An 84840-nucleotide genomic window follows, 5' to 3' on the forward strand; every position below is an offset into this window, starting at 1 on the left:
CCTCTTATGTTTAACAGGTAACCGAAGTTTGAATCAATATGCTTCATTAAGGTTTCTATTCTTTCCTCGATGTCTTCAATCGGTGATAATTCAACTCTACTGATAAAGTTAATCTTTCCCTGAACCTTTACCAACAAATTAATAGCATCGGCAGTCGTGACGTATTCTATCTGTTTGGGCGTAGTTATCTTTTTTATATTGCTGACTGCTGCTGCACCATTTTGGGCCGCTGCCTGGGATTTTGCCTGTTCAGCGGCAATCTTTCTCGCCAGACTGATCTCACCAAATTGTTCCTGATAATTCATGATGCCCAGTGTGAGCCGATGGCACTCAGGGGAATCAAGATATTGTTTGAATGAGCTCCAGTTACGTCCTTTTACCAGATAGGCCGCAGACAGGCCAAGACACACACCTCGTAAACCATATAATTCTTTATTCATTCCCGGAAGTCGGAAGCTACCAATCCAGGCTCCTGCCAGGTTTCTGGGGTTATCGCTTACCCAGCGATTTTTCCGCATATAAGCATTTTGATCAAAAGGAGAGTATTGACCATGAGTTTGAGAGGCAAATAGCGCTAATTTATTTTCTATAGACATGGGTGATTTTTCTAAGAGTTAATTTGTGAATGAATGTCTTACGAAAAAGTAGGGTTTCATATTAAGGTTTTTTCATGAGCGAAATGCTTAATGATAAATTAAGTATTTGTTTAATTACGGGGTTATACAGGGTTTGTTTTAAATAAAGGATGCTTTCTGGAAATAAAAAGGCCAGGGTAATTAAGCTGTTACTCCGGCCTTAAATAATAAACTCTCAACCTTCCGCGTGCGCTTTTTCCACTTCTTCCGCCAGAATCTTCACACCGCGCTCGATCTGCTCAGCGTCTGGTACGTAGTTCATGCGCATACACTGATGGGTGTGCGGCCACGGATGTTCGAGACCCGGGAAGAAATAATCGCCCGGTACCATCAGCACCCCGCGCTGTTTCAGCCGCTGATACAGCACTTCGGTAGTGATCGGCAAATCTTTGAACCACAGCCAGAGGAAAATTGCGCCTTCGGGTTTGTGGATCAGGCAACGTTCTTCCGGCAGATAACGGCGCAGCGTGGCGATGGTTTCCTGCACGCGCTGGTAATAGAAAGGTTTGATCACTTCTTCGGAAAGCCGCAGCAGATCGCCACGTGCAATCATTTCATTGGCGATGGCCGGGCCGACACTGCCCGGCGACAGGCTGATAATCCCGTTCATATTACTGATCGCTTTGATGATTTTCTCATCGGCAATCACGATACCGCAGCGCGAACCCGGCAGGCCGAGTTTCGACAAACTCATGCACAGAATAATATTCGGATTCCACAACGGCGTGGCCTCGGTGAATACGATGCCGGGGAACGGCACGCCGTAAGCGTTATCGATGAGTAACGGAATATCTTTCTGCTGCGCCAGCGCATCAAGGCGGATCAGCTCTTCGTCAGTAATCACGTTACCGGTCGGGTTGGTCGGGCGTGAGACGCAGATCAGGCCGATGTCATCGGTAATGTTCAGATGATCGAAATCGACGTGATACTTGAACTGGCCTTCCGGCAGTAATTCTATGTTTGGCTTAGCCGAAACAAACAGATTTTCGTCCAGACCGGCGTCGGCGTAACCGAGGTATTCCGGTGCGAGCGGGAACAACACTTTGGACATGCTGCCATCAGCGCGACGTCCGGCGAACAGATTGAATAAATAGAAGAAGGCGCTCTGGCTGCCATTGGTCAGCGCGATATTTTGCGCATCAAGTTGCCAGCCCAGTTCTTTCTGCAACATTTCTGCCAGAGCATGACGCAACACGTCTTTGCCCTGCGGGCCGTCATAATTGCACAGTGCTTCGGTCAGCTTGCCTGCGGCCAGCATTTCCGCCAGCAGTGTCTGGAAGTAATCCTGCATCTCAGGAATTTGAGCCGGATTGCCCCCGCCCAGCATCACCGCGCCGGGCGTGCGTAAACCGTCATTCATGTCGCCCATCAGGCGTGTGATGCCTGAAAAACGGGTAAATTTGTCACCGAAAGCAGAAAACGTCATAGAAAGCTTTGTATGTTATCGAAATGTGATGTCCACCATAACGCCTGCCGCAAGGCAGTGCAATCGGACCAGCGGGTTTTGGCGTGGAGAAGTATTAAAAAAGATGAACACGGAAAATCATTCACTGTATTTCTCAAATATCCCTGCGCGGATCCCTTTATGCTTAATGACAGAGTAATAAAAACCGTCTTGTTATATTTGTTTCCCCCTTGGCATAATTATTTTTCGAAACATATAAACAAGGTTGATAAAATGAAAAGAAGCATAATTATAATGAATCTCTTCACGGCAGGCGGAGGAGACCATGCGCTGGGGAAGAAAATAAAAGACATCGCGCGGAGCACCGGGGCTGAGGGGGAATTAATTACGGTGAATGCTAAAACAAGACATATTAATGTTCAGGGAAAGGAGTTATTCAATCCGGGTAAAGAATTGAATTATGATGACCCGATAGTTATTGTAACGCCCCACAGTCTCTTGTCTCCCGATGTATTATCGACAGTGCTGGCTGATTTTTTCTATCAGCTGGACATCATAACGTGCAATACCGTTATTCTGATTGATGAAATGGACGTGAGCCGTGACGTCGGTTCATCCGATCGGGACTATGAGGTCGCCCTGTTGAGCTGGTGTGTGGAAAATATCATTATCCATAGCCTGGGATTCTCTAAGAAATCGCTGGGTTATTTGCCCATGCCTGAGCGGGAAGTGATCAATATAAAAAAATCATCCAAACAAGACATCATTAAATTGCTGGACAGTTACAATTTATCTTTACCGAAAAGTTGTAGTTTATATTTTGCCTATTTAAGTTCGGATACCGTAGTAGCCTGTTCTCAAATTTTCATTATTAATACGCTGATCGAAGACAGAGAGTTGCAGAATAATTCAGTGTATGTCCTGGTGTGCAGGGAAAAAGAGAACATGGCGCGTTTGTTGAAAAGCCTTAAAGAGTGCTTTGCAGGGACACCTTATGAAGATTTATTTTCTGAATGTCATTACTCAATGATGAAAGACGAAAATAAAATCCAGCGTCACGGCTTTTCCCGCGGTACGGGGAAGAAAAAAATACATATCTTTATTACCCACACGATTCCCGGCACCACATTCAAAAACCTGACCAGTATCAGCAAGTCCGGCATGATGTCGGGCGATCAAAGCCTTTCCGACTATTTGTCACTGAAAAAGCGTTTACCTTATTACGACAAGCAAACCTGGAAAGATCCTCTTATTGACGGATTGAATGCCCGTGCTCATGAACTGGGGGGCGAAGAATTGCTCAACAAATTTCAGTCGATGGTCGCGGGAAGAGAAGGCTATACCCGCAGCATCGTCCTTAAACTTTTGGCACCCGAGGATGTCCCGACACCGGCACTGAAAAACAGCCTTCAGGCGTTTAACCTGGAAATGTATGCAAGAAAAGCAGACAGAAAAATCAGAGAGATATTACTGAAATACCTCTGACTTTTTTCAATACCGACAGGGAGACCGGCCGCAGGCCGTGCCCGGACCGGTCCCTGAAAACCCCTGTCGCTTATTTCTTCAGGACTTCCGGGTTAACGCAGAACTGTTTCACGTCACCCTTGAGTGCTGCGATCAGATTGTCCACGGCACAGGCTGCCATGTCGTAACGGGTTTCATGGGTCGCAGAACCGATATGCGGCAGGGCCACCACGTTCGGCAGGCTCAGCAGCGGAGAATCTTTCGGTAGTGGCTCGGTTTCAAACACATCCATGCCAGCGCCATAAATGGTGCCGTTTTTCAGCGCCTCAATCAGGGCCGGTTCATCAATCACCGGACCACGTCCGGCGCTGACCAGAATGGCGCTGGATTTCATTTTCGCCAGTTGCTCTTTGCCAATCAGATGGAACGTTTGTTCGGTCATTGGCAGCAAGATACAGACGAAATCAGACTCTTTCAGCAGTTCATCCAGCTCGCATTTACGCGCGCCAAACTTCTCTTCCGCTTCTTTATGCTGGCTGCGTGCATTGTACAAAATCGGCATGTCGAAGCCGAAATGCGCGCGTTGTGCCAGCGCCAGACCGATACGTCCCATGCCGACGATGCCCATGGTTTTATGGTGAACATCAGTGCCGAACCAGTCCGCACCAATGTTATCGTTCCATTCACCGGCTTTTACACGCCCGGCCACATTCACCACCCGACGCGCGGTGGACAGCACCAGCGCCATCACGGTATCGGCGACGGTATCGGTCAGCGCCGTCGGCGTGTGCATCATCGGGATTTCGCGGCGGGTCAGTTCTGCCACGTCAAAGTTATCGTAGCCGACGGAAATGGTCGAAACGGCGCGCAGACGTGGCGCATGGTCAAACAGTTCCTTATCCACTTTTCCGCCCGAACCCAGCAACCCTTCCGCATTTTGCAGTGCATCAAACACCTGAGCGCGGTTTTTATCCGTGATGCCATCAAATTCAGTGATGGTGAAATGCTCTTCGAGACGCTGATGCAGATCTGCGGGTAATTTTTTATATAAAACAATAGACGGCTTCATGACTTACTCCCTTGGGTTAAGGAAACTTCTTTCGGCTGAATGTTGGCCTTTCGCGGTCTCACCAGCAGGGTTAAGCCTGCGGAAACCAGTAACGACACGGCCATGAAAATGAAGGAGGCTGCCGGGCTGCCTGTGTTGCCGTTGAGATAACCGACAAACCAGGAACCAAAAAACGAGCCCAGCGCGCCCAGACTGTTGATCAATGCCATTGCGCCACCGGAGACATTTTTCGGCAGCATTTCAGGAATGATGGCAAAAAACGGCCCGTACGGGGCATACATTGCCGCAGCGGCAATGACCAGTAAACTGTACGAAAGCCAGAAATTGTTTGTGCCAGCGGCCCATGAACCAAAGAATGCCAGCGCGCCGACCAGCAATAACGGCCAGACAAACAACTTACGGTTTTGCATTTTGTCCGATGCCCAGGACACCAGGATCATGGCGATAGTGGCGGCCAGATAAGGGGCGGAAGATAACCAGCCCGCTTCGACCATGCCCATTGATTTTCCGTCGCGCAAAATCGACGGCAGCCAGAGCACGAAGCCATACACGCCAATGCTCCAGAAGAAATATTGCAGGCAAAGCATCACCACATTGCGCGAGCGGAAGGCTTCCCGGTAACCGCCCACCGCCTGAATGTCTTTCTGCTCTTTTTCCAGCTGTGCGGCCAGCGCCTGTTTCTCCTGATCGCTCAGCCAGCCGACCTGTTCCGGCTTATCCTTGACGGTGAACCACCAGATAACGGCCCAGATCACCGCCGGAATGCCTTCGAAGATAAACATCTCGCGCCAGCCAAAAGATTTGATCAGATAGCCGGAAAGCACCGACATCCACAACACCGTCACCGGATTGCCGAGGATCAGAAAGGTATTGGCGCGCGAGCGTTCGGATTTGGTGAACCAGTTACTGATGTACACCAGCATGGCGGGCATCACCGCGGCTTCCACCACGCCGAGCGCAAAGCGGATCGCCGCCAGCATCGGAATGTTCGTCACCACGCCGGTCAGCGAGGCGAATCCGCCCCACAATAACAAACACCAGAAAATCAGTTTCCTGACACTGCGGCGTTCGGCGTAAATTGTGCCGGGGATCTGGAAGAAGAAATACCCTAAGAAAAACAGCGCGCCCAGCAGGGACGACATGCCTTTGGTGATATGAAGATCATCGTTGATACCGGCCGCCGAAGCGAAACTGAAGTTTGAGCGGTCGACATACGCCAGACTGTAAGTGATGAACACGATCGGCATGATGTACCACCAGCGGCGGGTGGCGATCCTGGACTGGCTCATAACTGTTTCTCCTGATAGTGCATCAGCACGGTCCCGACGGCGCTTACTGACGTAACAGTTCGACGTAATGGCGCGTCACCGCGGTCAGATCATCACCCTCAAGCGGGAATTCGATACCGCGTGGAACATCCTGAGGCAGGCTTTTCAATAAAGGTTCCCAGCTGCCATCGCTGTTATCGAGTGCGACGGCATGCCATTTCCCGGCCCGTTGTTCCGCTGCTTTAACATGCACATACCCTACATGTCGCGCCAGGCGCTCAGCGGCCACTGCCGGATCCTGTCCGACCCACAGCCAGTTGGCCATGTCGAACGTCATGCTCAGTGGCAGATGCAGTGATTCTGCGGCAAACATAAACGCATTAATGCGCGACAGAATGCCGTATTCCGGCGTCTGGTCATTCTCAACCACCAGCTTTACCGGACTGGATGCCAGCAAGACTTTCAGCGGCGTCAGGTCTTCGCCCGGCTCAAATTCGCCAAGGGAAAACTTGATGGTGCGGGCATTCAGCCTGCGCGCCTCTTCGAAATAGTGTGGTGCATCAGGATTAAGCTTGCCACCCGGCGCAAACAGGGCAAAAGGCACGGAGTACACGGCAAATAAACCGTTCTGCTGAATTTTTTCGGCCAGCGCAGGCAGGGAATCCAGATCGGCGGGAGAGAACAATTCACGGCGGATTTCCACACCGTCGGCCTTCGCTTCTGCGATGATCGGCAGGACTTCCGCCTGTCCGCCAAGGGCGTTGACGACGCTGTTTCCGTAAGCGGCGGTGACAATGACGACTTCTCTTTTCATGAACGTTTATCCTGTGAGGGCGCTGCGTAAAATGCGGCGCGGGCGATCATTTCCGAAACCTCATTTTAGTGGAACAAATGACGGGCCGTGCCGTTGTTAACGTTTTGTTTCGTTTTATACACGCTAATTGGAACCGGTTCCATGTGACAGGACAAAAGCACAAAAATATGATCCCGCTCACGAAGAACGGGGAGATAACAGGAAGGAAAAGGCTCAGCGGGCAGCCGTGGAACCGCGCGCCATCAGCTCGCCGGAAAACTCCAGATCGGTGACCGGTTCGGTATTGCCCTGGATCCGCGTCACCAGCTGACGCAGTGCCGCCACGCCCATCTCGTAGGTCGGTTGCCTGAGCGTGGTGATCCCGACGCCCGCCAGATCCGCCCACACCAGTTCGTCGAAACCGGATAAACCGATATCCGGCCCCCAGCGCAGATTCAGCCGCTGCATGGCGCGCGCTACCTGTAACGTCAGCGCACCGTTCACGCACATCACGGCTTTATGCTTATCCGCATGGCGCGCGACAAAATCCTTCAGCAGCGTATCCAGCCCTTCGGTATTGCTCAGCTCGATTTCGCCTTGTTCGGCAATATGTTGCGGGGACTGCTGCATACATTTCAGGAAGGCGTGTAAGCGGTCGAAACGGGTATTGATGGTGGCGGGTTCGCTGATGAACAGCAGGGCTTCAAAACCCTGTTGCAGAAGATGACCGGTCATCATCTGCGTGGCTTCGGCGTTATTCAACCCGATGACGTCACAGGCGAAATTCGCCACTTTGCGGTCGATCAGCACCATCGGTAAATTGGCCTGTTGCAGCGTGGAAATCGCCGCTTCGCGCATGCCCACGGCGTTCACCACCATGCCATCCACGCGATAACTGCTGAGCAGTTGCAGGTAATGCTTTTCCTGATCCAGCTCGTTGTTGGTGTTACACACCAGCAGGGTCAGCCCTTCCTGACGGCAGGCGGCTTCAACGCCGCGCATCACATCGACAGAATAGGGGTTGGTGATATCAGCGAGGATCAGCCCGATCAGACGCGTCTGGCCGCTTTTCAGGCTGCGCGCCATCTGGCTCGGCTGATAATCCAGCAGGGAGATGGCCCGTCCGATGCGCTCTTTCAGGTCATCGGACAGCAGGTGTTTTTCACCGTTGAGATAGCGTGACACGCTGGTTTTACCGGTTTTCGCGGCGCTGGCAACGTCACGTATCGTGGCGCGGACAGCCGCGCCCGGTTCCTGTTTTTTGCTCACAGCCTTTCTCCCCTCATGCTTGTCCCACGGAGACTAGCACAGAGTGCCGAAAGGCTGCATCCCGTAAGTCAGCGCAATCCTTCTGCCGTTTGCACCACCGGGACCACCTCTACCTTCGGCCTGCTGCTCAGGGTAAACGCCGAAATGATCGTCACGCCAAAGGCAATACCGCCGAGGATCAGATAGGTATCGCTGAAGCCGATACGGTCATACAAATTGCCCGCGAACGCCGAGAGGAAAATCGCAGCCAGCTGTTTGGCAAAGTTAAATCCGATCAGATAAATGGTCGCCGAGAACCGGACATCAAAAATCTGCGTGATGTATTTGAACACGCCGACCAGCAGGAATGGCACTTCCAGCGCGTGCAGCATTTTCAGCAGAATGACTTCAATCGCCGTGGTGGCAAAGGACGAGCCGACGATACGGATCGACATAATGGTGCCCGCCAGCAGCAGCGTATTTTTCGCGCCGATGCGGTTAATGATCCACGGCGAACAGAACATGATCAGCGCGTTACACAGCTCGCCCGCCGTGGTGACATAACCGAACATTTCCGTGCCCTGCTGCGGAGACGCGAAGAAGGTTTTGAAGAATGTCGCGAATTGCTGATCAAACACGTCATACACACAGGCCACGCCGATCACATACAAAATCAGCATCCACAGTTTGCGTTCTTTCAGTAACAAAGCCGCCGTTTTCAGCGAGAATTGCGGCTGATTGGCACCGAGTTTATCCAGAACCTGCGCATTTTTATTTTCCTGCGGACGGGCAATCAGCAGCAAAATCATCAAAATGATCGCCGCGCCGGACCCCATCCAGAACACGATGTCCGGATTGATGTTAAACAGCACGCCCGCCGTCGAGGCGCAAATTCCCCAGCCGAAGCAGCCGAACATCCGCGCCTTGCCGTATTCAAACGAACTGTTACGGCTGACCCTTTCGATATACGCCTCCGTGGCGCCTGAACCGCCCGCAAACACGAACCCGATATACGCGCCGCCAAGAATGGCGCCGAGCACGATATTGAGTTTTAACAACGGGGCGAAAACGTAAATGAAGAACGGCGCAAACAGGAACAGCAGCACCGCGATGATCCACAGCAGGTGTTTCTTCAGGCCGAGTTTGTCGGAAATGATGCCGAAAATCGGCTGAAACAGAATGGCAAACAGCGACATGCTGGAAAACACGATGCCGGTTTCCGTTTTACTAAGGCCGATCACGTCAGAAAGCCAGATCGGTAAAAACGGATAACAGGTCGCCATAATGAAGAAATAGAGGAAGAAGTAGCTGCCAAATATCCAGAAGTTAGTATTTTTTTTATAGAAGCAACGATCGGAAGTTTGTGTAGGGTTCATAGTGATTTCCTTGCCGAAACCATGAAAACCGGCACTGTCGCACCGGCGTTTTTTTGTTGTTATCTGATTTCTTCGAAGCCCAGCAGCAGGGCACTTTCCGGATCCAGTACCGGCAGGGTCAGCCCGGCATTGGCCAGCCATTCGCCGCTCAGCACCGGAGATTCATGCAGCCATGCCGGTTGCACCCGCATGGTGTGACCGCTGCCGCCGCCGGCCAGCAATGGCGGTTCATCCAGCACCGTCACGCGATAACGCGCATCAGGTTTCAGCCCCGGCACCCGTAACACACCGGGTAACGACCAGGTCGGCATCGCCAGCTGACTGACCAGAAATACTGCGCTGTCGGCGTTTTCACTGACCACGCCGTTAATCAGCACCGTCCCGTCATGGGTATCCACGCGGTAAACATCGCCGCTGTGCAATAAAGGGCGTAACTGCTGATGCAGGCGGGTGTATTTGGCGAAACCGGCGCGTTCCGCATCGCCTTCTTTCACCGGATCCAGTTCAATGCCCATGTGGCCGAACAGGGCGGTCAGGCCACGGAATTCGATGCTGTGCTGGCGCGAGGTGGCGTGGCACAACTTGTTGCCGATGTGCGATCCCATCACTTCCGGCGGGAAGAAATAGCTCATGCCGCGCTGAATTTTCTGCCGCTCCAGCGCGTCGTTATTGTCCGACGTCCAGAACCGGTGACTGCGTTTGAGCACCTCGAAATCAATACGGCCGCCGCCGGAGGCGCAGGATTCAAACTCGATCTGCGGGAAGCGTTCGCCCAGCACATCGAGCAAACGGTAAAACTGCTGCGTTTGCGCTGTCAGCGCCGCGCGGCCTTGGTGTCCCGGCTGAACGATTTCGCGGTTCATGTCCCATTTCACATAATCCACATCGTGCTCGCCGAGCAGCCAGCTCATGCGTTCCACCAGATAATCAAACACCTGCGGATTGTTCAGATCGAGCACAAACTGATGACGCCCGCTCGGTTGCTGATAGCCCGGCAATGCCAGCAGCCAGTCCGGGTGCGCGCGGTATAAATCAGAATCCGGGTTAATCATTTCCGGTTCGACCCAGATACCGAATTCCATGCCGAGTTTTTTGACGTGGTCGATCACCGGTTTCAGGCCATTCGGGTATTTCTTCTCGTCGAGATACCAGTCACCGAGTGCGGCGCGGTCATGGTCGCGACCCCGGAACCAGCCGTCGTCGATAATGAAGCGTTCCACGCCTAACGCGGCAGATTCAGTCGCCATCTGCATGATGTAGCCGGGATCGTGATCGAAATAAATCCCTTCCCAGGTATTGAGATGCACTGGTCGTGGTTTTTCTGTCGGGAAACGCAAAATCTGTTCACGCACAAAGCGGTGGAATTGCTGACTCATGCGGTTCAGGCCGCTGGCGGAATAACTGGCGTACAGCCACGGTGTTTCCAGCGTTTCGCCTTGCTCAAGACGTTGTTCGCCGGGGAAATACAGGGCTTCGGCCTGCACCAGACGGCGGCCATCCACTTTGATGTCGGCGCGCAGGCGGTGGTTGCCGCTCCAGCCCAGATGCAGGCCCCAGACTTCACCCTGTTCCTCACTGAAACCCGGATGACCGATCATCATCGCAGGGAAATATTCGGAAGAGGTTTTGCCACGGCGGTTTTCCTGAATGATGCCGCCGTGATCAAGCTGCGTGCGGTGCGGCTGGAATTCTTTGATCCAGCGGCCATGAAACGCCATCACTTCACCGGCACGCTCCGGCAGCGGCAGCGTGACGGCCAGCCGCGTTACCTGATAGGACCCGGGTTTGAGGTTGGTCAGGCTGTTGCGCGCCTGCAACACGCCGCTGTCGTCGAGGCGCAATTCACTGCGAAATTGCAGCCCGGCAATCGCGTCTTCGGTGGTGATGATGAGCTGATTTCCCTCGTGCTTCACCTGCGTGGTATTGAACACCGGCGACCAGTCCAGCCCGTCGCGATGGCCTTCCATGCCCGGCGTGCCAAAAGAGCCGCGCCCGGTATCGGCACTGACATTCACCGGCGCGTCGACATCAATGCGGCCGTTCGGTACCGCGCGGCTCAGGGAAATCAGGTCATCTGCTGAAAACTGGCTGAGGCGCTTTCCCCAGTAAAGGATTTCGGCGAACGGCGTGCAGCGGACGATCAGGCTGGTGTGCGCGGCGGTTAAATGGACGATCTGGTTTTCCATAGTTTCACGACTCCGTCAGAAGAAACGCGCCTGCAAAAAACGCGATTTGATGGTGTAACTATTGATCCGAAACGTTTCGGATGGGAAATGTGAATCGTCAGATTTGTGATATAGGGTGGAAAAATAACCGGAAGGGGAAATATCAGCGTGGTGGATGTACGGTGACGCCTGCCTGTAATTCCGGCTGCCAGAGCACCTGTAAATCCGTCAGCGGTTCATTGCGGATCAGCGCGAGAGTCATGGTGGCAATTTGCAGCCCGACCGCTTCGCGGGTGCCCTGCCGGACGGCGGTCACGGCGACATCGGGCACGCTGTCGGACGGCAATCCGTCAAAAATAATCAGCGACACGCCGCCGCTGAGCAACAGACCGGCTTCGTGCAACGCCAGCGCCGCGCCTTCGCCGTGCATATTGCAGTCGCAGACTATCGCCGTAGGCGGCACCGGTAAAGCCAGCAACGCCTGCGTGGTCTGATATCCGGCGCGACGGCTGGGGCTGATTTTGTGAATGTAATCCGGAACTTGCGTCAGACCGTTTGCCTGCAATCCGTCGAGATAACCCTGATAACGCTGTCCGATAAAGGACTGCTGATTGTTCTCGCCGAGAAACGCGATGCGCTGATGGCCGAGTGCGGCAAGATGATCGACTGCCATCTGCATACCGGCGCGGTTATCGAAATCAAACCAGGCGTAATCCTGCGTCAGACAGCCGCTGCGACCGAGCGCCAGAAACGGGAAATGACGCTGCTGCAAATCCAGCAGGCGCGGATCGTTATCCAGCGTATGCGCCACCAGCATGGCATCGACGCGTTTGCTTTCGATAAGACGCCGCCAGGAAAAGGTGCCTAATTCATCCGGTACCAGCAGTAAATCGATTTCATATTTGGCCAGTTCGCGGGTGATGCAGCCGACCATTTCGATAAACGCAGAGTTGCTTAACGGATGGGAAGTGAAGGGGAAAATGAGACCAACGGCGTCGATCTTACCCATTTTTAACCGGCGGGCGAGGGTATTCGGGCGATAACCGCGAAGCCGGGCGGCGGCCTGAACCCGTGCGCGGGTGTCTGCTGAAACGTCATCGTAACCGTTCAGCGCACGGCTGACGGTGGTCACGGAAATACCGAGATCTTTCGCGATAGCTTTCAGAGACATACTGACACCCGTAACGCAGTTGAGAAGACACGTTGCGGGAGAATATCACAAGCCAAACAAAACGGGGCCATGTGGCCCCGCTGTTATCAGGGGTATTACAGCGTTTCAGATTTTTACTGCAACGGACTCAGCGTGATTTCCACGCGGCGGTTCTGCGCTTTACCGGCTTCCGTGCTGTTGCTGGCGATCGGATTATCCGGGCCTGCACCGGTGGTATGAACACGGCTGCCTTCAACACCCTGAGTGATCAGTGCGCTGCCCACGCCGTCCGCACGTTGCTGTGACAGTTTCATGTTCAGCGCGCGGGTGCCGGTGCTGTCGGTGTAACCGACCACGTTAACGGCGGTTTTCGGATACTCTTTCAGCACCATCGCCACGCCGGTCAGCGTGTTCGCGCCTGCCGGTTTCAGCGTGCTGCTGTTGGTGTCGAAGGTCACGTTGTTTGGCATGTTCAGCACGATGTTATCGCCCTGACGGGTCACGCTGACGCCGGTGCCTTTCATTTTGTCGCGCAGTTTAGATTCCTGCACATCCATGTAATAGCCCGCACCGCCACCCAGTGCAGCGCCTGCCGCCGCGCCGATCAGCGCGCCTTTGCCGCGATCGTGTTTAGAAGAAGACAGCATACCGACGCCTGCGCCGAGCGCGGCACCAATACCGGCGCCAATGCCGGATTTCCCTGCTTCTGATTCGCCGGTGTAAGGGTTAGTGGTACAGGCAGACAGGCCAATCGTGACGCAAAGTACGCCCGCAACCACAAGTAATCTTTTGCTCATCTTATTTCCTTCAGGATGTTTATTATTCAGAACTTCACCGCTGCATTATGACTGTGCGCTTTCCGACAAGTTGCACAGAAAAAGGTGTCAAAACATAAACAAATGCAACGGGAGGACATCAGTCCTGCGGCGTTCCGGCGCTCTTTATGCGCAATTTCGGGGCGTTAAGCAGTAGGAGAATTCCGGATATCCGTTTTTGTCTTTTTACGGATTTTCAGAACTTATTCAGAAAGGGGACGATACCAGCGCAGAATATACGTGGGCATGTCAGTGCCGGGATGGCGGGTGCTGGCAGTGACTTCAAACTTTTCCTTGCGATAGAACGCCACCGCGCGGTCGTTTTGCTGATACACCTCCAGCAACAGCACCGGATATTCCTCTTTGGCCGCCGCCATCAGGCGCTGCGCGGTGCCGTCACCGTAATGCGAGGCTTCCACAAACAGCGCGCCGATAAACTGCTGATTCAGCACGCTGATAAAGCCACAAACCTGATCATTTTCGTCGCAATCAACCCAGGTTCTGGCTTTGGGCAGAAATTCTTCCCTGACCATTTGCAGGCTTTCAATCCAGTAGGATTCAGCAATAAAAGCATGGGAAAGTAATGAACTGCGCAGCCAGAGCATAAGAATGGCGTCGGTATCGCCGGGCCGCGCAGCGCGGATCATGACGGCTGATTCGCCGGATGGCAGAAGCAATAAGACTGATGATCGTTCACCAGCCCTGCGGCCTGCATAAAGGCATAACAAATCGTCGAGCCGATAAATTTAAACCCTTTCTTCTTCAGCGCCTTCGACATGGCATCGGACACCGCAGTGGTCGCCGGAACGCCTTCCGGGCCGAGCGGAGTATTGATGACCGGTTGATGCCCGACAAAGCTCCAGATGAATTCTGCAAAGTCTTCGCCGCTGGCCTGCATCGCCAGATACGCCTGCGCGTTGCCGATAATGGCTTTGATTTTGCCACGGTGACGGATGATGCCCGCATCGAGCACCAGACGCTCGACATCGTCATCGGTCATTTTCGCGATGCGCACCGGGTCAAAGTGGTGGAAATTCTGGCGATAGCTGTCGCGTTTTCTCAACACGGTGATCCACGACAGACCGGCCTGCTGGCCTTCCAGGCACAACATTTCAAACAGCGTGCGGCCATCTTTGATGGGGACGCCCCATTCCTTATCGTGGTACTCGAGATAAATCGGTTCTTTCGAAACCCAGCTGCATCGGGTGGTCGCCATGGGGTTGTCCTTGTAAACGGCTTAACTGCGCGGGCCTCAGTGTGTGGGTTCTCGGATAACTCTGCAACGTCGCAATTTACACACCCCCGCCTTGACGCTGGTCGGATCTGAACAATATTTAAAGCCAATCATTACGCATTCCTTACGTTTAATCATAGCGTTGAAACGTCCATATTTTAGGGAAATCACATTTATGGCAGGCAGAAAGAGTTCCGTTTTGCGCCTCACGAAAGGCGCTTTTGCTGTGGCGTTGTGTCTGGGGTTACAGGCTCCCGCACAGGCTTTTGATCAGCTTTATGTTTTCGGCGACAGCCTGAGTGACACCGGCAATATTGGCCGCTGGACGTTCGACAGCAGTTCGCATCAGCTCTATGACGAAATCCTCGCGGGCAATATCGGCACAACCTTAACCCCTTCCTCAAAAGGCGGCCTGAACTATGCCGAAGGCGGCGGCGTCGCGGTACCGGGGCTGGATTCCGACTACACCACGCAGGCGCAGGTACAAGCTTATCTGGCTTCGACCGGCGGCAAAGCCGATCCAAACGGGCTGTATATTCACTGGATTGGCGGCAATGATCTGGCGGCGGCGGCGCTGAGCCTTAACCCGATCACCGCGGTGGAAATCGCCACCAACAGCGCGACGCAGGCCGCCTCGCAGGTGAATGATTTACTGAAAGCCGGGGCAGGCACGGTCGTCGTGCCGACAGTGCCGAATATCGGCCTGACGCCGGTGCTGATGGAAGGCGTGATCCAGGTCGGATTGTTGCCGGTGCAGCAACAGGCGCTGGAAGCGGCCTACCAGTATCTGAATGCGCAAAATACGCCGGACGCCGATGCGCGTACCGAAGCCATCCATAATGCGCTGGCGGCGGCCGCCACGGAAGGTTCAAACATCCCGCTGATTCAGGAGACCCTCGCCAAAGGGCTGGCGGCGGCGTATGACGCCCTGAAAGGCGTCGCGGGCGGCCTGACGGACACTTACAACACCACCGAAGATATCGCGCTGGCCAGAACCGGCGGCAATATTGCGCGTGTGGACATTAACGGATTGTTCAACGAGGTGGTGGCCGATCCGGCGCTGTACGGTTTCGCCAATACCGCCGGTATCGCCTGTCCGGTCGGCACATCCGCCTCGGAATGTACCTCGGATCTGCCGGGCTTCGACGCCAGCAAAGCCTTCCTGTTTTCCGACCATTTCCACCCGACACCTCAGGCGCACGCGCTGATTGCGCAATATATGCAGTCAGTACTTGATGGCCCGCTGGAAGTTTCCGCGCTGAGTCAGGGTTCGCTGGCACTGGCGCGGAATACACAAGGGTTGCTCGACAGCCGTTACCAGCAATTGCGCACGCAGGACAACGACGCCGGAACCTTCGGCATGTTCGGGGGATATGCCGGACAAAGTTCGGACAGCAAATTCAATCCGTCACTCGGTCTGGGCGATGGCGATCTGACGTCTAACTCACTGAATATCGGTATGGATTACCAGTTTGCCGATCGCTGGATGATGGGGCTGATGCTTTCCGGATCTGATGATAAGGATGATCCGAGCGACCATTACAGCTACCGCACGCGCGGCAAAATGGCGACGGTGTTCACCGGCATCAAAATCGCCGAAAACGGCTGGATCAACGGCGATATGCACTACGGTTCGCTTAATTATGATGATATCAAACGCAGCATCACCCTCGGCCCCGCTACCCGCACCGAGCGCGGTGAAACGGACGGTAAACAGATGGGCTGGCGCGTGACCGCAGGCTGGGATTTCCCGGTTTTACCGGTGCTGAAAACCGGGCCGGTGGCGCAGTACAGCTGGGATTACAGCAGCGTGGAAGCCTACAGTGAAAAAGGCAACAACAGCACCTCGATGCGTTTTGGTGATCAGACTTCCCATTCACAAATCGGCGCGCTGGGCTGGCGTCTGAATGCCGAACTGGGCATCGTCAATCCGTATGCGCAGGTGACCTATGACCGTCAGTTTGGCGATAAAACTTACAGCACCACCGGCGCGATCAAATCCACCCGCACCCGCTTCAGCCGTACCACCGGCGAGCAGGACGACGACTGGGTTGATATGACCGCTGGCCTCAACGTGCAGATCACCCACAGTATTTCGGCTTTTGCTGCGATCTCGCAAACCACCGGGCTGGATTCCGGTGAACAAACCTCTTATAACGCCGGGCTGAGCGCACGGTTTTAAAGGCTAAAGGGGCGTTCAGCCCCTTTGTCATCAGATTTTGTCTCCATTCTATTATCCCGTTCTGTATTTTTTGGAATGCAAACTGACTTCAATGACTCCAATCTTAGTCATTCTGGCTGATTATCTTCCGTTCAGCGGGTATACTGTCGCACTCTCTTTAAACCCACTTTCTCGCGTGCGAATCCAACATGCAAAAGTTTGATACCAAGACATTTCAGGGCCTGATCCTGACACTGCAAGATTATTGGGCGCAGCAGGGCTGCACCATTGTTCAACCGCTGGATATGGAAGTCGGCGCAGGCACCTCGCACCCGATGACCAGCCTGCGCGCACTCGGCCCTGAGCCTTTTGCGGCAGCCTATGTTCAGCCATCACGTCGTCCGACTGACGGCCGCTACGGCGAGAACCCGAACCGCCTGCAGCACTATTATCAGTTCCAGGTGATGATCAAACCGTCACCGGAAAACATTCAGGAGCTGTACCTCGGCTCTCTGAAAGAGCTGGGCCTCGACCCGCTTATCCACGACATTCGCTTCGTAGAAGATAACTGGGAAAACCCGACGCTCGGCGCCTGGGGCCTCGGCTGGGAAGTGTGGCTGAACGGCATGGAAGTGACGCAGTTCACTTACTTCCAGCAGGTTGGCGGTCTGGAATGTAAACCCGTGACCGGTGAAATCACCTACGGTCTGGAACGTCTGGCGATGTACATTCAGGGCGTGGACAGCGTTTACGATCTGGTGTGGAGCAACGGTCCGCTGGGCAAAACCACCTACGGCGACGTGTTCCATCAGAACGAAGTGGAGCAATCCACCTATAACTTCGAATACGCCGATGTCGATTTCCTGTTCACTTGTTTTGAACAGCACGAGAAAGAAGCGCAAACCCTGCTGGCACTCGAAAAGCCACTGGCCTTGCCTGCTTACGAGCGCATCCTGAAAGCGGCCCATTGCTTCAACCTGCTCGACGCGCGTAAAGCGATTTCTGTGACTGAACGTCAGCGCTACATTCTGCGCATCCGTACCCTGACTAAAGCGGTAGCTGAGGCGTATTACGCTTCCCGCGAAGTGCTGGGCTTCCCGATGTGCAAAAAGAACGAGAAGTGAGATAAGTCAATGACTGAAAAAACATTTCTGGTGGAAATCGGCACGGAAGAACTGCCACCGAAGGCTCTGCGCAGCCTTGCTGAATCTTTTGCAGCTAACCTGACTGCGGAGCTGGATGCGGCGAATCTGCCACACGGCGACGTAAAATGGTTTGCCGCACCGCGCCGTCTGGCGCTGAAAGTCTCCGGTCTGCATGAATCCCAGGCTGACCGCGAAGTTGAAAAACGCGGCCCGGCTGTGGCGCAGGCATTTGATGCCGAAGGCAAACCAAGCAAAGCCGCTGAAGGCTGGGCTCGCGGTTGCGGTATCACCGTCGATCAGGCCGATCGTCTGGTCACCGACAAAGGTGAATGGCTGGTTTACCGTGCGCACGTCAAAGGCGAAAGCGCGCAACAGCTGTTGCCGGCGATGATCGCCACCTCACTGTCTAAACTGCCAATCCCTAAACTGATGCGCTGGGGCGATTCCGACGTGCAGTTCGTGCGTCCGGTTCACACTGTGACCCTGTTGTTAGGCGATGAGCTGATCCCGGCGAAAATCCTCGGTATCGAGTCTGCGCGCACTGTTCGCGGTCACCGTTTCATGGGCGAGCCTGAATTCACGATTGATAATGCCGATCAGTATCCACAGATTCTGCTGGAACGCGGCAAAGTCATTGCGGATTACGAACAGCGTAAAGCGATTATCAAACAGGATGCCGAGAAAGCCGCGAAAGAGATTGGCGGTATCGCCGATCTGAGCGAAAGCCTGCTGGAAGAAGTCGCGTCTCTGGTCGAATGGCCGGTGGTGCTGACCGCGAAATTCGAAGAGAAATTCCTGGCGGTTCCGGCGGAAGCGCTGGTTTACACCATGAAAGGCGACCAGAAGTATTTCCCGGTGTACGACGCTGCGGGCAAACTTCTGCCGAACTTCATCTTCGTAGCCAACATCGAATCGAAAGATCCGCAGCAAATCATTTCCGGTAACGAGAAAGTGGTGCGTCCGCGTCTGGCCGATGCCGAGTTCTTCTTCAATACCGACCGTAAAAAACGTCTCGAAGATAACCTGCCGCGTCTGGAAACCGTATTGTTCCAGAAGCAGCTGGGTACACTGCGTGACAAAACCGACCGTATTCAGGCGCTGTCTGGCTGGATCGCTGAGAAAATCGGTGCCAACGTCGAGAACGCCAAACGCGCCGGTCTGCTGTCAAAATGCGACCTGATGACCAACATGGTCTTCGAGTTCACCGACACGCAGGGCGTGATGGGCATGCACTATGCGCGTCACGACGGCGAGCAGGAAGACGTCGCGGTTGCACTGAACGAACAGTATCAGCCACGCTTTGCGGGCGACGAGTTACCGGCTTCGCTGGTAGCGTGCGCGCTGGCAATCGCTGACAAGATGGACACCCTGGCCGGTATCTTCGGCATCGGTCAGCATCCGAAAGGCGATAAAGACCCGTTCGCATTGCGTCGTGCCGCGCTCGGTGTTCTGCGTATCATCGTTGAGAAAAACCTGCCGCTTGATCTGCAAACCCTGACCGAAGAAGCCGTGCGCCTGTACGGCGACAAGCTGACTAACGGCAAGGTTGTCGATGAAGTGGTTGATTTCATGCTCGGTCGTTTCCGCGCGTGGTATCAGGAAGAAGGTCACGCGGTCGATACCATTCAGGCTGTGCTGGCACGTCGTCCGACCAAACCGGCAGATTTCGATGCCCGTGTGAAAGCGGTGAGCTACTTCCGTACGCTCGATGAAGCGGCAACGCTGGCAGCGGCCAACAAGCGCGTGTCCAACATCCTGGCGAAATCCACGGACGTTCTGCTGGATCACGTTCACGCTTCCGTACTGAAAGAGCCTGCTGAGCTGAAACTGGCGACGCATCTGGTGGTTCTGCGCGACAAACTGGAACCGCTGTTTGCCGCCGGTCAGTACAAAGAAGCGCTGGTGGAACTGGCTGCGCTGCGCGAAACCGTCGATACCTTCTTCGACACCGTCATGGTAATGGATGAGAACGAAGCGATTCGTATCAACCGCCTGACGCTGCTGTCTAAACTGCGGGAGCTGTTCCTGCAGGTGGCGGATATTTCGCTGCTTCAGTAAATTTAGCTTTTGCGCCCTCCCCTGCGAAGGGGAGGGTTGGGGTGGGGTATTACAGCAACATCAAAAGTTGAGGTATGCGTTGACCCTTGTTTTGTCATTAAAACCCCCTCCCGACCTCCCCCTTCGCAGGGGGAGGAGCAAGGCACCTTATCGGATGCCAATTTCTACGCTTTTTTAAAAAGCGTTCTCCCCCCAATTGTTCTATTCTATAACCCGCATGGAATGCACAGCATCGGCAGGGAACTGGCCGGTAAAAGAACATTGAAATCAGGAGTCAGGACTCATGGCTGTAGGGATCAGAAGCGGTGCATTTTCTCGCTGGCTGGCGCCGTTTATCGCACTGCTGGTGGTGTTTCAGCTCACTGCATGCGGCGATAAAGAACCGGAGCAACGCAAAGCCTTTATCGATTATTTGCAAAATACCGTGATGCGCAGCGGGCAAAATCTGCCGTCGCTGAGTGAAGATCAGAAACAACGTTTTGGTAATTACGCGAATGACTACGGCATCATTCTGTCATTCTCCCGCCAGATGAAAGGTGCCGTTGAAGGCAGCCTGGTGCCAGTGGTCAGCGCGATTGGTCAGGTGCGTACGCCGCAGGATTACATGACTCAGCGCAGCGCGTTGCAACAGGCGGCAAGCACGCTGAGCTTGCTGAATGCGCAGTTGCGTGACTCAAAAGTGAAAGCCGACACCGCGATGGCGGCATTGAAACAACCGGACGATCTGAAAGCCGTTTACGGTCAGGTGTATAACAACGTGGTGACCCAGCCTGCAAACGTGCTGACGCCGCTGGTGCCTGCACTGCAAAGCTTCACGCAGGATATCGCGTCTGTGGGTGATTTCCTGCAACAGCAGGGCACTCAGGTTGCTTTCGCCAACGGCGGCGTGCAGTTCCCGACGCAGCAACAGGCCACGCAGTACAACACCATGATGTCGAATCTGGTGGGTAAACAGCAGACATTGCTTCAGGCGCAAAAAGTGGCGCAGGGCGATTTCGGCAACTAAGCCACAATGATCTTCGCCAATGAGCCACGTCATCTTGTCGTGGCTTTTTTATTGCCTCTGATCCTGCCCGCCTGTTTATAAAAAATGACAATTTTTTTCCTGCAAACGTGGCTGAATTCCTCTACTTTTGAAGGCAACTGTCCGTTTTTCCCCGTATTTCACTTTAAGGATTTTTGATGAAACGTCAGACGATGACTCTGTTGGCTTCCCTGGTGCTGGCACCGACGCTGGCTTTTGCTGCCGACAGCGCAACCGCAGATTTCACCCCGGCGCAGCAGGAAGCCATTGGTAAAATTGCGGCGGATTACATGTTGCAGCACCCGGAAATTCTGGTGCAGGTCAGTCAGAAACTGCAGGCGCAGCAGGCTGATCAGCAACAACAGCAAACCCTGAGCGCAGTGCTGGCCAATACCAAAGCGCTGGTGAATGATCCGGCCACCCCGAGCTACGGCCCGAAAGACGCCAAAGTGGCATTCGTGGAATTCTTCGATTACCAGTGCCTGTATTGCAGCCACATGGCGCCGCTGGTTGAGCAAACCGTGAAAGCGAACCCGAACGTGCGTTTCGTCTTCAAAGAATGGCCAATCTTCGGTGATCGCTGGAAAGCATCCATCACCGCCGCAGAAACCGGCATGGCGATCTGGAAAGAGAAGGGCGCGCAGGCGTATTTCGACTATCACAACAGCATTTACCGCACTGGTCACGATGAAGGCAAGCTGACCGATGCGGATATCGCAGGTGCAGTGAAAGCCGCCAAAGCCACAGCACCAACCGACGCACAGCGTAAAGCCACGCACGAAGCCATCGCCGCAAACGACGAGCTGGCGCGTACATTGGGCTTCAGCGGCACGCCTGGTTTCGTGGTGATGCCAACCAGCGGTGCCACTGCAGAAAACACCACCGTGCTGCCGGGCGCTGTCTCCGCAGAAGAATTGCAGGCAGCCATTGTGAAGGCGCAGGGCGGGAAGTAATTTTTGCTTCAATCCGGCAGCCTGTGCTGTCGGATTTTCTTCTCAGGTATAGTTTGGAAAGCACTTCTCAGTATTGAATGTAACGGCTGAAACTGAGTAAATTTTTACTCACTTCGTGGGTTTTGACGTGGTAACCTTCTTTTCTTCATGGATATTCATCCAATGAAACAATCTCTGATTCTGGGGTCTGCCAGCGGAGTTTACTTAATTTTTACTGATTACATGGATAGCTTATGATTGTTCAATTCGCTGATTATGCTGCGTTGAAAACGGATGAACAGCATTCCGAATTCTCAGCAGTGGAGAGCTCGGGATCAGAGCACATTATTGATCTTTCGGCCCGGCGTCAGTCTGCTGCATATAAAAAGGCCATGGCTCAGGTTTTGGAAGAAGCAGCCAAGCTAGACTGGTAACATTCAGGCTGTCCAGTCATTGGAGTGTCTATGGCTGAACCGGCAAAAAAAATCATTTCATTACCTGCATCAAATCAATCATTCGGCAACAATAACAGCATTGATGATATTCGTGAGCGCCGCTCACAGGAACTGGTCATCGGACTTTGTGGGGCGAGTGGATCAGGGGTTAAAACCCTTAAAGAAAAAATCATCACTAAACTTAAAGCCTGTAATTATCATGTTGTGCATATAAGAATTAGCGATTTAATGGCAGACACCCTGTCAGCTGCTGAAGCCGCAGAGTTAAAGAAACTTGAAGGCTATGAGCATTTTATCCAGTTGCAAAATCTCGGTAATACTCTGCGTGAAAAACATGGCAATATCATTAACTCCGAATTGGTTATCCGGAAAATAAAAGTTATCAGGACGGCAAATTTAAATACGGGAGATTTTAAAGGAGCATCAGGAAAATCAACCAGTAAAATAGCTTACATTGTCGATCAATTAAAACATCCTGAAGAAGTTGATCTCTTTCGTGAGGTGTATCGTAATAATTTTTATCTGATCGGCTTAGTGAGAACGATTAATGAAAGAGTTATTAATTTGAAAAAGGATTTTCTTAACGATTATCAGATTGCCGAAATAATCAGGCGCGACAGGCGTTCCGAGTACCCTTATGGTCAACATGTCGAGGACACATTGCAGTGTGCCGATTATTTTATCAGGAACATAAATAATGATCAGATTAAAAAATCGATAGCCCGATTTATCGACCTTGTACATGGCGCAAATAATGTGAGTCCCAGCCAGGATGAAACCGGCATGTTCACCGCGAATTCAGCCGCATTACGTTCTGCCTGCTTATCGCGTCAGGTGGGGGCTGCTATTATGGATGATAATTGCAATATCCTCTCCACTGGCTGCAACGATGTACCTGCTGCAGGTGGTGGTCTCTATTCCTGTGAAAGCAAGAGCGATAAACGCTGTTATAATAACGATGGCTGCCATAATGATATGCACAAGGATTTAGTCAGGCGTGAGGTCGAAGCAGTGATCGCCCGAAGTGATCCGTCACGGGCGCATGAACTTGCAATACAGATTATGAAGACCCCAAAAATAAAGTCCCTGATTGAATACTCTCGTGCTATTCATGCTGAAATGGATGCAATTACAACGATGGCGCGTCTTGCGAATGCAACTACGTGTGGTAAGACACTTTATTGCACGACTTATCCTTGCCACAACTGCGCGCGACATATTGTTGCCGCTGGCTTGAAGAGGGTGGTTTATATCGAACCTTATGCCAAGAGTCTGGCTGAAGACCTTCACGGTGACTCGATAGCGCACGCCGACAGTACGGATAAAACTAAAAAGGTTATTTTCGAGAATTTTGAGGGAACGGCACCGAGGCGGTATTCAAAATTTTTCGGTTATAGCCGTCCAAGAAAAGATGACAGAGGCAAGCCAATTTCTTATGAAATCCCTGCTTCCCATCACGTTGATCCACAATATCTGGATAGCTATGGTGATTCTGAATCAAAAGTGATTTTGAATGTTACTCATAAGCTTCGTGATGAACCTGTCCCCGATTAATGAAGACGCGGGTATTCCGGATACCCGCTCCCCCTGTAATTTTATTTCAACATCCCCTCTGTAAACTCACTTTTCCTTTCCTCTGACACGTCTGAATGCTTTTTAAGCGAAATACGCAAGTCCGGCCAAAAATACTTTGTGATGAATATCACGTTTTTATGATAAAGACTCGTTAACAAATAGTGACTTAAGTCACATTTTTTGCGGTGTCACGCTTAATTTATCGTCAGTGTAGCTGGGTTACAACCTGTTTTTGTGATGGTGATCACCAAAATGCAGGGGGTAATGACCGTATACATGTGATCTCCATCACGGGCAGCCGGGTGGCTACGCGAGGCCTATAATCACGTGGTAGAGTCCGCCTCGCAGACAGCAATTCGACGGACGGATTTTTAAAGCAGTGGCACAAAAACCGAAATAACCGTCACCGATAATTAACTGATATCACGCGCTCTATTGTCAGCGCGTATCAATAGGGGTGCGTTTTATGTTTTCACCAGACGTTAAGATCAAAGTTCAAAACTTTGGTCGCTTCCTGAGTAACATGGTAATGCCCAACATCGGCGCGTTTATCGCCTGGGGTATCATTACCGCTCTGTTCATTCCTACCGGCTGGATCCCTAATGAAACATTAGCGAAGCTGGTTGGCCCGATGATCACTTATCTGCTGCCATTGCTCATCGGTTATACCGGTGGTCGTCTGGTCGGTGGTGACCGTGGTGGTGTGGTGGGTGCAATCACGGTAATGGGTGTGATCGTGGGTGCGGATATGCCAATGTTCCTCGGCGCCATGATTGCAGGTCCGCTGGGCGGCTGGTGCATCAAGCGTTTCGACCGCTGGGTTGACGGTAAAATCAAAAGCGGCTTTGAGATGCTGGTTAACAACTTCTCAGCCGGTATTATCGGTATGTTGCTGGCGATCCTGGCCTTCCTGGCGATTGGTCCGCTGGTAGAAGCGCTGTCTAAAGTGCTGGCGGCAGGTGTGCACATCATGGTTATTCATAACCTGTTGCCACTGGCTTCTATCTTTGTTGAACCGGCGAAAATCCTGTTCCTCAACAACGCCATCAACCACGGTATCTTCTCTCCGCTGGGTATCCAGCAGGCGACTGAAACCGGTAAATCAATCTTCTTCCTGATCGAAGCGAACCCGGGTCCGGGTATGGGCGTCCTGATGGCGTACATGTTCTTCGGTCGCGGCAGCGCCAAGCAATCTGCGGGCGGCGCGGCAATCATCCACTTCCTGGGTGGTATCCACGAAATTTATTTCCCATACGTTCTGATGAACCCGCGTCTGTTGCTGGCGGTGATTCTGGGCGGTATGACGGGCGTGTTCACCCTGACCCTGCTGAACGGCGGTCTGGTGTCTCCGGCATCTCCGGGTTCTATCCTGGCAGTCCTGGCGATGACGCCAAAAGGCGCGTATTTCGCTAACATTGCCGCCATCGTGGCAGCCTTTGCGGTCTCCTTCGTGATTTCTGCTTTGCTGCTGAAAACCACTAAAGCGAAAGACGGCGACGATCTGGACGAAGCCACCCGTCGTATGCAGGATATGAAAGCCGAGTCTAAAGGCGGCAAACCTGCTGCTGCTGCGGGCGTAGCGGGCGACCTGTCTACCGTACGTAAAATCATCGTTGCCTGTGACGCCGGTATGGGTTCAAGCGCAATGGGTGCCGGTGTTCTGCGCAAAAAAGTGCAGGATGCGGGGCTGACCAATATCAGCGTGACCAACAGCGCCATCAACAACCTGCCTGATGACGTGGATCTGGTGATTACGCACCGTGACCTGACTGAACGCGCGATGCGTCAGGTGCCACATGCACAGCACATTTCGCTGACTAACTTCCTCGACAGCGGCCTGTACACTGACCTGACGTCACGTCTGGTGGAAGTGAACAAAGCCAGCCAGTACAAAGAGAAAGTGACCACAACGCTGGGTGACAGCATCGTGGCGGACAGCGAAAACGAAAACCTGTTCCGTATCAGCGAAAGCAACATCTTCCTGAACCTGCAGGCGAATACCAAAGAAGAAGCTATCCGTTTTGCCGGTGAACAACTGGTGAAAGGCGGTTATGTTCAGGCAGAATATGTGGACGCGATGCTGGCACGTGAGCAACTGACCTCCACGTATCTGGGCGAATCCATCGCCGTGCCACACGGCACCATTGAAGCGAAAGATCGCGTTCTGAAAACCGGTATCGTCTTCTGCCAGTATCCGGCGGGTATCCGCTGGGGCGAGGATGAAGATGACCGCGCACGTCTGGTCGTCGGTATCGCAGCGCGCAATAATGAGCACATCAACGTGATCACCAAACTGACCACCGCGCTGGATGAAGACGGTGTGATCGAACTGCTGGCGAATACCCACAGTGTGGAAGAAGTGCTGAACATTCTTCGCGGTTAACAGTGAACGTTTAATCGAAAAGTAATTACTAAGCGGGTCTTGCGAGACCCGCTTGTTGATTCGGAGCCGGGTGCTCCTCACGATTTGAAGGAATAAATATGAAAGCATTACATTTTGGTGCAGGTAACATTGGTCGCGGTTTTATCGGTAAATTACTTGCTGATGCCGGGATTGAACTGACGTTTGCGGATGTCAGCCCTGCCTTACTGGATGCGCTGAACAGCCGTAAAGGTTATGACGTGCACGTTGTCGGTGAACAGGCCACCGTTGAGCCTGTCAGTAATGTGAATGCCGTGAACAGCGCCGGTCAGGAGGCCATCAACCTGATCGCGGAAGTCGATCTGGTGACCACCGCCGTCGGCCCGACCGTACTGGAAAAAATCGCGCCAAACGTGGCTAAAGGTCTGGTGCTGCGTCATCAGCAGGGCAACGAAAAGCCCCTGAATATTATCGCCTGTGAAAACATGGTGCGCGGCACCAGCCAGTTCAAACAGCACGTATTCAATGCGCTGCCGGAAGAAGAAAAAGCCTGGGTTGACGCCCATATCGGCTTTGTCGATTCCGCCGTGGACCGCATTGTGCCTCCTGCCGCCGCAGGCACCACCGATCCGCTGGAAGTGACGGTTGAAACCTTCAGCGAATGGATTGTGGATAAAACCCAGTTCAAAGGCGAATTGCCGGACATCGCTGGCATGGAACTGACCGATAACCTGATGGCGTTCGTCGAGCGCAAACTGTTCACCCTCAATACCGGCCATGCGATCACCGCATATCTCGGCCAGCAGGCGGGTCACGCGACCATCCGTGATGCCATTCTTGATGAGAAAGTGCGTCTGGTGGTTCGCGGAGCGATGGAAGAAAGCGGTGAAGTGCTGATCCGTCGTTACGGTTTTGACCCGGAAAAACATGCTGCCTACATCGAAAAAATTCTGTCCCGTTTCGAAAACCCTTACCTGCATGACGATGTCGAGCGCGTTGGCCGCCAGCCGCTGCGTAAACTGAGCGCAGGCGATCGTCTGATCAAACCGTTGCTGGGTACGCAGGAATATCGCCTGCCGAACGACAATCTGGTGAGAGGCATTGCCGCCGCCATGCGTTACCGCAGCGAGCAGGATCCGCAAGCGAAAGAACTGGCAGAACTGCTGGAGAAAGTCGGGCCAAAAGCCGCCCTCGCCCAGATTTCAGGTCTGCCGGAAGAAGGCGAAGTTGTGGCGAAAGCCGTCGCTCTCTACGAATCGATGCACTGATACTGCGTTTATTTTGATTTCGCCAACACCAGGCAAAGAAAGCCCTGTCGGGCAGGATGTTTCTGCCCGACATGCGCGCATCATGGATGACGCCAGGGGCGCTGTCAGCATCGGCTCTTTACTGCAAGTAAGCCCTATGGAAAAAGCTCAGGCGTTTGAAAACCGGGTACTTGAAAAGCTCAATGCGGGTAAAACCGTGCGCAGCTTTTTGATGACCGCCGTGGAATTGCTGGCCGAAGCGCTGGATATTCTGGTAGTGCAGGTTTTTCGCAAAGACGATTACGCAGTGAAATATGCTGTCGAACCCTTACTGACCGGCACCGGTCCGCTCGGGGATTTGTCGGTGCGTCTCAAACTGATTTACGCGCTGGGCGTGATCAGCCGTCATGAATACGAAGACGCCGAATTACTGATGGCGCTGCGTGAAGAGCTGAATTACGACGGTGAAGAGTATCGTTTTACTGATGATGAAATTCTCGGCCCGTTCGGTGAACTGCATTGTGTGACGGAACTGCCTCCGGCACCGACATTCCTGAAACCGGGAGAAGCCGACGAATCGCTGATCGCCATGCAACGCCAGCGTTACCAGCAAATCGTCCGCTCCACGATGGTCCTTTCCGTGACCGGGCTGATCGCCCATATCAGTAATCAGCAGCCTTCCAGGCTCTCTCCCGTTCAAAAATAAATCCCCCGTCATACTTCGAGCCGCAGATGCATTGGCTGCGATCTGTCACCTGAGTAAGCTCATCGGGACGCCATCACTTGCCGCCTTTCTGCAACCCGAGCTATTTTGGGGATTCATTTTAGTTAAGCGCATGGCGCACTTCGCCGACCAGCAGCCACAGCGCGGTTAACGCCATCATGCCGCCCATGATCGTGTTGAACATCTTCAGTTTCCATTCCACTCGTAACGCCTGACGTAACCTGTCACCCATTACCACCCAGACCAGAATGCACGGCAGATTGATCAGCGCGAAGCCGAGACAAATCAGCAGCGTGTGATGCAGCATATTGCCGTCCGGCGGGGTAAAAAGAATCGCCACGTTGGTCGCCATCAGCCAGGCTTTCGGGTTCACGGCCTGAAAAAGTGCGCCGCTGAACAGGTTCATCGGCTGCTGCTTTTCGCCTTCTTTCGGCGTGCCGGAACGGTAGATTTTCCACGACAGCCAGAACAGATAGGCGCAACCCAGCACGGCCATCGGCAGACGCACCACATTCATCCAGCTGAGTAAAATCGCCAGCATCGAGGTCATCAGCGCGCACTGCACCACGCAGCCCAGCGTGATGCCAATCATCATGGGCACGCTGCGGCGTAAGCCGAAGTTCACCCCGGACGCCGCCAGCAACAGATTGTTCGGGCCGGGCGTAATGGACATCACGGTGACGTAACTGACAAAAGCGGTATCGATCATTTTAGTTTTCCTGCATCCCCTGTTTTCCAGATAACCAGAGTAAACAGGGAACAGGAAAGGTAACAGAACCAGAAATACGCTATTGTCATGGTTACAGATTGCATAACGAAAAACTGTACCCCTCACTTTTCACGGAACTGACACCATGACTGACACCGCGGATTTCAGCGATACCCGATATAACCAGCTGGCGGAACAACTGGCGGACGCCATCCGTCGCGGCACACTGGCTCCCGGCAGCCGTTTGCCCTCGGTCCGGCGCAGCGCGCAAACCTGGTCAGTCAGCATCAATACCGTGGTGGCGGCTTACCGGCGGCTGGAAGATCGCGGGTTTATTGAGGCGCGTCCGCAGTCAGGATTTTATGTCCGGGCCGCGCTGCCTGCGCTGACTCATCAGCCGCAGGAACAGCCACAGACGCCAGCCGCAGAACCGGCGGACGAAGTGCTGGATCTGATCGACAAAGTGTTCGCCTCGCAAATCGACCCGACATATACCAATCTTTCGCTGGCCTGTCCGCAGTCGAACGACTTTTACCCGACCGGCAAACTGGGACGGATTATGTCGTCTTTGCTGCGCCGTCAGCCGAATCTGATCGGCCAATATGCGCTGCCGCCGGGCAGCCCGGCGTTACGTCAGCAAATCGCCCGCCGTGCGCTGACGCTGGGCATGATTTTAGAACCCGCCGACATCACGATTACTCACGGTTGTATGGAAGCGTTACAGCTGGCGCTGCGCGTCACCACCCAACCGGGCGACAGCGTCGGGCTGGAAACGCCGACTTACTTTTATCTGCTGCCGATGCTGGCGAGCCTCGGTCTGAAAGCGGTGGAAATACCGACCGATCCGCAAACCGGCCTGTCGCTGGATGTGCTGGAAATGCTGCTGAATGAGAAGCGGCTGAATGCGGTGATCGCCATGCCGACGGCGCAAAATCCGCTCGGCTTTACCATGCCGCTGGCGGCGAAAAAACGGCTGGCTCGCCTGATGAACGATCACCAGGTACCGCTGATTGAAGACGGGCTATACGCAGAAATCCAGTTTGGCGCGACGCTGTCTCCGGCGGTAAAAGCCTTTGACCGCGACGGCTGGATCCTGTTTTGCACCAGCTTTACCAAAACGCTGGCGCCTGATTTTCGCATCGGCTGGGTAGAGGGCGGGCGCTTCGCCGATAAGCTGCATAAACTGAAAGCGGTGTCGTCGATGGCGGAATCCGCGTTGCTTTCGCAAACGCTGACGGTGTTTCTGGAATCGGGCGGTTATGACCATCATCTGCGGGCGCTGCGCAAACGCTACGCGTCGCAGGTCGAGCAGGCACGCGCGCTGATCGCCCGGCACTTCCCGCAAGGCACCCGCGCCACACAACCGGCAGGCGGGTTTGTGATTTGGGTGGATTTTCCGCCGGGCGTCGATTGCGTCACGCTGTTCCGCCAGTTGCTGAAAGATAAAATCTGCATGACGCCGGGGCAACTGTACTCACCCAGCGGCCGCTACAGTAACGGCCTGCGGTTGTCGTGCTGTTATGTTTTCGATACCCGCTATATTTCCGCGATGATCCGTATCGGCGAGCGCGCGTGTGAGATGTGTGGTTTGCCGCCGGGGCTGGCAGTTACAGGAACGGATTCTTACCCTGATAAATAATGTTAATTTTTGAGAAAGAGAGGTTTCCGGGATGGATCAGTTCTTCAACCGTACTGCCTGCTGAGATCAAATTCCCGGTTAAATGCGGATCGTTGTTGAAAGTAAAGAGAAAGCAATATCTTGCGCTGTCACGGTATTTGGGTTCCCCCAGAAACAGTTGGGTAAAGGCGCGTTTAGCGTTGAACGCATGCATTCCCCTGACCAGATAGATCCCTGATTTTGCAGCGGATCCGCGTCTTTCATAATCGGGCCGGGCCATAAAACAGCGACTGGCGATAATTTTAGGGAAGGTGTCAGCAGACGTATAGTGAATGTACAGTGGCTTTCCGTTGAACATGCCGTGGTTTAAATGCATTTCCAGACGATGGTCGTGACTGAATGTCGGGTTCATGATGCCTCTTTCCATGAGTGAAGAATGTTGGCGGTTACCCTAATCTGATTTTTTGATGCAAACATCCTGAAAGTCTTCAGAATAAAATGTATGCCGCACAAATCGAGCATCTCGCGCATCGGGCTGTTACACTTACCCCAATTGTTCACTACACGAATTGGTCATCATGAAAGAAGTCGAAAAAGTCGAGATCAAACGCCTCAGCGATATGCTGGATGCACTCAATCACAAAGATGCGACCGTGATTCAGGCGGGTAATGCTGAGTTAATCGCTAAGCATGAAGAAGAGAAAGAAAAACTGGCTGCCGAGATCGCGCGTCTGAAAGATGTGCGTGTGAAAAAACTCAGCACCGAAGCGCAGAAGCTGGAAAAGCTGTTCAGCCGTGAAATCACCAAGAAAGAACAGGCTGATATGGGCACGCTGAAAAAAACCGTTCGTGGCATCGTGGTGGTTCACCCGATGACCGCACTGGGCCGCGAAATGGGCCTGAAAGTCGTGACCGGCTACGCGAAAAAAGAATTCTGATGAAATACTCCCTCCCATACGAAGGGGAGGAGCAAAACCAAAATCAGTTCAGGTTTTATTGCAGCTGAGCGCGAAACACGATTAGCTCCCTCCCCTGCGAAGGGGAGGGTTGGGGTGGGGTATTAAAGCAAAATCAAAGAGTTGAAGTGTGCTTTGACTCGGGTTTTGCAAGTAAAACCCCCTCCCAGCCTCCCCCTTCGCAGGGGGAGGAGCGAAGAAACCCCTCCCGCTACACCCGATCAGTTTCTTACTTCCCAAACAATCTCCGGCCAAAATCCTCGATCTTGCGATTTACCAGCCGCATCTGCATGGTTTTACTCCAGCTTGCTGAAATCCCCGCAGCAGACATCAGACGGCGATATTGTTCCTCATCAAACGGCATGTTAAACGCGATAGAAATCGCTTCGGCCACCGATACGTCACTGTTACGCGTCAGCAACTCCAGCGGCCGGTCGCCACTGACATTCCCCGGACTCACCACCCGATATAACCACCCGCAGCGCCCGCTTTGTTGTAACAGCGGTGACAGATTCTGACAGTCGAGAAAATGGTTGAGCTTGTAACAGGGCGCACGCGGCTGTGTGACCTGAATCAGGGCGTCGCCCCAGCGGAAGATATCGCCGATAAACACGTTATCTTCGGTCATGCCGAGCGTTGAAAGGTTTTCGCCAAACGCTGGCGGATGGAAACGGTCTTCTTCTTCGGGAAACTGCTGACGCAGCCAGGCGTAATGCTCGCGGGGGAAATGACACAGCGCGCGGTCAGCGCCGCCGTGATAAGCCTTCTCGGCCTGCTGATCGCCTTCCAGCCCGCAAGGCGTTAAGGCGACGCCGCCATCAACCTGACGTTTGGCAATCGCACTGGGTGAAAAATCGGGATACTGCTCGATAGTACCGATGTACACGTCGGGATAATGCATACGCTCTCCGCTGCTGAAATGTCACTGATACCAGCATAACCTGCATTGGACAGCGGGAGTAGAAGGAATCCCTGCGCACAGAGGGTGTGCGCAGGCTTCTCAGCAAATCAGAACGTTTCCCAGTTATCCTGACTGGTTTTGCCTTGTACCGGCGGGGCGAGAGTCGGGCGGCGCAGGGCGGCGGAGGCTGGCGCATTCAGCGTGTTGCCGTTGTCGGCCAGACGGAATACCGAGACCGCCTGCGTCAGCGTCGCGGCCTGATCTTCCAGAGAATCGGCGGCAGCAGAGGATTGCTCGACCAGCGCGGCGTTTTGCTGCGTGGTGCTGTCCATTTCGACAATCGCCTGTGAAATCTGACTGATGCCACGGCTTTGCTCGTCGGATGCAGACGCGATTTCCCCCATGATATCGCGCACATGCGAGACGGACTTCACGATGTCCTGCATGGTACGGCCAGTGTTTTCCACCAGCTTCGCGCCGGTGTTAACGCGCTCCACCGACTCGGCAATCAGCCCTTCGATCTCTTTTGCGGCCTGCGCACTGCGCTGGGCCAGTGTCCGCACTTCAGAAGCGACGACGGAGAATCCGCGTCCCTGTTCTCCGGCACGCGCGGCTTCCACCGCGGCGTTCAGCGCCAGAATGTTGGTCTGGAAGGCGATGCCGTTGATGACGGAGGTAATTTCGGCGATACGTTTTGAACTGCCGGAAATCTGCTGCATGGTATCGACCACCTCGCCGACCTGCTTGCCGCCGAGCGTGGCGGTGCCGGACGCTTCGCTGGCCAGTTTGCTGGCGTGATGAGCGTTATCGGCATTCTGTTTCACCGTCGCGCTTAACTCTTCCATGCTGGCGGCGGTTTCTTCAACGGCCGCAGCCTGCTGTTCGGTGCGTGAGGAGAGGTCAGTATTCCCGGCGGCGATTTCGGCTGCCGCGTGGGAAACCTGCGAAACGCCGGAGCGGATTTCATAAATCATGGTACTGAGATTCTGACTCATCGCGGAAACCGCATTCATCAGCATACCCAGCTCATCGCGACGGGTGGTCGGATGCGCAACGGTCAGATCGCCTTGTGCAATCGCCTCCGCCGTTTTCAGCGTATCACGCAGTGGCTGGGCAATCTGGCGGGTGATACGCCAGGCAATAATGATCCCCACCAGCATCACGATCAGCGTAATCACCATCATGATCATCTGCGCATTGCTGATGTCTTTATGGGTGTTAGCCAGTTCGTTTTTGAAGATTTTCGCCACCAGCGTGTTCATCTCTGTGGCTTTCACCGACAGCAGTTGCGAGTTCTTCTGCTCATCTTCATAGGCGGGCATATACGCGACAACGTGGCTTTTATAGGTCGCGAGCGCCGACATCAGCGGAGCCAGCGTCGCCTGCTGGTTCGGCAGTAACAGGGCATTCAGTTTTTGAGCGTTGGCCTGCGTGTCGTCAATAGACTTCAGCAGTTTGGCTTCGGATTCTTTGTTGATGCTCAGCAACAGGCCACGCACGTTGTAACGCACGCTGATCAGTTTCTGAATCACTTCGGCCAGTGACAGGCGAATGGAAGGCTCAGCATCTTCCACGCGCAACTGATCCTGCAAACGCGTTACCACGGCTTCGGTTTCGGAAAGATTCCAGCTGGCCCGCACCGCATCTTTGCGATCGACCGCTTTTTTAAATGCGGCCTGCGCCTGCTGATATTCATGAATTTTTACCGGCACCTGATCAAGATTCGCCTGACTGGCGGCGTCCCATTCCAGTTTGTCTTTGGATTGAGCGATCAGCTGCGACAGTTCGGTAATTTTGTCCTGATTCTGTTTGAGATACGCCGGGTCATAATTAAGCTGATACAGCGTCCGGCTGAGACGGGCATCGTTGAGTAACGCATTCATCTGATTACTGAAATCGACTTTTTCAGCACGCTGGCTGATGTCGTTAAATTTAATCATTCCCGCCGCAGTGATGATGGCGGCGATGATCAGCACCAGTCCGAAACCCAGACCCAGTTTGGTACCGACCTTAAGATTATTCATCCACTGCGAAAGACCCGATCCGTTGCTCATAATCATTCTCCGTCAAACATCCCTTTTAAATAGACATGCGGTTTTGTGACGCCTTTGTGAACAATCTATCGGTAGGCTGTTTCATAAACTTTATAGGATGTGTGGCGTATTTTTGATTAATGCGAGCGGGGTCTGAAAATGATGAAAATCGGGAGGATAATTCTCTTTATAACAGTGATCAGGCGAACAAATTCAGGACATAAAAAAGGCGGGTCACCGACCCGCCATACGCGAAAACATCTTGCCCGTTACGGGCGGCAGCGCGAAATTATTTCGCTTCAGCCAGACGTTTTGCTGCTTCGTCCCAGTTTACAACGGCCCAGAAGGCTTTGATGTAGTCAGGGCGTTTGTTCTGATATTTCAGGTAGTAAGCGTGTTCCCACACATCCAGACCCAGCAGCGGGTAACCGGAAGCGCCAGAAATCGCTTCGCCCATCAGCGGGCTGTCCTGGTTAGCGGTAGAAACAACGGCCAGTTTGCCATCTTTCAGTACCAGCCATGCCCAGCCTGAACCGAAACGGGTTGCAGCTGCTTTCTCAAACGCTTCTTTGAAAGCGTCAACGCTGCCGAAATCGCGTTCAATCGCAGATTTCAGTTCGCCCTGCAGGGTGGTGCCGGTTTTCAGGCCTTTCCAGAACAGGCTGTGGTTAGCGTGGCCGCCTGCGTTGTTACGCAGAACAACTTTCTTGTCTGAAGGAACCTGATCCAGTTTGGTGATCAGTTCTTCAACCGGCAGTGCAGCCAGTTCCGGCAGGCTTTCCAGCGCAGCGTTCGCGTTGTTCACGTAAGTCTGGTGGTGTTTAGTGTGATGGATTTCCATCGTTTCTTTGTCGAAATGCGGTTCGAGTGCGTCGTATGCGTAAGGCAGTGATGGCAGTGAATAACTCATGTTCATCGTCTCCATAGTGTAGGGCGGCACTTTCATTGTGAGCACCGCGTAATCAGTCGGATCATTATAGTTAATTAAATGATATTGAAAATGATTATCTATGCTCCACGCTTTCTGCCATGCCCTGTAAGCCTCTGTTATACGGGGCTTAGAACCAGATAATCACAAACAATCCTAAATTGTCTAAAGGCACGCGGTGCTTAGCCGGTCAGCGCAACCGCTGCGGATGCGTATACACCGTTGCCCGTCCCGGTTTGCTGAAACCGACCAGCGTCAGGTTACATTTTTCGGCGACGTCTACCGCGAGCGTGGTGGCGGCGGAGACGGCGAACAGGATTTCGATGCCGCACATCGCGGCTTTCTGCACCATTTCATAGCTGGCGCGGCTCGAGACCAGCGCGGCACCGGCTTTCCAGTCGTGTTGTTTTGCCCGCACACCCAGCATTTTATCCAGCGCCACGTGACGGCCCACGTCTTCGCAGCCGCCAGTCAGTTCACCTTCCGGCGTGATCCACGCGGCGGCGTGCGTGCAGCCGGTGAGCTGGCCGATTTCCTGCACGGATTTCAGCTGATGCAGCGCCTTATCCAGATTCGCCAGTTCAAAAGTCTGGGTGAACGGCAGCGGCGCAAGCGGGCGGAACAGATCACCTAACTGCTCGATACCGCAGACGCCGCAACCGGTGCGGCCAGCCATGGCGCGGCGGCGCTCTTTCAGCCCGGCGAAACGGCGGCTCGACAGCTCGATATTAACTTCAATCCCGTTACAGTTTGGTGTCACTTCCATCCCGTAAATATCACTGGCGGATTCAATAATCCCTTCTGACAGCGAAAAGCCCAGCGCAAAGGCTTGCAGATCCTTCGGGGACGCCATCATTACCACATGCGAAATCCCGTTATAGACCAGCGCAACGGGGACTTCCTGAGCAATCCAGTCATCTTCAGGCTCATTGAGATGAGCGCGCTGCATCACCGGTTTTTGGCTCGCTCCGATGATCTGAGTCACTTTTTTGTCATCTTTTTCGCCCAGTTCTTTTACTTGATGGACATCCATTGGCAATAACCTTATAAACATTCCGGCTACATAAGCCGTACAAACTGTCAGGACTTTAGGCCTTAATTTTACCGCTTCCGGGTTTGTTCGTGAAAGCGGCAATTTGAAAAGCAATGTGTTAACAAATGATGGGAAGGAGTCTTTCATGCAAGTCAGCAGAAGACAATTATTCAAAATATGTGCTGGCGGTATGGCCGGCACCACAGCGGCATTATTAGGATTCACTCCGACAATGGCGCTGGCGGAAACCCGCCAATACAAACTGCTTCGCTCCCGTGAAACCCGCAACAACTGCACGTACTGTTCCGTCGGGTGCGGCATGCTGATTTACAGCCAGGGCGACGGCGCGAAAAACGTCACTGAAAATATCTTCCACGTAGAGGGTGACGCCGATCATCCGGTCAGTCGTGGCTCGTTGTGCCCGAAAGGCGCAGGCGTGCTGGATTACATCCACAGTGAAGGCCGTCTGAGATATCCGGAATACCGCGCGCCCGGCTCTGACAAATGGCAGCGTATCTCCTGGGATGAGGCGATTTCCCGTATCGCCCGCCTGATGAAAGATGACCGCGACGCCAATTTTGTCGAGAAAAATGAAAACAACGTCACCGTAAACCGCTGGCTGACCACCGGCATGCTGTGCTCGTCGGCGGCCAGCAACGAAACCGGTCTGCTGGATCAGAAATTTACCCGCGCACTGGGCATGGTGGCGATCGACTGTCAGGCGCGGCTGTGTCACGGCCCGACCGTGGCGGCACTGGCTCCGACGTTTGGTCGCGGCGCGATGACCAACAACTGGGTCGATATTAAAAACGCCAACGTCATTTTAATTATGGGCGGAAATGCGGCAGAAGCGCATCCGGTCGGATTCAAATGGGTGATTGAGGCCAAAACCAAAAATAACGCCAAAGTCATCGTCGTCGATCCGCGTTTCAACCGCAGCGCCGCCGTGGCCGATATCTATGCGCCAATCCGCGCCGGTTCGGACACTGCCTTCCTGCTCGGCATGATCAACTACCTGATCACCCACAATAAAATTCAAACCGAATACGTCCGGGAATACACTAACGCCAGCCTGCTGGTGCGTGAAGACTACGAATTTAATGACGGATTGTTCAGCGGTTTTGATGCGGCGAAAAAATCCTACAACAAAGAAAGCTGGCACTATCAGCTCGATGAAAAAGGCTTCGCGAAACAGGATAAAACCTTACAGGACCCGCGCTGTGTGTGGAATCTGCTGAAAGAGCATGTTTCCCGTTACACGCCGGAACTGGTAGAGCGCCTGTGCGGCACCTCGAAAGAAGATTTTCTGCTGATAAGCTCGATTCTGGCGGAAACCTGCGCGCGCGATAAAACCTCGACCATCCTCTATGCGCTGGGCTGGACGCACCACACCGGCGGCGCGCAAATCATCCGCTGTGCGGCGATGATCCAGTTGCTGCTCGGCAACGTCGGAATGCCGGGCGGCGGCGTCAATGCACTGCGCGGTCACTCCAATATTCAGGGTTACACCGACCTCGGTTTGCTGTCGCTGAACCTGCCGGGCTATATGCCGTTGCCATCGGAAAAACAGACGAATTTCGCCGATTATCTGCAACAGATCACGCCGACACCGCTGGTGGACGGGCAGGTCAATTTCTGGAAAAACACGCCGAATTTCTTCGTCAGTATGATGAAAAGCTTCTGGGGCGATCACGCCACGGCGGAAAACGACTGGGGCTTTGACTGGCTGCCAAAATGGGATAAAAGCTACGACGTGCTGCAACAGGCCGAGCTGATGACCGAAGGCAAACTGAACGGGTATATCGTGCAGGGCTTCAACCCGCTGGCGGCTTTCCCGGACAAAAACAAATCCTCGCGCGCGCTTTCGAAACTCAAATACATGGTGGTGATCGACCCGCTGGTGACCGAATCCTCGAACTTCTGGCAGAACCACGGCGCGATGAACGACGTGCAGACCGCGGATATTCAGACCGAAGTGTTCCGCCTGCCGTCTTCCTGTTTTGCGGAAGAAAATGGTTCGATTGTGAACTCCGGCCGCTGGCTGCAATGGCACTTCCAGGCGTCTGAGCCGCCGGGTGAGGCGCTGCACGACGGCAAAATCATCGCCCGTTTGTTTATGAAACTGCGCGAGCTGTATCAGCAGGAAGGCGGTGCCAATCCGCTGCCGGTAATGAACATGGCGTGGGATTATCAGGATCCGCTCGACCCGCTGCCGGAAGAAATTGCCCGCGAAGCCAACGGTAAAGCCCTGGCCGACATTCATGACGATCAGGGCAATCTGCTGGCGAAAAAAGGTCAGCAGTTGTCGACCTTTGCCCATCTGAAAAACGACGGCACCACCGCCAGTTTCTGCTGGATTTACGCCGGTAGCTGGACCGAAGCCGGTAACCAGATGGCGCGCCGCGATAACGCCGATCCGTCCGGTCTGGGCTGTACATCCGGCTGGGCATGGTGCTGGCCGCTCAACCGCCGCATTCTGTATAACCGCGCCTCCGCCGACCCGCAGGGTCAGCCGTGGGATCCAAAACGTGAAATCATCCGCTGGGATGGCGCGAAATGGATTGGTTTTGATGTCCCGGATTACAGCACCGCTGCGCCGGGTTCCGGCGTCGGACCGTTCATCATGCAACAGGAAGGCGTCGGGCGTTTATTCGCGACCGACAAAATGGCGGACGGCCCGTTCCCTGAGCATTACGAACCGATCGAATCGCCGATTGGCACCAACCCGCTGCACCCGGCGGTGATTTCCAATCCGGTCGCCCGTATTTTTGCCAGCGATGTGCCGAATATGGGCACTGCCAAAGATTTCCCGTATGTGGCGACCACCTATTCGATCACCGAACTGTTCCGCCACTGGACCAAACATGCGTTGCTGAATGCCATCGCGCAGCCTGAACAGTTTATCGAGATCGGCGAAGGTCTGGCCGCCTCGAAGGGCATTGCGCAGGGCGATGAGGTGAAAATCTCTTCGAAGCGCGGATTCATCGTGGCGAAAGCCGTGGTGACCAAACGCATCCGGCCGCTGACCATCGACGGTAAGCACGTCGACACCATTGGCATCCCGTGCCACTGGGGTTTTGAAGGCGCGACGCGTAAGGGCTATTTAGCCAACACGCTGACGCCGTCAGTCGGTGACGCTAACTCGCAGACGCCGGAATTCAAGGCGTTCCTGGTTAACGTGGAAAAGGTCTAACGGAGGCGAATTATGGCAATGCAATCTCAGGACATACTTCGTAAGTCCGCAACCAACGGGTTCACGCCTGCACCGCGTGCCCGTGACCATCAGCAGGAAGTGGCGAAACTGATCGACGTTACCACCTGCATCGGCTGTAAAGGCTGTCAGGTCGCCTGTTCCGAATGGAACGACCTGCGCGATGAAGTGGGTATCAATAGCGGCGTGTACGACAACCCGATGGATCTCAGCGCGAAATCCTGGACGGTGATGCGTTTCTCGGAAGTGGAACAAAACGGCAAGCTGGAGTGGCTGATCCGCAAAGACGGCTGCATGCACTGCGCCGATCCGGGCTGCCTGAAAGCCTGTCCGGCGGAAGGCGCGATTTTGCAGTACGCCAACGGCATCGTCGATTTTCAGTCAGAACATTGCATCGGCTGCGGTTACTGCATCGCCGGTTGTCCGTTCAACGTTCCGCGCATCAACAAACAGGATAACCGTGCCTACAAATGCACGCTGTGCGTTGACCGCGTGAGCGTCGGCCAGGAACCGGCTTGTGTGAAAACCTGCCCGACCGGCGCGATCCATTTCGGTACTAAAACTGCCATGCAGGACCTCGCCGCAGAGCGCGTCAGCGAACTGAAAGGCCGCGGGTTTGAGCACGCCGGTTTGTACGATCCGCAGGGCGTCGGCGGCACGCACGTGATGTACGTGCTGCATCACGCTGACAACCCTGAGCTGTATCACGGCCTGCCGAAAGATCCGGCCATCAGCGCCGCAGTCACTTTGTGGAAAGGTGTCTGGAAACCGCTGGCGGCGGTCGGCTTCGCCGTCACCTTTGCGGCGGCAGCCTTCCATTTCCTTGGTGTCGGGCCGAACTATGTGAAAGAGGAAGAGCACGCAGAAGAAGGCGAAAAACATGACGATGAGGAGAAACGGCCATGAAAAAAGAGAAGTTAATCCAGCGCTATAACCTGGCAGAACGCCTCAATCACTGGATTGTTGCCTTTTGCTTTGTGACGCTGGCGCTCAGCGGCATCGGCTTTTTCTTCCCGTCGTTTAACTGGCTGATGAACGTGTACGGTACGCCGCAACTGGCGCGTATCCTGCACCCGTTCTTTGGCGTGGTGATGTTTGTTTCTTTCCTCGGCATGTTCTTCCGTTACTGGAAGCACAATTTGCCGGAAAAAGACGACATCGTGTGGGCGAAAAATATCGGCAAAGTGCTGACCAACCATGAAGTCGGCGACACCGGACGCTATAACTTCGGCCAGAAATGCGTGTTCTGGGCGGCGATCAGTTGCCTTATGTTGCTGATGGCCAGCGGCGTCATTATCTGGCGTCCGTGGTTTGCGGATTTCTTCCCCATCCCGCTGATCCGTCTGGCGCTGCTGGTGCATTCACTGGCCGGTATCGGGCTGATTCTGGTGATCATCATGCACGTCTACGCGGCGACCTGGGCGAAAGGGTCGATCGCGGCGATGACCGGCGGCAAAGTCCCGGCGTCCTGGGCGAAATATCACCATCCGCGCTGGTACCGTCAGGTGCGTGAGGAAGAGCAGAAAAAAGAACACGACGAGAGGAAAGCCGGATGAGTATCCAGATGGTTCCACAGGACGAACTGGCAGACGGTAAAACCACGGCGGGAAACATCCCGCCGGTATTGTTCGCCAACCTGAAAACGCTCTATCAGCGCCGTGCCGATCGTCTGCGCGCGCTGGCAGAAGACAGCCCGCTGGACGGGTATCTCAACTTTGCTGCGGCGATTTGTGATGCCCAGCAGCGCGTGCTGAAAGAATTTCCGCTCAGTATCGATCTGAGTCAGGAATTAGAGAAAGCCGCCGGTAAACCACCGCTCGACTGCCGTCTGTTTCCGCGCACGGCGCACTGGCTGACCTTGCTGGATGCGCTGATCGCCGTGCTGAAACCGGAAGCCTCTGAACCGGTGCGCGCGGTGCTGGAACGCCTTGAACATTCTCCGGGGCTGCAACGGGAAATGATGGCGACGCAGTTGCTGAATCAGGATTTCAAACACGTTCCTGCCGACAAAGCGCCCTTTATCTGGGCCGCGTTGTCGCTGTACTGGGCGCAGATGGCGGCGCAACTGCGTGGCGTCGGGCGGGCGGATTACGGCGAAAATCGCCAGTTCTGTCCGGTGTGCGGCAGCGTGCCTGTTTCTGCGGTGATTTCGTTGGGTGCCCAAAGCGGCCTGCGCTATCTGCACTGCAATCTGTGCGAAAGCGAATGGCATGTGGTGCGCGCCAAATGCAGCAACTGCGATGAAATGGAACATCTGAATCTGTGGTCGATCGATGACGAGCAGGCGACGGTGAAAGCCGAAGCCTGTGACGATTGCGGCGCTTACCTGAAAGTAATTTATCAGGAAAAAGACCCGCAGGCAGAGGCCGTGGCAGACGATCTCGCCACGCTGTTGCTGGATGACCGGATGGAAGACAAAGGTTTTTCCGGCAGCGGCATCAACCCGTTCCTGTTTCCCGCGGAATAATCTGTAAATCTGGCAGCCTGCGTCGCTTCATGGCGAAGAAGGCGCAGGGCTGCTAGCTTTAAAACAGGTTCCGGCGAAACGAGGAGGGTCTGATGAAGTTGATCGGCAGTTATACCAGCCCGTATGTGCGAAAGATTTCGGTGATGTTGCTGGAAAAGGGCATCCCGTTTGATTTCATTAACGACACGCCCCACGAACCGGACTGCAAAATTACCCGCTTCAATCCTCTCGGAAAAGTCCCCGCGCTGGTCACCGACGACGGCGAAGTTTTCTATGATTCCCCGATCATTGTGCAGTTCATCGAGCTGATGAATGTCGCGCCGACGCTGTTGCCGTGGCAGCCGCTGGACGCCCTGCGCGTGAAGCAAATCGAAGCCCTGGCCGATGGCGTCACCGATGCCGCTGTGGCGCTGGTGATGGAAGGGCGGCGCGATGCCGACAAGCGTAACGAAGCCTGGATTTTGCGTCAGCGGGAAAAACTGCTGCGCGGGCTGGATGCGCTGGAAAGCCATGCCGCAAAGCGCACGTTGCTTAACGGCGAAAGCCTCAACGTGGCTGATATCGCCGTCGCCTGCTGTCTGGGCTACCTCAACTTCCGGCGTATCGCGCCGGGCTGGTGTGTCGGGCATCCTGAGCTGATCAAACTGGTCGAGCGCCTGTTCCAGCGCGAGAGTTTTGCGCGCACCACACCACCGGGGAGTGGTAACGTCAGCGTTGCAGCAAAAAAGGTGTGAAGCTGCTCGAAGAGTTCTCTTTACATCCCGCCTGAGAGACACCCACCGCCTACGCTTTATGCAGCGTTCTGCTAAAACCTGCTGCATAAAGGAGTTCCATCATGGCTTATGATAAAAATCCTCATGCCGTCAAACCGGAAGAATACGGTTTCCCGCTCAAACTCAAAAAACAATACGACAATTTCATTGGCGGTGAATGGGTCGCGCCGGTGAAAAATGAATATTACGACAACCTGACGCCGGTAACCGGCGAAGTGCTGTGCAAAGTTGCCAGCTCCGGCACTGAAGACGTCGATCTGGCGCTGGATGCCGCCCATAAAGCCAAAGACGAATGGGGCAAAATGCCGGTGCAGCAGCGGGCAAACCTGTTGCTGAAAGTCGCCGATCGCATGGAACAAAACATCGAACTGCTGGCAAATGCTGAAACCTGGGATAACGGTAAACCGATCCGCGAAACCAGCGGCGCTGACGTGCCGTTAGCCATCGACCACTTCCGTTATTTCGCCTCCTGCGTGCGTGCTCAGGAAGGCGGGATCAGCGAAATCGACAGCGAAACTGTCGCCTATCATTTCCACGAACCGCTGGGCGTGGTGGCGCAAATCATCCCGTGGAACTTCCCGCTGCTGATGGCCTGCTGGAAAATGGCACCGGCGCTGGCGGCAGGTAACTGCATCGTGCTCAAACCGGCCAAACTGACGCCGCTTTCCGTTCTGCTGCTGATGGAGCTGGTGCAGGATATTCTGCCTGCCGGGGTCATCAACGTGGTCAACGGCGCGGGCGGGGAAATCGGCGAATATCTGGCGACGTCCAAACGCATCGCGAAAGTGGCGTTTACCGGTTCGACGGAAGTCGGCCAGCAAATTGCCGGTTATGCCGCACAAAACCTGATCCCGGCGACGCTGGAACTGGGCGGCAAATCGCCGAATATCTTCTTTGCGGATGTCATGGATAAAGAGGACGAATTCTTCGACAAAGCGCTGGAAGGCTTTGCGCTGTTCGCCTTCAATCAGGGCGAAGTCTGTACCTGTCCGAGCCGCGCGCTGGTGCAGGAGTCGATCTACGAACGCTTTATGGAACGCGCCATCAAACGCGTCGAAGCCATCAAAACCGGTAACCCGCTGGATATCGAAACCCAGATGGGCGCGCAGGTATCTGCCGGACAGATGAAAACCATTCTGGATTACATCGAAATCGGGAAGCAGGAGGGCGCGGAAGTGCTGACCGGCGGCGCGAAGAAAAAACTCGAAGGCTCGCTGAACGAGGGTTATTACCTGCAACCGACAATTTTGCTGGGTAAAAACAACATGCGTGTTTTCCAGGAAGAAATTTTCGGACCGGTGCTGGCGGTAACCACCTTCAAAGACATGGATGAGGCGCTGCAAATCGCCAACGATACGGCGTACGGATTAGGGGCGGGCGTCTGGAGCCGTGACGGCAACGTGGCGTATCACATGGGGCGTAACATTCAGGCAGGCCGTGTCTGGACCAACTGCTACCACGCCTATCCGGCGCACGCGGCATTCGGTGGCTACAAACAGTCCGGTATCGGGCGTGAAACCCACAAGATGATGCTGGATCACTATCAGCAAACCAAGTGCCTGCTGGTGAGTTATTCGAGTAAACCGATGGGGCTTTTCTGATTCTGAGTTGCCATTAATACCCCACCCCAGCCCTCCCCTTCGCAGGGGAGGGAGCAGGTCGGTGCTTTTACTCCTCCCCCTGCGAAGGGGGAGGCGGGGAGGGGGTTTTGCAGACGACTCAGATCGAATCACACCACGCTGTTCGGCGGCAGAACCACCTGACGGCTGCGCAGGAACACCGCGACCAGCGCCAGCCAGGCGAGGCCGCTTAACAGGTTGAACATGTTGAACATCCCCGCGCCGCCTTCGACGTAAGCCACTTTTGCCAGCTCAATGCCCAGCGTGAAGATCAACATACTGATGACGCCCATCGCGGCGGAGACTGTGCCTTTGCTCATGTCGCTGGAGAACAGCGTCAGGCGGTACAAACCGGCATTCGCCACACCAATCCCGAAGGCATACAGGCTCAGACCGGCAGTCATCCACAAATACGCATGGGCGGAAACCAGCGTGGCCGCCGCGGCGATCAGCAGACCGGCCACCATCGGGCCTGCACCCAGCTTAATCAGGTATTCGACGGTGCGTTTGCCGGACAGGCGCGCCAGCGTCACGTTACCGATGATCAGCGCGCCGAAAATCGGCACCTGCAACAGGCCGTAATCGTAGGCCGCTAAGCCTTCGCCACTGATTAAAATCACCGGCGACTGCGCAATCCATGTCAGCAGCGGCAGGCTGGCAAAACCAATCGCCAGTGCGCCGCACAGGAACTGGCGGTTTTTCAGCACGTGTTTGTAATCGCGCAGCAGACTCGGCATGGAGAAGGGTTCGCCCAGACGGGAAGCGGTCTCCGGCATCGATTTCCATAAGCCCCACAACGCAATCGCGGCGAGCACGGCGAAAATCACAAACATCGACTGCCACGGCGCAACGTGGATCAGCGCCGCACCGGCCAGCGGACCGAGCAGTGGCGCAATCAGGGCGACGTTGGCCATCATGGCGGTGATTTTGATACACACCGATTCCTCGAAGGATTCCTGTATCGCGGCATAGCCGACGGCGCCAATAAAGCACAGGCTGATGCCCTGCAGGAAACGCATCACCATAAACTGCTCGATGTTTTGTGCGAACAAAATCGCCAGACAGGTGATGATGAAAAAGCTGACGCCCGCCAGCATCACCGGACGACGCCCACGCCGGTCGGACAGCGGTCCGAGCAGCCATTGCAGGAACATGCCGCCTGCCAGATACGCGGTCATGGATGTCGGCACCCACTCTTCCCCGGCATTAAAATTAGCCACGACGGCCAGCATGCCGGGTTGGATCATATCGTTGCCGATATAGGTCGCAAACTCGAACAGCACCAGGCACAGAGGGAACAAAAGCGCCTGCCGCCCCAGAAGGGACGCAGTATTTGGAGAATTATGCATTTTTAGTTATTCACAGACGTAAGGCTAATCGGTTGAAAATTAGCAGAAAATAAGAGACTGTCCGGGCGGGTTTCGCAGGCGAGGCAGTAATGCTGGCTATTTTGCCGATTATTTGAGCGCAACGCAATCTTCCGATTCACCTTCAGCACAATCTGAGATCGGCACTTTTACCTTGTTTGCCGTTCAAAAGCTGGCTAGGCTGCAAACACCCCATCGATAAGAAGGAAATTGCCGGGAATGAGCCAAAAAATCAGCTGGATTGACAACCTGCGCGCGCTCGCCTGCATGATGGTGGTGATGATCCACGCCAGCACGTCGCTGGTGGTCAATTTCGCGGCGGTGCATACGGCTGAATGGACGGTGGCAAACCTGCTTAATTCTGCGTCACGGGTCTGTGTGCCGCTGTTCTTTATGATTTCCGGCGCGTTGTTCTTTGGCGAAAAGAGCGCGCAAAAAAGGCATTTCCTGCGCGTCACGTTATGCCTGCTGTTCTACAGCGCCGTCTCGCTTCTCTATATCCTCACGATGACAAAAATCGGATTTTGGCCGTCTTTGCGTCTGATGCTGGAAAAACCGGTGTTTTATCATCTTTGGTTCTTCTACGCGATCATCGTGATTTACCTGCTTTCCCCGCTGATTAACGTTAAGGCCGTCCCGGGAAAATACGTGCTGATCGCGGGAATGTTGCTCGGTGTGCTGGCGAATCCGCAGCTTCCTGAGGTGACATGGCAGAAAATCCACCTTCTGCCACTGGATTTGTACATCAGCGGCGATACCTTCTACTACGTCCTTTATGCCCTGATGGGGCGCGCCATCAGCCAGCTTAATACCGGGAGAACGGCGGTCACGCTGGCGGCTGGCGGCCTGTTTATCCTCAGCACCCTGGCGATTGCCACGGGCACCTACCGGCAGATGCAGATTAACCAGAATTTCGCCGACACCTTCTACGTCTACAGCGGGCCGCTGGTGTTTATCTCCGCCACATCGCTATTTGTGGCGTTCAAAAATGCGCTGACACAGCGCATTCTGCCGGGATTTGCGCTGATCTCACGTCATTCACTGGCGATCTACGGATTTCATGCGTTAATCATCATCGGCCTGCGCAGCCAGCATCTCGACTTCCCGCAATTCCCGCTGCTGAACATCATCTGGCTGTTTATATGCGGACTGGGCGGCGGTTTATTACTGGCAATGGCGCTGGGGAAAATAGACCGAAGGAACTGGGTGAGCTGACACCGCTAACGCCACCGCTCCTGCGCCCGTCTGAACTGCCTTGCTGACGAGAATCCGGCGGCGAGTGCGGCTTTTTCGATCCCCGCGCCTTGTTGCAGGCGTTGTTGTGCGACGGCGATGCGCAGTTGTTCGTGGTAGTCACGCACACTGATCCCCAGATGCTGGCGGAACAAACGGGTGAGGTGGCGGCCGCTGATGTGCGCTTTGGCGGCGACATCTTCCACCTGCCAGGCGGATTCCGGTTCGGCGGCCATCAGGTTTTGCGCGCGGTGCACGGCAGGGTGCAGGTGATTGCGGTAACGCAGCCACGGAGAAAGCTGCGGGTCATCACCGCCACGGCGGAAATACACCACCATTTCGCGGGCGACATCCAGCGCGGCCTGCGCGCCCAGATGTGTGGCGATCAGATGCAGCGCCAGATCGATACCCGCACTGATACCGGCGCTGGTCAGCACTGAGCGGTCTTCGACAAATATCCGGTTATCTTTGACCTGCGCGGCGGGCAACTGCTGGCGTAAACGGTCGATCACGTCGTGGTGCGTGGTGCACTGATAGCCATCGAGCAGCCCGGCTTTTCCGGCCAGCAGGCTGCCGGAACAGATGCAGACTAACGTTAAACTCCCCGCCTCAATGGCGCTTTTCTGCTGACGCAGCCAGTCGCAGGCGGTCAGCGCCACCGGCGAGGTAAAGTTTTCGGCGGATTCGGCGACGCCGGGCATGATCAGAATACTGCCTGCGGGCAGACCTTGCGGGAGTGGCTGCAAATGGCTGACCGTCAGGCCTGTCGACATCATCACTTCCGGCTGCGGCCCGATGTAGTGCAGCCGGAACTGACCGCTCAGGCGCAGCGCTTCAGCCGGACCGGTCAGATCCAGCGACATCACGCCGGGGAGCGTCACAAAGTAGACATTTCGCTGCATCGTGTTTCATCCGTCCGCAGGGGAAAACGCTATCTTCACACAGCGCGGTCGAGTTCCGCCAGCGCACCGCTCACGTCGGTCACGGTGGCAAAGCGGTCGGCGAGCACCAGTTCGGTACGCAATTTGATCTCCTGCGCGCTCAGTGTGACGCCGCTGGCGTGGGTCATCGGGAAGGTCAGTGTCGCTTCGGTCACGAAAGTCACTGTGTAGCCCAGGTCGGAGGCCACGCGTGCCGTGGTTTCGCAGCACTGTTCGGTGCGTGTTCCGGCGATGATCAGATGCGTGATGCCTTTTTCACGCAGCCAGCCGTCGAGGCCGGATTCTGTCAGGGCGTTATGCACGTGTTTATGCACGACATGTTGCGGCTGATGGGTGAGGAAAGACATCGGTGTCACCAGGCCGGAATCCAGCGAAAACACGCCATCCGGATTGACGTGAAATACGTCGATGACCGGCACGTTGCGGGTCTGACAGCCGTCGATCAGGCGGGTTAACGCGTCGCTGAACGCCGGTAAATCTTCCTGCTGCCAGAAGTCTTTATGTTCGAAGGAACGCTGAACGTCGATATTTAACAGGGCGCTGTGTGTCATTTCCGGACTCCATCTGTTGAGTGTGAAGTCAGTGTGCGCCTGAATTAAGATGAGATGAATGCCAAAAACGGACAGGATACTGACCGGGGCGGACGACCTGCGCCATCCGCCATCGGTTCTGTTTTTTGATCAAAGTTTCTGATCGGCGCGCCAGTGGTGATAATCGATATGATCGGCCTGGAAATTGGTGGCTTCGGCATTGCCGGTCAGGCGGTAAGCCAGCTGGAATGCGAAATCAAACGCCAGCCCCAGCCCTTTGCCGCTGAGCAAATTGCCGTCTTCCACAAAGGACTGATTGACGTAAACGCCGTCTTTCACGTCTTTGTATAAATCGCCGGAGCAGACATAGCGGCGGCCTTTCAGCAGGCTATTTCCGCCCAGCACGCGGGCGGCAGCGGAGCACAGCGGGCAAATCAGTTTACCGGCCTCGTCGTGACGGCGGACAAACTCTGCCACTTCTTTGCTGGCCGCCAGCGCCACGGATCCTTCCGGTCCGCCGGGCATCACCACGGCATCGAATAAACGGTCGCCCTGCGCAGACAGCAATTCGTTGGCCTGCATCTGAATGCCGTGATAGGTGCGCAGCGTCTGACTTTTCTGGCAGGCCAGCGTGGTGACCTGAATCTCCAGCCGCTCGAGAATATCGAGCACAATCACCGCTTCGCCTTCTTCAAATCCGTCGGCCAGCAGCAGGGCGACCTGTTTCTTCGCGTTGTCCTTTACCATAATGCAAAAGTCCTCTGAGGATAAAAATCAGAGGACATCATAAAATGAAACGTTGTTTTGATATTGTGAGTGGCGTTGCAGAGTGAACTAGAAAACCAGCTGCACTTTCGACGCTTTGGATTTATCCATCGCGTAGTCCAGTGCTTCCACCAGACTTTCCTGCGGGAATTCCGCCGACAGCAATGGCATCGGATCCACGGTTTTATTCGCCAGCCATTCCACCGCAGTGTTAAATTCTGCCGTGAAGCGGAAGCTGCCGACCCAGTTAATTTCTTTAGCAATCAGCATCATCAGCGGGAATTCATTCACCACCGGCCCCATACCGACCTGCACCAGCGTGCCGCGCGCACGGGTCACTTCCAGACAGCGGCGGATGGAAGACGGATGGCCGGAGGCGTCAAAGGCCACATCGAAAAAGCCTTTCTCCGCCTGATATTCGCTGAAATCACCCTGTGCGGCATCCAGCGCTTTGCTTGCGCCTACCGCCAGTGCCAGCGTGCGGCAACGTTCGCTCGGGTCTGTCACCACGATTTGCGCTGCGCCTTTGGCTTTCGCCGCCAGCACGATCAGGCAGCCAATCGGGCCGACGCCGGAAACAAACACGGTTTTGCCATGAATATCACCCGCCTGATTCACTGCATGAATGGCGACAGCCAGCGGCTCGGCGAACACCATCAGACGGTCGCTGACCTGATTGTCGTAAGGAATGCACTGGTCGCTGTCGACAATTTTATATTGTGTGAACGCGCCGTTGATGTGCGGAAAGTACATCGCGCTGCCGAAGAATTTCATGGTGGTGCACTGGTTTTCGTCGCCGGACAGGCAATATTTGCAGGCCTTGCATGGCTTACTCGGATTCAGCGCCACTTTCTGACCGGGCTGCAAACGCGGGTTGTCGGATTTCTCCACTACACCCACCACTTCATGGCCCAGCACCATTGCCTCGCGCACTTTGAAATCACCGACGGCACCGTGTTCGTAATAATGCAGATCGGAACCACAGATGCCGCCACGGGTGATTTTCACCAGCGTGCCCTGGCCGGTGTAGTCGAGGGTCTGGTTGATCACTGAAACGTCTTTTTTCCCGGTCACGACACAAGATTGCGTGCTGATAGTCATGGAATTCTCGCTCTTTAAAGGGCCTGATTGCGCCCAGTAAAGAGGGTTTACTCGCCGGAAAATGTGACCGTCGTCACTTTGTGCCGTGTTACGAAAACCTGTTACCCATAACTTGAACGCACTCAACCTTTCCCGGCGGAGTTATCACGGTTTCGCGCCGGAATGCTGAGGATCAGATGCGTGATCACACCGCCCGCCAGCCCCCAAAATGCTGAGCCGACGCCCAGCAGCGTGACGCCGGACGCGGTGATCAGAAATGTAATGATCGCCGCATCGCGCTGTTTTTCGTTTTCCAGAGCGCGGTACAGGCTGCCCGCAATGGTGCCGAGTAACGCCAGCCCGGCGATGGTGTGGATCAGCGCCTCCGGCAGCGCGGTAAAGACCATGCCGATCGAGCCACCAAACACGCCCGCGATCAGATAGAAAATGCCTGCCGCGACGGCAGCCATATAGCGTTTTTTCGGATCAGGATGAATATCTTCACCCATGCAGATCGCGGCGGTAATGGCGGCGATACAGACGGTAAAACCGCCGAACGGCGCTAAAACTAACGCCGTCAGCGCGGTCCAGGAAATCAGCGGGGAAACGGGCAGGTGATAGCCGTGGGCTTTCAGCGTGGCGATCCCCGGCGCATTTTGCGAGGCCATGGTGACGACAAAAAACGGAATACCGATGCCGATAATCGAGGAAAGCGTGAAATGCGGCATCACAAACGCCGGCGCCGCGAAGGTCAGCGTCTGGCCGTGCAGCGCAATATCGCCCTGTAAACCGGCGACAATCAACCCGGCAGCCAGCGCGAGCACCACCGCATAGCGCGGGAGGGCACGTTTCGCCAGCAGATACACCAGACACATGCTGCCCGCGAGGGCGAAATTGCTTTGCAATGAAGTAAACGCGTTCAGCCCGAAACGCAGCAGAATGCCGCCGAGCATGGCGGCAGAAAGTGCCTGCGGAATGTAATGCATCAGCCGGGCAAACAGGCCGGTCACGCCGCACAGCAGAATCAGCCCGGTGGCAAACACAAACACACCAATGGCGTCATTCAGCGAGGTGCCGGGCAGGCTGGTGACCAGCAACGCCGCGCCGGGCGTGGACCAGGCGGTCACTACCGGCGTGCGGTAATACAGCGAAAGACCGATGCTGGTGACGCCCATGCCCAGCCCCAGCATACTCAGCCAGCCGCCAATCTGTGCGACGCTGGCACCCGCCGCTTCCGCCGCCTGAAAGATAATCGCCGCCGAGCTGGTATATCCGACTAAAACCGCCACAAATCCGGCGATCACCGCCGAAAAGGTGACATCCTGCACACTGAAACGCGAAGCCATGGGTGAAAATCCTTCTGGTTACCGGCCACTGGCGGTATGCTGTTGTGCGTTATAGCGCACATTCGATGCGCTCAAGATATCACTGTGCGTTATAACGCACAATCGCGATGAACGATCATCGTCGCAGAGGAGACACAATGCAGGAACTCACCCGCCATATTGGCAGCCAGCTGAAGGCCGTGCGCAGCGAGCGCGGCTGGAGCCTCAGCCAGACGGCTGAACACACCGGTGTCAGCAAGGCGATGCTCGGACAAATTGAGCGTGGCGAATCCAGCCCGACGGTGGCAACGCTGTGGAAAATCGCCAGCGGGCTGAATGTCTCGTTTTCAGAATTTCTCGAAACCCCGCCCGCGCAGTCGGCGGCGTTGCATCGGCATGGCCTGCTGACCACGTTCGACAGCGCGACCTCGGGGATGCGCGTGGTGCCGCTGTTTCCTTATGACGCCACGCTGCGGATGGACATGTTTGTTATCGATCTCGAGCCGGGCGGATGCAGCGAATCCACACCGCATGAAGCGGGCGTGATTGAGCATGTGATTGTGATCGACGGGGAACTGACGCTGACCGTTGATGGCGTGACGCGCCTTCTCCGCGCCGGTGAGGCGCTACGTTTTGCGGCCGATTGTCCGCATGGATACTGCAACGACAGCGGCCATTCCGTGCGTTTCCACGACCTGATACATTATCCGCAGTCACGCCCGTAACCTTTTCATTTCCTGAGGAGAATGACCCGATGAGCCAGCCGCACGATGTGGTGATCCGTCCGTTAACCCCCGCTGATCGCGACAGCTGGGAAGTGTTATGGCGCGATTATCTGGATTTTTATCAGTCAACGCTCGATCCGGCGCAGTTTGATTACACCTTCCGGCGGTTATCGCAGCCTGATTATGCCGACATGTTTGGCTATGTGGCGGAACATCAGGGAAAGCTGGTGGGGCTGGTGAACTGTATCAATCACGATCACGGCTGGCATATGCAGCAGGTGGTGTATTTGCAGGATTTATACGTCGATGACGCCGCGCGGAAACTGGGGATCGGGCAAAAACTGATTGAAGCGGTGTACGCTTACGCCGACGACAATCAGAAAGCCAATGTCTACTGGACGACGAAAACCACCAACCATACGGCCCGTAAATTGTATGACCGTATTGGTACGCTGACTGACTTTATTAAGTATCAGCGCTAAAGCGGTTTGCGCATATTCATTTTGGTGGTGACGTAACCCAGGCTGGCGTACAACGCCTGCGCTCCGGGGTTGCTGGCGAACACATTCAGCTCAATCGCCACACTCCCGAGATCGCGCAGGCGGTCTTCCATCAACCGAAATGCCGCAGCGGCATGGCCCTGACGGCGAAATTGCGGGAAGACCGTCAGCTCATACACAAACGCGCTGCGCACGCCGTAGCGTTCCACGTTCGCGAACCACAGATAGCCTGCCGTTTCGCTGTGTTCTTCTGCGCGGATTTCATAAAGATAATGGTCCGGCGTATCGATGCCCTGTGGCAACGCGCTTTGCGTCGAACTTCGCGCGCGTTCCAGCGCGGTATCTGCCCGCCACAGACCGGCGGTCACGTTCTCTTCGGCATAATCCTTCGCCAGTTGTTCGGCAAATTCTGCATAAAATCCGGCACTCATGGGCACTAAAACGGTCATCATTTCCCTCTGATTTACTGACTGGTTTCCGCCTTTTTATACGGCGTGACATAGCATTCGCTGATGGTGGTTGAATGGCTTTCAACCTGCGTGATGATGTAGCCCTTATCGGTCAGCGCGACGGAGCTGTAAGGGGTTTCATTGTGCTTATCGGCGATCACCTCTTCGAAAGACTGAATGATTTTGGCTTTCTCATTCGCCCGCGCCGGATCATCCAGCCCGTCGACCTTGATCATCGCCTGCTTGAACTGGTTACTGAACGCGGTTTTTCCCGCCCGGCTTTCGATCACCGCTTTGATATTGACTGTGATGTCATTGCCGAGCAAAAACAGCGTATTGCTCTGGTAAACCAGCACATTTTTACGCTTCGCGACCACAAAGCCGTTTTCAATGACTTTCATCTTGCTGTTGTTGGCGTACGTCACGTCATCAAGGCAGATGGTTTTATCCCCGATCTTAAACTGGCTGAAACGCGCTTTGATTTCTTTCGGCGTGGAAGCAGCCTGCGAACAGAGCGGCGCGAGCAGCAGAAGTGGTAAGAACCATGACTTCATAGGAGTTTCCTGAACAGGTGCTGAATCAGCCGACATAACAGCAGTATAGGGAGAGCGGCGCAGGATGCGAACGTTTATCTTTACGGGACGGTTTTTTACCGTTTTGGCTAAAGCATCTCCGCCTGTTGCCGATAATTCAGACGATAACGGAATTCCCGCTTCTGCCGGGCCAGCATCAGGGACAGATTATCCGCGTTATTTCATCGTGAGTTTTCACTGTACGTTTTTCTGTTCCGGGGTAGTTTTATGAGTCAGATGCAGGCGCTTTCACCGGCGGCCAGAGTTGAGGCTGCAACAAAGAAAAATGCCCCTAAGAAGGCGATGCGTACCCGTACGCTGATGCTGATTGTCGGGCTGATCACTATCAGCCTGGGTTACATCATTACGGTCGGATTGCTCAGCTGGCAGTCGGCTAATCAGCAGCGCGAGATAGCCCGCCGTTATCTGCAACAAACCGCCAGCACCGACGGCTATCTGGCCCGTCAGAAACTCGATACCGCATTACAAGCCGCCCGCGACCTGGGTCAGAGCATGATAAGCCTGCGTGAAGCCGGACATGCTGACCGCAAGCTGGCCGATACCCTTTTGCAAAATGCCCTGAAAAGTCATCCGGATTTTCTCTCTATGTCGCTGGCCTGGGAACCGGACGCTTTTGATGGCAAAGATGAAGACCTCGCCGCGAAAGAAGGACAGGATCCGGATGGCCGCTACGTCCGTTATGTTGACCGGGATACCAGTGGCAACGTCGTTTTGCATAACCTCACAGATTACGAAACGCCAGGCAGTGGTGATTATTATCTGCTGCCGCGCAAGCTGCAAAAAGAGGTGATCCTCGAGCCTTACAGCTATCCGTATAACGGCGTGGATACCTTGCTGACGTCAATTGCCGTGCCGATTATGGTGGATGGCAAATTCCTCGGTTCGGTCACGGCGGACTTCTCCCTGCAAACCCTGCAGACGCTGGTCAATAGCATCAAACCTTATCAGGGCACCGGCTATGCGATGTTGTTTTCGCAGTCAGGTAATTACATTTCTTCGCCGAAAAAAGACTTGGTCACGCATAAGCTGGAAAATGACCCGTCATTGCTGAAAAGCATTCAAACCGGACAGATGACCAGCCGCGAACAGCAGGATCCGGTGCTGGGTGAAAAAGCGTTTTCCGAATTTGTGCCGATTCAGATTGGTAATACGGGCACGCCGTGGATGCTGGGTATCGTGGCGCCTGTCAACGCGGTGATGAAAGAAAGCACCCGGCAGCTTTATTACGCGCTGGCGCTGATGGTACTGAGCATCATCGTGGTCTTCGCGGTGCTGAGCGTTATCTTTACCCGCAAAGTGTTACGCCCTGTGGGCGGCGAACCTTCCGATGCGGCAAAAATTGCACTGACGGTAGCGGATGGCGATCTGACACATCCGATTGTGACGCAGAAAAACGACCAGTCGAGCATCTTCTTTGCGCTGCAAACCATGCAATCGCAGCTGCGCCATGTGGTGAATGACATCATTTCCACCAGCCATGCCGTCGGCAGCGGCGCGTCGCAGATTGCGGCGGGCAATATCGATCTGGCCTCGCGAACGGAACAACAGGCGGCAGCGCTGGAAGAAACGGCGGCCAGCATGGAGCAACTGACGGCGACCGTAAAACAAAACGCCGATAACGCCCATGTGGCGACAGAGCTGACCGCCAACGCCACCAAAATTGCCGGTAAGGGTGACAGCATCATGACGGATGTTGTCGGCATTATGGGCGAAATTGACGACAGTTCGCGGCGTATTTCTGAGATCACGTCCGTGATTAATGGCATTGCATTCCAGACTAACATTCTGGCGCTGAATGCCGCGGTTGAAGCCGCGCGTGCAGGCGAGCAGGGGCGCGGATTTGCGGTAGTGGCCTCGGAAGTGCGCAGTCTGGCGCAGCGCAGCGCCGATGCGGTGAAAGAGATTTCCGCCCTGATTGAGGAATCGACAAGTCGTGTGGATCACGGTGTCGGGCTGGTTAAAAATGCCGGCGAAACGATGAAAGAAATCATGAAAGCTGTCACGGATGTGCGCGATATCATGAGCGACATCGTCTCGGCGTCTGATGAGCAATCACGTGGGATCAGTCAGGTAACACAGGCGGTTCATGAAATGGATGGCGTCACGCAACAGAACTCCGCGCTGGTTCAGGAAGCCTCAGCCGCTTCGGCTTCTCTGGAAGATCAGGCGCGTCGGCTGAATGAAATTGTTCAGGTGTTCCGGCTGAAATAATAGCAACTCAGATGCCATTAATACCCCACCCCAACCCTCCCCTTCGCAGGGGAGGGAGCTGACCGCGTTTTTGCTCCTCTCCCTGCGAAGGGGGAGGCTGGGAGGGGGTATTAAAGCGTTCTCTGAACGAGTTTTTAACGACACCCCCCGCTTTCTGCGCTATGTTTTTCTTCCTTTTGCTTTATTTTTTCAGGAGATTTCCATGAGCCAGCCCTCGCTGATTTTGTATTCTGATGCTGATTTTTTCAGTCCTTACGTGATGTCTGCTTTTGTGGCGCTGACTGAAAAGGGCATTCCGTTTGAACTGGAAACGGTCAGCCTGGCAGATGCGGAGAACCTGAAAGAAACCTATTCGGCGCTGTCCATGACCCGTCGCGTGCCTACGCTGACCAACGGCACCTTTGTGTTATCCGAATCGTCGGCGATTGATGAGTACGTTGAAGCGCTTTTTCCTGCGCCGACGTTTCCGGCTATCTATCCGGCCGATCCGGAAAATCGCGCTAAAGCGCGTGAAGTGCAGGCGTGGCTGCGCAGTGATCTGATACCGATCCGTGAGGAGCGTTCGACAGAAGTGGTGTTTGCCGGCGCAAAACGCCCGGCACTCAGTGAAAAAGGGCAACAGGCAGCCGAAAAACTGTATGCCGCCGCAGAGCGTTTGCTGGGGGATAAAGAACATTTATTTGGCGAATGGAGTATTGCGGATGTCGATCTGGCGCTGATGCTCAACCGTCTGCATCTGAACGGCGATGTGATGCCGGAAAAACTGGCCGCTTACGCAGAAGCGCAATGGCAGCGGCCATCTGTTAAGGAATGGCTGGCGCTTTCAGCCTAAGGTTTTGGTCAGAAAAAACCGGGTATGCGTCGAGGGCGCATCGTCCGGCGCGCGGGTATCGGCGATGTAATCTTCCAGCGCCATCTGCATGTGATAGCCCATAAGTTCGTAGAACGGCCGCGCCTGAAAACTGAATGTATCGACCAGCGAATACCGGCAGCCCCGCGCTTTGGCTTCTTCTTCCGCTTCTGTTATCAGCTGCGTGCCGACATCCTGTCCACGCAGCGATTCATCCACCCACAGCATCTGAATGTACATCCACTTGCCGACCGTTTCCGCCACAATGCCCGCCTGTTTGTTACCCTGTTCATCTTCCACAAAAATACCTAATGCGCGGAATTTCGATTGCGGGACAAAGTTTCTGTTGAAATTACGCAGTGCCGTTTTGATCTCCTCGAGATCGTTTTCGGTCGGGGCATGGCTGAGACGGGTCTTCATGACAGGATTCCTTTTATCGTTAACGTTTTGTCGTGGCGAGTCGTACTGCAAAGGCAAGAAAAACGGTGCCAGTTAAGCGATCAAGCGTTCTGACCACTGCGGGGCGGCGCAACCAGCGCGATAACGGCCGCGTGGCGGAAATCATGGTGATGGACCAGAGTGTGCCGATCACGGCGTGCATGGCGGCGAGTCCAAAAATATAAGGCCCGACCGGATAGCCGGTAGCGACAAACTGCGGCAGGAAAGAAACATAAAATACGCCGACTTTCGGGTTCAGCACATTGCCAAACAATCCCCTTATGAACGGAGAATTGCCGATGCGCAACACTTTCCCGCTGCCCTCCGGCGCGGACATGTTCATTTCGCTCCGCGGTTTGAGCAGCATCTGCAAACCGAGCCAGGCCAGATAAGCTGCGCCGGTCCACTTAAGCAGTGTAAATGCCATTTCAGACGCCGCAAGAACCGCGCCTAAGCCGAGCGCCACCATCGCGCCCCAGATAAGACAGCCGGTACTGATGCCAAATGCTGACAATAATGCTTTTTTGCTGCCCTGACTGGCCGCCGTGCGCAGAACCAATGCGGTATCCAGGCCCGGTGTCAGCGTTAAAATTCCGGCAGCAAGTGCATAAGAAAGGAGAGATTCGGTAACGGTCATGGCTTTTCCTGATGAGCGAAAAAACCAGAATAGTGAACAGGATGGGAGAGTTGCAATCGCGAATTTAAACGAAATTCGGCATAAAAATACTGGCAAATAAAAAAGCCTGTGGAAGTCGGGCTTCCACAGGCTTTTCAGAGGGTTTTTCGCAGGCGATTATTTGTAGATTTCAGCGTCAGCGTGCAGTTTGTTGTTACCGGTCACGGAGATGATGCGGTAAGAAGAGGCACCCGCTTCTTTCGCTTGTTGAGACAGTTTCGCTTCCAGGCCGCCGAGGGTGGTGGAGTTGGCTGCGGAAATCACACCGATTTTTTGCATGTCGCCGGAAGGCTGAGTGATCTGCTCTGCTGCGAAGCTACCGAAAGAAATCAGGGAAAGTGTGGCAGCTACAGCAAAAATTTTGACGTTTTTCATGATGATTCATCCATTCAGGTTATGAGAGTGAAAGGTGGTTGCCTTTCGATGAATGTATAATAGGCCTGTCTGGCGGAGATGAAAAACGGATTGATTTGAGTATCTCATTCAAAATATTTGGTCTACTTTTTACGCAATTTTACGTCGCCGTGCGGGCGGCTGACGAAACCGCAATTCTGCTGACACAGCCTGAAACTGCCTTAGATTTCTCTGCGTTTGTTCCCTTCCTGCTGATTTTGGGCGGTTTTGTATAAAGAGTGCTAGACTTTACTCGCAGTGCACGAAGAGGGTCATTGGTGCCACGCGCATGGATGGCTCGCAGAACCTGAAATGTTCTGCGTTTGTTTGGCTGACTTGGCTGAACAATATTCACGGTAACGGAAATTCATTCGGAGGAGTCGAAAAATGGGAATTTTATCCTGGATTATCTTTGGTCTTATCGCAGGTATTCTGGCTAAGTGGATCATGCCGGGCAAAGATGGCGGCGGATTCATTCTGACCGTTGTTCTGGGTGTCGTTGGTGCCGTCGTGGGCGGGTACATCAGTACGTTCTTCGGTTTTGGCCGCGTAGACGGATTCAACTTCGGCAGCTTCGTTGTCGCCGTGATCGGTGCGATTGTCGTGCTGTTTATCTACCGAAAAATCAGAAGCTAAGGTGTCAACCTTAGGTTGAGATGTGAAAAGCCGCGCAGGTCGCGGCTTTTTTGTGTCTGTGAATCACTCCACCGGCGACGTCGGCAGCCGCACGATGTCCTGATTTTCATTGCCCATCCAGTACACGCCTTCCTTCGCCCAGAACGGACCTTCGATAAAATCGAGCAGGTCAGAATACTCCTCGTAAAACTGTTTGCCGTCGCGGTTATACACACGCATATAGCCGGAGTAATGTCCGCCGTCGCCCGGCATGGTCATGCGCGGGATAAATTCAAACGTTTTGTACTCGCGCACCACATACTCTTTATTCGGACTCCACTGCTCCGAAACCAGCTTCCCCTGTTTCCACCACTGATGGCCTGCGGCGATCACCGCCATCAGCACCGCCAGCACGACCCAGCGTTTACGCTGACGCACCAGGGCTTCCTGACTTTTGATTTTCATAATTTGTGTTCTTTTCAGCGTGAGTTGAGAAAAGGGCTGTCAATGTGGCTGAAAAGTATCGGCTTGTCTTGCAAAAAGCCAGTATCGGCTAAATCGCCACCAGCCCCCGCACGCCTTCGGCTTCCATTTCGTCGCCACGGCCGCGTTTGACGATGCTGCCGCGTGACATCACCAGATAGCTGTCGGCCAGTTCGGCGGCGAAATCGTAGAATTGTTCGACCAGCAGGATCGCCATATCGCCCCGTGCGGCGAGCTGTTTGATCACCGCGCCGATTTCCTTAATCACCGACGGCTGAATGCCTTCGGTCGGTTCGTCGAGGATCAGCAGGCTGGGTTTACAGGCCAGCGCGCGGCCAATGGCCAGTTGTTGTTGCTGGCCGCCGGACAAATCCCCGCCCCGGCGATGTTTCATTTCCAGCAGGATCGGGAACAGGTGGTAGATTTCATCCGGCACCTGCTTTGCGTGGCTGCCGGAAAATCGCGACAGACCCATCAGCAGATTTTCTTCGACGGTCAGGCGCGGAAAAATTTCGCGACCCTGCGGGACATAGGCGATGCCCGCCTGCACGCGCTGATGCGGTTTGCGGGAATTGATCACCTGATCCTGCCAGCGGATGGTGCCGGATTTGGCCGGGATCAGCCCCATCAGGCATTTCAGCAGTGTGGTTTTTCCCACGCCGTTGCGCCCGAGCAGGCAGGTCACTTCACCGATTTTCGCCTCAAAAGACAGGCCGCGCAGAATGTGGCTGCCGCCGTAAAACTGATTTAGTTCATTTACCTGCAACATAATGCGATTCCTCAGCGCCCTAAATACACGTCGATAACCTGCTCGTTGGCCTGCACGTCACGCAGCGACCCTTCGGCCAGAACCTGACCCTGATGCAGTACCGTGACGTGGTCGGCGATGGTTTCCACAAAGCCCATATCGTGTTCGACCACCATCAGTGAATGTTTGCCCGCCAGTTGTTTGAACAGCTCGGCGGTGTATTCGGTTTCGGCGTCGGTCATGCCCGCTGCCGGTTCGTCGAGCAGTAATAAATGCGGCTCCTGTACCAGCAACATGCCGATCTCCAGAAACTGTTTCTGCCCATGCGAAAGCAGGCCCGCCGGCCGATGCCGTTCCGCCGCCAGACGCAGCGTGCCGAGCATGTCATCAATGCGGTCGCGCTGCTCGCTGTTCATTTTGGCGCGCAGACAGGCCCATACGGATTTATTGGTTTTCTGCGCGATTTCCAGATTCTCGAACACGGTCAGCGCCTCAAACACCGTCGGTTTCTGGAATTTGCGCCCGATGCCGGACTGCGCGATGCGCACCGGATCCAGTTTGGTCAGATCGGTGCGCTGATCGTAAAAAACGCGCCCGCTTTGCGGTTTGGTTTTGCCGGTGATCACGTCCATCAGCGTGGTTTTCCCCGCGCCGTTCGGGCCGATGACGCAGCGTAATTCGCCGACGCCGATGTTCAGCGACAAATTGGTCAGCGCCTTAAATCCGTCAAAGCTGACGTTAATGTTTTCCAGCTGCAAAATCGGATCGGTTTGTTCACGGTGCCTGTCCGCCAGATGTGGCTGGGTAAACAGGTCTTCGGTCATGGTCATCGGACTCATCAGGATTTCCTCTTGCGCAGCAGGCCAATCACGCCTTGCGGCAGGAACAGCGTCACCAGAATAAACATGCCGCCGAGCACAAACTGCCAGTATTCGGGAATGGCGACCGTGAACCAGCTTTTCGCGCCGTTGACGATGCCTGCGCCAATAATCGGGCCGATCAGCGTGCCGCGCCCGCCGAGCGCCACCCAGATGGCGGCTTCGATGGAGTTGGTCGGCGACATTTCGCCCGGGTTGATAATCCCGACCTGCGGCACGTACAACGCGCCCGCCAGGCCGCACAACATGGCGGAAATCGTCCAGACAAACAGCTTGAAACCTTTCGGGTCGTAGCCGCAGAAAATCAGCCGGTTTTCAGCGTCGCGAACGGCGGTCAGCACGCGGCCATATTTACTGCGCGCCAGCGCAAAGCCGAGCGCCAGGCTGGCGACCAGCACCAGAACCGTGGCTAAAAACAGTCCCACGCGGGTGCCGGTGGCGGTGACCGGAAAGCCGAGCAGGGTGGTGAAACCGGTGAAGCCGTTGTTGCCGCCGAAGCCGGTTTCATTGCGGAAAAACAGCAACATACCGGCGTAGGTCAGCGCCTGCGTCATGATGGAGAAATAGACGCCTTTGATTTTTGAGCGGAAGGCGAAATAACCGAACACAAACGCCAGTGCGCCCGGCACCAGCACGATCAGGCACAGCGCCCAGGCAAAATGCTGCGTGCCTGCCCAGAACCACGGCAGTTCAGTCCATGAGAGGAACGACATAAAATCCGGCAGCCCGCTGCCTGCCGCCTGCCGCATTAAATACATGCCCATCGCATAACCGCCGAGGGCGAAAAACAGCCCGTGGCCGAGCGACAGCAAACCGGCGTAGCCCCACACCAGATCGAGTGCGATCGCGACGATCGCATAACAGAGGATCTTACCGATCAATGTCAGCGTGTAGGTGGAGATCGCCAGCGGATTTGTGGCGGGCAATAACGCCAGAAACGGCATCACAATCAGCATGATGAGCACCAGCGTGCCCACCGAAATCGCAATCTTCGGCGCTTTTTGTACGCCGGTAATCGTCAGAGGCTGGCTCATCAGTCAATCACCCTGCCTTTGAAGGCGAAGAGTCCCTGAGGACGTTTCTGGATAAACAGGATAATCAGCGCGAGGATCAGGATTTTCCCCAGTACCGCGCCGATTTCCGGCTCAAGAATTTTGTTCACAATGCCCAGACCAAAGGCCGCCACCACGGTGCCCGCCAGTTGTCCGACGCCGCCGAGTACCACCACCAGGAAGGAGTCGATGATGTAACCCTGACCGAGTTCCGGGCCGACATTGCTTAGCTGCGACAGCGCGACGCCGCCCAGACCGGCAATGCCGGAACCGAGGCCGAACGCCAGCATATCGACGCGACCGGTCGGCACGCCGCAACAGGCCGCCATCGCGCGGTTTTGCGTCACGGCACGGACGTTCATGCCAAGGCGCGTTTTATTGAGCAGCAGCCAGGTCAGGCCGAGCACCAGCAGTACGAAGATGATCACCGCGATGCGGTTGTACGGCAGCACCAGATTCGGCAACAGCTGAATGCCGCCGGAGAGCCAGCCGGGGTTCGCCACTTCAACGTTCTGCGCACCAAACAGCACGCGCACGCCCTGGATCAGGATCAGGCTGATGCCCCAGGTTGCCAGCAGGGTTTCCAGCGGACGCCCGTATAAATGGCGGATCACCGTGCGCTCCAGCGCCATGCCGATCCCGGCGGTAATGAAAAAGGCCACCGGCAGCGCGACCAGCGGATACAGCGCCAGCAACCCCGGCGCGTAGTTCTGAAACAGCGACTGCACCATGTAGGTGGAGTAAGAGCCGAGCATGAGCATTTCGCCGTGCGCCATGTTAATCACGCCCAGCAAACCGTAAGTGATCGCCAGCCCCAGCGCGGCCAGCAGCAGAATCGAGCCGAGGGATAAACCGGTAAAAGCCTGTCCGAGCAGATCGCCGATTAACAGGCGATGTTGTATCGCTTTCAGGCTGGCGAGCGCGGCATTGCGCACCGTGGCATCGGCTTCCGTTTGCGGATCAGTCAGACTTTGCAGACGGCCTTGCGTGTCCGGGTCGCCCGACGTGCCGAGCAGTTCAACAGCTTTCAGGCGTACCTGCGGGCTGGCATCGGCCAGCTGTAAATTCGCCAGCGCGATGGAAAGGGCGTCGTGCACTGTGCTGTCTTTTTCCAGTTCAAGACGATGGGTCAGCAGCGGCAACTGATCGGCCTGCGCTTCACGCTGTAAAGCTCTGGCGGCCTGCAAACGGACGGCGCTGTCGGTGCTCACCAGACGGTGCGCGGAAAGCGCATTGGCAATCAGAATGCGCAGGCGGTTGTTCAGCCAGACTTTTTTGGTGTCACCCTGCGGTTTGACGTCGCCTTCCAGCGGCGTCAGCTGATCGCCATTGCGGATGAATGCGTGTTTCGCTTCATCGATGACGACGTTTTCCTGCTTCAGCGCCTCAAGCAGCGGCAACCTTTCCGGCTGCGGATCCGCCGCCCATTGCTGTAATAACATGGCCTGCTGGCTGCGGCTGGCGGCAGCAAAGTCATTCGCCGCCCCCGCCTCGGCCAGCAACGGAAGGCAACAAAGCAGGAAAAGCAGTGATCGGATGAGGATTCTCATAATGTTCTCGCCGCATAAAGTTGATGCTGGTTTGCTCCTCCCCCTGCGAAGGGGGAGGAGTGAAAGGCGCCGATCTGCTCCCTCCCCTGCGAAGGGGAGGGCTGGGGTGGGGTATGAATGGCGACTCAGTGTCAAAAAAACCACACCCCATCCCAGCCTTCCCCTCGTGAGAGGGGAGGGCGCTTAATCAGTTACTGGCTGTTTTCACCGGGGTATCTGGCTTTTTATCGTTACCCGCGATGTACGGGCTCCACGGCTGGGCGCGGATCGGTTTGTCGGTCTGCCAGACCACGTTGAACTGACCGTTGGATTCGATTTCGCCGATCATCACTGGTTTGTGCAGGTGATGGTTGGTCTTATCCATGGTCAGCGTGAAGCCGGACGGCGCAGCGAAGGTCTGCCCGGCCATGGCGGCGCGGACTTTATCCACATCCGTCGTGCCCGCTTTTTCCACCGCCTGCGCCCACATATGGATGCCGACATAGGTCGCTTCCATCGGGTCGTTGGTGACGGCGGTATCGGCATTTGGCAGTTTGTGTGCCTTAGCGTAAGCCTTCCATTCGGCGACGAAGTTCTTGTTAGTCGGGTTATCGACAGACTGGAAGTAGTTCCACGCCGCGAGGTCACCGACCAGCGGTTTGGTGTCGATACCGCGCAGTTCTTCTTCGCCGACGGAGAACGCCACCACCGGCACATCCGTCGCTTTCACGCCCTGATTAGCCAGTTCTTTGTAGAACGGCACGTTGGAATCGCCGTTGATGGTGGAGATCACGGCGGTTTTGCCGCCTGCGGAGAATTTCTTAATGTTGGAAACGATGGTCTGATAATCGCTGTAACCGAATGGCGTATAGACTTCTTCGATGTCGCTGTCTTTCACGCCTTTCGAATGCAGGAAGGCGCGCAGGATTTTGTTGGTGGTGCGCGGATAGACGTAGTCAGTGCCGAGCAGGAAGAAGCGTTTGGCCGCGCCACCGTCTTCGCTCATCAGATATTCCACCGCCGGAATGGCCTGCTGGTTAGGCGCGGCACCGGTATAAAACACGTTTGGCGACATCTCTTCGCCTTCGTACTGCACCGGATAGAACAGCAGGCCGTTCAGTTCTTCAAACACCGGCAGCACGGATTTACGCGACACCGACGTCCAGCAGCCGAACACCACCGCGACTTTATCCTGGGTCAGCAACTGACGGGCTTTCTCGGCGAACAGCGGCCAGTTTGAGGCCGGATCGACCACCACCGGCTCCAGCTTTTTACCCAGTACGCCGCCTTTGGCGTTGATGTCGTCAATGGTCATCAGCGCGATGTCTTTCAGCGGGGTTTCTGAAATGGCCATGGTGCCGGAAAGCGAATGCATGATACCGACTTTGATGGTGTCGGCCGCCTGCGCGCTCCAGGCTAAACCCATGCTGACTACGGTGGCGGAAAGAGCAAAGGCTTTAATAAAACGTCGACGTTGCATAGATGAATCCTCTGTAAAATTGCTGTGATGTAAATAGGTTAAGAGAACGCTGTTATGGTGAAAGTCGAAAAAACATTTAAAAAAGTCATGACGGGTGGCCCTCGTCACTCTCCGCCCGCGCCCGGTGCAGCATATGCAAAGTAATTTTGCGCACCTCGGCTTTACTGACGGCAATGTGGTCGTGTAACTGGCGCTGCGCCTCCTCAGTGTGTTGTTGGATGATGGCGAGCAAAATGCTCGCGTGTTCTTTATAGGTGGCGTTCACGCGCTCACCTTTGGTGAAATCCAGCCGCCGGATGATGCGGATTTTCTCCGTCAGCTCACGGTGGATACGCGCCATTTCGGCGTTTCCGGCCGCCGCCACCAGCGTCATGTGAAACTCTTCGTCATAACGCGACACCAGCTGACCCTCCGCCAGTTGCGGCTGATCGACCCAGAAGGCTTTCAGTTCCGCCAGTTGCAGCGGCTGAGCGGCAGGCGGCAGCGCACACAGACGCTTTACCGCTTCCAGTTCCAGCACGATGCGCAGGTCATACAGTTGCTCGAAAAAATCGAAATCGAACGGGCGAACCTGCCAGCCGCTGCGGAAAAACACTTCGACGTAGCCTTCGTGCTCCAGCCAGAACAGCGCCTGACGCACCGGGGTGCGGCTGACGTCCATGCGGTCGGCGATGTCGTTTTCGCTGAACCGGTCGCCGGGCAGCAGGCGGAAACTGAAAATGTCGTCTTTCAGCTGCTGATAAATCCGTTCCGCCAGCCCTTCCGGACGGTTTTTACTGCGTGAAGATTTCGGGTCCGTCAGTTGCATAAAATATTCCCCTGGATGTTTTAAACGGCGCTGACCAGCATTAAACGGCGGTATCCAGCCACAGCAGCGCATCACCTGGCCCGACCGGACGGCCTTGCTGGCAACTGATTTTCAGTACGGTACCGGCGCATGGCGCGTTGACCGACAGCTCCATTTTCATCGCTTCCACCACGATCAGCGGCTGGCCTGCTTCGACCTGCTGACCCGGTGCCACCAGAATTTTCCAGATATTGCCGTTGAGATCGGCGCTGACTAAATGACCGTCCTGATCCGCGTCGTCCTCCACTGACGGCACGGCATTGGCGGCGGCTTCCACGGCGGCGCTTTCGGCCTCATGCCAGTGCGCCACCTCGCGGGTAAAGGCTGCGGTTTGTCTGGCGCGGAAATCAGCAATATCGGCGGCGTTGTCGGCAAGAAATTGGGTGTATTGCGCAAAATCGAACTCAGTTTCTTCAATGGTGATCTGCGCGCGCCCTTCGCGGAACGCCTCGCGCTGGATCTCCAGTTCGGCTTCGGTCACTTCATAGAACCGCACCTGATCGAAGAAGTGCAGCAGCCACGGCTCGCCGTTTTTAAACTGCTCATTCTTAAGAAATTTGTTCCAGATCGGCAACGTGCGGCCGACCAGCTGATAGCCGCCCGGCGAATCCATGCCATAAATGCACATGTACATGCCGCCGATGCCGACCGTGCCTTCTGCGGTGAAGGTGCGCGCCGGGTTGTATTTGGAACTCAGCAGGCGATGGCGCGGATCGACCGGCACCGCGCACGGCGCGCCGAGGTAGACATCGCCCAGCCCGAGGATCAGGTAGCTGGCGTCGAAAATGATGTTTTTCACCTCGTCGCGGCTCGCCAGCCCGTTGGTGCGCTGGATGAAATCGACGTTATTTGGCAGCCACGGCGCATCGGCACGCACGGTTTGCTGATAGCGTTCGACCGCGCCAAGCGTGGCGGAATCTTCAAAGGCCATCGGCATATGCACGATGCGCGTCGGGATTTTCAGCTGGCTGACATCGGCCAGATTGTGTTCCAGCGTCAGCAAATGTTGCAGCAGCGCGGTCTGATGCAGCACGCGGCTGTCGTAGCGGATTTGCAGCGAGCGCACGCCCGGCGACAGTTCTTCTATCCCTTGCTGACCGGCGGCCCTGATGGCGTTCATCAGCAGGTAAATGCGCATACGCACCGCCAGATCCAGCACGTTATCGCCGTACTCAATCAGCACATAGCCGTCACCGGCCTGACGGTATTCCACCGACGGGCGTTCTGCCGTGGCCGGAAGCGCCGCGAGAATGGTGGCGGAAGCCGTGGTATCCGGCAGCAACGACGGCACCGGCAGCGCCATTGCGTTGACCGGCAGCAGCGAATCGATCGTGCCTTGCTGCGCCCGTTCCAGCGCCTGCGCCTGCTCAAAACTGATCGGGTGGAAACGGATTTTATCGCCCGGTTTGACCTGGCCGACTTTCCACAATTCCGCGCTGGCGATGGTCACCGGACAGACGAAACCGCCGAGGCTTGGCCCGTCGCGGGTCAGAATGACCGGGAAGTCGCCGGTGAAATTGATCGCGCCAATGGCGTATTCGCAGTCATGCACGTTCGACGGATGCAGACCCGCTTCGCCGCCGTCCTGCCGCGCCCATTGCGGTTTCGGGCCGACCAGCCGCACGCCGAGGCGGTTGGAGTTGTAATGCACCTGCCATTCGGCGGCGAAGAAAGTGTCGATAGATTCCTGAGTAAAGAAATCCGGTGCGCCGTGCGGCCCGTAAAGCACGCCGATATTCCAGATATCGCCATACACCGGCACGAGAGTGTCTGCCGCCGCCTGCGGCACACTGACCGGTGCGGGCGTGGTGCAGGCCGCGAGTTCCGGCTGTGAAATGCTCAGCATGTCGGCGACGCGCAGCGTCCGGCCCGCGTGACCGCCAAACTGCCCGAGCGCGAAGGTCGAACGGCTGCCGAGATACACCGGCACGTCGAAGCCATTACGTACCGCGAGACAGGTGCGGCAGCCCCGGGTGGCGCGGCCAAGCGTCAGCGTCTGACCGGCTTTTACGTTCACCGGCTGCCAGTACGCCACTGTTTCGCCGTCGAGATCGGCCGGACAGCTCGCGCCGGTCAGCGCGATCACCGCATCGCAATGAAAGCGCAGGGTTGGCCCCTGCAACGTAAATTCCAGACCGGCGGCATCAGGATTATTACCGACAATGCGGTTGGCGAGACGGAAGGCAAAATCGTCCATCGGGCCGGAAGGCGGCACGCCGATATCCCAGTAGCCGAGGCGTCCCGGATAATCCTGCACGCTGCTGTAGGTGCCGGGCGCGATCACTTCGATGACGTTGGGCGCATAAGCAAAACTGTCGAGCATGCGCGTCCACATTTCGCCGTCGCGGAACACCGGCGTGGCAACCACCTGACGCAGATAATCGATGTTGGTGGCGATGCCGTGCAGACGGGTGGCGGCCAGCGCAGCCGACATTTTCGCCAGTGCGTCCTGACGGTCGGTGCCGTGAACAATCAGTTTGGCGATCATCGGGTCGTAAAAGGCCGACACTTCACTGCCGGTAGACACCCAGCCGTCAACGCGCACGTCTTCGGGGAAAAAGACCTCGGTCAGCACGCCCGGACTCGGCTGGAAATTTTTCAGCGGATCTTCGGCGTAAATACGCACTTCCATCGACGCACCCTGCGGGGCTTTTTCCATCGACGGCCAGTCCAGCGGTTGGTCTGCGGCGACGTTCAGCATGCAGTCAATCAGGTCCAGACCGGTGACCATTTCGGTGACCGGATGCTCAACCTGCAAGCGGGTATTCACTTCGAGGAAATAAAATTCGTCGCGCGCGGCGTCATAGATAAATTCAACGGTACCGGCGCTGCGGTAATTCACCGATTCACCGAGCTGCACGGCGGCGCGATGTAACGCCTCGCGGCTGGCCTGCGGCAGATTCGGCGCAGGGGTTTCCTCCACCACTTTCTGATTGCGGCGCTGCAACGAACAGTCGCGTTCGCCCAGCGCCACCACGCGGCCTTTGCCGTCGCCGAAAATCTGCACTTCGACGTGACGGGCGCGATCGACAAAGCGTTCGAGAAACACACCGGCGTCGCGGAAAAACTGTTCGCCGAGACGCTTTACGCTGTCCCACGCGGCGCGCAGTCCCGCTTCGTCGTCGCAGCGTGTCAGCCCGATGCCTCCGCCGCCTGCGGTACTTTTCAGCATCACCGGATAGCCGATGCCGGCCGCCGCCGTGACGGCCTCTTCAATGTTGCCGAGCAAACCGGTGCCCGGCGTCATCGGCACATTCGCGGCACCGGCCAGTTCACGGGCGCGGTGCTTGAGGCCAAACTCGCGGATTTGTCCGGCCGTCGGGCCGATAAACGCTATCCCCGCCGCCTCGCAGGCATCGGCAAACTCTGCGCTTTCGGATAAAAAGCCGTATCCCGGATAAATCGCCTGCGCGCCGGTTTCTTTCGCGGCGGCCAGAATTTTGTCGATCATCAGGTAGCTTTCGCTGGCCTTGTCACCGCCCAGCGCGATGGCAATATCGGCCTGCGCGACGTGCGGCGCGTTGCGGTCGGCATCGGAATAGACCGCCACGCTGGTGACGCCCAGACGTTTCAGCGTGCGGATCGCGCGGCAGGCAATTTCGCCACGGTTAGCAATCAATACGGTGTTGAACATCATCGTGGCTCCTCAGAGTTTTACCGGTGCAGTCAGGCTGTGGATGTAACTTCTCCAGCCACCAAAGGCGGTGATATCGGTGGCCTCGCTGATCGCCCACGGCTCGCAGATAAAGCCTTTCACCGTGCGGCCATCGGCCAGTTCCAGCGTCCCGATCCCCAGCGGCGCCGGGATCTCTGCAACGAACTCACCAAAGCGCGCCAGCGGGATATCCCACAGTTCGACGATAATGGCGCTGCCGCCTTCCGCCCGCACCAGCCCCGGTTTTGGCGGCGTGGTATTGGCGAGGGCATAAAGCTTGTAGGCTGCGGCGGTGGTGGTCTGTTCGACGCGCACCGCATGGCGGCTGGTGAGCTGAACGTTCAGCGGCATGCCGGTCAGATGGGCGCCGACCACGGCGACGCGCACGCTGGCGGCACTGACCGGTGCGGGTGTCATGAATTCTTCGGATTTCACCGGCAGCCCGGTCGCGCCGAGCGGCAGGCTCAGACTGCGCTGCCACTGACGGCCAAAACTGGCCAGCACATCGTCGTGCCACGCGGGCGCAATCAGCGTGATCCCGGCAGGCAGACCATCGGCGCGCAGGCTGGAAGGCAGCGCCAGCGCGGACAAATCCGCCAGATTGGTGAAGTTGGTGTAAATACCGAACTGCGAGTTGTAGAGCACCGGCTCCTGCGCCATCTCCTGCTGCGTGCGGATGGTCGGCGACGTCGGCACCACCAGCGCATCGAACCCTTCCAGCGTCTGATTGATTTTGCGGGCCAGTTCCGCCCGTAAATACTCGGCGCGCCAGGCATCGCAGGCACTGTAATCCAGACCGCTGGCGACAATGCCGCGCACCACCGGATCCATCGCGTCGGGGTTGTCTTCAAAAATTTCGCCGACCGCCACGGTGCGTTCGGCGACCCACGCGCCGGAATACAGCTGTCCGGCCAGTTCGCGGAACGGCGTGAAATCCACGGGTACAAGGGTGATGCCGCTGCTGTTCAGCCGTTCCAGCGCCTGATCGAACTCAAACTCCGCCAGTGCATCGCCGAAAAATTCCAGACTGTCCGGCACGGCAAAGCGCGGATGCGGAGACATGGCGACGGGCGCGGTAAGCGGATTTTTACGCGAATAGGCGTCGGCGGCGTCATAACCGCCCGCCGCGTGAGCGACGGTCTGGGCATCGGCGACGGTCAGGGCGAAAACCGAGACGGCGTCATTCAGGCGGCAGGCGGGCACCACGCCGGTATTCGACAGCCAGCCTTTGGTCGGTTTCAGCCCGACGACGTTGTTAAAGCCTGCCGGAACGCGCCCGGAACCGGCGGTGTCTGTGCCGAGCGAGAACGCCACCAGCCCGCGGGCCAGCACCGAGGCCGATCCGGAGCTGGAGCCGCCGCTGACAAAGTCGGGGTTGAAGGTATTGTTTACCGCGCCGTACGGTGAGCGGGTGCCCACCAGGCCGGTAGCAAACTGATCCAGATTGGTTTTACCGACCAGCACCGCGCCTTTGGCTTTCAGATTGGCGACGACGGTGGCATCCGCTTCCGCGGTATAGGCAAACGCCGGACAGGCCGCCGTGGTCGGCCAGCCTGCGACATCAATATTGTCTTTAACGGCGAACGGCACGCCAAACAGCGGCAGGGCGCTGAGCGATCCCCCTGCCTCTGCGCGCAGGCTTTCCAGATGATGAATTTGTGCTTCAAGCTGTTCCGCCGTGGCGAGATAAAGCCAGGCGTTATCGGTCTCACTCAGACTGCCGCGCACCAGCGAAAGCGTGGTACGAAGACTGTCCGGCGCGCTGCGATAATGTTGCTGCCACTCCCGCAAGGTAAAACCGCGATAGGGCGATGTGACGGTATCTGAAGTCAAAGCCATAGTGTGAATTCCATCTGGTATACAAGATTGAATTCATCTAAGCAAAGCCTGTGCCAGATTATTATCCCTTGATATTGCTGGGTTTACGGTTGGTTGCATGACCGGCCTGTATAATTGTTGCACCACGCAAGTCATGCAACTGAACAAAAATGGGGCGAAAATTTGCGCTTTGTGCAGCTACCGTTCAAGGTAATTGCATTATGATTATTTCCAATAATGCTCAGGAAGGGCATATCTTTTAAATGCTGTCTTTCTCCGAAACTGTCTTTAGGAAACCCCTATTTAATGCAACTTCGTCATCTCTCTGAACGCCTGAAAAAGCTGTTGCTGGCGCTGATTCTGGTGATTATTACGCTGCTGGCTGTGCGGACTTATGACGCGTTGCAGGGACCGCCGCTTGAGCCATGGCATAAGCTGGTACCGGACGAACTGAGTACGGAGCAGCTGGATAAGAGCGACTGGCCCGCGTATTTGCGTGCCGAGCAGCAGGCGTTTGTGGAAGTGAAGCAGCAGGTGACGGATAAGCTGGATCGCGAGGAGCGGATCCCGCTCAACCGTTATTACGATCGCAGCCCGATTTATCCGGAGCATTTTGCGCAGGACTGGAACCGCTCTTATGAGCTGATGCCCGACGGTAAGCCGGTCGGTGCGGTGGTGCTGTTGCATGGGCTGACGGATTCCCCGTACAGCCTGCGGCATATCGCAGAAGATTACCGTCGCCGTGGGTTTGTGGCGGTCGGTATCCGCCTGCCCGGTCATGGAACGGTACCCGGCGGTCTGACGCGGGTGGACTGGGAACAGTGGCTGGCGGCGACGCGGCTGGCGGTGCGTGAGGCGCGGCGTGTGGCAGGGACGGAGGTGCCGCTGCAACTGGTCGGTTTCTCAAATGGTGGCGCGCTGGCAATGAAATACACGCTGGATTCGCTCGATGATCCTGCACTGGCGCGTCCTTCCCGCGTGGTGCTGATCTCCCCGATGATTGGCGTGACGAGTTTTGCACGCTTCGCCGGATATGCGGGCTGGCCGGCTATTTTTCCGGCCTTCGCCAAAACTGCCTGGCTGAACCTGATGCCGGAATTTAACCCGTTTAAATACAATTCCTTCCCGGTGAAAGCCGCCCGGCAATCCTATCTGCTGACCCATGTTTTACAGCAGCAGATCAGCCGGGACGCGGCATCCGGCAAGCTGGCACAGTTACCGCCGTTGCTGGCTTTCCAGTCTGTTGTCGATTCCACCGTCAGCGCCCGTGCGGTGGTGACGGCGCTGTTTAATCAGCTCCCCGCCAACGGCAGTCAGCTGGTGTTGTTTGATATTAACCGCAGTGCGTACGTCGGCCCGTTGCTGCGTCCGGCGTCAGAAACCGCCGTGGAGCGTTTGCTGCCTGCACCGCCACGCGCTTATCAGACGACGGTGATCACCAATGCCTCGCCGGATGATGCGGCGGCTGTGGCGAAAACCACGGCGGCGGGGCAGGGTGCGGTCACGGTCAGTCCGCTGGGGCTGAATTACCCGTCTGAATTCTATTCGTTATCGCACGTCGCGCTGCCTTTCCCGACGGACGATTCGCTGTACGGGCGCAATCCGCAGGGGCCTGCGCAGTTTGGTATCCGTCTGGGGACGCTGGCCGCCCGGGGTGAAAATGGCGCGCTGGTGGTGAGTATGGACCAGCTGATGCGGGTTTCGTCCAACCCGTTTTATCCCTATATGTTGCAGCGGATCACGGGCTTCTGATCAAGGCCGCTGAGAGTTTTTTTAAAAGTGCTTGCGATAATATCGCGCGCTATATATATTGGCGACATGAACATGAAAACAGACACCGGCTCCACACAAAACGGCATGCTGCATCTGGATCAACAGATGTGTTTCGCGCTGTACTCCGCGAATCTGGCGCTGCATAAGGTTTACCGAAAATTGCTCGGCCAGCTCGACCTCACGTATCCGCAATATCTGGTGATGCTGGTGCTGTGGCAACGCGATGAAGTCACGGTGTCTGACATCGGCGAAAAACTGTTTCTGGATTCGGCGACGTTAACGCCGTTGCTCAAACGTCTCGAAGCCGCCGGTTTGCTGGTACGTCAGCGCGCCAAAGCCGACGAACGTCAGGTGATCATTTCCCTGACGGAGGCGGGCAAAACGTTACGCGACAAAGCGCAGGGCATTCCCGAAGCCATTCTGTGTGCCACGGAATGTGATGTCGGCGAAATCGTGGCACTGAAACAGCAGCTGGAAGTCTTACGGGCTAAACTTCAGGATAAAGCCTGAGTCTGAAGACGTTGAATCAGGTAAACAGACGAGTCTGAAAGCATTTTTAGCGTCGTCTGGTAGTATCAAATAAGTAGTGTGCGATTAAATCGTTTAAAATTTACTAATCTCTTTCACTGATAAGGAACGAAATATGTCTATTGAAAAAGTTGTGTATCGTGCTCATGCATCCGCTACCGGTGGCCGTGATGGCCGTGCGACTTCCGATGACGGCGTTCTTGACGTCAAACTGGGCGTACCTAAAGAAATGGGCGGCATGGGTGGCGGTACCAACCCTGAGCAGCTGTTTGCTGCCGGTTATTCCGCCTGTTTCCTCGGCGCACTGAAAGCCGTGGCCGCGCAGGAAAAAATTAAAATCCCTGCTGACGCTAAAATCGAAGGCGCGGTAGGTATTGGTGCGATTCCGGGCGGTTACGGTATCGAAGTGCAGCTGGATATCACCCTGCCGGGCTTTGAACGCAGCGAAGCCGAAGCACTGGTGGCAAAAGCGCATCAGGTTTGCCCGTACTCCAACGCGACCCGTGGCAATATCGACGTCACGCTGAACGTGAAATAACGCATCTGAAATAACGTGCTGTTCCGCAACGCCTGCACCAGGGATTGTTGTGACATAAAAAATGCAAAAATGTCAGGGAGGCTTCGGCCTCCTTTTTGCTTTTTAACGCCTTTTCTCATGGAAACGGAAAAGATTCAGAAAGAAAACACGACGCCGCTGTTCATGCGGAACAATTCTGAAAGCCGCATAAAACCTCATTCTCAGCATAATCTGTGAACCAGTCCGGCATAAACATGTCACAATGATTCCAGATTTTTCAAAATACGTTAGGAAAGTGACTTTTCATGAATAGAGTGAAGACTCTATCGCAGCAAAATATTTCTTTATTGTTAGCGATTTACATTGGCATCTTCCTGAATGTCTCTGTGTTCCAGCGCCGCTTTGCCGCATTGGTCAATCATTTCACGTCGGCAGAACTGGTTCAGGCTGTCACAGAAGTCTGTGCCATCGTCTTATTTACCTTTTTTGTTCTGCGTTTGCTCTCGCTGGGAGGACGGCTGTTTTTCCGCATTATCGCCAGTTTGCTGGTACTGATTTCCGTGGCGGCCAGCTACTACATGGTGATGTTCAATGTGGTGATCGGCTACGGCATTGTGGTGTCGGTCATGACCACCGACATCGATCTGAGCAAAGAGATCATTGGCTATCACCTGTTTATCTGGATGGCACTGGTCAGCGCGATACCGCTGTTCCTTATCTGGAAAAACAACCTGCGCCTGACGCTGATCGAACAGATAAAAACGCCGGGGCAGCGCCTCATACCGTTAGGCGTATTGCTGGCGGCGGTGCTGCTGGTCTGGCTGCCATTGCGGTCCCTTGATCACGCGCAGAGCGTGAATGAGAAAAAAACCAACGTGGATTTGCCGAGTTATGGCGGTGTGGTCGCGCACTCCTATCTGCCGTCTAACTGGCTGGCCGCGCTGGGTTTGTATGCGTATACGCAGGTGGATGAAAGCCGGGATGCGGGTAATTACTTTGATCCGGCGAAGAACTTCACCTACGTGGCGCCTGCTGACATTGATGACACTTATGTCGTGTTTATCATCGGTGAAACCACCCGCTGGGATCACATGGGCATTTTAGGTTACGAGCGCGATACCACGCCGCGGCTGTCTAAAGAGAAGAATCTGGTGGCGTTTCGCGGGACGTCCTGCGATACGGCCACTAAGCTCTCTCTGCGCTGTATGTTCGTGCGCGAAGGCGGTACGGCAGATAACCCGCAGCGTACCCTGAAAGAGCAGAATATCTTTGCCGTGATGAAGTCGCTGGGATTCACCTCCGAACTGTTCGCCATGCAAAGCGAGTTGTGGTTCTACAACAATGCCGACACCAATAATTTCTCCTTCCGCGAAATTATTGCCTCGGAAAAGCGCAACGACGGTAAGCCGGTCGATGACATGTTGCTGGTCAATGAGTTACAGGAATCCCTGAGAACGCATCCGAAAGGTAAGCATCTGGTGATCCTGCACACCAAAGGCTCGCACTATCTCTATTCCCAGCGTTATCCGCGCAGTTACGCCCGTTATACGCCGGAATGTAAGAGCAACACCTGCACCAAAGCGGAACTGATCAATGCTTTCGATAACAGCGTGCTGTACACCGATACCTTTATCGATAACGTGATTGATCAGCTGCGCGATAAGAAAGCGCTGGTGTTTTACGCATCTGACCACGGTGAATCTATTGATGAGAACTCGCATCTGCACGGTACGCCGCGCGAGATGGCGCCGCCGGAGCAGTTCCGCGTGCCGATGATGGTGTGGGCTTCCGACAGTTTCCTCGAGCAGCCGGATCATAAACTGGCGTTTGAGCAATTGCAGGCGCAGCAGCGTATCGGCGCGAAGAAACGCCATGTTGAGTTATTCGACTCGATTCTGGGTTGTCTGGGTTACACCTCGCCAGATGGAGGTATTAATCCGGCGAATAACTGGTGTGCCAAACCTCAGGCAGAACAGAAGCTATAGGTCATTTTGGCAACGCATCGGATAATTTCTGGTCAGTCAGTCCGGATGTTTTAAAAAGCCATTGACGCTCTGAGGGGGTCGCAGTAAGATGCGCCCCATTCGGCGAGTAGCGCAGCTTGGTAGCGCAACTGGTTTGGGACCAGTGGGTCGGAGGTTCGAATCCTCTCTCGCCGACCACATTTGAAAAACCTGCTTTTAAAGCAGGTTTTTTTTCGCCTGTAGTTTGCCCGACTACGGCTGTTCTTCCTGAGCCATCATTTTCCCTGACGCCTCGAAAAGTGCCTGCCAGTTGTCTGGCGGTTCACCGCTTTTCAACATCTTGCGAAACATCCGGTATGCGTCTGTTTTGCTTTCGTAAGCGCGTAATTCTTTATCATCATTCACCCAGGCGTAAATAATGATCCGGCTTTTCAGGTTGTAACGGAAAAACAAACGGTACTGCTGGAAGAATTTTGCCCTGAACCAGTGTGAGAATTCCCCGCCTAACGTATCGCCCTGACGGAATTCAACACGCGCCGGATCCTGCGGGATAACGTCAAACATCAGCTTATTGATCGCAGCCAGCCGTTTGGTGGCATTTTTACTTTTATAGCCCGCCGGATCTTTGCGGCGCAGTAAAACAACCTGATCAGTGAGTGCCTGTATTTGTTGCAGGATCAGAGGATGAGCGAGAAGGGTCCATCCGTTAATCTCCATGGCCTGATTGTGCATAATCCTTTACTCGTCATCGTCAGAAAGCGGGCTCTCAAGATCGATAGCCATCCCGGCGGTCAGTACATTGATTTTTTCATGCAGGGATAATGTTACCGGCTGCATATTTTCCGGGTTATTGAGCATATCTTTTGCCACAAAACCGAGAAAGGCACTGATAACAGGGTCTTCCGCTTCTTCGAGTTGCCTCGAAATAACCACCTGCCCGTCTGGCAAAATCTTGTACTGGATCCGATCATTTTCGGTGAGATTTAATGCCTTACGGATAGTGGCCGGAATGGTGGTCTGGAAGCGGCGGGTGACTTTGGATTCGGCTTCGAATTTTATTCCCCATAGTGCCGAGGCTGACATAATGAGACTCCATAATGATGCTTATTTGAGCAATTTTGTCAGCGTAATGCATTTGCATTGCCAATGCAAATGCATTGCTTTTCACTTCATCATCTTCAAATCGCCTTTGCGGTGATTTTTATGATCCTGATAGAAATTCTCATGCGAATCCAGGCTGAGCAGATACAGTTCAATTTTTTCTTCGCGCCAGCAATAACCCAGCAAAGCCTGCTGCTTTTCCAGCGGAAATTTATGCACCCTCAGGTCACTGAGATCGCCTTTCTTGAGTTCCCTGAGCCGCGAGAATAGGCGTTGCCCCACACGTAAGAAAGGGGCATTTTCGCCGGATTTTCATCCCTGCGAGGCATCACGTAAAAATGCCCGGCACGCCGTTTTTCTTGCACTCAACCTTGCGCGCCATCGCGCAAAGGCTCGTCAAACAATGCGGCTAAAAATTCCAGATCTTCCTGTTCTTCCAGCCGGTTAAGCTGGCGGAAAAGGCCGCTGGCATTGCTCATCGTCGCGCAGCAGTCGGTGAATTTTCGCAGTCTGTCAGCGTCGCTGAACGGCTCGCGGTTGCTGCCTTTCGCCAGCTTGCGGCCCGCCTGTAAGGTGCGGCCATCGCGCAACGTCAGCGTGACCTCATGGGTCAGGCGCTCCTCCGGCGGCAGCCCGGCTTCCTGTTCCGGCGTATAGCAGCGCATGGAAATGCGGGCCAGACGCGCCGGTTCAGCGAGTTCTGCGACCCGCGCAGGGGTGAAATCACTGACGCCCAGCGAGCCGTGGCGCAGCCAGGTATCGACGCAGTACTGCATCGAGAAACGTGCCTGCATTTCGTTGACCGGCTGCGGATACGCCAGATTGCGCAGATTGGCGATGCCGACCAGCGTATCAACGGCCAGCACGTCGTCGTCGCTGAAATCATGCTGCGCACGCAGATCATCCAGCGCATCGATAATCATGTGCGTCGAGCCGCAGCACGGATGACGTTTCGGCATCACGCCGGTGGTTTCAATGACATGCAGATGAGTGCCCAAAATGGCCGGAATATCCCAGCCCGGCGGTGTCTGGCCGCCAAACATTTCCAGAAAGCCTTGTGGCGCTTCCAGAATATCAATGCGCCCCAGCATCTGCTGGCGGGCGAAATTCGCTGCGTCCACCGCATTGCGGGCCGCCCATCCGGCGTGCAGCGGTTTGACCGGCGTGCCGAACTGCCCTTTGGTGCCGGAAGCAAAACTGACGGCATTGCTCAACGCGCGCGCGATACCGGCCTGATCCAACCCCATCAGCCAGGCGACCCCGGCTGCGCTGCCGATGCAGCCGACGGTCGAGGTGCCGTGCCAGCCTGCAGTGTAATGCGAAGGCGCGACGCCGGACCCGACAAACGCCTGCGCCTGTAGCCCGATCAGATACGCCAGTACCAGTTGTTCGCCACTGGCGCGGATGTCATCGGCGACCGCCAGCAGCGCCGGAACCAGCACCGCAGACGCATGGCTCATGCCCGGCGCGAAGTTGTCGTCATAATCGATGGCGTGCGCGGCCGTGCCGTTGACCAGCGCCGCGATGGCCGCCGGGGCACGTCCGCCGCCAGCTAACCGTGAACTGGCGTGCGGGGTGAAATACGTTTCGCTGGCAGCACGCACCGCCCGGCTGGAAAAATCATCCTGTCCGGCGTACAGGCAGGCCAGCGTATCGGTGATCGCCTCGCGGGCTTTGCGGCGGGCCGTCGCGCTGAAATCGGGCTGGCTGCAACACCAGCGGGCAATGGCTTCAATCACATTCATGGTATTTCCTTCAACGGCGTCAGTGGCGGCTGGCGGCAAGAAATTGTTGGGTATAAGGTTCGCGGGCGTCACCGCTGCGGATTTCACCGGCAGTCAGTTCTTCCAGCAATTTTCCCTGATGCATGATGGCGACGCGGTCGCACAGGTGCGCGACCACGGCCAGATCGTGCGTCACCATCAGGTAAGTCAGGTTGCGTTCACGGCGCAGTTTTTTCAGCAGATTGAGGATCTCCGCCTGCACTGACACGTCCAGCGCCGAAGTCGGTTCGTCGAGCAGCAACACCTGCGGTTCGATGATCAGCGCCCGTGCCAGCGCCACGCGCTGACGCTGGCCACCGGAAAGCTGATGCGGATAGCGGTAACGGAAGGCGTCGCTCAGGCCGAGGGCATTGAGCACGTCGCTGATGCGTTCTTCACGGCGGTCCATGCCGTGGATCACCAGCGGTTCCAGCAGCGTGTGATACACCATTTTGCGCGGATGCAGCGAGGCATACGGATCCTGAAACACCATCTGCACCTGCCGGTAATAGTCTTTATCGCGCACCGGATGTTGCTCACGGTTCTGATACAAAATCGCGCCGTTGTACTGCGTATTCTGACCGGTCAGCGTGCGCAGAATGGTCGATTTTCCGCAGCCGGATTCGCCGATCAGTCCGTAACTTTCACCGCGTGCGATGTGCAGGGTCACGCCATCGACCACCGTCTTGCGGTGATGGCCTTTGCCGAAGGTAATGCTCAGATCGACGGTCTCGATCATCCGGTCGGCGGTGAGCGGTGGCGGGATGATGAATGTGGTCATCAGCAGGCTTCTCCGTAGCGGTATACCGGGCCGGTCAGCCACGCAGGGTCGCGTGCCGGAATGGCGAGCATGTCTACCGGATGCTGTAAATCCGGCTGGCTGGCGAGCAGGGCGCGGGTGTAAGGATGTCTGGCGTTATGCAGCTGATCGGCTGAGATTTCTTCGAGAATACGCCCGGCGTACATCACCAGGGCGCGGTCGCAGAAACTCGAGACCAGACTCAGGTCGTGAGTGATAAACAGCAGGCCGGTTTTGCGCCGTGCCAGTAAATCATTCAGCACGCTGAGCACCTGCTGACGCACCGTGACATCCAGCGCCGACGTGGGTTCGTCGGCAATAATCAGATCAGGTTCCGGGATCAGCATCATGGCGATCATGATGCGCTGGCCCATGCCGCCGGAAATCTCGTGCGGATAGAGATCAAAGACCCGCTCCGGGTCACGGATATTCACCGCTTCCAGCATCGCCAGCGCTTTCATGCGGGCTTCTTTTTCGCTGACATTGAAGTGAATGCGATACGCCTCGTTAATCTGATGACCGACGCGCATCAGCGGATTCAGCGAGAATTTCGGATCCTGCATAATCATCGAAATGCGTTTGCCGCGGATTTTCCGCATCTGGCGCTCGCCGGTGCTGAGCAGGTCGATATCACCAAACTGCATGCGGTCGGCGCTGACGCTGGCACCCTGCGGCGTCAGTTTCAGCAGCGACCGGCCGGTGAGCGATTTGCCGGAACCGGATTCGCCAACAATCGCCACTTTTTCGCGTCCCACCGAGAAGGAGATCCCGCGCACCGCGTGGTTTTCCTGCCGGTGGCCTTTGAAGCGGATATTCAGGTTTTGTACATCAAGCAATGTCTCAGTCATGGCGCAGATCCAGTACGTCGCGCAAGCCGTCACCGAACAGGTTAAACGCCAGGCTGGTGAAAAGAATCGACAGGCCGGGAATGGCCGCAATCGTCCAGTGAGTCATCATGAACTGGCGGCCGGAAGAGAGCATCGCGCCCCATTCCGGGCTGGGTGCCTGTGCGCCGAGGCCGAGAAAACCGAGGCCGGAAGCGGTCAGGATAATCCCCGCCATGTTGAGCGTCAGACGTACCACCACCGACGGCAGACACATCGGAATGATGTGGCGCAGGATGATGCGCATCTGCGACGCACCCTGTAACCGCACGGCGGCGACGTAATCCATTTTGCGGATAGACAAGGCTTCGGCGCGTGCCAGCCGGGCAATCGGCGGCCAGGCGGAAAGCGAAATCGCGATAATCGCATTTTCGATGCCGGGGCCGAGGGCGGCGACAAAACCCAGCGCCAGGATCAGGCTCGGGAACGCCAGAAAGATATCGACGATGCGCATCAGAATGGTGTCCGTCCAGCCGCCGACGGTGCCCGCCAGCGTGCCGACCAGCAAACCGAGCGGACCGACAATCAGCGCCGTCAGGCCGGTGATATAAAGCGTGATGCGTGCGCCATAAATCAGACGGCTGTAAATATCGCGTCCGAGTTCGTCGGTTCCCAGCCAGTATTCCCGGTCCGGCGGTGCCAGCCGCAGGTGCAGGTTTTGGGCATAAATATCGTGCGTCGCCAGCCACGGCGCGAAAATGGCGACCGCGACGATAAACAGGATGACGATCAGCCCGAACAGCGCCGACGTATTCCGGCGAAAGCGCCGCCACTGGTTCAGGCTTTGCTGGACACGCGCCTGCCACGGCGTGGCCGGAACCGGGGCATCGAGCCACGCCCGCAGGGAAAACGCCGGACGGGCAGTGAGATGAGGTTTAGCGGAGTCGGTCATGATTGCTCCTGACGGGTTCGCGGATCAAAGATGCGGTAAAGCAGGTCGCAGATAAGGTTCAGCGCCACAAAAATCACGCCGATCAGTAACGAGCAGCCGACCACGGCGTTCATGTCGCCCGCCAGCATGGCGTTGGTGAGGTAGCGGCCAAAACCCGGCCAGGCGAACACGGTTTCGGTCAGCACCGCGCCTTCGAGTAAAAAGGCGTAAGACAGCGCGACGACCGTCACCACCTGCACCGCGACGTTGCGAAAGGCGTGGATCCACACACTGCGCGCCCACGACAGCCCTTTGACGCGCGCGGTGATCACATATTCCTGCCCGAGTTGTTCAATCATAAAACTGCGGGTCATGCGGCTGATGTACGACAGCCCGCTGAGGCCAAGAATTGACGCCGGTAAAATCAGGTGGCTGAAGACGTTGCGGAAGGCTTCCCAGTTGCCGGTCAGCGCGGTGTCGATCAGATAAAACCCGGTGACTTTTTGCACGTCAAATTCATACATAAAGTCGATACGCCCCGGCCCGCCGATCCAGCCGAGTCCGGCGTAAAACAGCACCAGCCCCATCAGCCCCAGCCAGAAATTCGGCGCGGAATGTCCCAGCAGGCCGATAAAGCGGATGCAGTGATCAAACCAGGTATTGCGGTACATCGCCGACAACACGCCCGCCGGAATGCCCAGACAGGTGGCGATCAGCGCCGCCAGCGTCGCCAGCTCCAGCGTGGCCGGAAACACGCGGGCGATATCGGTGGTGACCGGATTGCCGGTGGTCAGCGCGTTTCCGAAATCCAGCATCGCGACGTTTTTCAGGTAGAGAGCAAATTGTTCCCACAGCGGTTTGTCCAGCCCGAGCAGGTGATACATCTTCTGATAGGCTTCCTGACTGGCGTTATCGCCGAGCACTGACACCACCGGATCAATCGGCAGCAGGCGGCCAATAAAAAAGGTCAGCGCCGCCAGCCCCAGTAATGTGCAGAACACGGAAACCAGCAATTTACCCAGCCGGGCGGCGCTTTCGCGCAGCCGCAGCCAGAGAGGTTCAGCGGGTGACATTCCCGCCGCGGTCGGATCGAGTTGCGACATCGGGCGCTCCCTGATGAGTGTGTAATGCTTATTTAGACGCCAGCGCGTAATACACGCGGAAGCCGTTCCACGTCCAGTCCTTGACCTGTTTGGTCAGACCGGCGGTGTTGTACATCTGGAACATGATCGCCATCGGGCCTTGCTGCATCTGCTCTTCCTGTAAGGTGTGGTAGAGCGCGATACGTTTTTGCTCGTCCGGTTCGAGCAGGGCTTCGGTGACTTTTTTGTTCATCGCCGGATCGAAATACGAGGCGCGCCAGCTCGGGTACTGGGTTTTCTTGGCTTCCTTGCTGTTGTCCGGGTTGTAGACCAGACGCGAGGCGTTGCCGTGCGCGTCCGGCACCGAGGTCTGCCACGCCATCATGGCGCTCTGGAATTCACGTCCGCGCACGCGGCTGAATAACTGGGCATTGGCCATACTTTCGATCGAGAGTTTTACGCCGATTTTCGAGGCATTTTCCTGCGTACTTTGGGCGATAGGCGCGGAGTGCGGCAGGGTGCCGATGATCAGTTTGGCGGAGAATCCGTCGGGATAACCGGCTTCGGTCAGCAACTGTTTGGCTTTCGCCAGATCCAGTTTGAACGGCTGTCCGGCGTCTTTATCCAGCGCTCCAAAAGCGCCGAGCTGGGCGAAACTGGCGCGCGGCACACCGAGATACGGCATCACGGTGGAAGCCAGCCCCTGATAATCAATCAGATAACGCATCGCGAGGCGCACTTTCGGGTTTTTGAAAATCGGGTCTTCACTGTTAAAGGTCCAGAAAAACAGCTGCGGCTTGAGGACTTTCTCCACGTTGACCTGACCGCCTTTATCCAGATCACGTAAATCGTCCGGTGCCAGATCACGGGCGATATCCACATCCCCCTGCGTCAGCAGCAGGCGCTGCGTACCGGTTTCCGCGACGTGGCGGATCAGGATGCGTTGCAGTTTCGGCTTCGCGCCCCAGTAATCTTTATTCGCCTGCAGCACCACGCCTTCACCGGCGTTCCAGCGCATCAGCTGATAGGCTCCGACGCAGGCGGTGTGCGTGGTCAGGTATTTGTTGCCCATGTCGTCACCGACGGCATTTTTCTCCACCAGCGCCTTATCCAGCGTGGTCGAGACGTTGTTAGCGGCGATGGCCTGCAACACCAGATTGGTCGGGTACGGCTGGTCGAAAGTCATCACCAGCGTGTTGTCATCCGGCGCGGTAATGCGCTGTCTGACGTTATCTTTGGTAAAGCCGTATTCGGTCAGGGTGGCGGAGTTACCGAAACCGAGCAGCACCACGCGCTGCAACGACCAAGCGACGTCATTCGCCGTGGCCTTATTGCCGGACGGGAAGGTCATGCCGGTATTGAGGTGGAAGGTGATTTGTTTGCGATCCGGTGAGATATCCCAGCTTTTCGCCAGACGGGGGATCACTTTGGATTCGTCTTGCGGATCAAAATCCACCAGTGTATCGCAGGTGTTTTTGATGATTTCATTGGTCACCACTTCGCCGATCTGCGCCGGGTCAAAGGTGCTGATCGCGTCAATATTCCATGCCATCACCAGCGAATCAGCCGGTGTCGCCGCCTGCGCTGCCGTGCTTCCCAATGTGAGGCCAATCAGTGTGGCGAGCATTTTTGTTCTGGTGTTGAGCATAAATCGGGTTCCTTTGATTAAATTTTTTCTCATCCCCTTCGCAGAAGAAGACGTTTTCGGCCAGCTCCCGCCCCTTCACAGGGGGAGGAGTAAAAGCGCCGGTCGGCTCCCTCCCCTGCGAAGGGGAGGGTTGGGGTGGGGTATTAATGGCATCTCCGGAGTCGCCTGCTAAACCC

The 84840-nt window shown here is 55.5% G+C and carries 75 protein-coding genes, 1 tRNA gene and 1 pseudogene (1 of these 77 cut by a window edge); 30 read left to right on the plus strand and 47 right to left on the minus strand.

The annotated features are described in order from the left end of the window. Nucleotides 1–596 carry the 5' portion of a YopT-type cysteine protease domain-containing protein gene (locus tag EYY67_RS14030; RefSeq protein ID WP_131693748.1) on the minus strand. 193 nt of this gene lie to the left of the window's left edge, so only the first 596 of its 789 coding nucleotides appear in the window; the start codon lies at nt 594–596; its stop codon lies beyond the left edge, outside the window. Nucleotides 597–810: 214 nt separating this feature from the next. Beyond that, nucleotides 811–2061: a valine--pyruvate transaminase gene (locus EYY67_RS14035; RefSeq protein ID WP_095924021.1), complete on the minus strand. Its 1251-nt coding sequence runs from the start codon at nt 2059–2061 to the stop codon at nt 811–813. 273 nt (nt 2062–2334) lie between these two features. Between EYY67_RS14035 and EYY67_RS14040 the strand changes: the two genes are divergently transcribed. Beyond that, entirely contained in the window at nt 2335–3525 is a 1191-nt protein-coding gene (locus tag EYY67_RS14040) for a hypothetical protein (protein ID WP_232770279.1), read from the plus strand. Nucleotides 3526–3595: 70 nt separating this feature from the next. On the opposite strand, the gene ghrB is transcribed toward EYY67_RS14040, so the two are convergent. From ghrB to EYY67_RS14090, 10 genes are all read right to left on the minus strand, one after another. Beyond that, a complete protein-coding gene (ghrB, locus tag EYY67_RS14045; protein WP_131693750.1) occupies nt 3596–4573 on the minus strand; it encodes a glyoxylate/hydroxypyruvate reductase GhrB in 978 nt (325 codons plus the stop codon). Next, nucleotides 4570–5862, minus strand: a complete 1293-nt coding sequence (locus EYY67_RS14050; protein ID WP_095924019.1) for an MFS transporter — start codon at nt 5860–5862, stop codon at nt 4570–4572. Before EYY67_RS14050 ends, ghrB begins: the two co-directional genes overlap by 4 nt. A gap of 43 nt (nt 5863–5905) precedes the next feature. Further along, nucleotides 5906–6655, minus strand: a complete 750-nt coding sequence (locus EYY67_RS14055; protein WP_095924018.1) for a sugar phosphate isomerase/epimerase family protein — start codon at nt 6653–6655, stop codon at nt 5906–5908. A gap of 213 nt (nt 6656–6868) precedes the next feature. Next, a complete protein-coding gene (locus EYY67_RS14060; protein ID WP_131693751.1) occupies nt 6869–7903 on the minus strand; it encodes a LacI family DNA-binding transcriptional regulator in 1035 nt (344 codons plus the stop codon). Between the two features lie 68 nt (nt 7904–7971). After that, nucleotides 7972–9258, minus strand: coding sequence for an MFS transporter (locus EYY67_RS14065; protein WP_131693752.1), 1287 nt, complete (start codon nt 9256–9258; stop codon nt 7972–7974). Between the two features lie 59 nt (nt 9259–9317). After that, nucleotides 9318–11444 carry an alpha-galactosidase gene (locus EYY67_RS14070; RefSeq protein ID WP_131693753.1) on the minus strand — a complete coding sequence of 709 codons (2127 nt, stop codon included), beginning with the start codon at nt 11442–11444 and terminating at the stop codon, nt 9318–9320. Between the two features lie 142 nt (nt 11445–11586). Next, entirely contained in the window at nt 11587–12594 is a 1008-nt protein-coding gene (locus tag EYY67_RS14075; protein WP_095924014.1) for a LacI family DNA-binding transcriptional regulator, read from the minus strand. Nucleotides 12595–12707: 113 nt separating this feature from the next. Next, complete coding sequence (locus EYY67_RS14080) at nt 12708–13370, minus strand: OmpA family lipoprotein (protein ID WP_095924013.1); 663 nt, start codon at nt 13368–13370, stop codon at nt 12708–12710. Between the two features lie 221 nt (nt 13371–13591). Continuing rightward, nucleotides 13592–14035: an N-acetyltransferase gene (locus tag EYY67_RS14085; protein ID WP_095924012.1), complete on the minus strand. Its 444-nt coding sequence runs from the start codon at nt 14033–14035 to the stop codon at nt 13592–13594. Next, nucleotides 14032–14604, minus strand: coding sequence for a DNA-3-methyladenine glycosylase I (locus EYY67_RS14090; RefSeq protein WP_095924011.1), 573 nt, complete (start codon nt 14602–14604; stop codon nt 14032–14034). Before EYY67_RS14090 ends, EYY67_RS14085 begins: the two co-directional genes overlap by 4 nt. 193 nt (nt 14605–14797) lie before the next feature. On the opposite strand from EYY67_RS14090, the gene EYY67_RS14095 reads away from it, so the two are divergent. From EYY67_RS14095 to EYY67_RS14140, 10 genes are all read left to right on the plus strand, one after another. Beyond that, on the plus strand, nt 14798–16804 hold the full coding sequence (locus EYY67_RS14095; protein ID WP_095924010.1) for an autotransporter outer membrane beta-barrel domain-containing protein: 2007 nt from the start codon (nt 14798–14800) through the stop codon (nt 16802–16804). 188 nt (nt 16805–16992) lie between these two features. Next, the gene (gene glyQ / locus EYY67_RS14100) at nt 16993–17907 is read left to right on the plus strand and encodes a glycine--tRNA ligase subunit alpha (protein WP_014333298.1); all 915 of its coding nucleotides are present in this window, start codon (nt 16993–16995) and stop codon (nt 17905–17907) included. A gap of 9 nt (nt 17908–17916) precedes the next feature. Further along, on the plus strand, nt 17917–19986 hold the full coding sequence (glyS, locus tag EYY67_RS14105) for a glycine--tRNA ligase subunit beta (RefSeq protein WP_131693754.1): 2070 nt from the start codon (nt 17917–17919) through the stop codon (nt 19984–19986). Nucleotides 19987–20269: 283 nt separating this feature from the next. Then, nucleotides 20270–20992 (plus strand): DUF3053 domain-containing protein, encoded by a 723-nt coding sequence (locus EYY67_RS14110; RefSeq protein WP_095924007.1) that lies wholly within the window; start codon nt 20270–20272, stop codon nt 20990–20992. A gap of 176 nt (nt 20993–21168) precedes the next feature. Next, complete coding sequence (locus EYY67_RS14115) at nt 21169–21963, plus strand: DsbA family protein (protein WP_119825556.1); 795 nt, start codon at nt 21169–21171, stop codon at nt 21961–21963. 233 nt (nt 21964–22196) lie between these two features. Then, complete coding sequence (locus EYY67_RS14120) at nt 22197–22376, plus strand: hypothetical protein (protein ID WP_095923999.1); 180 nt, start codon at nt 22197–22199, stop codon at nt 22374–22376. 30 nt (nt 22377–22406) lie between these two features. Beyond that, the gene (locus tag EYY67_RS14125) at nt 22407–23951 is read left to right on the plus strand and encodes an anti-phage dCTP deaminase (protein ID WP_131693755.1); all 1545 of its coding nucleotides are present in this window, start codon (nt 22407–22409) and stop codon (nt 23949–23951) included. 487 nt (nt 23952–24438) lie between these two features. Then, complete coding sequence (locus EYY67_RS14130) at nt 24439–26355, plus strand: PTS mannitol transporter subunit IICBA (RefSeq protein WP_131693756.1); 1917 nt, start codon at nt 24439–24441, stop codon at nt 26353–26355. Nucleotides 26356–26453: 98 nt separating this feature from the next. After that, complete coding sequence (locus EYY67_RS14135; protein ID WP_131693757.1) at nt 26454–27602, plus strand: mannitol-1-phosphate 5-dehydrogenase; 1149 nt, start codon at nt 26454–26456, stop codon at nt 27600–27602. 136 nt (nt 27603–27738) lie between these two features. Beyond that, on the plus strand, nt 27739–28287 hold the full coding sequence (locus tag EYY67_RS14140) for an MltR family transcriptional regulator (protein WP_014411435.1): 549 nt from the start codon (nt 27739–27741) through the stop codon (nt 28285–28287). Nucleotides 28288–28405: 118 nt separating this feature from the next. On the opposite strand, the gene EYY67_RS14145 is transcribed toward EYY67_RS14140, so the two are convergent. Next, nucleotides 28406–29014 (minus strand): LysE family translocator, encoded by a 609-nt coding sequence (locus tag EYY67_RS14145; protein WP_095923996.1) that lies wholly within the window; start codon nt 29012–29014, stop codon nt 28406–28408. 145 nt (nt 29015–29159) lie between these two features. Between EYY67_RS14145 and EYY67_RS14150 the strand changes: the two genes are divergently transcribed. Then, entirely contained in the window at nt 29160–30653 is a 1494-nt protein-coding gene (locus EYY67_RS14150; protein ID WP_131693758.1) for an aminotransferase-like domain-containing protein, read from the plus strand. Here the strand turns inward: EYY67_RS14150 and EYY67_RS14155 are convergent. Continuing rightward, a complete protein-coding gene (locus EYY67_RS14155; protein ID WP_131693759.1) occupies nt 30622–31044 on the minus strand; it encodes a hypothetical protein in 423 nt (140 codons plus the stop codon). The genes EYY67_RS14150 and EYY67_RS14155 overlap by 32 nt on opposite strands. A 166-nt stretch (nt 31045–31210) precedes the next feature. Here EYY67_RS14155 and EYY67_RS14160 point away from each other — a divergent pair, with 166 nt between their 5' ends. Then, a complete protein-coding gene (locus EYY67_RS14160) occupies nt 31211–31570 on the plus strand; it encodes a YibL family ribosome-associated protein (protein WP_095923993.1) in 360 nt (119 codons plus the stop codon). A gap of 247 nt (nt 31571–31817) precedes the next feature. Here EYY67_RS14160 and yiiM read toward each other — a convergent pair whose 3' ends face one another. From yiiM to fdhD, 4 genes are all read right to left on the minus strand, one after another. Beyond that, nucleotides 31818–32489: a 6-hydroxyaminopurine reductase gene (gene yiiM / locus EYY67_RS14165; RefSeq protein WP_095923992.1), complete on the minus strand. Its 672-nt coding sequence runs from the start codon at nt 32487–32489 to the stop codon at nt 31818–31820. Between the two features lie 107 nt (nt 32490–32596). Then, nucleotides 32597–34543, minus strand: coding sequence for a methyl-accepting chemotaxis protein (locus EYY67_RS14170; RefSeq protein ID WP_131693760.1), 1947 nt, complete (start codon nt 34541–34543; stop codon nt 32597–32599). Between the two features lie 268 nt (nt 34544–34811). Then, nucleotides 34812–35432, minus strand: a complete 621-nt coding sequence (gene sodA, locus EYY67_RS14175; RefSeq protein ID WP_131693761.1) for a superoxide dismutase [Mn] — start codon at nt 35430–35432, stop codon at nt 34812–34814. 208 nt (nt 35433–35640) lie between these two features. Continuing rightward, nucleotides 35641–36483: a formate dehydrogenase accessory sulfurtransferase FdhD gene (gene fdhD / locus EYY67_RS14180; protein ID WP_131693762.1), complete on the minus strand. Its 843-nt coding sequence runs from the start codon at nt 36481–36483 to the stop codon at nt 35641–35643. Nucleotides 36484–36628: 145 nt separating this feature from the next. Here fdhD and fdnG point away from each other — a divergent pair, with 145 nt between their 5' ends. From fdnG to exaC, 6 genes are all read left to right on the plus strand, one after another. Continuing rightward, nucleotides 36629–39676 (plus strand): formate dehydrogenase-N subunit alpha, encoded by a 3048-nt coding sequence (gene fdnG / locus EYY67_RS14185; RefSeq protein ID WP_131693763.1) that lies wholly within the window; start codon nt 36629–36631, stop codon nt 39674–39676. Between the two features lie 12 nt (nt 39677–39688). Continuing rightward, the gene (gene fdxH / locus EYY67_RS14190) at nt 39689–40600 is read left to right on the plus strand and encodes a formate dehydrogenase subunit beta (RefSeq protein WP_095923988.1); all 912 of its coding nucleotides are present in this window, start codon (nt 39689–39691) and stop codon (nt 40598–40600) included. Then, nucleotides 40597–41250, plus strand: coding sequence for a formate dehydrogenase cytochrome b556 subunit (gene fdoI / locus EYY67_RS14195; RefSeq protein WP_119825538.1), 654 nt, complete (start codon nt 40597–40599; stop codon nt 41248–41250). Before fdxH ends, fdoI begins: the two co-directional genes overlap by 4 nt. After that, a complete protein-coding gene (fdhE, locus tag EYY67_RS14200) occupies nt 41247–42161 on the plus strand; it encodes a formate dehydrogenase accessory protein FdhE (RefSeq protein WP_095923986.1) in 915 nt (304 codons plus the stop codon). Before fdoI ends, fdhE begins: the two co-directional genes overlap by 4 nt. Before the next feature lie 92 nt (nt 42162–42253). Further along, a complete protein-coding gene (locus EYY67_RS14205) occupies nt 42254–42895 on the plus strand; it encodes a glutathione S-transferase (protein WP_095923985.1) in 642 nt (213 codons plus the stop codon). A 101-nt stretch (nt 42896–42996) separates the two neighbouring features. Then, complete coding sequence (gene exaC, locus EYY67_RS14210) at nt 42997–44535, plus strand: acetaldehyde dehydrogenase ExaC (protein WP_095923984.1); 1539 nt, start codon at nt 42997–42999, stop codon at nt 44533–44535. Nucleotides 44536–44663: 128 nt separating this feature from the next. Here exaC and EYY67_RS14215 read toward each other — a convergent pair whose 3' ends face one another. Further along, on the minus strand, nt 44664–45902 hold the full coding sequence (locus EYY67_RS14215; protein ID WP_095923983.1) for an MFS transporter: 1239 nt from the start codon (nt 45900–45902) through the stop codon (nt 44664–44666). Nucleotides 45903–46139: 237 nt separating this feature from the next. Here EYY67_RS14215 and EYY67_RS14220 point away from each other — a divergent pair, with 237 nt between their 5' ends. Then, on the plus strand, nt 46140–47135 hold the full coding sequence (locus EYY67_RS14220) for an acyltransferase (protein WP_131693764.1): 996 nt from the start codon (nt 46140–46142) through the stop codon (nt 47133–47135). A 5-nt stretch (nt 47136–47140) separates the two neighbouring features. Here EYY67_RS14220 and EYY67_RS14225 read toward each other — a convergent pair whose 3' ends face one another. The 5 genes and pseudogenes from EYY67_RS14225 to EYY67_RS14245 form a co-directional block, all read right to left on the minus strand. Then, on the minus strand, nt 47141–48055 hold the full coding sequence (locus EYY67_RS14225) for a GlxA family transcriptional regulator (RefSeq protein WP_131693765.1): 915 nt from the start codon (nt 48053–48055) through the stop codon (nt 47141–47143). 47 nt (nt 48056–48102) lie between these two features. Then, a pseudogene (locus tag EYY67_RS14230) lies at nt 48103–48645 on the minus strand (isochorismatase family protein); the annotation flags it as partial. 129 nt (nt 48646–48774) lie between these two features. Further along, nucleotides 48775–49371 (minus strand): DJ-1/PfpI family protein, encoded by a 597-nt coding sequence (locus tag EYY67_RS14235; protein WP_131693766.1) that lies wholly within the window; start codon nt 49369–49371, stop codon nt 48775–48777. A gap of 87 nt (nt 49372–49458) precedes the next feature. Continuing rightward, complete coding sequence (gene idnD / locus EYY67_RS14240) at nt 49459–50490, minus strand: L-idonate 5-dehydrogenase (RefSeq protein WP_095923978.1); 1032 nt, start codon at nt 50488–50490, stop codon at nt 49459–49461. Between the two features lie 122 nt (nt 50491–50612). Then, nucleotides 50613–51815, minus strand: a complete 1203-nt coding sequence (locus EYY67_RS14245) for a benzoate/H(+) symporter BenE family transporter (RefSeq protein ID WP_131693767.1) — start codon at nt 51813–51815, stop codon at nt 50613–50615. A gap of 137 nt (nt 51816–51952) precedes the next feature. Here EYY67_RS14245 and EYY67_RS14250 point away from each other — a divergent pair, with 137 nt between their 5' ends. Both EYY67_RS14250 and EYY67_RS14255 read left to right on the plus strand, forming a co-directional pair. Continuing rightward, nucleotides 51953–52519, plus strand: a complete 567-nt coding sequence (locus tag EYY67_RS14250) for a helix-turn-helix domain-containing protein (protein ID WP_119825527.1) — start codon at nt 51953–51955, stop codon at nt 52517–52519. Nucleotides 52520–52548: 29 nt separating this feature from the next. After that, nucleotides 52549–53001 carry a GNAT family N-acetyltransferase gene (locus EYY67_RS14255; protein WP_095923975.1) on the plus strand — a complete coding sequence of 151 codons (453 nt, stop codon included), beginning with the start codon at nt 52549–52551 and terminating at the stop codon, nt 52999–53001. On the opposite strand, the gene EYY67_RS14260 is transcribed toward EYY67_RS14255, so the two are convergent. Continuing rightward, on the minus strand, nt 52998–53468 hold the full coding sequence (locus EYY67_RS14260) for a GNAT family N-acetyltransferase (RefSeq protein ID WP_095923974.1): 471 nt from the start codon (nt 53466–53468) through the stop codon (nt 52998–53000). The genes EYY67_RS14255 and EYY67_RS14260 overlap by 4 nt on opposite strands. 14 nt (nt 53469–53482) lie before the next feature. After that, complete coding sequence (locus tag EYY67_RS14265; protein WP_095923973.1) at nt 53483–54022, minus strand: hypothetical protein; 540 nt, start codon at nt 54020–54022, stop codon at nt 53483–53485. Nucleotides 54023–54277: 255 nt separating this feature from the next. On the opposite strand from EYY67_RS14265, the gene EYY67_RS14270 reads away from it, so the two are divergent. After that, the gene (locus EYY67_RS14270) at nt 54278–56272 is read left to right on the plus strand and encodes a methyl-accepting chemotaxis protein (protein ID WP_412033997.1); all 1995 of its coding nucleotides are present in this window, start codon (nt 54278–54280) and stop codon (nt 56270–56272) included. 202 nt (nt 56273–56474) lie between these two features. After that, a complete protein-coding gene (gene yfcF, locus EYY67_RS14275; RefSeq protein WP_131693768.1) occupies nt 56475–57104 on the plus strand; it encodes a glutathione transferase in 630 nt (209 codons plus the stop codon). Here yfcF and EYY67_RS14280 read toward each other — a convergent pair. The 3 genes from EYY67_RS14280 to bhsA all read right to left on the minus strand — a co-directional run bounded on the left by EYY67_RS14280 (nt 57096) and on the right by bhsA (nt 58611). Continuing rightward, complete coding sequence (locus EYY67_RS14280) at nt 57096–57542, minus strand: GNAT family N-acetyltransferase (RefSeq protein ID WP_131693769.1); 447 nt, start codon at nt 57540–57542, stop codon at nt 57096–57098. The genes yfcF and EYY67_RS14280 overlap by 9 nt on opposite strands. Nucleotides 57543–57561: 19 nt before the next feature. Further along, nucleotides 57562–58197: a LysE family translocator gene (locus EYY67_RS14285; RefSeq protein WP_095923970.1), complete on the minus strand. Its 636-nt coding sequence runs from the start codon at nt 58195–58197 to the stop codon at nt 57562–57564. 156 nt (nt 58198–58353) lie between these two features. Further along, nucleotides 58354–58611 (minus strand): multiple stress resistance protein BhsA, encoded by a 258-nt coding sequence (bhsA, locus tag EYY67_RS14290; RefSeq protein WP_131693770.1) that lies wholly within the window; start codon nt 58609–58611, stop codon nt 58354–58356. 405 nt (nt 58612–59016) lie between these two features. Between bhsA and EYY67_RS14295 the strand changes: the two genes are divergently transcribed. Further along, a complete protein-coding gene (locus EYY67_RS14295) occupies nt 59017–59265 on the plus strand; it encodes a GlsB/YeaQ/YmgE family stress response membrane protein (protein ID WP_056775793.1) in 249 nt (82 codons plus the stop codon). 63 nt (nt 59266–59328) lie between these two features. Here the strand turns inward: EYY67_RS14295 and EYY67_RS14300 are convergent, their stop codons facing one another. The 9 genes from EYY67_RS14300 to atzF all read right to left on the minus strand — a co-directional run bounded on the left by EYY67_RS14300 (nt 59329) and on the right by atzF (nt 71755). Then, the gene (locus EYY67_RS14300; protein WP_229921156.1) at nt 59329–59709 is read right to left on the minus strand and encodes a hypothetical protein; all 381 of its coding nucleotides are present in this window, start codon (nt 59707–59709) and stop codon (nt 59329–59331) included. An 88-nt stretch (nt 59710–59797) separates the two neighbouring features. Further along, nucleotides 59798–60496, minus strand: coding sequence for an urea ABC transporter ATP-binding subunit UrtE (gene urtE / locus EYY67_RS14305; RefSeq protein ID WP_014333364.1), 699 nt, complete (start codon nt 60494–60496; stop codon nt 59798–59800). Nucleotides 60497–60507: 11 nt separating this feature from the next. Next, nucleotides 60508–61305 carry an urea ABC transporter ATP-binding protein UrtD gene (gene urtD / locus EYY67_RS14310; protein WP_095925240.1) on the minus strand — a complete coding sequence of 266 codons (798 nt, stop codon included), beginning with the start codon at nt 61303–61305 and terminating at the stop codon, nt 60508–60510. Nucleotides 61306–61313: 8 nt separating this feature from the next. Then, nucleotides 61314–62387 carry an urea ABC transporter permease subunit UrtC gene (gene urtC / locus EYY67_RS14315; protein WP_095923967.1) on the minus strand — a complete coding sequence of 358 codons (1074 nt, stop codon included), beginning with the start codon at nt 62385–62387 and terminating at the stop codon, nt 61314–61316. Further along, nucleotides 62387–63955, minus strand: coding sequence for an urea ABC transporter permease subunit UrtB (gene urtB, locus EYY67_RS14320; protein WP_131693771.1), 1569 nt, complete (start codon nt 63953–63955; stop codon nt 62387–62389). Before urtB ends, urtC begins: the two co-directional genes overlap by 1 nt. A gap of 187 nt (nt 63956–64142) precedes the next feature. Beyond that, on the minus strand, nt 64143–65414 hold the full coding sequence (gene urtA, locus EYY67_RS14325) for an urea ABC transporter substrate-binding protein (RefSeq protein WP_131693772.1): 1272 nt from the start codon (nt 65412–65414) through the stop codon (nt 64143–64145). 85 nt (nt 65415–65499) lie between these two features. Then, the gene (locus EYY67_RS14330; RefSeq protein WP_095923964.1) at nt 65500–66222 is read right to left on the minus strand and encodes a GntR family transcriptional regulator; all 723 of its coding nucleotides are present in this window, start codon (nt 66220–66222) and stop codon (nt 65500–65502) included. 40 nt (nt 66223–66262) lie between these two features. After that, entirely contained in the window at nt 66263–69895 is a 3633-nt protein-coding gene (gene uca, locus EYY67_RS14335) for an urea carboxylase (RefSeq protein WP_131693778.1), read from the minus strand. A gap of 12 nt (nt 69896–69907) precedes the next feature. Continuing rightward, the gene (gene atzF / locus EYY67_RS14340) at nt 69908–71755 is read right to left on the minus strand and encodes an allophanate hydrolase (RefSeq protein ID WP_131693773.1); all 1848 of its coding nucleotides are present in this window, start codon (nt 71753–71755) and stop codon (nt 69908–69910) included. Between the two features lie 285 nt (nt 71756–72040). Here atzF and EYY67_RS14345 point away from each other — a divergent pair, with 285 nt between their 5' ends. From EYY67_RS14345 to EYY67_RS14365, 5 genes are all read left to right on the plus strand, one after another. Continuing rightward, nucleotides 72041–73486 carry an alpha/beta hydrolase gene (locus EYY67_RS14345; protein WP_095923962.1) on the plus strand — a complete coding sequence of 482 codons (1446 nt, stop codon included), beginning with the start codon at nt 72041–72043 and terminating at the stop codon, nt 73484–73486. A gap of 72 nt (nt 73487–73558) precedes the next feature. Beyond that, nucleotides 73559–74017: a MarR family winged helix-turn-helix transcriptional regulator gene (locus EYY67_RS14350; RefSeq protein WP_119825511.1), complete on the plus strand. Its 459-nt coding sequence runs from the start codon at nt 73559–73561 to the stop codon at nt 74015–74017. A 133-nt stretch (nt 74018–74150) separates the two neighbouring features. Beyond that, entirely contained in the window at nt 74151–74573 is a 423-nt protein-coding gene (locus EYY67_RS14355; protein WP_013573432.1) for an organic hydroperoxide resistance protein, read from the plus strand. Between the two features lie 284 nt (nt 74574–74857). Beyond that, nucleotides 74858–76537: a kdo(2)-lipid A phosphoethanolamine 7''-transferase gene (eptB, locus tag EYY67_RS14360; RefSeq protein WP_119825509.1), complete on the plus strand. Its 1680-nt coding sequence runs from the start codon at nt 74858–74860 to the stop codon at nt 76535–76537. Nucleotides 76538–76637: 100 nt separating this feature from the next. Then, nucleotides 76638–76714, plus strand: a tRNA-Pro gene (locus EYY67_RS14365). A 54-nt stretch (nt 76715–76768) separates the two neighbouring features. Here EYY67_RS14365 and EYY67_RS14370 read toward each other — a convergent pair. From EYY67_RS14370 to EYY67_RS14410, 9 genes are all read right to left on the minus strand, one after another. Continuing rightward, entirely contained in the window at nt 76769–77248 is a 480-nt protein-coding gene (locus EYY67_RS14370) for a type II toxin-antitoxin system YhaV family toxin (protein ID WP_131693774.1), read from the minus strand. A 6-nt stretch (nt 77249–77254) separates the two neighbouring features. Continuing rightward, nucleotides 77255–77599: a type II toxin-antitoxin system PrlF family antitoxin gene (locus EYY67_RS14375; protein WP_013573435.1), complete on the minus strand. Its 345-nt coding sequence runs from the start codon at nt 77597–77599 to the stop codon at nt 77255–77257. A gap of 81 nt (nt 77600–77680) precedes the next feature. Then, the gene (locus EYY67_RS14380; protein ID WP_047609900.1) at nt 77681–77899 is read right to left on the minus strand and encodes a type II toxin-antitoxin system RelE/ParE family toxin; all 219 of its coding nucleotides are present in this window, start codon (nt 77897–77899) and stop codon (nt 77681–77683) included. 83 nt (nt 77900–77982) lie between these two features. Further along, complete coding sequence (locus tag EYY67_RS14385) at nt 77983–79362, minus strand: MmgE/PrpD family protein (protein WP_131693775.1); 1380 nt, start codon at nt 79360–79362, stop codon at nt 77983–77985. 19 nt (nt 79363–79381) lie between these two features. Next, nucleotides 79382–80119 (minus strand): ABC transporter ATP-binding protein, encoded by a 738-nt coding sequence (locus EYY67_RS14390; protein ID WP_232770452.1) that lies wholly within the window; start codon nt 80117–80119, stop codon nt 79382–79384. Between the two features lie 41 nt (nt 80120–80160). Further along, nucleotides 80161–81027 (minus strand): ABC transporter ATP-binding protein, encoded by an 867-nt coding sequence (locus EYY67_RS14395; protein ID WP_095923955.1) that lies wholly within the window; start codon nt 81025–81027, stop codon nt 80161–80163. After that, nucleotides 81020–81955, minus strand: a complete 936-nt coding sequence (locus tag EYY67_RS14400; protein ID WP_095923954.1) for an ABC transporter permease — start codon at nt 81953–81955, stop codon at nt 81020–81022. The genes EYY67_RS14395 and EYY67_RS14400 overlap by 8 nt, the downstream gene beginning before the upstream one ends. Continuing rightward, nucleotides 81952–83037 carry an ABC transporter permease gene (locus EYY67_RS14405; RefSeq protein ID WP_095923953.1) on the minus strand — a complete coding sequence of 362 codons (1086 nt, stop codon included), beginning with the start codon at nt 83035–83037 and terminating at the stop codon, nt 81952–81954. The genes EYY67_RS14400 and EYY67_RS14405 overlap by 4 nt, the downstream gene beginning before the upstream one ends. A gap of 28 nt (nt 83038–83065) precedes the next feature. Continuing rightward, the gene (locus EYY67_RS14410) at nt 83066–84664 is read right to left on the minus strand and encodes an ABC transporter substrate-binding protein (protein WP_131693777.1); all 1599 of its coding nucleotides are present in this window, start codon (nt 84662–84664) and stop codon (nt 83066–83068) included. Between the last annotated feature and the right edge of the window lie 176 nt (nt 84665–84840).

This window comes from Rahnella victoriana, from assembly GCF_004330295.1.
Taxonomy (GTDB): domain Bacteria; phylum Pseudomonadota; class Gammaproteobacteria; order Enterobacterales; family Enterobacteriaceae; genus Rahnella; species Rahnella victoriana.

What these genes read in the sequence shown, in the direction of transcription:
- EYY67_RS14035 (WP_095924021.1), bottom strand. Translation starts at nt 2,061, where the DNA reads ATGACGTTTTCTGCTTTCGGTGACAAATTTACCCGTTTTTCAGGCATC.
- EYY67_RS14040 (WP_232770279.1), top strand. Translation starts at nt 2,335, where the DNA reads ATGAATCTCTTCACGGCAGGCGGAGGAGACCATGCGCTGGGGAAGAAA.
- ghrB (WP_131693750.1), bottom strand. Translation starts at nt 4,573, where the DNA reads ATGAAGCCGTCTATTGTTTTATATAAAAAATTACCCGCAGATCTGCAT.
- EYY67_RS14050 (WP_095924019.1), bottom strand. Translation starts at nt 5,862, where the DNA reads ATGAGCCAGTCCAGGATCGCCACCCGCCGCTGGTGGTACATCATGCCG.
- EYY67_RS14055 (WP_095924018.1), bottom strand. Translation starts at nt 6,655, where the DNA reads ATGAAAAGAGAAGTCGTCATTGTCACCGCCGCTTACGGAAACAGCGTC.
- EYY67_RS14065 (WP_131693752.1), bottom strand. Translation starts at nt 9,258, where the DNA reads ATGAACCCTACACAAACTTCCGATCGTTGCTTCTATAAAAAAAATACT.
- EYY67_RS14070 (WP_131693753.1), bottom strand. Translation starts at nt 11,444, where the DNA reads ATGGAAAACCAGATCGTCCATTTAACCGCCGCGCACACCAGCCTGATC.
- EYY67_RS14075 (WP_095924014.1), bottom strand. Translation starts at nt 12,594, where the DNA reads ATGTCTCTGAAAGCTATCGCGAAAGATCTCGGTATTTCCGTGACCACC.
- EYY67_RS14080 (WP_095924013.1), bottom strand. Translation starts at nt 13,370, where the DNA reads ATGAGCAAAAGATTACTTGTGGTTGCGGGCGTACTTTGCGTCACGATT.
- EYY67_RS14085 (WP_095924012.1), bottom strand. Translation starts at nt 14,035, where the DNA reads ATGATCCGCGCTGCGCGGCCCGGCGATACCGACGCCATTCTTATGCTC.
- EYY67_RS14090 (WP_095924011.1), bottom strand. Translation starts at nt 14,604, where the DNA reads ATGGCGACCACCCGATGCAGCTGGGTTTCGAAAGAACCGATTTATCTC.
- EYY67_RS14095 (WP_095924010.1), top strand. Translation starts at nt 14,798, where the DNA reads ATGGCAGGCAGAAAGAGTTCCGTTTTGCGCCTCACGAAAGGCGCTTTT.
- glyQ (WP_014333298.1), top strand. Translation starts at nt 16,993, where the DNA reads ATGCAAAAGTTTGATACCAAGACATTTCAGGGCCTGATCCTGACACTG.
- glyS (WP_131693754.1), top strand. Translation starts at nt 17,917, where the DNA reads ATGACTGAAAAAACATTTCTGGTGGAAATCGGCACGGAAGAACTGCCA.
- EYY67_RS14110 (WP_095924007.1), top strand. Translation starts at nt 20,270, where the DNA reads ATGGCTGTAGGGATCAGAAGCGGTGCATTTTCTCGCTGGCTGGCGCCG.
- EYY67_RS14115 (WP_119825556.1), top strand. Translation starts at nt 21,169, where the DNA reads ATGAAACGTCAGACGATGACTCTGTTGGCTTCCCTGGTGCTGGCACCG.
- EYY67_RS14120 (WP_095923999.1), top strand. Translation starts at nt 22,197, where the DNA reads ATGATTGTTCAATTCGCTGATTATGCTGCGTTGAAAACGGATGAACAG.
- EYY67_RS14125 (WP_131693755.1), top strand. Translation starts at nt 22,407, where the DNA reads ATGGCTGAACCGGCAAAAAAAATCATTTCATTACCTGCATCAAATCAA.
- EYY67_RS14130 (WP_131693756.1), top strand. Translation starts at nt 24,439, where the DNA reads ATGTTTTCACCAGACGTTAAGATCAAAGTTCAAAACTTTGGTCGCTTC.
- EYY67_RS14135 (WP_131693757.1), top strand. Translation starts at nt 26,454, where the DNA reads ATGAAAGCATTACATTTTGGTGCAGGTAACATTGGTCGCGGTTTTATC.
- EYY67_RS14140 (WP_014411435.1), top strand. Translation starts at nt 27,739, where the DNA reads ATGGAAAAAGCTCAGGCGTTTGAAAACCGGGTACTTGAAAAGCTCAAT.
- EYY67_RS14145 (WP_095923996.1), bottom strand. Translation starts at nt 29,014, where the DNA reads ATGATCGATACCGCTTTTGTCAGTTACGTCACCGTGATGTCCATTACG.
- EYY67_RS14150 (WP_131693758.1), top strand. Translation starts at nt 29,160, where the DNA reads ATGACTGACACCGCGGATTTCAGCGATACCCGATATAACCAGCTGGCG.
- EYY67_RS14155 (WP_131693759.1), bottom strand. Translation starts at nt 31,044, where the DNA reads ATGAACCCGACATTCAGTCACGACCATCGTCTGGAAATGCATTTAAAC.
- EYY67_RS14160 (WP_095923993.1), top strand. Translation starts at nt 31,211, where the DNA reads ATGAAAGAAGTCGAAAAAGTCGAGATCAAACGCCTCAGCGATATGCTG.
- yiiM (WP_095923992.1), bottom strand. Translation starts at nt 32,489, where the DNA reads ATGCATTATCCCGACGTGTACATCGGTACTATCGAGCAGTATCCCGAT.
- EYY67_RS14170 (WP_131693760.1), bottom strand. Translation starts at nt 34,543, where the DNA reads ATGAGCAACGGATCGGGTCTTTCGCAGTGGATGAATAATCTTAAGGTC.
- sodA (WP_131693761.1), bottom strand. Translation starts at nt 35,432, where the DNA reads ATGAGTTATTCACTGCCATCACTGCCTTACGCATACGACGCACTCGAA.
- fdhD (WP_131693762.1), bottom strand. Translation starts at nt 36,483, where the DNA reads ATGGATGTCCATCAAGTAAAAGAACTGGGCGAAAAAGATGACAAAAAA.
- fdnG (WP_131693763.1), top strand. Translation starts at nt 36,629, where the DNA reads ATGCAAGTCAGCAGAAGACAATTATTCAAAATATGTGCTGGCGGTATG.
- fdxH (WP_095923988.1), top strand. Translation starts at nt 39,689, where the DNA reads ATGGCAATGCAATCTCAGGACATACTTCGTAAGTCCGCAACCAACGGG.
- fdoI (WP_119825538.1), top strand. Translation starts at nt 40,597, where the DNA reads ATGAAAAAAGAGAAGTTAATCCAGCGCTATAACCTGGCAGAACGCCTC.
- fdhE (WP_095923986.1), top strand. Translation starts at nt 41,247, where the DNA reads ATGAGTATCCAGATGGTTCCACAGGACGAACTGGCAGACGGTAAAACC.
- EYY67_RS14205 (WP_095923985.1), top strand. Translation starts at nt 42,254, where the DNA reads ATGAAGTTGATCGGCAGTTATACCAGCCCGTATGTGCGAAAGATTTCG.
- exaC (WP_095923984.1), top strand. Translation starts at nt 42,997, where the DNA reads ATGGCTTATGATAAAAATCCTCATGCCGTCAAACCGGAAGAATACGGT.
- EYY67_RS14215 (WP_095923983.1), bottom strand. Translation starts at nt 45,902, where the DNA reads ATGCATAATTCTCCAAATACTGCGTCCCTTCTGGGGCGGCAGGCGCTT.
- EYY67_RS14220 (WP_131693764.1), top strand. Translation starts at nt 46,140, where the DNA reads ATGAGCCAAAAAATCAGCTGGATTGACAACCTGCGCGCGCTCGCCTGC.
- EYY67_RS14225 (WP_131693765.1), bottom strand. Translation starts at nt 48,055, where the DNA reads ATGCAGCGAAATGTCTACTTTGTGACGCTCCCCGGCGTGATGTCGCTG.
- EYY67_RS14235 (WP_131693766.1), bottom strand. Translation starts at nt 49,371, where the DNA reads ATGGTAAAGGACAACGCGAAGAAACAGGTCGCCCTGCTGCTGGCCGAC.
- idnD (WP_095923978.1), bottom strand. Translation starts at nt 50,490, where the DNA reads ATGACTATCAGCACGCAATCTTGTGTCGTGACCGGGAAAAAAGACGTT.
- EYY67_RS14245 (WP_131693767.1), bottom strand. Translation starts at nt 51,815, where the DNA reads ATGGCTTCGCGTTTCAGTGTGCAGGATGTCACCTTTTCGGCGGTGATC.
- EYY67_RS14250 (WP_119825527.1), top strand. Translation starts at nt 51,953, where the DNA reads ATGCAGGAACTCACCCGCCATATTGGCAGCCAGCTGAAGGCCGTGCGC.
- EYY67_RS14255 (WP_095923975.1), top strand. Translation starts at nt 52,549, where the DNA reads ATGAGCCAGCCGCACGATGTGGTGATCCGTCCGTTAACCCCCGCTGAT.
- EYY67_RS14260 (WP_095923974.1), bottom strand. Translation starts at nt 53,468, where the DNA reads ATGACCGTTTTAGTGCCCATGAGTGCCGGATTTTATGCAGAATTTGCC.
- EYY67_RS14265 (WP_095923973.1), bottom strand. Translation starts at nt 54,022, where the DNA reads ATGAAGTCATGGTTCTTACCACTTCTGCTGCTCGCGCCGCTCTGTTCG.
- EYY67_RS14270 (WP_412033997.1), top strand. Translation starts at nt 54,278, where the DNA reads ATGCAGGCGCTTTCACCGGCGGCCAGAGTTGAGGCTGCAACAAAGAAA.
- yfcF (WP_131693768.1), top strand. Translation starts at nt 56,475, where the DNA reads ATGAGCCAGCCCTCGCTGATTTTGTATTCTGATGCTGATTTTTTCAGT.
- EYY67_RS14280 (WP_131693769.1), bottom strand. Translation starts at nt 57,542, where the DNA reads ATGAAGACCCGTCTCAGCCATGCCCCGACCGAAAACGATCTCGAGGAG.
- EYY67_RS14285 (WP_095923970.1), bottom strand. Translation starts at nt 58,197, where the DNA reads ATGACCGTTACCGAATCTCTCCTTTCTTATGCACTTGCTGCCGGAATT.
- bhsA (WP_131693770.1), bottom strand. Translation starts at nt 58,611, where the DNA reads ATGAAAAACGTCAAAATTTTTGCTGTAGCTGCCACACTTTCCCTGATT.
- EYY67_RS14295 (WP_056775793.1), top strand. Translation starts at nt 59,017, where the DNA reads ATGGGAATTTTATCCTGGATTATCTTTGGTCTTATCGCAGGTATTCTG.
- EYY67_RS14300 (WP_229921156.1), bottom strand. Translation starts at nt 59,709, where the DNA reads ATGAAAATCAAAAGTCAGGAAGCCCTGGTGCGTCAGCGTAAACGCTGG.
- urtE (WP_014333364.1), bottom strand. Translation starts at nt 60,496, where the DNA reads ATGTTGCAGGTAAATGAACTAAATCAGTTTTACGGCGGCAGCCACATT.
- urtD (WP_095925240.1), bottom strand. Translation starts at nt 61,305, where the DNA reads ATGACCATGACCGAAGACCTGTTTACCCAGCCACATCTGGCGGACAGG.
- urtC (WP_095923967.1), bottom strand. Translation starts at nt 62,387, where the DNA reads ATGAGCCAGCCTCTGACGATTACCGGCGTACAAAAAGCGCCGAAGATT.
- urtB (WP_131693771.1), bottom strand. Translation starts at nt 63,955, where the DNA reads ATGAGAATCCTCATCCGATCACTGCTTTTCCTGCTTTGTTGCCTTCCG.
- urtA (WP_131693772.1), bottom strand. Translation starts at nt 65,414, where the DNA reads ATGCAACGTCGACGTTTTATTAAAGCCTTTGCTCTTTCCGCCACCGTA.
- EYY67_RS14330 (WP_095923964.1), bottom strand. Translation starts at nt 66,222, where the DNA reads ATGCAACTGACGGACCCGAAATCTTCACGCAGTAAAAACCGTCCGGAA.
- uca (WP_131693778.1), bottom strand. Translation starts at nt 69,895, where the DNA reads ATGTTCAACACCGTATTGATTGCTAACCGTGGCGAAATTGCCTGCCGC.
- atzF (WP_131693773.1), bottom strand. Translation starts at nt 71,755, where the DNA reads ATGGCTTTGACTTCAGATACCGTCACATCGCCCTATCGCGGTTTTACC.
- EYY67_RS14345 (WP_095923962.1), top strand. Translation starts at nt 72,041, where the DNA reads ATGCAACTTCGTCATCTCTCTGAACGCCTGAAAAAGCTGTTGCTGGCG.
- EYY67_RS14350 (WP_119825511.1), top strand. Translation starts at nt 73,559, where the DNA reads ATGAAAACAGACACCGGCTCCACACAAAACGGCATGCTGCATCTGGAT.
- EYY67_RS14355 (WP_013573432.1), top strand. Translation starts at nt 74,151, where the DNA reads ATGTCTATTGAAAAAGTTGTGTATCGTGCTCATGCATCCGCTACCGGT.
- eptB (WP_119825509.1), top strand. Translation starts at nt 74,858, where the DNA reads ATGAATAGAGTGAAGACTCTATCGCAGCAAAATATTTCTTTATTGTTA.
- EYY67_RS14370 (WP_131693774.1), bottom strand. Translation starts at nt 77,248, where the DNA reads ATGCACAATCAGGCCATGGAGATTAACGGATGGACCCTTCTCGCTCAT.
- EYY67_RS14375 (WP_013573435.1), bottom strand. Translation starts at nt 77,599, where the DNA reads ATGTCAGCCTCGGCACTATGGGGAATAAAATTCGAAGCCGAATCCAAA.
- EYY67_RS14385 (WP_131693775.1), bottom strand. Translation starts at nt 79,362, where the DNA reads ATGAATGTGATTGAAGCCATTGCCCGCTGGTGTTGCAGCCAGCCCGAT.
- EYY67_RS14390 (WP_232770452.1), bottom strand. Translation starts at nt 80,119, where the DNA reads ATGATCGAGACCGTCGATCTGAGCATTACCTTCGGCAAAGGCCATCAC.
- EYY67_RS14395 (WP_095923955.1), bottom strand. Translation starts at nt 81,027, where the DNA reads ATGACTGAGACATTGCTTGATGTACAAAACCTGAATATCCGCTTCAAA.
- EYY67_RS14400 (WP_095923954.1), bottom strand. Translation starts at nt 81,955, where the DNA reads ATGACCGACTCCGCTAAACCTCATCTCACTGCCCGTCCGGCGTTTTCC.
- EYY67_RS14405 (WP_095923953.1), bottom strand. Translation starts at nt 83,037, where the DNA reads ATGTCGCAACTCGATCCGACCGCGGCGGGAATGTCACCCGCTGAACCT.
- EYY67_RS14410 (WP_131693777.1), bottom strand. Translation starts at nt 84,664, where the DNA reads ATGCTCAACACCAGAACAAAAATGCTCGCCACACTGATTGGCCTCACA.